We start from the raw sequence: 113,527 nt of genomic DNA on the forward strand, positions 1-113,527 counted from the left end.
GTGGGCGCAAAAAAAAAACCCCCCCCCCCCCCCCCCCCCGCCCCCCCCGGGGGGGGGCCGCGGGGGCCCCCCGGGGCGGCGAGCGAACCGCAAGCCACGGGGCGAGGGGGCGCGTCCGCATGGTGGGCTATGCGGGGCTGCAAGAGGGCGGCACTGGCGCCGGCGGCGGCTGGGCTTATCTCTCCCTCCAACGAAGCGCCGCGATCCGCGGCGCCGCAGCAGGACCCGACCGCCATGGCGACACCCTTGCAGCTCACCGGAATCCACCACCTCACGGCGATCACCGCCGACGCGAAGGGCAATCACGACTTCTACACCGGGACGCTGGGCATGCGGCTGGTGAAGAAGACCGTGAACCAGGACGACGTGAGCGCCTATCACCTGTTCTACGCCGACGCCGAGGCTTCGCCCGGGACGGACATCACCTTCTTCGACTGGCCGGCCGCGCCCGAGCGGCGCGGAACCCACAGCGTCGCCCGGACCGCGCTCCGGGTGTCGGGCGAGGAGACCCTGCGCTGGTGGGCGGCGCGCTTCGACGAACGCGGCGTGCGCCACGGCGGGATCACGACCCGCGACGGCCGACTGACGCTCGACTTCGAGGATCCCGAGGGCCAGCGGCTCGCGCTGGTGGACGACGGCGGCGCCGGCCCGGCCCATCCGTGGGACCGCAGCCCCGTCCCGGCGGAGCGCCAGATCCGCGGGCTCGGCCCGATCACGCTCAGCGTGCCGGACGCCGCCCCCACCGGCGCGGTGCTCGAGCGGGTGATGAACATGCGCCACGCGCGCCGCTACGACCATGACGGGCGCAGCGTCCACGTCTTCGAGATGGGGGAGGGCGGCCCGGCCGCCGAGCTCCACGTCGTCGTCGAGCCGGACCTGCCCGAGGCGCGGCAGGGCGCCGGCGCGGTGCATCACGTCGCTTTCCGCACGCCGGACGCGCAGCAATACGCGGCCTGGAACGAGAGGCTGCGCGAGCTGCGGGTCCCGTCCAGCGGGCCGGTCGACCGGTTCTACTTCCAGAGCCTCTATTTCCGCGAGCCGAACGGGATCCTGTTCGAGATCGCCACGGACGGGCCGGGCTTCGCCACCGACGAGCCGGCCGAGGCGCTCGGCGAGAAGCTCGCTCTGCCGCCCTTCCTTGAGCCGCGCCGGGCCCAGATCGAGGCCGGCCTGAAGCCGCTCTGACGCGCGGGGGACGCCGCGATGGACAGGATCGTCGCCGTCGTCGGGCTGATCGGCGCCCTCGTGCTGGTCGGCCGCGGCATGGGGCTCAGGACGATGCTCCTCGCCGCGGCGGCCGGCCTCGTGCTGGTCGCCGCGGTGATCGGGCTGGAGCGCGCCGGAGCGTTCTAGCTCACCCCTTCTTCCGCTCGGGCTGCAGCTCCAGGAGCAGCAGCGAGCGGCCGGTCACCTCATAGGCGTGGCCGAGGGGCAGCCGCTCGTCCCCGTCGTCGAGGTCGGGGCGGTTCGTGTCGACGAGGCGGCGCCATTCGCGGCCGCCCGCCACCTCCGGCAGGGTGAACTCCACCACGTCGTGATGGGCGTTCAGCACCAGCATCAGCGTGCGGTCGCTGCCGCGGCGGCGGATGCCGCTGGGCTGGGCGCGCCCGTCCAGCACCACGCCGAAGCAGCGGGCGTTGCCGTCGTTCCAGTGGTCCGGCGTCATCTCGTCGCCGCCCGGCGTCAGCCAGGTCACCTCCTTGACGTCGAGCTCGGCGTTGTACGCGCCGCTCAGGAAGCGCCCGCGCCGCAGCATGGGTTGGGACTGGCGGATGCCGATGAGCCGCCGGGTGAAGTCCGTCAGCGCCTTGCCGTCCTCGTCGATGGCCTCCCAGTCGATCCAGGAGATCTCGTTGTCCTGCGCATAGGCGTTGTTGTTGCCGCCCTGGCTGCGGGCGAACTCGTCGCCGGCCAGCAGCATCGGCGTGCCCTGCGAGAACATCAGCGTGGCCAGCATGTTGCGCATCTGGCGCAGGCGCAGGGTCTTGATGTCGGGATCGTCGGTCGGGCCCTCGACGCCGTGGTTCCAGGACAGGTTGTCGGAGTGGCCGTCCCGGTTGTCCTCGCCGTTCGCCTCGTTGTGCTTCTCGTTGTACGAGACGAGGTCGTAGAGGGTGAAGCCGTCATGGGCGGTGATGAAGTTCACCGACGCCCAGGGCTTGCGTCCGCGCTTGTTGAAGAAGTCGGCCGAGCCGGTGATGCGGGCCGCGAGTTCGGGCAGCTTGCCCTCGTCGCCCTTCCAGTAGGCCCGGACGGTGTCGCGGTAACGGTCGTTCCATTCCGCCCAGCCGGGCGAGAAGCGGCCCACCTGGTAGCCGCCCGGCCCGCAGTCCCAGGGCTCGGCGATCAGCTTCACCCGGGCGAGCGTCGGATCCTGCCGGCAGGCGTCGAGGAAGCGGCCGTCCTCCTCGAAGCCGTGCGGCTCGCGGCCCAGGATGGTGGCGAGGTCGAAGCGGAAGCCGTCGATATGCATCTCCTCCGCCCAGTAGCGCAGGCTGTCCGTCACCATCTGGAGGACGCGGGAGTTGCTGAGGTTGACCGTGTTCCCGGTGCCGGTGTCGTTGATGTAGTAGCGCTTGTCGGGCGCCAGCCGGTAGTAGGAGGCGTTGTCGATGCCCTTGAAGGACAGCGTCGGGCCGAGCTCGTTGCCCTCGGCGGTGTGGTTGTAGACGACGTCGAGGATCACCTCGATGCCGGCCTCGTGGAGATGGGACACCATCTCCTTCACCTCGTTGACGAAGGGCGTCGCGAGGTAGCGCGGCTGCGGGGCGAAGAACCCGATGGAGTTGTAGCCCCAGTAGTTCCGCAGCCCCTTCTCCTCCAGGTAGCTGTCGTCCAGGAATGCGTGGATGGGCAGGAGCTCGATGGCGGTGACGCCGAGGCCGCGGATGTATTCGATCACCTCATGCGTCATCAGGCCCGAGAAGGTGCCGCGCAGCGGCTCCTCGACCGCCGGATGGCGCATGGTGAAGCCGCGCAGATGCGCCTCGTACAGGATGGTGCGGTCCCACGGCGACTGCGGGCGGCGCTCCGCCCCCCAGGTGAAGGCGGGATCGATGACCCGGCATTTCGGCACGAAGGGGGCGCTGTCGCGCTCGTCGAAGGACAGGTCCGCGTCCGGGTGGCCCAGCGTGTAGCCGAACAGGGCCGGATTCCAGGTGAACGCGCCGTCGAGCTGCTTGGCGTAGGGGTCCAGCAGCAGCTTGTTGGGATTGAACCGGTGCCCGGCCGCCGGATTGTAGGGGCCGTGCACCCGGTAGGCGTAGACGGTGCCGGGCCGGGCGTCGGGCAGGTAGCCGTGCCAGACTTCGTCGGTGTATTCCGGCAGCTCGATGCGCTCGAGCTCGGTCTTGCCCTCGATGTCGAACAGGCAGAGCTCGACCTTGGTCGCGTTGGCGGAGAACAGCGCGAAATTGACGCCGAGCCCGTCCCATGTCGCGCCGAGCGGGAAGGGGTGGCCCTCCCGCACCCGCGATTTGCGCTGCGTCTGCGGAGCGGTCGTGATGGCGCGTTCGGTCGGCGGGGACTTCGCCTGCATGTTCATGGGGGCCTCGGCTGGGGGAAAACGGTCGCGTTTCCGCCTCAACGCGCCAGCCTCGAAGAAGCTCCGCCGTTTCGCCCCGCTTCGGCCATGGTCGCGTCGCGCCCGATCGACGCGGACGCGGTCCCGGTCCTGCCGTCGTGACCGCGCGGCGGTCAGTACCGCACGGAGATCACCGGCGTCGCATAGCCTGGCGTCGGCAAGGGCCGGTTGTAGAGCACCCCGGCCCGGTTCACGACCGGCGCGCCGACATAGCGCGAGCCGCGCGGGCCGAGCGGCGGGATGGGGGCCATGCCCTCATAGATCAGCTCCTCGGGCGCCGGCCCGAACAGCGGCGGCGCATAGAGGTTGTGATGATGCCCGCCCGCCGTCGCGGGAGCGGCGATCATCGCGGCGCCCAGCAAGGGGGCGGCGAGGCGCAAAGCGGCGCCCCACGGGGCCGGGCGCGTCCAGGTCGTCATGTCGTCCTCCGATGTCCGGTTCCGGATCCGCCCCCAGCATGCTCCTCAGCCCGTGAAAGTCCCGTTCCAGGGCCGGAAAACCGGCACGCATGGTGAATCCTTCGTCAGCGCCGGCCGCACGGGCGCCTCCGCCATCGGGCGGGGCGGGCGCATTGCGCGCAGGACAGAGGCGGCCGGCCGCGTTACTCTTGTCCATCGGTTGCGGCTCCTGAGTGGCGGTGACCTGCGCCGCCTTCGGCCGTCGTGACCTCGAGACAGGGAGGTACGACCATGGCGAACCTGAATGTGGTTTCCGGTTACGCGGACGCCCCGTCGACGCCCCAGGTGCGGCGGATCGGCTCCGCCGACCTGAAACGCGCCCTCGCCCAGGGGCTGGAGGATTTCTGGGCCATGCCGACCCATGTCGTCTTCATCGGGCTGATCTACCCGGTGGTGGGCCTGCTGCTCGGCCGCTTCCTCCTCGACAACGACGCCCTGCCGCTCGTCTTCCCGCTCATCTCCGGCTTCGCGCTGCTCGGGCCGGTCGCCGGCGTCGGGCTCTATGAGCTGAGCCGCCGCCGCGAACTCGGCTTGGACACCCGCTGGCGGCACGCCTTCGAGGTCGTTCGGGCCCCGGGCTTTCTCGGCATCCTCGCGCTCGGGGCCATCCTGGCGCTGATGTTCCTGTGCTGGCTGGTGATCTCCGAGGGCCTCTACGAGTGGCTGTTCGGCTCGCGCTCGCCGCAGTCGCTGGCCTCGCTCGTGCAGGAATCGCTGTCGACCCCGCATGGCTGGGCGCTGATCATCCTCGGCAATGTCGTCGGCTTCCTGTTCGCCGCGTCGGCCTTCTCCATCAGCGTCGTCTCGTTCCAGTTGATGCTGGACCGCGGCGTCGGCCCGGCCGTCGCCGTGGCGACCTCCCTCAAGGCGGTGGCGGCCAATCCCGGGCCGATGGCGCTGTGGGCGATCTTCATCGCGGCGGCGCTGGTGATCGGCTTCATCCCGCTGTTCTTCGGCCTGGCGATCGTCATCCCGGTGCTGGCGCACGCCTCCTGGCACCTCTACAGGCGAATGGTGGCGTAGCCCGGCTCTTCTCGGGGTCCGGGGCGGAGACGCGAACCCAAGTTGCCAAGCCGGCGATCCGCTGCTACTTGTCGACTTGTCGACCAGTTGCGGCGTCGCGCCTGTCGCGCCCGTCCCAACCAGGACCGCCTGGATCCCCCGAGCCCCCGAACGGCGCGGCGGGTCGGGGACGGGCCAGGTCTCAAGCCGCCGGCGAACGCCGGTCACACTGGAGAGAACGCATCATGTCGAGGCTCCGCTTCACCCGGCGCGCCGCTGGCGCCGGTCTGGGTCTGCTCATCGGTCTGGGCTTCGCCGCGCCCGCCTTCGCCCAGGCCAAGGTCACCCTCAAGCTCGGCCACCTCGGCAACGAGGAGAACGTCTGGCACAAGGCCAGCCTGCGTTTCGCCGAGGAAGTCGCCAAGCGCACCAATGGCGAGATCGAGGTCAAGATCTTCCCCAACGAGCAGCTCGGCAAGGAGACGGATCTCATCAAGGGAATCCAGCTCGGCACGGTCGACTTCACCATCACGGGCGAGTCCCTGCAGAACTGGGCCCCCTCGGCGGCGCTGCTGGCCGTCCCCTACGCGATCCGCGACCTCGACCATCTCGACAAGGTCGTGTCCGGCTCGGTGGGCGCCAAGATCGCCCAGAACATCGACGACAAGACCGGCCTCAAGGTGCTGGCCTATTTCGCCCGCGGCCCGCGCGAGCTCACCTCCAACCGCCCGATCAAGACGCCGGCCGACCTTAACGGCCTGAAGCTGCGCGTCCCGAACGTTCCGCTCTTCGTGAAGGTCTGGGAGGCGCTCGGCGCCAAGCCGACCCCGATGGCCTTCTCGGAGGTGTTCACCTCGCTGCAGAACTCCACCATCGACGCCCAGGAGAACCCGCTGGCGCTGATCAAGTCGGCGAGCTTCAACGAGGTCCAGAAATACGTGAACCAGACGGACCACGTGCTGAGCTGGATCTACCTTGTCGGCGGCTCCAAGAAGATGGCCCGCCTGACGGACGCCCAGCAGAAGGCGATCGCCGAGTCCGCCAAGGCCGCCCAGGCCTATGAGCGCGGCCTGTTCACGGCCGACGAGAAGCAGCTCGAGGCCGACCTCAAGGCCAAGGGCATGCAGTTCGTCGAGGTCGACAAGGCCGCCTTCGCGGCCAAGGCCAAGGACGCCGTGACCTCCGCCCTGCCGGCCGAGATCAAGCCGCTCTACGACGAGATCGTCGCCACCAAGTGAGGCGAACCGGGCCGAGCGCTCGGATGCGCCCCCTCTCCCCGGAACGGGGAGAGGGCTGGGGTGAGGGTCCGCCGGCATCCCCTCATCCGACCTCGCTGCGCTCGGCCACCTTCTCCCCGTTCCGGGGAGAAGGGCGCGCCTCACATCCGCCGGTCCGGCCCTCCCGCCGGGCCGGCGCCCCATCCCGGCATGGGGCGCGCCGCAATCCCCTCATCCTGAGGAACATCGCCCTTGGGCGATGTGTCTCGAAGGACGAGGGACTCCAGCAGGCTCCCGGGTCCAGCGACCTGGAGCCCTCGTCCTTCGAGACGCAGGCCCAAGCGGGCCTGCTCCTCAGGATGAGGGGATGAGGCTGCTGAAACGCAGATGAAGACGCTCGCTTCAGCGGCTTCGAGCAGCCACAGCCCGTCGGGAGCAAGCCCGAGGCGCATTCGACCGAGGAAACCCATGCGCAACGCCTTCGCCGGCCTGGTGGCCGTCCTGGTGAGCGTCTGCCGCTACGGCACGCTCGCCGCCTTCGCCGTGCTGATCGGCGTCGTCGCCATCCAGGTGCTCGGCCGCATTCCGGGCTTCCCGTCGCCCTCCTGGACCGAGGAGGTCGCCCGCTTCGCGCTGGTCTATCTCGTCGCGTTCTCGTGCGGGCTGGCGGTGCTGCGGTCCGAACTCGTGAACGTCGACCTGTTCATCACGCCGTTGCCGCCCGCCGCGCGCCGCGTGGTCGAGCGCATCGTCGACGTCATCATGATCGTGTTCTCGCTCGCGATCCTGCCGGGCGCCTGGGACTACGTGGCCGGCAGCGTCGGCGAGCGCGCCCGCTCGCTCGATGTGCCGATGATCGCCGTCTATGTCGTGACGCTGATCATCCCGGTCTCGCTCGCCTTCTTCTCCCTCGCGCGTTTCCTCGGCTTCGGCCAGACGCCGCCCGCCAGCCACGGGGAACTCGTCTGATGCTCGTCACCCTGCTGTTCGGAACCTTCGCGGTCTGCCTCATCCTCGGCACGCCCATCGGCGTGGCGCTCGGCCTCGCCTCGGCCGTGTATCTGCTCGGCGCCGGCATCGATCTCTCGGTGGTGCCGCAATACATGTTCGCCGGGATGGACTCCTTCGTCCTGCTCTGCATCCCGGGATTCGTGCTGGCCGGCAATCTGATGAACGGCGGCGGCATCACGGACCAGATCGTGCGCTTCGGCAACGCCATCGTGGGCCATATCCGCGGCGGCCTCGGCCTCGCCAACGTGGTCGGCTCCATGATCTTCGCCGGCATCTCGGGCACGGCCGTGGCCGAGACCGCGTCGATCGGCGCGGTCATGATCCCTGCCATGCGCAAGTCCGGCTATGACGCCCCCTTCGCGGCGGCCGTCACGGCGGCGGCCTCAACCGTCGGGCCCATCATCCCGCCCAGCGTGCCGATGATCATCGTCGGCACCCTCACGGGTCTGTCGGTCGGCAAGATGTTTCTCGCCGGCGCCGTCCCGGGCGTGCTGATGGGCGTCGGAATGATGATCACGGTCTACATCATCTCCCGCCGGCGCGGTTACCCCAAGGGGACCTGGCAGGGCTGGGGCCATGTGCTGCGCACCAGCAAGGCCGCCTTCTGGGCCATCCTGATGACGGGCGTCATCCTGTTCGGCATCGTCGGCGGCTACTTTACGCCGACCGAAGCCTCGGTGGTGTCGGCGCTCTACGCCTTCGTGGTGGGCCTGTTCGTGTATCGCGGCTTCAAGGTGTCGGCCTTGCCCGGCATCCTGATCGAGAGCGCGATCGGGTCCGGCGCGCTGGTGCTGCTGGTCGGCCTCGCCAACGTGTTCGGCTGGATCCTGACCAGCGAGCAGATCCCGCAGGCCATCGCGGCCTCCATGCTGGCGCTGACCACCAACAAGTACCTGATCATCCTGCTGATCAACATCCTGCTGCTGATCGTCGGCACGTTCATGGAGACCATCGCGGCGCTGATCATCCTGTTCCCGCCGCTGCTGGCGGTCGCCCTGAAGGTCGGCATCGATCCGATCCACTTCGCGACCTTCGCGGTGATCAACCTGATGATCGGCCTCACGACGCCGCCGGTGGGCGTGTGCCTGTTCGTGGCCGCCAACATCGCCAAGATCTCGCTGGGGCAGATCAGCAAGGCGATCTGGCCCTTCCTGGTCTGCAACATCCTGGTGCTGTTCCTGGTGTCCTACGTGCCGCAGATCTCGCTCTGGCTGCCGAGCCTGTTCTACAAGTGAGGCGGGCATGAGCTCGGATCGGCCCTCCGTCCTGGGGACCCGAGACCGGTCCGCCCGCTCCGAGGCGGGCGGCCTCGGGGCTGCGCCGCCCACGGTGCGCGGCATCCACGCGGCGTTGCGCCAGGACATCGTCAGCCTGCGGCTGCGGCCGGGCGAGAGGCTGTCGGAGAACGAGCTGGCGCTGCGCTTCGGCACCAGCCGCGCGCCGGTCCGCGAGGCGCTGATCCGCCTCGTGGAGGAGGGCCTCATCGATGTGAGGCCCCAGCGCGGCAGCTTCGTCAGCCGCATCTCGCTGTCGGCGATGGAGCGGGCGCGCTTCGTCCGCGAGGCGCTCGAGCTCGCCGCCGTCCGCCGCGCCGCCGAGCGCGGGGCCTCGCCGGGCGTCCTGGCCCGGGCGCGGGGCGCCATCGCCGAGCAGGAACGGGCGCAGCGCGATCCGGAGCGCTTCACCCAGGCGGACGACGCCTTCCATCACACGCTGGCCGACGGCAGCGGCGTGGCGCAGCTCTGGGCCGTGATCGAGCGCGAAAAGGCGCAGTTCGACCGCGTGCGGTTCCTCAGCATCCCGGCGGTGACGCCGGTGGAGGTGCTCATCGCGCAGCATCGCGCTATCCTGTCGGGCATCGAGAATCGCGATCCCGCCGCGGCCGAGGCCGCCATGCGGACGCACATGTCCGAGGTGCTCAAGATCGCCCAGACCCTGGCGGCCGAGCACCCCGATCTCATCAACGACGATCTTGGAGCGGACGAGCAGCCATGACCGTCCCGGCCGAACGACCCCGCCTATCCCCCGCGACCCTGGCGCAGGCCAAGGCGGGGACCATCCTGCCCGGCTTCGACCGCGAGAAGCTGCGCGTCGGCGTCGTGCATCTGGGCCTCGGCGCCTTCGTGCGCGCCCACGCCGTCCTCTACACCGACGAGGTCCTGGCCCAGGAGCCCGGCCCCTGGGGCTTCGCCGGCGTCAGCCTGAAGCGGCCGGACCAGCGCGACCGGCTGGCTCCGCAGGGCGGCCTCTACACGGCCCTGCAGCGCGGCCCGGAGGGCGTGTCGGCCCGCATCGTGGGCTGCCTCAAGGCCGTCCTGGTCGCCCCGGAGGACCCGGAGGCGGTGGTCGCCATGATGGCGGACCGCTCGGCCCGGATCGTCAGCCTGACGGTGACCGAGAAGGGCTACTGCCACGATCCCGCGACCGGGCTGCTCGACGAGCATCATCCCGACATCCGGCACGACCTGGAGAATCACGGCGAGCCGCGCACCGCGGTCGGCGTCATCGTCGAGGCCCTGGAGCGCCGGCGCTCGAACGGCGTCGGCCCGTTCACGGTGCTGTGCTGCGACAACCTCCCGCACAACGGCCGGCTCGTCTCCGGCCTCGTGCGCGACTTCGCGGCCCTGCGGGACGGCGGCCTCGCGGCCTGGATCGAGACCCACGGCGCCTTCCCGTCGACGATGGTGGACCGCATCGTGCCGGCCGCGACCGAGGCCGACCTGGACGCGGCCTTCGCGGCCACCGGCCTGTGGGACGCCGCCCCGGTGACCCATGAGCCGTTCCGCCAATGGGTGATCGAGGACCATTTCGTCGACGGAGCCCGGCCGTCCTGGGACAGAGCGGGGGCGCAATTCGTCGAGGACGTGGCCCCCTACGAGCACATGAAGCTGCGCCTGCTCAACGGAGCCCATTCGGCGCTGGCTTATCTGGGCTATCTCGCCGGATGCGAGACGATCGGCGACGCCGTCGCCGCTCCGGCGCTGCGCGCCTATGTGACGGCGCTCTGGCGCGACGAGATCATCCCGGCCGTGCCGGCGCCGCCGGGGCTCGACCTCGGCGACTACGCGGGCGACCTGCTGGAGCGCTTCTCCAACCCGGCGATCCGGCACCGCACCTGGCAGATCGCCATGGACGGATCGCAGAAGCTGCCCCAGCGCATCCTGTCCACCGTGCGGGACCGGCTGGCCCAGGGCCGCCCGATCCCGCTGCTGGCCCTCGCGGTGGCGGCGTGGATCCGCTATGTCGGCGGCGTCGACGAGGCCTTCCGCCCGATCGACGTGCGCGATCCGCTGGCCGACCGCCTGAGGGCGGCGCTCGACGGCGCCGGCCCGGACCCGGCCGCCCGCGTGGAGGCGGTGCTCGGCGTCGAGGCGGTGTTCGGCCCGGACCTGCCCCGGTCCCCGGTCTTCGTGGAGGCGGTCACGGCCGCCTATGCGCGCCTGCTCGCCCAGGGCGCGCTGGCGGCCGCCGCGGCCTCCTCCAGAGCGTCCGCCCGAGCGGGCGACCCCATGAACCCAACGGAGAATTGAGCATGGAACAGACCTGGCGCTGGTTCGGCCCGGACGACGTCGTCCCGCTGCGCGCGATCCGTCAGGCCGGCGCCAGCGGCGTCGTGACGGCGCTGCACCAGATCCCCTACGGGGTCGTCTGGAGCGTGGAGGAGATCGAGGCCCGCAAGGCGCTGATCGCGGCCGACCCCTCGCTCGGCCTGCGCTGGAGCGTCGTCGAGAGCCTGCCGATCCACGAGCGGATCAAGATCGGCGAGGGCGACCTCGAGGCGCTGTTCGAGGCCTATCGCCAGTCCATGCGCAACCTCGCGGCCTGCGGGGTGCGGACGATCTGCTACAATTTCATGCCGGTGCTGGACTGGACCCGCACGGAGCTGCGCCATCCGCTGCCGGGCGGCGGCTCGGCGCTGCGCTTCAACGCGCATGAATACGCCGCCTTCGACTGCTTCATGCTGGAGCGCCCGGGCGCCCGCGACGACTTCCCCGCCGAGGTGGTCGACCGGGCCAAGGCCTGGTTCGACCGTGCGACGCAGGCCGACAAGGACGCCCTGCTGGCCACCATCATGGCCGGCCTGCCGGGCGCCTTCGACCGCTACGACATCCCCGGGCTGCGCCGGCACCTCGCCCGCTACGAGGGCGTCTCGCGCGAGGCGCTGCGCCAGAACCTCGCCCGGTTCCTGCGCGAGGTGATCCCGACCGCCGAGGAGGTCGGGATCCGCATGGCCATCCATCCCGACGATCCGCCGCGCTCGCTGATGGGCCTGCCGCGCATCGTCTCCAGCGAGGACGACCTCGCCTTCATCCTGGGCGCGGTCGAGTCGGAGGCGAACGGCCTGACCCTCTGCACCGGCTCGCTCGGGGCCGGCGCCCATAACGACATCCCGGCCATCGCCCGGCGCTTCGCCTCGCGGATCCATTTCGCGCATCTGCGCAACGTCGCCAAGGAGCCGGACGGCTCCTTCATGGAGGCCGACCACCTCGGCGGCGACACCGACATGGTGGCCGTGGTCGAGATCCTTCTCGCCGAGCAGAAACGCCGCAAGGAGGCCGGGGACGACCGGTGGCGCATCCCGTTCCGGCCCGACCACGGCCACGAACTGCTCGACGACGTCGGCAAGGGGAGCTTCCCGGGCTATTCGGCGATCGGCCGCCTGAAGGGCCTCGCCGAGATCCGCGGCGTCATGACGGCGGTGTCGCAGTTGCGCGGCCTACCCGTCTGAGTGGAACTCGATTGCGCGCGGGCTAAGGCTCAGCCTACGATCCCTGGTCCGCCGGATGCGTCCGGCGGTCCCCGTCGTGCGTAGACAGGCGGTTCCCCCCAACCCAGGACGCACGCTTGCCGCCCGACGCCACCCATCTCGCGGATCTGATCGTCCGAACCGGACGAGGCGACAGGGCGGCCTTCCGCGCCGTCTACGACGCGACCGCGTCGAAACTTCTCGGCGTGATCCTGCGTATCGTGAAGAACAGGGCCGGAGCGGAGGAGATCCTCCAGGACGTCTATCTGCGCTTGTGGCGAAACGCGGCGAGCTACGCGCCGGAGGCCGGGCCGCCCATGGGCTGGCTGGTCTCCATCGCGCGCAACCGCGCCATCGACGTCATCCGCCAGAAGACGCCGGACCTCATCGGCCCCGACGAGGACGGCGTGGACTGGTACGACAAGCTGGCGGAGCCGCGGGACCGGGAGGCGGACATGCTGGACGCATCCGCGCTGCGCGACTGCCTCGGGCGGATGGACGAGGAGCACCGCTCCTGCATCCTGCTGGCCTATTGCGAGGGCTGGTCGCGCGAGGAGCTGGCCCGGCGCTTCGACCGGCCCGTCAACACCATCAAGACCTGGCTCCATCGCGGGCTGGCCTCGCTCAGAACCTGCCTGGACGCGCAATGAACGCCGGGGACGCCCAGAACCTGGCCGGCGAATATGTGCTGGGCACCCTCAGCGCCCCCGAGCGGGCGGCCTTCGAGCGCGCGCTGTCGCGCGATCCGGCGCTGCAGGGCATGGTCCAGGCCTGGGAGGCGAAGCTTGCGCCTCTCGCCTCGGCCGCCGCGCCCGAAGAGCCGGGGCCGGGCGTCTGGCGGGCCATCGAAGCGACGCTGCCGCCGGTGCGGCTCGAGCCGGTCGCGAGCCCGGCCGAACCGCAGGACCTGCGCGCGACGTCGCCGCTGGGCGGGCCCGCCCCGACCGGCGAGGCGTCGCCGGCCGAGGCCGCGCTCGACCTGCGCGCCTTCCCCGAGCAGGCGCTCGCCCCGCCGAGCCTCACCGACGTCTTCGCCATGCGCCGGTCGCTCCGCCGCTGGCGAATCGCGACGGCCGCTTTCGGCGCCCTGGCGGCGGCGCTGGCCTTTGCGGCGGCGCTGGAGCGCAACCTGCTCGGCGCGGATTTCCCCGGCGCGAGCCTGTTCCGTGGCCAGCGCGCGACGGCCGGCCAGTTCGTCGCCGCCGTCAACCGGGGAGGGGACCAGCCCGCCCTCATCGTGCGGGTCGACCTCGCCGGCGGCGTCGTGACGGTGCGTCCCGTTGCGGCCGAGACGCCGGCCGGCAAGAGCCTGGAGCTCTGGTCGGTGGTGGAGGGCCGCGCGCCGAAGTCGCTGGGCCTCGTGGGCCAGGCCGCGCTGAAGCTGCCCGCGCCGACGGTGTTCGGCGGCGCGAAGCCGGAGGCGACCAGCTTCGCCGTGACGGTGGAGCCGCCCGGCGGGTCCACCACCGGCGGGCCGACCGGCCCGGTCGTCTATTCCGGCAAGCTGATCGCCGAGTAGGCCCTTCGGCCTTGCCCTGGCCGCGGCGGCGAGAGACCTCGCCGTCCGCGATTCGGCGGCCCGCACGCGGCCGCGACGGCTGGCGCATTCCAAAGCGCGATGCGGCGGGAGCGGGATCAGGCCGGCCCCGGGCGCATCGGGCCGGAGTCCCGGCGCCCCGGCTGTAAGCCCTTGTTAAGCATGGCGAATGGGAAACCGGCCGGACCGACTGAATGTCAGGTGCAGAATTGCAACAGCCGGTTGCAATTGCAACCAGCGGTTGGTGAAACGGGGCGTTTGAGGTTGTTGCAACTAACGATCGTGGTACTTTCCGACTCGCTCGACCGAGGGGGGGCTTCCTCTCAGAGCACGAACCTGGAGCGGCGCTCGGCAAGCAACTTGCCAAATGCTGGCCAAACAAAAGTCTAGTCTCCGCAGTCGCGGTGAACCTGGTCCAAGATGATCGGGATCGTCGTGGGGGCGGGAGCCAAGGAGCTGAAAATGAACATCAAGACGAGGCTGCTGATGGCCACGGCGGCGGGCATCGCCACTGTGTCCGGCGCCCAGGCTGCCGATCTTCCGAGCCGCAAGGCTGCGCCGGTCGAGTACGTCCGCGTTTGCTCGACCTTCGGAGCTGGTTTCTTCTACATCCCCGGCACCGACACCTGCATTCGCATCGGCGGTCGCGCCCGGTTCGAATACCAGTACGGCGAGCCCTTCGCCCGCAACGACGCCACGACCGGTTCGCGCACCACGGGCCGTATCTACGTCGACGCCCGCACCGCGACCGAGTACGGCCTGCTGCGCGCCTATGTCCGTTATGACGTCTCCCGTCGTATCGGCCAGATCTACTCCGGTTCGGCCATCCGCGTCGGCACCGCCTTCACGGGCACTGGCATCGACTACGCCGGTCAGGCGCAGACCCAGGTCGACCTGAACCGCGCCTTCGTGCAGTTCGGCGGCCTCACCGCTGGTCGCACCCAGTCGTACTATGACTTCTACTCGGGCGATCTCGAGTATGTCGGCACGACCGCCGGCTCCTCGCTCGTCACCAACCTGCTGGCCTACACCGCCACGTTCGGCGGCGGCTTCTCCGCCACGCTGTCGATCGAAGATCAGGTCGAGCGTCGCTCGGGCGTCAACATCGCCAACGGCCTCCTGCCGGTCGGCACGGCTGTGGGCACCTACGCCTACACCGGCGACGCCATGCCTGACATCGTCGCCAACCTGCGTCTCGATCAGGGTTGGGGCACGGTGCAGCTCTCGGGCGCCGTTCACCAGATCCGCCTCGGCAACTACTCGACCGCCGGCGTGACCCTGAACACCAACGCCAACTCCCCCGACTCGGAGTATGGCTGGGCTGTGAACCTCGGCACCAAGCTCAACCTGCCGATGCTCTCCCCCGGTGACGCCCTCTACCTGCAGGGCACCTACACCAAGGGCGCTCCGTCCTACATCCTGTCGAACCCCTTCGGTCTCGGCAAGTCGAGCTGGAGCTTCGGCGGCGTCGGCGCGCTCATTCCGGACGCCTACGTGGTCGGCAATGGCGCTTTCAACGGCGTCGTGACCAGCTTCGACCTCGAGAAGCCCACCGTGTGGGGCCTCACCGCCGCCATGCTGCACTACTGGACCCCGACCATCCGTCAGGCGTTCATGGCTTCGTACATCAAGAGCGACAGCCCGACCTCGGCCTTCATCGCCGGCGGCGGCTTCACTCTCGGCAACCGCAATCGCGACCTGACCTACTGGACCCTGGGCACGAACGTGACCTGGTCGCCGGTCAAGGACCTCGATATCGGCGCCGAGGTCAACTACATCCACGCCAATGTCGGCCAGGGCCTCAGCGGCTCGTTCATCGCGACCGACCCGGTGGGCATCTCCGTCCGCAACGAGTCGATCTGGAACACCCGCATCAAGATCCAGCGCGACTTCTGATCCGTCCTCACGGACTGGTCTGGGACCCCGGCGTTCGCGCCGGGGTCTTTTTTTGCGCCGGCGTCCGCCCGGCGGCGGCGGGCGGCGGCGGGCCGAGAGGCTGGCCCGGCCAGCGGGGCGAGCCTATAGAATGCTCCGGTCATCGCGGGGAGATGCGACATGCGGGTGCTCGTCACCGGGACGGCCGGCTTCATCGGCTTCCATCTGGCGCGGCGTCTTCTCGAGGCCGGCCACACGGTGGTCGGCGTCGACGGGATGACCGCCTATTACGACGTGCGCCTCAAGCAACGGCGCGTCTCCATCCTCAACCAGAACCCGGACTTCCGGCAGCATGTCGCGATGCTGGAGGACATGCCGGCGATGCAGGCCATCCTCCGCGACGCGGCGCCCGAGGCGATCTTCCACCTCGCGGCCCAGGCGGGCGTGCGCTACAGCCTGGAGAACCCGCGCGCCTATGTGGACGCCAACCTGGTGGGCACCTTCAACGTCCTGGAGCTCGCCCGCGAGCTGAAGGTCGGCCATCTCCTGATGGCGTCGACCAGCTCGGTCTACGGCGCCAACCCGACGATGCCCTTCACCGAGGACCAGCGCGCCGACATGCCGATGACGCTCTACGCCGCCACCAAGCGGGCGACGGAGCACATGGCGCACTCCTATGCGCATCTGTGGGGCGTCCCCACCACGATGATGCGCTTCTTCACCGTCTACGGCCCCTGGGGCCGGCCCGACATGGCGTTGTTCAAGTTCGTGAAGGCGATCATGGACGGCGAGCCGATCGACGTCTACGGCCAGGGCGAGATGCGCCGCGACTTCACCTATGTGGCCGACCTCGTGGAGGCCATGGCGCTGCTGCTCGGCGCCGTGCCGGAGACGGCCGCCGACGAGGACGAGGCGGCGGTGACGGGCGCCTCGCTCGCGGCCCCGTTCCGGGTGGTCAACATCGCGGGCGGCCAGCCCGTGGAGCTGTCCGAGTTCATCGCCTGCATCGAGCGCCATCTCGGCCGCACCGCGCAGCGCAACCTGCTGCCGATGCAGCCCGGCGACGTGCCGGCCACCTTCGCCAACGCCGACCTGCTGGAGCGCCTGACCGGCTACCGGCCGTCGACCCCGGTCGACGAGGGCGTGAGAGCCTTCGTCGACTGGTACCTGAACCACTGGCGGTAAGCGCTTGAGATAAGCCGAGAGCCGGGGCGAGCGGATCCGTCCTATTTGCGGGCCATGCATTCGCGCATGAAGACCTGCCTCTGGTCCTTCATGGCGAAGTTGAACTTGTTGGATTGCCTCGAGCGTTGCGGGTTCGTGTAGAGGCCCTTCGCCTCGGCCTCATCGAGGCATTTGTCCCGCTTCGGATTGGCTTGGGACAGCACAGGCGAGATCGACATCGCAAAGCATACGCATGTCGCTGCAAAGAGGAACTTCATGTTCAGCCCTCCCGTGAAGAAGAGAGCGAATAGGCACGGGCAAGTCTTGTCAATCGACGGTCATAGCCGCCAAAGGGTGTAGTCCATCGGGACGGCGTCCCGGTCGAGCGCGCCGCGGACGTCGAGGACCGCGCCCGAGCCCGGCCGCATGAGGCGCCGCACGAGCGCCCAGCCCCCGGCCACGAAGGCCCGGTGCGGCACCGCGAGGATCACCGCGTCCGCCGGCGCGAGCGCCTCCAGGGGCGTGAGCTCCACCCCATATTCGTGGCGCGCCTGCGCCGGGTCGGCGAGGGGGTCGCAGACCTCCACCGCGACGCCGAAGGCGGCGAGTTCGGCGATGATGTCGACCACCCTGGAATTGCGCGTGTCGGGCACGTTCTCCTTGAAGGTCAGGCCCAGGACCGTGGCCTTGGGCGAAGCCTTCCCGGCGGCCAGCATCATGCGCACGCATTGGCGCGCCACCCGCTGGCCGACGCCGTCATTGGTGCGCCGCCCCGCCAGGATCACCTCCGGATGGAAGCCGGCGCGCTCCGCCCGGTGCGTGAGGTAATAGGGGTCGACGCCGATGCAGTGGCCGCCCACGAGGCCCGGAGAGAAGGGCAGGAAGTTCCATTTGGTCCGGGCCGCCGCCAGAACGTCGCCCGTGTCGATGCCGAGCCGCTCGAAGATCACGGACAGTTCGTTCATGAAGGCGATGTTGAGGTCGCGCTGGGTGTTCTCGATCACCTTGGCGGCTTCCGCCACCTTGATGGACGGGGCCCGGTGCACGCCGGCCCGCACCACCGAGCCGTAGACCTCCGCCACGATGTCGAGGGTCGCGGCGTCCTGCCCGGACACCACCTTGGCGATGGTCTCGAAGCGGTGCTCCCGGTCGCCGGGATTGATCCGCTCCGGCGAGTAGCCGACCGTGAAGTCGCGCCCGCAGGCGAGGCCGGAGACGCGCTCCAGCACGGGGACGCAGTCCTCCTCGGTCGCGCCCGGATAGACGGTGGACTCGTAGACCACGACGTCGCCGCGCTTCAGCGCGCGGCCGACCGTCTCGGTCGCGCCGAGTAGCGCGCGAAGGTCGGGCCGGCGCGAGGCGTCGATGGGCGTCGGCACCGTGACGATGAAGAAGTCGCAGGCCCTCAGCTCCGCCTCGTCCTGCGTGAAGGCGAGCGAGGGGGCCTTCAGGTCCGCCGGCTCGGTCTCGCGCGTCCGGTCATGCCCGGCGACGAGTTCGGCGATGCGGGCGCCGTCGATGTCGAAGCCCACCACGGGGACGCCGGAGCGGGCGAACGCCGTCGCGACCGGCAGGCCGACATAGCCGAGGCCGATCACCGCGATCCTGCGGTCGTGCGTCACCGGTCCGCCTCCCTGTCTGCGTCCGGCGGACGCGAGAACAGCACGACCGGAACGGCCACGGCCGTGATCCACCAGCCCTGCCATGCGCCGTGGCTCTCCAGCGCCACCGCCATCGCGGCGGCGAAGAAGGCGAGGCGCTCCGGCAGCACGCAGACCGGCATGCCGGAGAACCGCCGCGCCAGCAGGCCGCACAGCGCCAGAGCGAGCAGCGCGCCGGGCGCGCCGAGCTCGGTCCAGACCTGCAGGGGCGCGTCATGCGGGTGTCCGACGCCCAGCATCTCGCGACGCTCCGCCGGCACCTGCGCGGCCACCGGATCGGCCTCGACGCGGGCGGAGGAGCCGAAGCCCGTGCCGGTGAGCGGCCGCAGCCGCGCCACCTCGCCGAAGGCGAGCCAGATGTCGACCCGCTCGCGGGCGTGCGCCGCCTTCAGCGCCTCGAAGCCCCGCTGCGGGATGGCGCGGTCCGCCAGCTCGCCGAACCAGGGCTGCGCCGCCACGACGATCACCAGGAGCGCGACCCCGGCCCTGGCGACGACGCGCGGCGCGGCCAGAGCCAGCCCGTAGACCGCCGCGCCGGCGATCACGCCGAGCTTGGACGAGCCGCTCGTGGACATAACCGCGGCGGCCGCGACGCACAGGAAGACGCCGGCCGCGAGGGCGGAGCGGCGCTGCGCCCGCAGCGCCGCCGCCAGCGGCCAGAACAGCACCACGGCCGTCACGATCGGGCGGTTCATCACGAAGCTCTCGATGCGCCCGCCCCAGAGGCGGCGCAGCGGGAAGTCGAGCCGCACCTCCACGGCCACCAGGATCGACACGACCACCAGGGCCGCCGCCAGCGCCAGCGGCGCCCAGCGGGGCAGGCGGTCCGGCAGGGCCGCCGCGAGGGCGATGGCGGCCGCGATCGGGATGACGAACTCGCCCAGCGTCGCCAGCGACAGGCGCCGGTCCACGCTCCAGGTCACCGACGCGAGCGCCCAGGCGAGGAAGGCCGCGGCCGCCCAGGCCTCGGGCGTCCGCAGCAGGCGGGAGAACGACGCGCCAAGCGCGCCGGGGCCGCGCTCGATCCATGCGGCCGCGACGGCCAGCGCCGCCGCGACGCTCAGCAGGAGCGGCGACGAGCGGTTGGCGAACGCCATGGCGACGGGCAGCGCGGCCGTCAGCGTCAGGACCGCGAGCGCGCAGAGCCGCCGTCCCGCGTCGGACCGCGTCGCGTCGCCTTGGCGCTCGGTCGCGCTCGTCATGCCTGGCCGCTCCGTTTCGCCGCCCCTGGTCGGCGACTGTATGCGGCCCCGCCGGGGCCGGCGCAATCCGGGCGCGTCATGATCCGGGCTTCCTGGCCCAGGCGAGGACCCGGTAGGTCCCGTCGGGCGCGTCGCGGCCGGTCGCCTGCGCGTCCACGAGCGCCTGGGTGATCCGCTCCGCGACCGGCAGGCGGTAGTGCAGGTGGTCCCAGTAATTGGCGTCGTCCCGCGTCAGGGGGGACGGGACGCGAAAGTCCACCAGCGTGGCCCCCCGGCGCTCGGCGATGCGCGTCGCCTGCGCCTTGCAGGCCTCCATGCGCGAGCCCTCCCGCGTGTCGGCCGGGAAGTAGCCGGCCGCGTGCGCCGGCGGGAACAGGACGAAGCGGGACGTCCGGGCGGGAAGGCGCGCCAGCAGGTCCTCCAGCCAGGCCAGGGCGGGGAAGCGGAACTGGTCCGGCGCGACCGGATCCTTCGGCGCCCGGGCCGGCGGCGACGCCCCGAACCCCGTGTCGCCATAGATGTGCGTGCGGGCGCGCTCCACGTCGTAGAGCGCCTCGTCGGGAGTGAAGACCTCGTAGCCGTTCATCGGCAGGCGCTGGCGCTTCATCTTCAGGCGATGCATGGCCAGCCGCCACGAGATCTCGATCGAGTGGAGGTTGAACAGATAGGGCCAGTCGTTCCAGCGATTGTCGTCGTAGAAGCTGTCGGGGAAGGCCCGGAAGGTCAGCCGCTTGGCCGGCGAGGCCGCGTCCTGCGCGCACCATTCCGCGTCGAGCCCGAAGACCATCAGCGCCGGGTCCGGCGTCTCGCGCAGGAACAGGTCGGCGATGCGCGTCTGTTCCCACGGCGTGGCGGCGTTCATGCCGAGATTGACCGTGCGGGCGGAGAACAGCGGGTCGAGCCGGGCCGGGTTGAGGAGGCGCACCGTCGAGGTGCCGATCACCGCGCTGTCATAGGCGTGCGAGCGGATGACCTGCGGGTACATGAAGCGCTGGTTGATGTCCATGAGCGCGGGCGGCGCGAGCCCGGCGAGCGGCCCGGCCCCGTAGGGGTCGAACGCGAAGACGAAGGCCGCCAGCCCCAGACCCGCCGCGGCGAGCACGGCGGCGAACCGGGCCAGCAGCGCGCGCCAGGGGCTCGGCTCCGCCGCGGCGGCGAGCAGGCGCGCATCGCCGTCGAAGGCGGGATCGGAAGCGTCCATGCGACGCTCGTGGACCGGAATCGCTTCACGATCAAGACCGGGGCGACCGATCCGCGCCGCCGCGGGCGGGGCGCCGCCTCATTCGGGCGAGCGGACGGAGGTCCGCCTGCGCGCCTTGATGGCGACGTCGGTTCGGGCGACCAGCAGCGATTCGGCCTCCGCCGCGCGTGCGATCTGCGCCTGCAGCAGCTTCAGGCCGAAATCCGGATATTCCAGCACCAGTTCGAGGAGCACGTCGCGGCGGATCTTCAGGGCCCGGATGGGGTTGGCGGCGACCACGGTCGCAAGGCGGCGCGAGCGGGTGAGGGCGCCCATCTCGCCGACGATCGCGTTCGGCTCTGTCAGCCCGAGCGAGAGCGGCCCGCCGTCGCCGGTGATGGAGACCTCCGCCTGGCCGGACAGGATCACGAGCGCGTCATGGGCCTCGTCGCCCTGGCGCATCAGCACGTCGCCGGGCGCAAAGGCGACGCGCTGGCCCGTGAAGGCCAGGAGCTTCAGGCGCGCGGTCTCCAGCGAGGCGAGGAGCGGCACGGCCCGCAGCGCGCGCACCTCCTCCGAAAGCGCGTCGGCGGCGGGCGGCTCGTCCGAGGCCTGCGCGGCGGCCGAGCCGGCGCGGACCCGGGCGCGCCCGGCCCGCAGCTCGACCACATGGTCGAAGCCCGCCGCCCGCGCCTCCGCGCCCGGCCCGAAGGTGGCCACGAGGGTGCGGCCCCGCATGGCCTCGCGCACGCTGGCGAGGATCCGGGCGCCCTGGACGTCCCCGAAGACGGACAGCGCGCCGTCGATCACCAGCACGGAGGGCCGCTTCAGCAGGCAGCGCGCCAGCGACAGGGCGGCCCGCTGGGCCGGGTAGAGCCGGCGGCCGCCATTCCCGACGGGCTGGTCGAGGCCGATCGCCAGGATGTCGGCGTCGAGCCCGCTCTGCGCCAGCGCGTCGTCGAGGGCGGCCGACAGGCGCTCCTCGGCGGACGGCGCCTCGGAGATGACGCGCCCGAAGAGCAGGTTGTCGCGGATGCTGGCGCCGCGCGAGAACGCGGCCGGATCATAGGGCGTGACCGTGAAGCCGTGGGCCGCCGCCGCCCGCGCCATCGCGGGCCGGGCCGCCAGGATGCGCGCCTTCAGGTCGTCGCCGAGCAGGCCGAGCCGGTGCTGGGGCTCGCTGTAGCGCAAAGCGAGGCGCAGCTGCGCCAGCCGGTCCTCGTCCGTCCGGCGGCCGGCCCGGGCGCGGGCGAGGCCCCGGCGGTAGTCGTCCAGCGCGTCCGCCGAGACGAAGGAGAAGCGCTGGAACAGCAGGCTCTCGGGTCCGAGATCGGCGAAGATCTCGACCAGCGTCGCGGCGAGGCCCAGCCCCACGTCCTCGAGCGCCTCGCGCAGGCCGAGCCGCGCCAACTCGACGGCGAGAAGGCCGAGCAGCGCGGGCTCGAACTCCTCGTCGTGAGCCCAGGGGCCGAACAGCAGGTTCTCGCGGATGGTCAGGTGGCCGCAGTAGCGCGCCAGGTCGAAGCGCTCGATCAGGTCGGCGCCGCCGCCGCGCCGCAGCTGCTCGGCCACCAGCGGCCGGGCGGCCACGATCCGGGCGGCGATCTCCGGCAGGGCCGCGTCGTCGATCCGGGCGCCGAGGCCCATGCGCCGCACGTCCGCCTCGAAGTCGACGGCGCGCAGCGCCCGCCCGATCGCCCCGTCGATGGACCCGGGTCCGTCGACTCCCGCGGCGGCGTAGTCCAGCCACTCGGCCTGCGGCTCGCCGTCCGCGGGCCGCCGCCGCAGCGCGTAGATCAGGTTGTCGCGGAACGTGCCCTCGAAGATCGCCGTGTCCGGCCCGGCATACGCGAAGTCGCGGCCCAGCGCGTCGGCGCCCAGCGCCTCCAACGGGCGGCCCGCGACGGTGACGCTGCCGGCCGCCGGAGGGATCCGGCCGGCGATCACCCGCGCCAGCGCGCTGACCGCCTCCGGCGGGCCGCAGAGCGCGATCGCGGCGCCGAGCGGCAGCTCCAGGGTGACGCCCTCCAGGCTCCGGTCGCCGCCCGGCAGGCCGACCGTGACGCCCCGCACCGCCAGTGAGCCGGCCGAGAGGTCGGGCGGAACCGGCTGCGAGACCGGCGCCGAGCGCGCGGGCGCGGCGGAGAACTGCTCCAGCACCTGCTGGAACTTCACCTCGACGTCGAGGCGCTGCTGGTCCCAGTCGATCAGCTCCTTCACCGGGGGAGGCAGGTCGCGATAGGCGGCGATCACGGCGACCAGCTGGCCGATGGCCAGGTCGCCCCGCAGCGCGAAGAAGCCGCCCAGCGAGTAAAACAGGAAGGGGGTGAGCTGAGCCAGCAGCCCGTTGGCGAACTTCGCCGCGAATTTGCGCCCATAGAGCTGGTAGCGGATCAGGAACAGGTCTTCGAGCCGCGCCGCGATGCGGCTGATCTCGAAGGGCGCGGCGCCGTGGTTGCGCACCTCGTCCAGCCCGTCCACGACCTCGCCGATGCTGCCGGCGAGCGCGCGCGACTTCAGCTGCCGCAGCCGGCTCAGGCGAAGCTGCTCGCGCCGCATGCGCGGGATGATGAGCGCCTGGACGGCCACCAGCGCGGCGGCGCAGACCCCCAGGGCGAGGCTCTGGACGAAGATGAACGCCAGCGCGGTGAGGGCCTGGCCTCCCAGGAACAGCGGCTGGATGAAGGCGTCGCCCACGAAGCCGCCGATCGGCTCGACCTCGTCCTTGATGATGGTGGCGGCCTCGGAGGCCTTCATCCGCCGCCCGTCGTCGGCCCGGCCGGTGACGAGCGCCTTGAACAGCTCGAAGCGCAGGGTCTGCAGCACCCGCTCGCCCAGCGCGCCCTTGCGCATGTTGATGAGGTATTTGAAGGCGCCGTTGACCAGCACGAGCAGCAGGAACACGGCGCTGAGCGCGAACAGGTAGCCGGTGCGGTCCAGCTCGAAGCCGTCGAACAGCACCGCACCGTTCCACGGCAGGACGACGCGAAACAGGGTCGCGGTCGAGCGCCCGGCGAAGGCCCGGCCCTGGATGGCGTCGCTCACGATCAGCTTGGGAATGTCGAGCGAGGCGTAATAGAAGGGCAGGGAGGCCAGGACCACCAGGAGCACCCGGATCTGCTCCTTCCGGCTGCGCCGCCAGATATAGCCGAAGAGCTGCTCCATCCGTCCGGACGCGTCGCGGAAGGACGGCTGCGCCTTGGGCGTGGCCTCCTGGGCCGTCGCCCGGATCTGGACGGCCGCCGTGCGGGTGCTCATGGACGGAACCGGCTCATGGCGATCATGCTCATGGCTCTGTCTGGCCCGGACGCCCGGACCCGGATGTGCGAAGCAGCATAGCGCAACCGCGGCGCCCGCGGCTCACTTCAAAGTTGCAGAGGCCGTTGGATGCGATTCCTCCCAGAGGCCGCGGCCTGGATCCGCAGCCACGCTCCGGAGATGCGGCTCGCCCTGAGGGTCACGATCGCGGCCGGGGCGTCCTTCGCGCTCGCCCGCGGGCTCCAGCTGCCCCAGGGGTTCTGGGCGGTCATCACGGCCGTGATCGTGATCCAGGCCAGCGTCGGCGGCTCGCTCAAGGCCGCCATGGACCGCTTCGCCGGCACCCTGGCCGGGGCGGGGCTGGGCGCGCTGGTCTCCGTCTCCATCCCGCACCAGTCCTTCGCGACGCTTCTGGCCGCCGTCCTGGCCGCGGTGGCGCCGCTCGCCTTCCTGGCGGCGATCCGGCCCAGCTTCCGGGTCGCGCCCGTCACGGCGCTGATCATGCTGCTGCCGACCGGGGCGGCGCTGGGCGATCCCTGGCGGGCGGCGATCGACCGGGTGCTGGAGATCGGCGTCGGCAATCTCGTCGGCCTCGTGGTGGCGCTGGTGGTGCTGCCCGCGCGGGCCCACGCTCTGGTCGCCGAGCGCGCCGGCCGGATCGCGGAGCTCAACGCCGACCTGCTGCGGGCTTTGCTGAACGCCGCCCTCTCCGGAGAGGGCCGGCCGGGCGGCGCGGCGATCCACGCCCGGATCCGCGCGGCCCTCAAGCAGCTCGAGGCGGCGGCCGAGGAGGCCACGCGCGAGCGGCGCAGCCACCTCACCGACCAGCCCGACCCCGAGCCGCTGGTGCGCGCGCTCTACCGGCTGCGCCATGACCTCGTGATGATCGGCCGGGCCGCGGCCACGGCCCTGCCCGACGCGCTGGCCGGCCGCATGGCCCCGGCGCTCGGCGACGTCCGCGACGCCGCCGAAGCGCGGCTGCGCGAACTCGGCGCGGCCTTTGCGGCGCGCCGCAAGCCCGAGCGATCCGGGGCGCTGGACGCCGCCATCAAGGACTATGCGGGGGCGATCGAGGCGGTGCGCCGGGACGGCGTGCTGCGCGCGCAGCCCGGCGCGGTGATCGGCCGCTTCTGGTCGCTGTCCTTCGCGTTCGAGCAACTGCAGAACGACCTCGACGACGCCGAGGATCTCGCGGCCGGCTGGGCCGGCGCGCGCCGGGCGGGCGGCGACCAGGCCTCCGAGCCGTAAGGCTGACGCGGTCAGCCGCCGCTGATGGCGTTCACCACGTAGACGTCGACGCCGGGGGCGAGCGGGGAGCCGAGCGTCGCCCGGCGTCCCTCGACGAAGACGTTCATGTGGCGCCGGATCGCCGGGCTGGTGTCGCAGATGCAGTCGCGCATGCCGGGCCAGCGCGCCTCGAGCGCGTCCACCATTTCGGCGACGGTCGCCACGCGAAGCTCCACGACGCGGTCGGCGTCGGGGAACATGTGCGCCAGCAAGGGCCCCAGCCGGACCCTCGCCGGCCTGGCGTCTGTCGGGTCGTGAGCGGCGGACATGGCGGCCCCCGACGCGTCAGCGGTCCACGACCAGCGTCTCGACGGACGTGATCGTGGGCAGGTGCTGGGCGATGCAGCGCCAGCTCTCGCCCTCGTCGGCGCTGGCGAAGAGCGCGCCCGAGCCCGTGCCGAAATAGACCCCGGCCGGCTCCCGCGAGTCGGTCGCCAGGGCCTGGCGCAGGACGCCGAAAAAGGCGTTCTCCTGCGGCAGCCCCTCGCGCAGCGCTCGCCAGCTCGCGCCGGCGTCCCGGCTGCGCCACACGGCGGTCCGGGCGTCCGGCATGTAGCGGCCGGCGATGTCGCCGTTGAGCGGCAGCATGTAGACGGTGTCGGGATCGCGCGGGTGGACGGCGGTCGGGAAGCCGAAGCTCGACGGCAGGCCCTCCTCGATGCTGGCCCAGCTGCGTCCGCCGTCGTCGCTGCGATACATGCCGCAATGGTTCTGCTGGTAGAGCCGGTCCGGCATGCCGGGCGCCATCGCGACGGAGTGCACGCACTGGCCGAACTCCGGATGGCGATGGCCCTCCGGCATGTAGTCGGCGCGCGTGCCCCGATTGCGGGGCTCCCAGGTGGCCCCGCCGTCGGCGCTGTGGAACACCCCCGCCGACGAGATGCCGACCCAGAGGCGGCCGGCGTCCTGCGGGTCCGTGACGATGGAGTGCAGGATGAGGCCGCCGCCGCCCGGCTGCCATTCCGGGCGGGACGGATGATCGCGCAAACCGGCCACGTGGCTCCAGGTGCGGCCGCCGTCGTCGCTGGCGAAGAGCCCGGCCGGCTCCACCCCGGCGTAGAGGCGCCCGCCGGACGGGGCGACGCTCCAGACCGACTTGATCGGCGCCTCGCCGGCCGCGTAGCCGAGCCCGTCGCGCGAGTAGGTCCATGTCGCGCCGAGATCGTCGGAGCGCCACACCGCCGGGCCGAGCCACTCGCTGCCGCCGCCGGCGTAGATCACGCCGGAGCTGTCGGCGACCGCGTGGTTGATCGGCCACGTCTCGCAAAGCGGTCCCTTCAGGCTCCAGGATCGCCTGTCGTCGTCGCTCCTCAGGATGAACAGGCCCTTGCGGGTCCCGACCAGCACCAGCACGCTTTCGCCCATGGCGGCCTCCGTGTGAGGGAACAAGGGGGAGCGGGACCTCTCAGGCCTGCGCCAACACCATCCAGCCGACGCCGAACTTGTCGGTCAGCATGCCGAAGCGGGGGGCGAAGAAGGTCTTGGCCATCGGCATCCTGACCGCACCGCCCTCGCTCAGCGCCGCAAAAGCGCGCTCGGCCTCGTCCTCCGAGCCCACGACGAGCGACAGCGAGAAGCCCTGGAAGCTCGACGCGCCCGAGCATTCGCCGTCCGAGGCCATGACGGACGAGCCGCCGATGGCGATCTCGCCATGCATGATCTTGTTTTCCGACCCGGGCGGAAGCATGCCGGGCGGGGGTCCCTCGGGCGCGTCGCGATAGCGCATGAGCGCCTTCACCTCGGCTCCGAGGACGGCCTTGTAGAAGGTGAAAGCCTCCTCGCAACGCCCGTTGAAAAACAGATAGGGGTTGACCGACATGGGGTGTCCTCCGTTGGGTCCGGCCGTGCGCCGTCGCCCCAAGGACGAGCGGCGGTCGCCGGCGCCGACAGGCCGAGCTTGATTTTTCTCCCGGCTCACGCCTCATTATCACCGCAGCCCATCGGCACACAGTGGGCGCGCGCGCCGCCCGGCGCATCGTCGCCGCAAGCCCGCGAGTTCCGCCCGAGTGCCCAGCATCCGTTCCTTCCGCATCGCCGCCTGGCTGTTGGTCGTCGCCATCGCGCTGATGACCGTGTGCCCCATCGGCCTCCGGCCGGTCACCGGCCTCTCCGTCGATCTGGAGCGCTTCGCCGCATTCGGGCTGGTCGGCCTGTTCTTCGGGCTCGCCTATCCGCGCCGCAGGATCGCCGTCCTGGCGGCGGTCGTGGCCGCGGCGGCGGGGCTGGAGGCCATGCAGTATCTCGCGCCGAGCCGGCACGGGCGGGTGCATGACTTCGAGATCAAGGCCGTCGCCGGGGCGCTGGGCGCCGTGTCGGCTATGCTGTTCGGCAGGGTCGCCCGCGAGGCCGCTCTGCGCCGGCCGGCGGGCTAGCGCAGGGTGGGGTCGCGTTCGGCCGCGGCGCGGCGGCGGGCGCGGGCCGCATAGGCCCGGTAACCTGAGACCGCGAGCCCGCAGACGCCGATGGCCACGAGCAGCGCCGACTTCAGGCTCGGCTCCGTCGCGAGCGCCGGCGCCCCATAGCCCAGCAGCGCCGCGCAGACGAGGACGACCGCGGCGGCCCGGTGCAGCGGGTGGCGAAAGAAGCGCCTCATCGCACGCCCGTCATCGGCGGAACCGGTCGCCGAGGCGCTCGATCTCCCGCCGCAGGGCGTCGACCCCGCGCTGCACGTCGCGCACGGCGTCGTCGGAGATGATCGGCGCGGAGGTGATCGGCGGGCGCGGCGCGCTCTCCGGACAGTCCGGCAGGCTGTCGCGGCGCAGCTTGGGCGTGATCCCGCCCTGGGGCGTGAGCAGATAGGCGCAGCCGGTCTCGTCGCGCCACGTCACGGGCTCGTCCAGCGCCCATGCGGACCCGCAGATGATCGCGAAGGCGCCCGCCGCCGTCCAGCGCGCGAGCCTGGCTGCATGAGGTCTCATGCCCAGAGAACGCCACGGCCGTCCGGGAAGTTCAATGACCGCGCGCAACTCTAGCGCGGTCTGGCCGAGGCGAGCCGGTCGAGCCGGCGGTCGGGCGCGCCGGCGCCCAGCGCGGCTTCCCGCCGCTCGATCCTGTCCAACATATGGACGAGCCGGACGAGGTAGGGCGGCAACGGATCCGTGAGCGCCTGTTCGAGCGCGCTGTCGGCCAGCATGGCGGGGGGAGAGTCGGTCGCAGTGTCGACGTGGGGGGATGACGTCATTTGCAAAATTCCTCTGCGCAGAGCAGGCCCCAGGATGGTTAATAAATCGTAAACGATCGTGAGCGTCCGGCCCCCGTTTGGCGATTGGAAGCGCGTATGCTCCTATTGAATGCAACTTGGAGGAGTGGATGCGACGCGTTCTCGCCCTGGCGGCCCTGATCTCGATGGCGGCCTCGCTCGCCGGCTGCGGCCATTGCACCGATCTTCGCCCCTACAACCCGTTCCGCAGCTGCCAGGACGACCAGGCCCGCTGAGGCCGCGAGGTCTTCGCCTGGCCTCGCGGCGGGTGTAGAATCATCTCCATGGCGCGTCAGGATCCGTTCAGCCTGTTCGACACGGCCATCGGCGTCTGCGCCATTGCGTGGACGGACCGGGGCGTGTCCGCCGTGCAACTGCCCGAGGGCAACGCGAAGGCGACCTGCTCCCGCCTGATCGCCCGGCGTCCGGGCGCGGTCGAGGCCGCGCCGCCCGCTCCCGTCGCGCAGGCGATCGCCCAGATTCAGGCCTTAATGGCGGGCGAGCGCGTCGATCTCGGCGGGATCGCGCTCGACATGGCGGGCGTGCCCGAGTTCAACAAGGCGGTCTACGCCGAGGCGCTCTCGATACCGCCCGGCCGGACCCTGACCTATGGCGACATCGCACGGCGCCTGGGCGATCCGGACGCGGCGCGGGCCGTCGGGCAGGCGCTGGGCCGCAACCCGTTCCCGATCATCGTGCCCTGCCATCGCGTGCTGGCCGCCAACGGGCGCCCGGGCGGATTCTCCGCCCATGGCGGCCGGTCCACGAAGCTGCGCATGCTGGCCATCGAGGGCTTCATGGGCAACGAGCCGACGCTGTTCGACCCGCGCTAGGCGGACGCCAGCCGCAGCCCCAGCGCGCCCGCATACATGCCGGCCGCGAACACCGTGTGGGCGACGACGTTGAGGATCCTGATCTGGTTGGCGTTGGGCCGGCGCGAGGCCGCCCAGCCGGCGCCCATCCCCGGCTGAAGCAGGAACCAGCCCGCCCCCACGGTGACGAGGCCGATGATCCAGGCCGGCAGGAAGGTGGGCGACTGCGCCCAGCCCGGACCGGCGACGACGAGCAGCACGGCGGCGTAGAGCACGCCGATGGCGTAGTGGGCGACCCAGCCCAGCGCCAGCTCGTTGGCCACCGGGGCCGCCGCCCCGATGTCCTCGTGGAACACCGCGCCGGACGGCAGATGCCCGAACCACCGCCCGACCAGCGCCCAGTTGGGCGAGGGCACGCCGAAGGCGCGGTTGAGCAGGATGGCCCAGACGTCCATCAGGGCCGTGCCGGCGGCCCCGATGACGATGGAGCGCCAGAGAAATTCGAGCATGAGGCAGCCTTGGCCGGAGCGCGGGCGGGGGAATCGCCCTTGCGGCGAGGATCGCGCGCCGGCTCGAGCTGCGCAACAGCGTCTGCGGCGCGAGCCGCTCAGCTGCGCGCGAAGCGGATCAGATAGCCGACCGCGAAGGCCGCCAGCAGCGGTCCCGCCATCGGGAACGCGCCCTCGCCCGTGATGGCTTCGGCCAGGCGCCGGGAGCCCCGGCCCGCGCCCCTGATCGCCGCCATGGCGCGCTCGTAGGCGTCGCCGGCGTCGACGCGGACGATGAAGTGGCGCCGGTCGCTCGACGTGGTCAGCGAGACGTCCTGCTTGGGAAAGCCCGCGCGCAGCGCGGCCTGCATCGCCCGCTCGGCGCCCTGCCGGTCCGTGAACTGGACCGAAGCCGTCCTGCGATCATCCATGATGTGTCTCCTTGCTCATGGGCAGGGAAACGGGCGGGGGCGCGGGCCGTTCCGGCCGCGTGCGCAAGGAGCGGCCCTGCGCGGCCGGACCCGCCCTCAGGCGGCCGGGGAAGGCGCGATCGTCAGGCCGAATCGGGCCGTGCCGCCCGGCGCGAGCGTCACCACCCCCGGCTTGTCCACGAAGGGGCCGTCGAACTCCACCGGCGTGTCGTAGCCGCGCCAGGGCTCGATGCAGAGAAAGTCGGCTCCGGGCTTCATCCAGACGCCCAGCTCCCTGAAGCCGGACCACGAGACCCGGACCGACGGCCCGCCCGGCGCCCCATAGGTCACCGAGCGGCTGTTCACATGGTCGAAGACCAGCGCGTCCTCGGCGAAGAGATCCTCGCGCAGCCGCAGGGTGCGCCCCTCGACGGGGGTGGGGCGCCCGGGCCCGAGCTTCTCGCCGACGAGCCGGCGCACCGGCGCGGTCTCCTCCCGCTCGAAGGCGAGCGCATGGGCGGTCTTGGGCGCGTCGCCGAGCGGCCAGCGGAACGCCGGATGCGCGCCCAGCGAGAAGGGCAGGGGCTCCGGCCCGGGATTGGCGACCGCATAGTCGATGGTCAGCGCCCCGTCATGGATCCGGTAGGTCAGGGCCAGGGTGAACGCGAAGGGATAGACGGCGCGCGTCGCCGGCGAGTCGCGCAGGTCCAGCACGCACGAGGCCGCGTCGCGCGCCGCGACGCGAAAGGCGCTGTCCCGGGCGAAGCCGTGCTTCGGCATCCGGTAAACGCGCCCCTCATGCAGCAGCGCCTCGCCCTCCAGGCGCCCGACGATGGGAAACAGCAGCGGCGAATGGCGCGGCCATTCCGGCCCCGCGCCCCACATCACGTCCTCGCCCCCCGCGGGGGTGAGCGACTGCAGCTCGGCCCCGTGGGGCGAGATCGCCGCGCGAAGCCGCGCGTCCTCCAGGATGATCATGCGGCGCCCATCATTCGCCCGGGGCGGCTTGGCCGAGCCCCGGTTCGGCGGGCGGCGACCATCTCGCCAGCAGGAGCGCGACGCCCACGCCGATGATGGCGCCGGACGAACTGGCGATCCAGTCGATCGCCTGCGACGTGCGGCCCGGCACGAACGCCTGCAGGAACTCCAGCGCCCCGGCGAGCGCGATGAGGCCCGCCGCCCAGCCGAGCCGGCGAGCCTGGGAGTGGGCGAGCACGCCCACGATCAGCCCCGTCCCGCAATAGGCGACGACATGCTCGATCTGGCCGGGCAGGCCGGTATGCGGGCGTTCCTCGCCGGGCAGCAGCGAGAGCACCGACAGGGTGGCGACCAGCGCGACCTGCACCCACGGCGCGCGCCGCCGCCCCATGCGGACCAGCGCGTTCCAGACCTGGCTCAGCTCCATGCGGGCTCCTGTCGATCGGCGCGGCGACCTGTCCGTGTTTCTCCCGAATAGGCGAATCTGGCCCGGTCGCATCAAGTGACAAGTCGATGGAAAGGGTTCGGTAACACCTCAACCCAAGTATCGCCTGGGCGACACGTTCATCGACGCCCCAGCATAGTCGTTGTCGATCGAGGCCCAAGTGTCTTTCTCTTATACGGTAAAACTAGCCGACAGCGCGCAGCTGCCGCAGGACGCGTTGATCTTGACGGACGTCAAGGCCGCGCTCGCCGATTGGGCCAGCGTCTTGGGCGGACTGGGAGCGATCGACGTCCAGATCAACGTCGTCCCGCTCGGAACCGGCGTCCTCGCCAACTGCATGGCGGCGACCACGGTGTTCCAGCGCATGGACGGCGTGCGCTCGGTCTTCGAGAGCGGCGCGGTCTCCGAGCTGCAGACCGGCGTCGACCCGAACGGGTCGGCGGCGGACGTGATCATCAACCTGAACGCGTCCCTGGTCGGGTCCAGCTTCTGGTTCAATCCCACCCCCGGCTCCACGACGGCGCCGCCCTCCAACAAATACGACGCGCTCACCGTGCTGCGGCACGAACTCGGGCACGCCTTCGGCATCAACGGCTTCCGCAGCGACGCCGGCGCCCTGGGGTCGGCCGAGTCTCCGTTCGATTCGCTGGTCCAGGTCCGTTCGGACGGCTCGGCCTGGTTCATCGGCGCGCATGCGGTCGCCGTCTATGGCGGCGCGGTGCCGGTCACGACGCTGGCCAATGGCGAGGCCTACTATCACTTCGGCAACAGCCAGTCCCAGGCGGCCAGCTCCGACCTGATGGGCGGAACCGGGCTTCCGCCCGGCGTGGCGCATACCGTCACGGCGCTGGACATCGCGGTGATGCAGGACCTCGGGGTTCCGCTCGCCTCCGCGACCGGTTCGACGGCGACCGCCTCCAGCGGCGTCGCGTCGGGCTCCTCGCCGAGCGGCGCGGCGACCAGCGGCGGCGGTCCCATCCTGACCGGATCGAGCGGCGACGACGTCTTCGCCATCGTCTCGGGCGTCACGACCGTGACGGGCGGCGCCGGGCTCGACACCGCCGTGTTCTCCGCTACGAGCGGGGCGGAGACGATCACCTTCAACACGGGCTCGGTCACGGTGTCCGGCCCGCAGGGAACCGCAACCCTGACGGGGGTGGAGCGGCTGCACTTCACCGACAAGGAGCTGGCGCTCGACGTCGATGGACATGCCGGGCAGGCCTACCGGCTCTACCAGGCCGCGCTCGGCCGCGCCCCGGAGCAGTCCGGCCTGACCTACTGGACCGACCGCCTCGACCAGGGCGCGAGCCTGAGCAAGATCGCCGCCGGCTTCGCCGGCTCTGGCGAGTTCGCGGCCAAGATCGGCGGCGGCTCGGCGGTCTCGATGATCTCGCTCCTCTACCAGAACGTCCTCGGCCGCGCCGCGGACGCCGGCGGCCTGACCTACTGGTCGGGGCTCCTCGCCACGGGGTCGAGCATGGCGGACATCCTGGCGAGCTTCTCCGAAAGCCCCGAAAACGTGGCGAAGGTCGCCCCGGCCATCGCGCACGGGATGTGGCTGGACGTCTGACGAAGGTCAGCCCCTCGCCTCCGGCGGTGGATCGGCGGGCGGTCTTATGGAAGACTCCTGGTCCCCCTCGGGATCAGGAGTCCCCATGCTACGCGTTTGCGCCGTCGCCCTCGCCGGAGTGCTGGCCCTCGCCGGCCCCGGATCGGCCGCCTCCCTCCGGATCGGCCTTCAATCAGACCCCGATTTGCTGGATCCCGCCCGGGGCGGGTCCTTCGTCGGGCGCGTCGTCTTCGCCGCGCTCTGCGACAAGCTCGTCGACGTCAGCGACGATCTGAAATTCGTGCCCCAGCTCGCCACGGACTGGACGTGGTCCCCCGACGGCAAGGCGCTGACCATGCGCCTGCGCAGCGGCGTCACCTTCCATGACGGCGAGCCCTTCGACGCGGAGGCGGTGCGCTTCAACATCAAGCGCTACAAGGACGCCTCCTACTCGGTCCGCAAGGGCGAGCTGAAGCCGGTGACGGACGTGGAGGTGGTCGACCCCCTGACGGTCCGCTTCATCCTCTCCGCCCCCTACGCGCCGCTGCTGTCCGTGCTGGCCGACCGGGCCGGCATGATGATGGCCCCGAAGGCCACCGAGAAAGCCGGCGAGGCGGCCTCGTCCAACCCGTCCTGCTCCGGGCCTTTCCGGTTCAAGCAGCGCGTGGCGCAGGACAAGATCGTGTTCGAGCGCTTCCCCGACTACTGGGACGCCAAGTCCATCCTGGTCGACGAGGTCACCTACCTGCCGATCCCGGACCCGACCGTCAATCTCATGAACCTGCGGGCCGGGCAGCTCGACATCATCGAGCGCATCGCCGCGACCGACATGGAGGCCGCCAGGACCGACGCGCGCATCCGCGTCAGCTCGGCGCCGTCGCTGGCCTATTACACGCTCTCCATCAACCTCGCGGACAAGTCGCCGAACGCCTCGCCCATGAGCAAGGACGCCCGGGTGCGGGAGGCCTTCGAGCTCTCCTTCGACCGCCGGGTCGTCAACGAAGTGGTGTTCGGCGGCGCCTTCGTGCCCAGCAACCAGACGGAGCCGCCGGGCTCGCGCTACTTCAATCCCGACGCGCCGCTGCCGCAGCGCGATGTCGAGAAGGCGAAGAAGCTTCTCAAGGAGGCCGGCTACGACCGCGTCCCCTTCACCATCACGGTGGCCAACAACCCGACGGACCAGCAGGTGGCGCAGGTGATCCAGTCGATGTCGGCGGAGGCCGGCTTCGACGTGAAGATCGACGCCATGGAGGCGACCTCGATGGTGGACCGCACCAACCGGGGCGACTACCAGAGCGCCGTCGTGATCTGGAGCGGCCGCACGGATCCGGACGGCAACCTCACCCATTGGGCCGCCTGCGACGGCTACCTGAACTGGGGCAAATATTGCGACCCCGAGGTCGACAAGCTCCTGAACCAGGCCCGCACCGTCACCGACGAGGCCCAGCGCGTCGCGCTCTACCGGCAGGCCACTTCGCGCTGGCTCGCCGCCCGGGCGCATCTGGTGCTGTACCACCTGAACTGGCTGCGGGCCTACAGCGCGCGGGTGCAGGGCTTCCACAACAGCCCGGACGGCATCATCCGCCTGCAGGGCGTCAGCGTGCGCTGACGCCGGAGCGGGCCCTCAGATCAGGGCGGCCAGCAGGAGCGGGATGGTCACGACCGACATCAGCGTCGAGACCACGACCACGCCGGCCACCTGTTCGGGCTCGTTGTTCCAGCGCTGCGCGAAGAGATAGTTGTAGACCGCCACGGGGTTGGCGGCCTGCATCACCAGCACCGCCCTGATCACGCCCGTGAAGCCGAACAGCGCGGCCACCGCGAAGCCGACCGCGGCGCCCATCGCGATGCGCACCAGCGACACCGCCGCGGCCCGCCCGGCGGAGGCGACGCCGAGGCTGCTGATCGAGGCTCCGAGGAGCAGCAACATGATCGGGACGGTCAGCCCGCCGATGAGGCTGACGGTCGAGCCGAGCCAGACCGGCAGCTGGATCGAGGCCAGCGACAGCGCCACCGCCAGCGCGATCGCGTACAGGATGGGCAGGCGCACGAGGCCGCGCCAGTTCGCCTGTCCGGCGGCGATGGCCTGTCCGAGCGTGTAGTTGGCGATGGACGAGATCGAGAAGAACACGATGGCGTAGCCCAGGCCCTCGTCGCCGAACGCGTAGAGCGCCACGGGCAGCCCCAGGTTCCCGGCGTTCGGAAAGGCCACCGAGGGCAGGAAGGTGCGCAGCTTCAGGCCCAGCGCCTTCAGGATCACGGCGCCGCACAGCGCGAACAGCAGGATCGCCAGCGCCGCCGCGCCCGCCATGGCCCCGAACGCCGCCGGCGACACATGCGTCTTCTGGAAGGTCGAGACGATCAGGCACGGCGTCGCGACGTCGGCGATGAGGGCGGTCAGGTCCGGCGACTGGATCTTGCGTCCGGCCCGCGCCCACAGGAAGCCGATCGCGACCGTGATCAGGATCGGCAGGATGGTGGAGAGGACGACGCCGGCCATGGCTCGCTTTCACGGGGGCTGCCGGCCGGCGCCCGGGATGGGCGTCGTCGGTCAGAGGGCGGGGCGCGCCATCGTCCGGCGGGACCGGAGCTGGCCCACGAGCGGGATGATCAGGAACAGGATCCCGATGCCCATCAGGGTCGCCACCAGCCCGTTGCTGAAGAAGATCCCGAGAGAGCCCCTGGAGATCAGCATCGCCTGTCGGAACGCGTCCTCAGCCTTGTCGCCGATCACCATCGCCAGCACCAGGGGGGCGAGCGGATAGTGCAGCTTCTTGAACAGGTATCCGAGCACCCCGAAGCCCATCATCAGCATGACGTCCAGATAGGAGTTGGACACCGAATAGGCGCCTACCGTGATGACGATCAGGATCAGCGGCGTGATGACGTAGAACGGGATCCGCATCATGGCGGCGAAGATCGGCACGGTCAGCAGCACGAGGACGAGCGCGACCACATTGCCCAGATACATGCTGGCGATCAGCCCCCAGACGAAATCCTTCTGCTCGATGAACAGCATCGGCCCGGGATTCAGGCCCCAGATCATCAGCCCGCCCATCATCACGGCGGCGGTGGCCGAGCCCGGGATGCCCAGCGCCAGCATCGGCAGGAGCGCGCTGGTGCCGGCGGCGTGGTCGGCGGTCTCCGGGGCGATGATGCCCTCCTGCTCGCCGCGCCCGAAATTCTCCCGCCGCGGCGAGAAGCGCTTGGCCACCCCGTAGCTCATGAAGGAGGCGGCGGTCGGCCCGCCCGGCGTCACCCCCATCCAGCAGCCGATGGCGGCGCTGCGCAGCAGGGCCCAGCCATGGCGCGGCAGGCCCGCCAGCGTCACCAGCACCTCGCGCCAGTCGACGCGCGATTCGACGCCCTTGATCGAGGTGGCCTCGTCCTCGACGGCCAGCATCAGCTCGCCGATGCCGAAGAGCCCCATGACGGCGACCACGAAGCTGACGCCCTTGACCAGCTCGTCCACCCCCATGGTGAGTCGCACGCTGCCCGACACGGTGTCGATGCCCACCGCCGCCAGCGCGAAGCCGATGGCCAGCGACACCAGCGTCTTGGCGGGCGGGCTGCCGCCCATGCCGATGAAGCTGGCGAAGGCCAGGAAATAGACCGCGAAATATTCCGCCGGGCCGAATTGCAGCGCCGCCTTGGCCACCCATCCGGCCAGCAGGGTGATCAGCACGACGCCCACCAGCGCGCCGAAGGCCGCCGACCCGAAGGCGGTGGCCAGCGCCTTGGTCGGCTGGCCGTCGCGCGCCATCGGATAGCCGTCGAAGGTCGTCGCCACCGAGGAGGGTTCGCCCGGGATGTTGAACAGGATCGACGTCACGGAGCCGCCGAACAGCGCGCCCCAATACATGCTGGAGAGCAGGATGATGGCCGACACCGGCTGCATCCCGAAGGTGAGCGGCAGCAGCAGCGAGACGCCGTTCGGCGCGCCGAGGCCCGGCAGCACGCCGACCAGGATGCCGAGCAGCACGCCCGCCACCATCAGCCCGATATGCTGCACGGTGAGGGCGACCTCGAAGCCGTGCATGAGTTCTGAAATGTTTTCCACGGGCGGGATCCCGGTTGCGGACGAGCCTCGGCGCGCGGCTCAGAACCCGAGCTTGGCGCCGAGCCAGCCATGCGGCAGCAGGACCTGGAACGCGCGCTCGAAGGTGAAATAGAGGGCGAGGGCGGCGCCGGCGGCGATCGCCGCGGACCGGGTCCAGGCCATCTTGTGCTGGATGCGCAGCGACCAGAGCAGGTAGCCGACGCCCGAGGCGTAGATCCCGAGGAGCGGGATCAGGGCCACGAAGCCGAGCGCGGGCAGGAACAGGCTGGCCACCCGGCGCAGCTCGTCCGGGCGCGCGATGACCGGGTTGGGGCCGAGGAACGCCTGGACGAGGTTGTACAGGCTGCCCGCGGCCACCAGCGATCCGGCCAGCAGCGGGAACGTGCCGGACTGCACGTCGCCGCCGTCCCAGCCGGCGCCGACCTGGATGCTCGACACGATCACGGCGACGCCGAACGCCAGCGTGATCGCGCCGGTGAGCGCTTCGAAATGACGACGGGTCATCATGAGGGTGCCCTCCGGGCGGCGGCGCCGCGCGGACGCGGCGCGCGCAGCGGACGCCGCGCTACTTGGCGACGAGCCAGCCCTGCTCGGCCGCGACCTTGCGGTTGCGCTCGAGATCCTCGTCGATGAAGGTCTTGAACTGCGGACCGGTGATGAATTCGGAGGTCTGCGAGCTGCGCTCGATATACTCCTTCCACTCCGGCGTCGCCTGGACCTTCTTCATCAGGTCGACATAGAAGGCGGCCTGGTCCGGCGTCACGCCGCCCGGCAGCCAGACGGTGCGCGGCTGCGAGTAGAGCGGGACGTTGAGGCCGCTCTCCACGCAGGTGGGGATGTCGTGCCAGCTCTCGTTGGCCGTCACCTTGGGCCCCTCGGGCAGCCGCTTGGTGTTGAACACGCAGACCGGCCGCTGGGTGCCGCCGCGCCACTGCCCGATGCTCTCGGACGGGTTGTTCACATGCGAGCTGACATGGCCGCCGGCCAGCTGCACGGCCGCTTCGCTGCCGCTCTTGAACGGAATGTAGGTCAGCTTGATCCCGGCCGCCTTCTCGATGAGCCGCGTCAGCGTCTCGTCGGTGTCCTTGGACTGGGCGCCGGCCATCTTGAAGTCGCCGCTCTTGGCCGCCTCGACATAGTCCTTGCCCGACTTGATGGGCGAATCCTGCTTCACCCAGAGCATGAACTCGTCCGACGCCACCGACGCGATCGGCGTGAGGTCGGTGTAGTTGAACGCCACCTTGGAGACGAGCGGCTGCGTCCAGGCGTTCGAGGTGCCGAAGATCACCTTGTAGGGGTCGCCCGCCTGGGACTTGCCGTAGACATAGCCCTCCGCGCCGCTGCCGCCGCCCTTGTTGGACACCACGATGGGCTGGTCGACCAGCTTGTGCTTGGTGATGGCGCTCTGCACGAGGCGGGCGAGATTGTCCGTTCCGCCGCCCGGACCGGCGGTGGCGATGAACTCGATCGGCTTGGTGGGCTCCCAGGCCAGGGCCGGGGCGGCCCAGAGGACGACGAGCGGCGCGCTCGCGAGCAGCGCCGTGCGGAGGGGGATGAATGTCATCGACGCGTTCCTTGTTGTTTCCGTTCCCGGGTCTCGATGCCGCTTTTCGCGACGTTTTTCGTGCATGTCGGCGGGCTCGATCTCCCGCTCCGTCAGGCGGCCGTCCCGGCCCGCGCGGCCGCCGGTCCGCGGGCCTGCGCGGCCACCACGGCGCCGTCGCGCTCGAAGGCGGCGACCTCCTCGGCGCTGAACCCCGCATCGGCGAGGATCTGGCGGGTGTCCTCGCCGAAGATCGGCGCGCCCTTGCGCACGCCGCCCGGCGTCTGCGAGAACTTGACCGGCAGGCCGATGGTCTTCACCGGCCCCAGCGTCGAGTGCTCCACCTCCACCAGCATCTTGCGCGCGATGGTCTGCGGGTCGGACAAGGCCTGCAAGGTGTCGAGGACCGGCCCGCAGGGCACGCCGGCGGCGTCGAACATCTCCAGCCAGTGGTCGGCGGGCCGCTTCTCGAAGATGCGGCCGAGCTCCTCGTCGAGCGCCGGCAGGTTGCCCATGCGGTCGGCGTTGGTGCGGAAGCGCGGGTCGTCGGCGAGCGCCGACGCGCCCATCGCGTCGAGCATGCGGATCCAGTTCTTCTGGTTGGCGCCGCCGACCACGAACCAGCGGTCGCTGGCCTTGAAGGCCTGGTAGGGCGCGTTGAGCGGGTGGCCCGATCCCATCGCCTTCGGGGCCACGTCGGTGGCGAGCGCGATGGCCGACTGCCAGTAGGTCTGCACCAGCGCGGCCTCGAACAGCGAGGTCTCGACCCACTGGCCCTCGCCGGTCTTCAGGCGGTGCGCGTAGGCGGCCAGGATTCCCATGGCGGCCAGGATTCCGGCCGTGATGTCGGAGAGCGGCGGCCCGCATTTGGCGGGCGGTCCACCGGCCTCGCCGGTGAAGCTCATGATGCCGCTCATGGCCTGCGCCACGAGGTCGAACCCGCGCCGGTCCTTGTAGGGCCCGGTCCGGCCGAAGCCCGACAGGGAGCAATAGATGAGCCCGGGATTGTCGGCCTTCAGGTCCTCATAGGCGAGGCCGAGGCGCCCCATCGCGCCCGGCGCGAAGTTCTCCACCAGCACGTCCGCCTGCCGGGCGAGGCGCCGCAACACCTCCTTGCCGCCTGGCGTCTTGAGGTCGACCACGAGCCCGCGCTTGTTGCGGTTCATCATCATGAAGGCGGCGGCCTCGTCGCCGATCTTGGGCGGGACGGAGCGCCTCGTGTCGTCGCCGTCGGGATTCTTCTCGATCTTGATGACGTCGGCGCCCATGTCGGCCAGCATCAGGGTGCAGGTGGGGCCGGCCATCACATGCGTCAGGTCGATGACTTTCAGTCCGCTGAGAGGACCCATGGCGATCTCGTTCTTGAATGTGGGGGAATCGCGGGAGAGAGCCTGGCGCGCAAGCGCTACTCGCCCTTGAAGCGAGGCGGGCGCTTGTTCAGGAAGGCTTCCATGCCTTCGCGGAAATCCTGGCTCATGTAGCACATGAGGATCAGGTCCTGTCCCTCCGCGGGAGCGTTGTGTTCGGCGATCCGGCGCAGGCCTTCCTTGGTGGCCTGCATGGTCAGGGGCGCGTGGCCGACCATCAGCGTCGCCAGTTCGTCGGCGCGGCGGCGGGCCGCCTCCGGGGTGTCCAGCACCTCGCTGAGCAGCCCGATGCGGTGCGCCTCCTCGGCCTCCACCAGCCGGGCGGTGAAGATCATGTCCTTGACCCGTGCGGGGCCGATCAGCTGGCTGAGCCGGGCCAGGTTGGCGATGGACAGGCAGTTGCCCAGCGTCCGCGCGATCGGAAAGCCGAACCTGGCGTTGGCCGATCCGATGCGGATGTCGCAGCGCGCCGCGATGCCGGCCCCGCCGCCGGTGCAGGCGCCCACGATGGCGGCGATCACAGGGACGCGGCAGCGGTCGATCGTGCCCAGCACCCGGTCGATGCGGGCCTCGTAGCCCAGCGCGTCCTCGGGCGTCGAGAAGGCCCGGAACTGCGAGATGTCCGTCCCCGCCGCAAAGGCCTTGTCGCCTGCGCCGGTGATGACCATGACCCGGATCGACGGGTCGTGGTTCACGGCCTCGCAGATCGCGGCCAGCTTCTCGTACATCGCGAAGGTGAGGGCATTGCGGGCCTCCGGCCGGTTGAACGTGATCCGGGCGATTCCGTCCCGCGCTTCATAGAGAAGCTCGTCCGTGTCCTGCGGGGCGCTCCCCTGGCTGGCGGCGACTGCGCTGTCCGTCATCATCCCTCCTTGGCCTGCACGCCGTCCCGGACGCCCCGGCGGGGTGCGGATCCGAGAGGGCTTCCTCCACGCCGTCTGCTGCGGCTATAAGGGCAGTTTGAATGCACAATCCGCCGCATGCAACCTGTTTTGACAGGCCGGCTGCTCCCGAACGGAAACTTTGCATTCAAAACTGACCGAGCGGAGAGGGCGGATGCTGCACGACGAGGTGGTCTCGAATCTCCGCGGAATCCTGATCGAGGGCGAGATCCCGCCCGGCGCGCGCATCCCCGAGCGGGAGCTGTGCGAACGGTTCGGCATCTCCCGCACGCCGCTGCGCGAAGCCCTGAAGGTGCTGGCCGCCGAGGGCTACGTCGTCCTGCTGCCGCACCGCGGCGCGCAGGCCGCCAAGCTCACCCGAAAGGACGTGGCGGACTTGTTCGAAGTGGTCGAGGGGCTGGAGGCGAAGGCCGGCGAACTGGCCTGCGCCCGCATCAGCGACGCCGAGATCGCCGAGGCGGCGGCGCTCCACCGCGAGATGGCGGAGCACCACCGGCGCGGCGACCTGCCGTCCTATTACCGGTGCAACCGGCGCATCCACGAGCTCATCGTGGCGGCGGCCGACAATGCCGTGCTGTCGGCGGTCTATCAGTCCGTCACCGCGCGGATCAGGCGCGCCCGCTTCGTCGCCCCGATGCCGCAGGCCCACTGGGACCTTGCCATCCTGGAGCACGAGGCCATCTTGAACGCGCTGACCCGGCGCGACAGCGGCTCGCTGGCCTATCTGCTGAGCCGGCACATGCGCCACAAGCGCGAGGAGACGGAGCGGGCGGGCTTCGCGGCCGACGCGGAAGAGCCGCCGCGTCCCCGCCGGACCCGCAAGGCCAACGGCCACGCCAAGGAGACCTGAATGCGCGGCGCGCTTCTTTTGTTGGCCGGGCTCGCCTGTGCGTCCGCGCAGGCGGCGGAAGGGCCCAGGCCCGAAGGGCCCAGGCCGGAAGGGCCCAGGATCGAGACCCTGAAGCAGATCGGCCCGGCTCTGCAGGCCTGCTGGCGCCCGCCCGAGGCCGCTCACCCGTTCCAGGTGACCATCCGGGTCAGCTTCAACCGGGACGGCGGCGTCATCGGCAAGCCGGCCGTGAGCTTCTCGCAGTTCACCGGCGGCGACGAGGATCGCGCCAGGGTGGCGGAAGCCGTGGCCGGCGCGCTGCGCAGCTGCAGCCCCCTGCCTTTCAGCAAGACGCTCGGCGCGGCGGTGGCGGGCCGGATCTTCGTCTTCCGCTTCGGCCGGACCGCGCCCGCCGTGGCGATCTGACGTCGCCCGCTGTGGACAGCGGCGCCTTCGCCGGCCGCGGCCTTGATTCCGACCGAGTTGGCCCGCCAAGGTGCGCGCTCGCTGGAGGCGCAATGAGACTTCGTCACACCCTTCTGCTCGCGTTCGCCCTGGTCGCCTCCGGTCCCGTCCTGGCGCAGGACGCCGCGCCCGCGGCCGCGCAGCCTGCGGCCGAGGCGGCGCCGGGGGCCGCGCCGCAACTGGCCAGGCCGGCCGCCAAGCCCAAGCCGAAGCCGAAGCCCAAGCCCGCCGCCAAGCTGTCCCGGCGTCCGGCGGCCCCGGCCCCGAACCCGGCGCTGGATCCGACGACGCCGGAGGCCAATGGGTGGGGAGCTGGCCAGCCGGACCCGGGCGTCGCGGTCGGCCGGGCGCCGCAGGGCGCCCAGGAGCTCGCCGACCCATCCTCCACCGCCTCGGCCCGGCCGGACCAGGGTCTCGCGCCGTGCGCGCCCGATTCGGCGTCGGAGGTCCGCCCCAGCTGCGTCCAGCCCGCGCCCCCGCCAGCCCCGAAGGCGGCGTCCGAGAACCCCGCCGGTTGCGTCGTCTTCACCAGCGAGCCGGCGAGCGCGTCGCAATATCCCTTCACCATCCGCAACCGCTGCCGCTTCGCCGTGGAGTTCCGGGCGCGCATCTGCACGGAGGACTGGACCAAGCCGTCCCAGCCCTTGAGCTGCGTGATGTCGCCGGAGCCGCTCTATCTCTCGGCCGGCTCGGGCTATTCCGGGCACAGCGACGTCAGGCCGGCGCAGCTCGTCTCCGTCTGCAGCGCCCGTTCGGGCGAATGCATGCACGCCGGCCCCAAGCCGGTCCGCCGCAAGCCTGCCGTCGCCGCCGGACGGCCGACGCCGAAGCCTCCGGCCGCGGCCGCGTCGGCGCAGCCGGCCGTCCAGTAGCGACGGGGGTCAGTCCTTTCCGGCCGGCTTAGCCTTTGGCCTCGCCTTGCGCTTGGCCTTGGCCTCGCCGGGCGGCCTGGCCTTGGTCGGCTTCTTCGGCTCGGGCGCGGCGACGGCGCCGTCGCCGTCGTGACCCCAGACCGCGGCGGGGTCGGCCCGCCCGGGACCGTCCAGCATGAAGGGCCTGGGTCCCGGCCCCTGGCCGGCCGCGATCTCCTCCATGGTCCGGCCGGAGGCGATCGACGTGGCGTCCTCCAGGATCGCGTCGCCCGCGCCGTCGACGGCGTACTCGTCCCGGTGCTTGATCAGCAGCCAGTTCGTCCGCTTGCCGCCCCAGCGGTCGCCCTTCATGCGCACCAGCACCCAGCCGCCATGCAGGCGCTCGCCGTCCAGGATGAACTTGAAGTCGCCGTCCGCCAGGCCCTCGCCGGGGCTTTTCGGGCCGTCCGGCAGCCAGCGCCCGCGGTCCCAGACCATCACCGTCCCGCCGCCGTATTCGCCCTTGGGGATCGTGCCCTCGAAGTCGCCATAGTCGAGCGGGTGGTCCTCCACCTCCACGGCGAGCCGTTTGTCGCGCGGATCGAGGGAGGGGCCGCGCGCGACCGCCCAGGACCTGAACACGCCGTCGACCTCGATGCGCAGGTCGTAGTGGAGCCGCGAGGCGGCGTGCTTCTGGATGACGAAGCGCCCTGCGTCGGACGGCTTGACCTGCGCCTCGCCGCTGGGCTCGGACGTCTTCTCGAAGTCGCGCTTCTGGCGGTAGGCCTCGAGCTTGCGATGCGGTTCGGACTTGCTGTCGGGCACGGCGGACCTCCCCGGGGCGCCCGCCCTCAGAGGTCGGAGCCGCCGTCGTCCTTGGCGGGAGCGGCGGGCTTGTCCGAGACGGTGATCTGCACGGTGACCTGGCGGGTGTTCCCGTCGAGGCCCTTGATCTCGTACTTCACCTCGTCCGAACCCATGTAGCCCTTGTTGGGCTGGTAGAAGACGCCCTGCACGGGGGTCTCGACATTGGGGCAGCGGAAGGTCGCGGGGGTCTTCACCTTGCCGGCCTTGACGTTCAGCGTGCCGTGCTTGGGCGCCGTGACGATCTTGACGTCGGTCAGCGGGCCGACGCCGCAGTCCTTCTTGAGCGCCGACACCATGCCGATGCGCGTCGTCTTCCCGGGCGCGACGGTGGCGCTGCGATAGGCGCCCGTCTGCGCTTGCGCCGCCACGGGCGCGAGCATCAGGACGGCTGCGAGACCGAGGATCGAGGAACGCATCGGACAAACTCCATGACGGCGGGACGCGTCGTCTAACACGCCCCGCCCCGGACGGTTGCGTAGAGGAGCCGGCGGACGGGCCGGAACCGGCTCACTTCTTGGTCTTGGAGCCGATCTCCTCGTCCCAGCGACGGAAGGCGAGCACCATCTTGTCGGGCGTGAGCGGCAGCTCGATGGGGGAGCCGGCGATCAGCGCGGCGTATTCCGGCCGGCCATACTCCTTGATGACGTCCTGGCTCTTCTGCGGCGCGAGCTCCAGGCCGACATTCTTCACCGCGGGGCCGGGATAGAGATAGCCCTCGTCATACGCGAAGGCCTGGATCTTCGGCTGCAGGATGAACTGCATGACGTCGAGCAGCACCGCGAAGCGGTCGTCCGGGACGCCCTTCGGCACAACCATGAAGAAGGCGTCCGAGACCCAGTGGAACCCCTTCAGGGTCGCGATGGCGGCCGACTTCGGCACGATGCCGAGCGCCCGCGGGTTGATGTCCCATCCGGTGGTCGAGATGATGATGTCGCGCGATCCCTCGCCGAACTCCTTCATCGTCGCGCCCGTGCCGGTGGGGTAGTACTCCACGAAGGCGTTCAGCTCGCGCAGATAGGCCCAGGTCTTGTCCCAGCCGGCGACAGGATCCTTGGGGTCCTTGTCGCCCAGGATGTAGGGCAGCCCCATCATGAAGGTGCGGCCGGGGCCGGAATTGGCCGGGCGGGCGTACATGAACCGGTTCGGGTTGGCCTTGGCCCAGGCCAGCAGCTCCTCCGCCGAGGACGGCGGCTTGCTGACGCGCTCGGGCGCGTATTCCAGCAGCGGCCCGGACGGGTAATAGGCGCAGACCACGCCGTAGCCCTGGCCCTGGGCCTTGAACAGGTTCAGCGCCGCCGGCTCGTAATTCGCCTCGATGCCCGGGAAGGACGCCTCGTAGTCGGGAAACAGCTTCGTCCAGAGGCCCTGGTCGAGCCCGGCCGCGAGGCCGTCGCTGCCGGTGAGGATGAGGTCGATGTCGCTCTTGCCGGCGTTCTGCTGCGCCTTGATCTTGCCGGCCAGCTCGGGCGCGGGCGCCTTCACATAGACGAAGCGCGAGGCGAGCTCGGGCTTGGCCGCCTTGTAGGCGTCGAACCCCGGCTGCAGCAGCGCCAGCGCGCCGCCCACATCCATGATGGTGATCGTCACCGGCGCCTTCGGCAGGGCGGGGGCGGCCGCGAAGGCCCGACCCGGCGCATGGCCGGCCACGATGGCCGCGCCCGCGATGCCGCCCAGCACGTCTCTGCGATTGAACGCCATGACATTCCTCCCGATGGCCCGTCCGGGCCGTTTTGCGCCAGCTTAGGAAGTCGGTCTCCCGACAACAAGGGATCCGTCGAGGCTCACGCTCTCGACCGCGAGGTCGGCCGACCAGACGACCTCGCTGGGCGCCAGCGCGATGCTGCGGCGCGCCAGCGCCGGGGCCATCAGGGCGCGCGGGTGGGTCGCCGCCATCGCGATCGCTTCGGCCGGCGAGGCGAGCCCCCACCTCGCCACGTTGCGCACCGCGTCGTCGAGGCTGAGGGCGGACCCGGCCAGATAGGTCGAGTTCGGCTGCCGCACGGACCCGTCCGCCGCCCGCTCCACCGTCATGCCCGCGAACGGGTAGAGTCCGGGCGGCGACGCGGCGGCCGACACGGCGTCGGTGACCAGGATCGAACGCGCGATCCCCTTGGCGCGCAGCATGACCTTGAGGGCGGCCGGCGACAGATGGATCCCGTCGGCGATGAAGTCGGCCCAGAGCCGGTCCTCTGCCAGCTGCGCGACGATCGGGTTGTCGAATTTGTGCTGCTGGTGCGCGACGCCGTTGCCCAGATGGGTGGACAGGACCGCCCCGGCGTCCGCAGCCTCGCCGACCTGCGCCGAGGTGGCGGCGCTGTGGCCGACCGCGACGACGACGCCGGCCGCGGCGGCGCGGCGCGCGAAGGCGCCGCCGGCGTCCATCTCGGGAGCGATGGTGACGAGCAGGATCGGCCGCGCCAGCGCGGACTGCAGGGCCTCGAACAAGGCGAAGTCGGGCGGCGTCATCGCCTCGGCGGGGTGGCAGCCCTTGTAGCCGTCGGCGGGGTTGAGGAAGGGCCCTTCCAGGTGGTAGCCCGGCACCATCAGCCTCCCCAGGCGGCTCGCCGCCACGGCGGCGTCCAGCGCCGCGAAGCGGGCGCGAAGCTCGTCCGGGCGGGCCGTGATGAGGGTCGGCAGGCAGGCGGTCACGCCGGTGCGCAGCATCGCCCGCAGGGCGTGGTCGAGCCTCTCGGGCGTGACGGCGTCGTCGTTGAAGTCCACGCCGGCGAAGCCGTTGACCTGCAGGTCGAAGAGGCCTTCCGACCTCATGGCGTGAAGAGCCGCGACCGATCCAGCCCGGCCGCCGAATCCGGGTCCAGATAGAGCGTCGCCGCGGGGTGGCGCTGCACGATCGAGGCGGGCACGTCGGGCGTGATCGGGCCCTCCGCCGCGCCCTTCACGGCGGCGGCCTTGCGGGCGTCCGGGACGGAGAGAATCAGCACGGCGCTCGTCATCATCTGCCGCACGCTCATCGAGATCGCCTGGCGCGGCACGGCGTCGAGGTCTGGAAACCACCCCTCGCCGAGCTGCTGGCGCCGGCACGCCTCGTCGAGCTCGACCACCAGATAGGGCGCCTCGGTGTCGAAGTCGGCCGGCGGGTCGTTGAAGGCCAGATGGCCGTTCTCGCCCACGCCGGCGAAGCAGACGTCGATGGGCGCGGCCGAGACGAGGCGGTTCAGGCGCTCGATCTCGGCGGCGAGGTTCGGCGCGTCGCCATTGACGGGCGTGAAGGACGCCAGCCCCGGCGCCCGGGCGACGAAGCGCTCCTGCAGATACGAGCGGAAGCTGGCCGGATGCGTCGCCGGCAGCCCGATATATTCGTCGAGGTGGAAGGCCGACACCTTGCTCCAGTCGAGCGGCTCGGCCACGAGCGCATCCAGCATCTCGAACTGGCTGGCCCCGGTGGCCACGATGATGCGGGCTTGGCCCTTGGCCTGGATGGCGGTCCGGATGGCGGCCGCGCCAGCCTGTGCGGCGGAGCGGCCGAGCGCGGACTTGTCCGCGGCGATTTCGATCTTCATGCGGCGATGATGCATGCCGGGGCCGGCCGCACAAGCGCGCCTGGCGTATGGCCGGGCGGCGCTTCAGCCGGCGCCGGCGAGGGTGGCGGCGAGGCGGCCGATGGATTTCAGGATGCCGTAGGTCGTGCGCCGCCGGTCGTAGCCGTTCGTGATCGCGTTGTGGCGGGCGGTGTAATAGGAGCCTTGCACCTCCAGGAGCTCCAGCAGGCTGCGCTTGCCGCCCTTGAACTGCTCCCGGTAGAGCTCCCGCGCCTTGGCGCTGGCGGAGACGCCCTCGATCAGCCCGGCGGTCTTGGCCTTGATGGAGCCGCGCTGCAGATAGAACTGGCGCAGGTCCGCCTCCACGTCCTCCCGGTCGGACCGCAGCCGCATCTCGGCCTGGGTCTCGCGCGCGCCCGCCTGCTCGCGCCTGGCGGAGGCGAGGCCGCCGTCCATCAGCTTGTAGCTGATGGTCAGCATGCCGCGGACGTCGAGCTCGGTGCGCGTGTTCTGCCCGCGATAGCTCTTGGAGCTCGCCTCCGTCTCCAGGCTGATGCGCGGCATGTCGGCCTGCCGGAGGCTGAGCGCCTCGGCCTGCGCCGCCGCCATGGCGGCCTCGCCGGCTAGGATGCGCGGGTTGCGCTTCAGCGACTCGCCGACCGCCGCCGCGGCGGTGGCCGGAAGCGCGGCGTCATGCGCGGGCGCGGGCTTCAGCTGGTCCGGCTCGCGATGGGCGAGGCGCCGGAACTTCTCGATGGAGAGCTTCAGCTCGTAGTCCTGGTCGACCCGGATGGCCTCGGCGTCGAGCACGCGCGCGCTGACGCGCTTGAGATCGGCCTGGGTGCCGTTTCCGTTCTGCTCGTTCTGGGCGATCAGGGTCGCGATCGCCTTCAGCGCTGCGAGGTTCTCGTCCGCCAGCGCCAGCAGCTCCCGGTTTTCCTGGACCTTGAGATAGGCCTGGGCGGCCGCCAGCGCCACGTCCTCCCGCGTGGCGATCGTCTTCAGCGCCTGCGAGTCCCGCGCCTTGAAGGCGCGCTCGATCTCGGCGCGGGTGGACCCGAAATCGTAGAGCAGCTGGGTGCCGGAGAGGGAGCCGTCCACCCGGAAGGCGCCCGAGACGTTGTGGGCGGCCCAGTAGTCCGCCGTGGCGCTCGACCGGTAGCTGCCGGCGATGCTCTGGCCGGTTCCGCCGCGAATCTCCAGCTTGGGCATGAAGGCCGCGCGCGCGGCGTCGACGCCGAACTCCGTCTCCTGGCCGAGGGCGGCCGCGAGCCCCACCTGCGGGCTCGTGTCGAGCGCGAGCCGAACGGCGGCCGCCAAGGTGAGGGGCTCGGGCTTCGACGCCGGGGACCGCGCGGCGGGCCTGGCGGCCGGCGGCCCCGGCGCGGGCTTCGGCTCCGGCGATCCTGCCCGCGTCTCCGCCTCCCGGCGCTCGGCCGCGGGCGTCACGTCGGCCAAGGCGTCCGGATGCGCCGCCTCGACCGGCGGCGCAGGGTCGATGGCCGTCGTCGCCGGGCAAGGCCGGTCGTCGTCGACGGCCTGAGGCCCTGCGCTCTCGATCGCGGCGCAGATCGGCCGGAGGCCAACGGCCTGGCACCCTCCCAGCGCCAGCAGCGTCAGGGGCAGGATGGTGCAGGCGACGATCCACCGGGATGGGCCGTGAGCGCGTGGGTACCGAAGGCTCACCGAGCCGCCCTCACTGGAGAACTCCAGACTTCATACCCGTCATCATTGAAAAACTTGGTTAATAATATTTATACGTGCAGCATTTGTTAACCAGTAAAAAGCGCCGACGTCCCTTTCGCGCGCGTGTCGGCGCGGACGGCTCCGGGCAGGTCAGAGCGTGGGGAGAGGCTTCCGGCGCATCCAGAACGCGTTGCCCCAGGGCGTGGGGAGCGCGACATCTTCGGGCATCCTGGCGAGGAAGCGGCCCGAATAGGATTCATGCGAGACGGGCAGCGCGATGGCGTCGCCGTCGGCGCCGCCGATCAGATAGGCGTGCAGCAGATACTGCTCGGAGTAGAACCGCTCCGCATAGCCCGGCGCATAATCCAGCGGCAGGCAGATGTCGTGGACGCCGTAGACGCAGCCGGCCGGCAGCTCGGGCAGGAGCTCGATGAAGAACACGGTGACGTCGGAGTTCGGCAGGGTCCGGTGGCTGCCGTCGAAGAACACGAGCGGCCCGTCCCGCAGGATCGCCAGCGCTTCCGGGGCGGCGTCCTCCAGCGGACTGCGGATGATGTGGTCGCAGATGCCGTCGATGTCCTCGCGCGGATGCGGGTCGACGGAGACGATGCGGGTCTTCAGGCCCAGATGCCGGATGGCGCTGCGCGCGAAGCGCGTCGAATTGCCCGATCCGATCTCGAAATAGACGTCCGGCCGTTCGGCCGCGAGCATCAGGGCGATCGACACCGCGTCGAAGGCGGGCAGATGGTCGTTGCGCCATTGCGGCCCGCCGGTCTCGTTCGACGAGGCGGGCACGGAGCGGATCCAGTCGTGCAGGGCCGGGACGCCGTCGAGAAGCCGCAGGATCTCGGCGTCCGCGTCCTCGATCATGCGCACCACGCGGGCTCCGCCGGCGGAGGCGGCGTAGCCCGGACGGGTCCGCAGCCGCGTCGAAAAGCCGTCCGGCGCGGTGAAGGTCGCGTCGCCGTCGATCCGCCTCAGCTCCACGCCGGTGGGCTCGTCGACCTGCGCTGCGCCAGGGACCGAAAGGGGAGGCTCCGCCGCGAGAAGCGGCGCGGGGGACGGGGGCCTGAACCGACGCAAGAAGCCGAGCACTTCGCCACCCCGCTGGGCGCGACCGTTCTGGTCCGCCCGGCGAGCCTAATCGAGGCGAAAGCCAAGACTCAACCGGAAGTTGTGTCTTGCGTGGGCGAACTCAGCCCAATGGCCCGCGGTTTCAGGGCGTCGAGGACGGGCGCGCTCCGGGGCCAGTCGAATTTGCGGGCGAAGAAGGCGCCGGACATCACGAGGGCGGGGAGGTCGTCGAGATCCAGGGACTTGGGGTGGCCGTGGCGGCTGCCGCGGAAATCGACATAGCGCAGGTTGTCGTTGACGAGGTTGAACCTGCGGCTGTTGACGAGGACCGTCTGGAAGAACGACTCGTCCGGGATGAGGACGCCGCGGAAATACCGGACGACGTCCGGGTTCTGCTCGGCGTAGTCCAGGATGTAGCGCGCGCAGGCGCTTCGGATCGTGTGCCAGTAGCTGCCGACATAGCAGCGGAAGGCGGCGTCGAACGGCCCGGGGCGCGCCAGGGCGCCGATCATGAGCCCGAACGACGTGTTCACCCGGACGCGGTCGGTCAGGCGCTCGAGAACGAGGCGGGGCAGCCGCAGGAGCGCCCGCTCCGCCGTGTTCAAGGAGGTCTTCAAGGTCCGGTACTGGTAGAGATAGCGGTCGCGCCCCCGGTGAGGCGGCCAGACCCACGGCTTCATGCTGGCCGGATCCTGCTCGATCGCATCGAAGTGATGCAGGTAGCCGTCCGCCTCGGTCGTCGCGAGCAGGTCCTGGAACGCCGCAAGGGACGCGATCGGGAAGTCCTGTCCGCTCAGATTGGTGATCCAGTCATAGGCGACGCCCTCGTCGCGCAGCCAGCGCAGGGCCGCCAGATAGCCGTCGAGAATGGTGAAGTCGCCCCGGCCTCCGGCCCCGCGGATCAGATGCGCGCCGGAGGAGGCGAACAGGGCCGGGTCGAGGGGCGGGGAGCGGACGTCATGGCTGATCAGGATCACCGCGTCCGGGCAGCCCTGCCGCAACACCTGGGCGAGCTGCGCGATTTGGGCGGCGTCCTTGTGCGTATGGATCAGGAACACGTGAATCATGATGGGCAGGCAGCCTGGTCCAGGGGGGTGGCGGCCGGGGCCGCATGCGGAATGTTCGGGATGGGGGCGCTACGGCCGTTCCGTTGATCGTGCGGCCCCAAATCCGATGCAAAGGGTTCGTCCAGAGTTGAAGCACGCAGCCGCGGCTCCTGGACGACCCTCCCAGTAGAATATAGACTGTAACGAGCCGAGGTGAAGCCTCCATCGCTCCGAGCAGCATTGTTGAGCTTTCGGCTTATCGAAGTACAACCTTGGCCATATGGGCCTGTTCATCCGCGTGGGTCTCGCCACGCCTCTCTCGGGATTGAATAGATATTGGGCATTTCAGCCAGTCAGCGCTACAGGCAACTTGATTCGCTCCGCGGCGTCGCCGCCCTCGTCGTCGTCCTCGGACATCTCTACCTGACCGTGAACGACGACGGCGCGTCCGGCCTGTTCCGCACGCCGCTGTCCCCCTTCGTGACGGGGCCCGCCGCGGTGGTGCTGTTCTTCGTCCTGAGCGGCTTCGTGCTCTCGCTTCCCTACGCCAGCGGGCGCGGCCGACGCTATCGCGCCTACGCGGTGGGGCGGCTGTGCCGGCTCTATTTGCCCCTCCTGGCGGCGGTCCTCCTGTCGGCCGTCCTGGCGTGGACCTTCAGCGGCGCCGCGCCGCCTGCGGCTCTCACGGAGACGTTTCGGACCTGGAGCCTGCCCCTCTCCGGTCAGGACCTGCTCTCCCACCTGACGCTGAGCGGCTATCCCCTCGACGCCACGCGCCTCGATCCGCCGATGTGGAGCCTGATCATGGAGGTGAGGGCGTCCCTCCTGTTTCCGGCGCTGTTCTACATCGTCTGGCGGTTCGGGCTGGCGAGCGTAGCGGCCGGCCTCGTCGTCTCGCTTCTCTGCATCAGGCTCAAGACATCGCTGGGCGACCCCTCCGCCGTGGACGCCCGGGACCTGACCGGCACGCTGCTGCTGACGGGGCGCTATCTCGTCTTCTTCCTCATGGGAATCGCATGCGCGCTGCGCCTCGACGACCTGAGGGCGATCTACGGGAAGCTCACGCCGGCCATGCACGCCATCGCGTGCGGCGCCGGGATTCTGATCGCGACCATGCTGGCCTTGTCGGGAAGGGCGTCCGGCGGCTCGGCCTACCTCTTCTATGGCTGCAGCGCGGTCTACGTCATCAGCGCGTGCCTCTTCTCGCCCCGCCTTTCGGGGCTGCTGCAGAGGCCCTGGCCGTCATGGCTCGGACGGGTGTCGTTCAGCCTGTATTTGATCCACTGGCCTGTGATCCTGACGGCCTTCTATCTCGCCGCCCCGCGGATAGGGGCGGCGGCGGCGCTGATCCTGTCCTTCCCGATCGTCCTGCTGGCGGCGCACGGGATGGAGAGATGGGTCGAGCGGCCCACCCACAATCTCGGCAAATGGTGCGCGCGGCGCCTCGATCCCGCGCCGGCGGTCGACCTGAAGGCCGGCGAGGTCCGCCCGGGAGAGGGCCGCCGCGGCGCGGCCTAGAGGGGGATTCCCGACGCCGTCATATAGGCGTGGACGCCCGAATAGACGTCGCCCTGATGGCGAACCTTGCCGCCCTCCAGCCAGATCACCTTGGTGCACCAGCGCTGGACCACGTCGAGCAGATGGGTCGACAGCACCAGGATCTCGACGCCGCCGATCAGCGACTCCAGCCGCTTGCGGGCCTTCTCCATGAAGGCGGCGTCGCCGGCCAGGAACCACTCGTCCATCAGCAGGATCTGCGGGTGGATGGCGGTCGCCAGGGCGAAGCCGAGCCGCACGACCATGCCGGACGAATAGGTGCGCACCGGCATCTCCAGGAAGTCGCCGAGCTCGGCGAAGTCGGCGACGTCGTCGGTGAGCGCGTTCACCTGCGCTTCGCCCAGGCCCGAGAACAGCCCGCGCAGCGCGATGTTCTCGCGCCCGGTCAGGTCCATGTTCATGCCGAGATTGGGATCGATCAGCGTCGTGATCAGCCCCTGGGTCGACACCGTTCCGCGCACCGGCTCGTAGATGCCCGCCAGCGCCCGCAGAAGGGTCGTCTTGCCGGCGCCGTTGCCGCCGACGAGGCCCAGGCGGTCGCCGGGCTGCAGCCGGAACGAGATGTCGTCGAGCGCCTTCACGAGCACGCGCTCGTTCTCGTCGCGGGCGACGCGCCCGCCCGTCGCCGTGGACAGGACGGCCTTGCGCAGGCTCCGGCCCCCGCCGTGATAGAGCGGGAACTCGATCGAGAGATGGTCGACATGGATATGCGTCATGCTCAGATCCAGTACGCGATGCGGCCGCGCAGCCGCGCGAAGACCACGGCCGTGATCCCGATCAGCGCCGCGCTGTAGCCCAGGGCGGCGAGCCAGACGGACAGGCTGGCGGCGGCGCCCATCAGCGGGGCGCGCACGATCTCGAGCAGGCAATAGGCGGGATTGAAGACCAGCAGCCACTGGTGGATCCCGAGCGAGTCGGGCGTCCAGATCACCGGCGTGATGAAGAACACGAACTGGATCATGCTGGCGACGATGGGCGGGATGTCCCGGAACCGGGCGCTCAGCGTGCCCAGCAGCAGGCAGCATGCGACGGAGTTGGCGATCCAGAGCAGGATGGCCGGGATCGCCGACCAGGCCGCCAGGCCGGGCCAGACGCCGTAGATGACGAACACCACCACCACCACGAGCGCGCTGTGAAGCAGCAGGATGAGCGCGTTCACCACCGTGCGGGCCGCATAGAGCCCCAGCGGCAGGCGGGTGGAGCGGATGATGGGCTCGTGCCGCACGAAGCAGTGGCAGGCCTCCACCACGAGGCCGCTCAGATAGTTCCAGAGCACCAGCGAGAGGGCGATGAAGGGCACGTAGTCCGCCCGCGGCACGCGAAACAGCGACGAGTAGAGCGTGCCGATGCCCGCCACCATCAGCCCGGTCGACAGCGTGGCCCAGAGCGGACCCAGCAGCGAGCCGCGATAGCGCGCCTTGACGTCCAGCCAGGCGAGGGTGGTCCACAGGCGCCAGAGCGCGCCCGTCCAGAGCAGGTCCCCGACGGCCGCGCGCAGGCGGCCCGCGAAGCTCTGGTTCGCCCCGAGCACGATCACGGGCGGAGCGGCCACGGGCGGAACGGCGGTCGGTTCAGCGGTCACGGTCATCGAGGGCCAGGGTCACGGGGCGGCGTAAGGTTTGCGGCTGAGGGCTGTCTATGGGAAGTAGGCGGCCAAGACAAATCGGGCGAGGTCCCATGACGGTCGTGCTGACATATTGGGGCCAGCGGGGCGGCTCCTATTTCACGGGCTGCCTGGCGGCCCGCATGGCGCAGATCCTGGGGCCCGAACGCCTGATCGTCTCCGGCCGCGCCGCCAATCCCGACCTCGGGATGCTCGCGCCGCCGGGCGTGCGCACCGTCCACATGCGCATTCCGCTGTTCTCCTCGCGCGATCCCCGGGCCTGGGCGACGGGCCTCAAGGACGTGGCGAGCTTCCCGTCCTTCCTGGCGGCCGAGAAGCCGAGCCACGTCGTGGTGGCGATGAACCATCTGCTCGCCTGGCCCCTGGCGAGCCGCCGCCCCGCGGGGACGAAGCTCGTCTATGTGGTGCACGACGTGCTGCCGCATCCGGGCGACTACGGCGCCGCCTTCCAGCGGTTCACGCAGCGCAAGCTGCTGGCCGAGGCCGACATGGTGGTGGCGCTTTCGGAGGCCTCGGCGGCCGAGTTGCGCCGCCTGCCGGCCGGGGAGGGCGGACTGCGCGACGGGCAGCCGCTCGTCGTCGCCCCGATCGCGGGCGTCTCGCCGGTCGAGACCGCCACGCCCAAGCGGGCGTCCCCCGGCGAGCCGGTGCGCTTCCTGCTGCTGGGAAGGATGATCCATTACAAGGGCCTGCAGCTCCTGGCGGACTCCGTGCGTCAACTGCCGGCGGACGGATCCTGGACGCTCACCGTGGCCGGCCAGGCCAAGGCGGACCAGCAGGCGGCGATCGAGGCGCTAGCGCGGGACGCGCCCGCCGTGCGGCTGCAGTCCGGCTGGCTCGACCGGTCGGCCTTCGTGGATCTCATCGCCGACCACCACGTCCTGCTCTGCCCCTATACGGAGGCCAGCCAGTCGGGCGTGATCCCGGAGGCGATGAGCCGCGCCACCCCCTCCATCGTGACGCCGGTCGGGGCCCTGCCGGAGCAGATCGGCGGATCGCCGCCCGCCGCCGGGCTGATCGCCGCGGACGTCACGGCCGAGGCCTTCGCGGCCGCGATGCTGTCGATCATCCGCGATCCCGGGCGCGTCGAGGAGCTCTCGCGCGGCGCGGTCGACCGGCTCGCCATGACGCGCGCCGCGGATCCCTGGCCGGAGATCCTGCGGGGCGCGTGAGCGGCGCGTCAGGACGGTCCGCTCCGGACCGGTCAGCCCTGGGGACGACGGCCTAGCGGAACCTGCAGGATGCGGAACCGGTCCGCCTTCAGGGCCGGCAGCTCGCTGTCGCGCATCGGCGGGCCGATCAGCACGGTGGCGGCGGCCACCTTTCCGTCGATCAGCGCCTTGATGGCCTCGTCGCCGGCGAGCTCGACGGCGCGCGGATTGACGCCCGCGCTCGCGAAGGCGTCCTGCACCATGGCGCCCTGCGAGCCGGGGGCGGGCTTGCCCATGGCGACGGGCTTGCCGGCCAACTGGCGGACGGAGCGGATGTCCGCCCTGACGGCGAGGAAGACGACGAGGTCGTCCGGCTCCGCCGCGGCCATCTGGCGCGGCTCGGGGGGCGTCGCCTTGGTCGGAGCAGCGGCCGGCGCCTGCGCCACGGGAGCGGGCGCCGGAGCCGCCGCGGCCGGCGCCTCCACCGGAGCAGGGGTGGGAGCCGGGGCCTGCGCCACGGGGGCGGGAGGAGCGGGCTCGGCCGGGATCTCGACGGCCGGCTCCGCGCGCGCTGCGGGCGGCGGCGGGCTGGACGGGGCGGCCGGGGGCTCCGCGACGGGAGCGGCCGGCGCGGGCAGGGCGGCGGTCCTCGTCTCGGCGGCGGGGGGCTCGATGGGCCGGGTCTCGACGGGCTTGGTCTCGACGACCTTGGCCTCGGGCTCCGCCGGTGCGCTTGACGCGGCGGCGACGGGCGCGGGCGACGCCGGCTCTTCAGGCGTCTGCGGGACGGCGCTCGCATAGCGCCGGCTCGGCGCCATCATCGAGACGGGCCCTGAGTCGGGCGCGCTCGAAGGGGCGGACGCCTGCGCGGCCGGGGCGACGGCCGGCTCCGCGGGGACCGGGGCCGCGAGCGAGGCCGAGGCCGCCGGATCGGCGGAGGGCTGGTCGTCCCAGGCGAATTTCGGGCGGGGCGGCGGCAGCGGCACGCTGCGCGGGGCGGGCGCCGCGGCGGCCTGGGCCGGGGCGGCCTCCGCGGTGGGCCTTGCGTCCGCGGCCGCGCCGGGCCGGCCGACCGGGATGGCCGCCGGGTTCTGCCCCGCCACGGGGACCCCGCGCAGGGTGCCCTGGATGGGCCGGGCCGGAGCGGCGCGCGGGGCGGCGGGCTTGCGCGGCTCCGCAAGGCGCGGGACGGCTTTGCGGGGCGCCGGGCGGGCGCGGGCGCCCGAGTTGGCGCGGGCGCCCGAGTTCAGGGCGCAGCCGTCGTCGCAATCATAGGTGAGGTCCCCGGCCGCGCCGGAGTCGATCACGTAGTCCTCCGCCCGGGCCGCGCCGGCGGCCAGGAAGGTCGCCAGAACCAGGGCGGAGCCCGCGCGCCAGCGCGTCGCCAGGGCTGCGGACGCCAGCGCTCGGGGCCTTCGGTGGGAAACATGCATCGTGGGTTGGACCTGCCTCGTCGTGAAAGGTTGGAGTTCAAGCGTCAGGGAGCGCGAACCGGGTCACGCCGCCGTCGGCGTAGCGCCCCGCGGAGCACGGGACGGTCTCACGCGAAATGATCCCTTTTGAGGCGGGCGCCGCCGAGGCGCCGATCCAGCAGGAGCGCCAGCAGGGAGCCCAGGGCGGCGGAGAGGAACAGCGCCGTCGCCAGCACGATGAGCGTCTTCGGATAGCTCTTGTTCAGCGGCGGGAAGCCCGCGCTGACGATCTGGGCGTCGGGCACGGTGAAATACTGCTGCTGGAGGGTCTCGGCGTAGCGCTCCAGGAACTTGTCGTGGATCACCCGGTAGGTCTGCGCCGTGCTCTCCAGGTTTTTCAGCGCGACGCGGGCCGACGCGGAGTTCTCGCCCTGCAGCGAGCCTGAGAATTTCAGCTCCTCCACGGCGCGCTCGGCGTTCTGGGCCTGCTTCTTCAGCTCCTCGGTGCGCTCCTGGAGCGCCTTGCTGGTGCGCGACGCGAGCTCCTCGCGGAACTGCAGCTGGCCGTCCATGTAGGCGTGCGCATAGGCGTTGACGACGCGCGCCGCCTCGACCGGGTCGGGCATGGTCGCGGTCAGCTCCACCACATAGGTGAGGCCCAGCCGCTTGGCCGTGACCTGCTTCTGCAGCGCCCTCGTGGTGGCCTCCATGCGGGCGAGCTCGGTCTTGGCCGGCGTCTCGCGGTCCCAGAATTTGAGCGTGGAGATGACCTGCGAGAGCACGCCCGGGCGGAAGGCCGGATGGTCGACGAGGTTCTCCGCCTCGATCACCTTGCGGACGATCCGGTCGGATCTGAGGATCTCGACCTGGCTCTCGATATTCGCCGAATCGGTGTTCGAGTCGGTCGGGGCGCGGGTCGCCCGCACCGAGAAGTCGTTCTTCGGATCGATCAGCACCAGGGCCCGCGCCGAATATTGCGGGGGCGTGACCGCCAGAAAGGCGAGCGCCACGACAAGCCCGACGCCGGCCGCCGCGAGCACCACGCGCCATTGCCGGACGACGGAAGCCCAGGCCGCCGCGAGGGTCTCGCCGCCGCGCTCTTCGGCGGCGGCGAGGTGCAGGCGTTCATAGGCCGCCATGGTCTCGTGAGTGCGTTGGTACTGGTTCATTCAGCGACTCTCCTCGCGCGCCGGCGCCTCGGGTCCAGCCGGCGAGGCTCCCGAGGCTGTCCAACACGCGTCCGCGTCAATCGATCCCCCGGCGCGGGCCGAAAGCGCCGCTCGCCGCATCCGCGCCAGACCGGGCGCGTTCGGTCCGCAGGCGGAGTTTCTGGACGCAAGCCTCTGAAACACGGCGCCTTTTGGGGGATTCCACATAGCTGTCGGCGGCCTATCTCGCAGTTGCAGCATTTTTTCGGGATCCATTCCGCCGAGGTGACGTTGTGAGCCCGAGACGCATGGCTAATGGGCGGTTAACGCACCGCCGGAGCCGCCCTACAAGGCCTTCCGTGCGGCACGTCATAATAGAAATTTCCAGATGCGTCCAGATACTAAAGTAAAAAAGTGAAGCAACATTGCAACCACGCGAAGTAAGCCCGAATACCATCGGTATTGGGGTCGCCATATTTTGCCCACATTCCTCGAACTATAACAAATTGTATTGAGAATACTGTATGAAGTGTTGACTTAGCATCTCAGCTACATCACAAGCGATCGGGCTGGACAGACTGGAACTGCCGGGAGACGATGCATGAAAGAGACTTCGTGGGACACGCTGATCGCGAAGGCTCCCTTCGGCCTGGACCGCCGCGCGAGGCGGTCCGAGGCGCAGCCGAGCGTTCACGCGGCGTCCTCCCGGCCGGTCCCGTTCGGCAGGGCGGGCGCGCCGCGGGGCGACTATCGCGGCGAGCGGCGGGGCGACCTCATCGGTTCGACCGAGCCGGTCAGTCCCTATCTGTATTCGCGCCGCAAGCGCGTGTTCGACATCGTGGTGGCGTCGCTGGCCCTGATGGCCCTCGCACCGATCCTGGTGATGGTCGCCGGCCTGGTCCGCGCGACCTCGCGCGGTCCGGTGCTGTTCCGCCAGCCGCGCGGCGGCCAGGGAGGCGAACCGTTTCGGGTGTGCAAGTTCCGCTCGATGTCGACCGACGCCTCCGCGCAGGGCGACGTCGTCCAGGCGACGCGCGGCGATCCGCGCATCACCCCGGTGGGCCAGTTCATCCGCCGCACCAGCATCGACGAGCTGCCCCAGCTCCTGAACGTCATCAAGGGCGAGATGTCGCTGGTGGGGCCTCGCCCGCACGCCGTCGCGCATGACCGGTTCTTCGGCGAGCGCGTCCCCGGATATCACCGGCGCTTCGTGGCCCGCCCCGGCGTGTCGGGCCTGGCGCAGGTCCGCGGCGCCCGGGGCGAAACGCCGCGCATCGAGGACATGCAGAGGCGGGTCGAGCTCGATCTCGAATACATCCGCCACGCGTCGCTGAGCATGGACGTCAAGATCCTCATCGCGACCGGCCGCGAGATCTTCTTCAGCTCGTCGGCCTACTGAAGTCGTGTGTTGGGCGTCAGCGCGTCCCTGAACGGTCGGAGAGACCGACAATCCATTCGGAGGTGACGAGTTGAACCATCCCCTCACTCATCGAACCGCGGCCCGCATGGGCCGCGTCGCCGTGCTGGCGGGCGGCCTCGCATTGTGGGGCGTCGCGCCGGCCTTCGCCGAATACGCCGTGCAGAGCGGCGACGTGATCGAGATCTCGGTCGCCGGACTGCCGGACCTCAAGCAGCGCAGCGTCGTCGGCCTCGCCGGCGAGATCAGCGTGCCGATGATCGCGCCGGTCCGGGTGGCCGGGCTGAGCCTCCCGGAGGTGCAGAAGAAGATCAAGGCGGAGCTGTCGCAAAAGCTCTACCAGCAGCACGCCAGCGACGGGCGCGAGGCGGTGACCGCGATCTCGCCGGAGGCCGTGATGGTCTCCATCATCGAGTACCGTCCGGTCTATCTCAGCGGCGACGTCACCAAGCCGGGCGCCCAGACCTATCGGCCCGGCATGACGGTCCGACAGGCGGTGGCGCTGGCCGGCGGCTACGAGATCATGCGGTTCCGGATGAACAACCCGTTCCTGGAATCGGCCGACCTGCGCACCGAGTACCAGACGCTCTGGATGCAGTTCGTGAAGCAGCAGGCCACGATCTGGCGGCTGCAGGCCGAGATGGATCCCAGTCGCAAGGGCGGGCCTTCGCTCGAGCAGATGACCCAGGCGCCGCTGCCCGAGGCCGAGCTGGCCCGCGTCCGCGACATCGCCAAGCAGGAGCTCGCGCTTCGCCAGGGCCAGAACGACGCCGAGCGGGGCCACCTGCAGAAGGCCGTCACCCTGGCGTCGTCGCAGATCGACCTCCTGAAGTCCCGCCAGGGCAAGGACAACGAGAACGTGCAGGTCGACTCCGCCGACTACGAGAAGCTCAAGGAGTTCTCGTCGCGCGGCAACGTTCCGATGACGCGCCTGTCGGAGGCGCGGCGCCTCTATCTGTTCTCGGCCACCCAGTCGCTGCAGACGGAGGTGCAGCTCACCACCACGATGCGCGAGAAGGAAGAGGCCGAACGCAAGGTCGGGCGCTTCTGGGAGGATCGCCGCAAGGAGATCCTGAGCCAGCTCGCCGAGTCCAATGTCGAGCTGAACCGGATCCGCTCCCGGCTGCAGGCGGTCGGCGAAAAGATCACCTATACGGGCATGATCCGCTCGCAGCTCACCCGCGGCGGGGCCTCCAACCCGGTGATCAAGGTTTACCGCGCGGCCTCCGGCGGCGGGGGCGAATCGATCGTGGACGAGGACGCGGAGATCTTCCCGGGCGACACCGTCGAGGTGGCGCTGCACACCGAAACGCCTTTGGCGAAGCTCCAGGATTGAGCGCCGTGACGCAAGCGGCCATCAGGGTCGCCGCCGAGGGACGCGCGGGCGAGCCGCAGCGCCTCTCCCGGCGCGCGGCCCTCGGCTCGATGCTGGCCGCCGCGGCCGCGGTCGCCGGCGCGGGCAGGGGCCCGGCCCTCGCCGCCGCTCCGCGCGGGCCGATGGCGCTCGCCCGGGGCGTGAACCTGTCCCACTGGTTCGCCCAGAGCTTCGAGGGCTATTCGGCGACGCATCTGGCCCTGTTCGTGAAGCCTCAGGACCTGGCGCGGCTGCGCGCCGCCGGCTTCGCGCATGTCAGGCTGAACCTGGATCCCGACGTCATGTTCCCGTCGGGACCCGCCCTCGACGCGACCGCGCTGACGCTGCTCAACCGCGCGCTCGACGCGATCGCCGCGGCCGGTCTCGCCACGGTGGTCGACCTCCATCCCGGGTCGGGCAAGGAGAAGCTCGCCGAGAGCGCCGGGCAGGCCCAGTTCGTGGAGCGCTGGAGCCGCATCGCCCGCGCGCTCGCCGGCCGCGATCCCGCCCGTCTCGCGCTCGAGATCCTGAACGAGCCCGAGCCGCTCAGGGACGACGCATGGTGGACGTTGCAGGAGAGAGCGCTCGCCGCGATCCGCACGGTCGATCAGTCTCGGACCGTCATCGTCGCCGGCGGCGGCTGGAGCGGGGTCGACGACCTCGTCAAGCGCACGCCCTATGGCGACCCGAACCTCGTCTACACGGTGCATTACTACGCCCCGATCCTGTTCACCCATCAGGCGGCGGAATGGACCTGGCCGGTGGCCACCCGCGTGTCCGGGCTGGGCTGGCCGGAAGACGCTGAGCGCGCCGAAGCCGCCGCGCAGGCGGCCACGCGCGATCAGGAGGCGCATGACCACGTGCGCGATCAGATCGGGGGCGGCGCGTTCACCCAGGCCGCCATGGCGGCGAGCTTCGACACGTTGGGCGACTGGGCCCACCGGCACGGCGACCCGGCCATCTATGTGGGCGAGTTCGGCGCCTATGCGCGAGCCGCGCCCCGCGACGCGCGGCTGCGCTGGGTCGAGGCGGCGCGCCGCGAGTTCGAACGGCGGGGCTGGGGCTGGGCCGTCTGGGACAGCTCCCGCAGCTTCGGCCTGCGGCCGGAATCCGGGCCGGACGCCCTCGATCCCGGCATGCTGGCCGCGCTCGGCCTGGAGGCGGGCCGATGACGACGGCCCGCCAGCGTGTCCTGGCCGTTCGCGCGGCCATCGCCGCCCGCAGCGCGGAGAGGCGGGCGAACGGCCCGGCCCCGGCCGCCTCGGCGCCGGCCGCCGCGGCCGGCGGCTGGCTCCCGCCGCTGTTGGCGGGACCCATGGCCTTGGCCTGCGCCGCCTTGGCGGCCCTTTATGTCGGCCTGGCCGCGGCCGCCCTCATGGACGACGACTATGTCAGCCTCGTCCTGATCCTCGCGATCCCGTTCGCGCCCGTCGCGCTCCTCGCCGGCCAGCGGGCGCTGATGGGCGTGGCTCCCTATTCGACGATGCTGGCGATCGGCATCGTGCTCATCGAGAGCGCGAGCTGGCGCACGCGCGAATACGCCGACAAGAGCATCGACCTCCAGGTCGCCCTCAAGCTCGGCGGGATCGCGCTGTTGCTCGCCCTGAGCGCGCCCACTCTGTTCAGGAGCTTCCGCACGGGCTTTGCGACGCCCTGGTCGCTGTGGCTGGGCTGGCTCGGCTTCACGATCATGACCTGCGTCTATGCGGAGGCGCCCGCCTATGCGGCGGTGGCCGCCGTCTCGATCACCGGCGGCTATCTCTATCTGTGGAGCATCGGCGAGGAGCAGGGCGAGGCCAGCGTCGTCAAGATGATGATCCTGGCCTGCTTCGCGCTCTGCGCCGCCTCGGTGGTGGTCTATTTCGCGGTCCCGTCGCTGGGGCGCATGAGCGACTGGGTGAACAACGTGTTCGTGCCCACGTCCCGCCTCCAGGGCGTCTTCGGCTCGGCCAACGCGGCCGGATCGGCCGGCGCGGTCGGGCTGATGCTGAGCTTCCTGGTGCTGGAGCGCGGCAAACGCGGCCTCCTGTTCTGGGCGGCGGTGGCCTCCTTCGCGTTCTGCCTCGTGCTCAGCAACAACCGGATGGCGCTGGCGGCCGCCGGCCTGGCCTTCGGCTACGTGTTCATCCAGAAGGGCGACAAGCCCCTCAAGATCGCGCTCCTTCTGGTCGGCGCGGGCGTGGCGGCGCTGGCGGGCTATCTGTGGGGCGAGCAACTGCTCGACCTCGTGTCGCGGTCCGGCTCGGCCGAGGAGGTCCTGACCGGCACCGGCCGCACCCGCATCTGGGAGGTCGTGATCAGCCTGTGGCTGGAGCACCCGCTGCTGGGGCTCGGCTTCACCTCCTCGGGGCAGATCCTGCCGAAGAACGAAATGCTCTTCGTCGCCGCCGCGCACGCCCACAACGTCTTCCTGGAGACGCTGTTCTCCGGCGGGCTGGTCGGCCTCGGCCTGTTCATGGCGGCGCTGATCGCCTCGATCCGGCGCGCGGCCCGCGCCGGCGCGCACGCCAAGGTGGCTTACCTGCTGTTCTTCATGCTGTACGGCATGACGGAGCCGATCGTGAACGGCCTCGTGGGCTTCCCCTCGATGGCCTTCGCGCTCGCCTGCATCCTGCCGGTCCTGCAGGACCGTCGGACGCGGCGCGACCCGATGGGCCTGGCGCCGCTTCCCGGCCGCAGCCCGGAGCCAGCGGCATGACGGCGATCTCCACCGAGGCGGAGGCCGGCCTGGCGGACGGCGCGGCGCGCAAGGGCCGGGTGAGCGCCGGCGGGACGCTGCTCGGCGCGAACCTGCTCGAGGCGATCCTTCCCTTCCTGCGCAACATCGCCCTGGCGCGCCTCATCGCGCCCGATCAGTTCGGACTGGCGATCTCGCTGTCCGTCGTGCTCGGCATGATCGAGGTGATCACCGATTTCGGCCTGCCGATTTTCGCCGTGAGCAAGACCACCACGGCCTCCGACGACGAGATCATGCCCACGCTCCAGAGCCTCGCCCTGCTGCGCGCCGCCGCGATCGGCGCCGTGCTGGCGGCTGCGTCGCCCTTGGTGGCGCAGCTCTTCGGCGCGGGGGACAAGGCGTGGGTCTACGCCTTGCTGGGCGTCATCGCGCTGCTGCGGGGCTTCAACAATCTCGGCCCCAAGGAGTGCATGCGCCACTACGTGTTCTGGCGCGAGGCCACGGTGATCTCCAGCACCCAGACGGTCTGGGCCGTGGTCACGGTCGCGCTCGCGGCGCTTCAGGGCGGCTTCGAATGCATGATCTGGGGCATGCTGGCCGCGACCGTCGCCGAGGTGGCGCTGACCCACGGGCTGTCGCCCAGGCCCTATCGGCTGGGGTGGAACGCGAACGCCGCCCAGGACGCGTCCCGGTTCGGCCGTCCGCTGCTCGTCAACGGCATGGCGGTGTCTCTCGCCATGGGAGACCGCCTGCTCGTCGGCAGCCTGCTCGGGCCGGCCGCGCTCGCGCTCTACAACGTCGCCTATGGCACGGCCACGCTGCCGCGCTCGGTGCTGTCCAAGTTCCTGAACAGCATGTTCGTGCCCATCTTCACCAATAGCCGCGCCCAGCCGGAGAGGTTGGCCCGCGTGTCGGACCTGTGGGCCTGGCTCCTGTCCGCGCTCGGCTGCTTCTACGGGCTGGGACTGGCGCTGCTCGGGGACGAGGTGCTGGGCCTCGTCTTCGGCGCCCATTACCGGCCGACGCGCCTCTTCATGTGCCTGGCCGGCATGAGCGTGTTCGTGAAGTTCATGATGATGCTGCCCGTGCCGGCGGCCTATGCGTCCGGCCGGACGCGGCTGGTGAGCCTGGGCTCGATCATGTCGGCCTGCGCCGTCGCGCCGGCCGGGCTGATCCTGATCCTGACGCGCGATCTCGACGCCTTCCTGCTCGCCATCGTGGCGGCCGAATTCGGCGCGGCGATCATCTATGCGCGCTGGGCGCTGCGGGCGCAGGCCTTCACGCCGCGCGTCGCCTGGCTCTGCCTCGGGGCGCCTCTCGCGCCGCTGGCCGCGCTCGCGCTGCTCGCATGGGCGGCGCCCCAGCTGGCCCGCCTCGACTGGGCCATGGCGTGTTTCGGCGGAGTCGCGGCCGCGGCGGCGTTCTACGGCGCTGTCGCGGTCATGTTCCGCATCGATTTCAGGACGCTGCTCCATTGAGCGCGGACGCCCGAACGGACGAGGTGCACTCGCGATGACGATCTACCTGTTCTCGACGACGGATTTCGCCGGACCGCGCAAGGCGGACTTCCAGCGCCTGCTGGACTCCGTCGCGACGCAGTCGGGGCTCGCCAGTCCCGTCGTGCACTATGTGATGCTGCAGAACTGCGCCGAGGAGGAGTTCAGCGCCTATGCGGCGACGGCCCCGGCCAGGCTGCGGCTGATGCGGTCTCCTGGCCGCATGTCGCTGTCCGCCGCCCGCAACGAACTCCTGCGCGCGGCGCTCGCGGCGGAAAGCTTCGGCGAGGACGATCTCGTCGCGTTCCCGGACGACGACTGCTGGCTGCCGGAGCGCCTGCTGGGCTCGGTGATGGCGCTGTTCGCGGCCCGGCCGACCCTCGACCTGCTGATCTGCCGGGTCTCGATGACGCCCGACGAGCGGCCGCCGACGTCCCAGGAGGTCGTCGCGCCGACGACGCCGCAGCTGGTCCGGCTCAGCAGCTCCAACAACATGATGCTGCGCGGCGTCCTTTTGCCGCAGCTTGGGCTGTTCGATCCGGAGCTGGGGCTCGGCACCCCGGCCAAGGGCGGCGAAGACACCGATTTCGTCATCCGCGCCTCGTTGCGGGCGCGGTCGGTCGGGTTCATCCCCCGGGCGCTGGTCGGACATCCGGAATCGGACCAGGCGTCCGCCTCCAAATATTTCCCCGGCACGCTGCTGGTGCTGTCCCGCCACGCCTGGCGCAAGCCGAGCCTCATGCGCGAATTCGTGCGCAAGCTGGCCGTGGGCGCCTATTTCGTCGCGAACGGCCGGCTCACCACCCCCGAATATGGCGGCGCGCTGCGTCGGGCGGCGCGCTCCTTCATCGCTCCCGAGAACCGCCGGAGGACCGCAGCGTGACGGACCGGATCTGCATTCTCCTGTGCGTCGACGAGAACTACCGGCGGCAGGCCGGCGTCGCCGTGAGCTCGCTCGCCAGGGCCACCCCGGGCGGCCTCGACGTCCACATCGCGGCTTTCGACCGGGACCGCGCCGCATCGGCCGCGATCTTCGACCCGCTGGTCGCGCGCCATCCCGACATGAGCCTGACCTTCCATGACCTGGACGCGTCGGTGTTCGACGGCCTGCACGTCACCAAGGCCTTCCCGAGGAGCATCTACACGAGGCTCATCTTCGACCGCTTCCTGGACCCCGCCATCGAGCGGGTGCTCTACATCGACGCCGACGTGGTGGTGTGCGGCGACCTGCGGCCGCTGTGGAGCACGGATCTCGGCGGCGCGGTGCTGGCGGCGTCCCGCGATCCGTTCCGGCAGGAACCGGAGCAGATCGGCTTCGCCGAGGACGAACCCTATTTCAATTCCGGCATGCTGCTGATCGACCGCGCGCGCTGGAGGGAGGAGGGGGCCGAAGCCGCCATCCTCGACCTCCTGGCCGCGAGAGGACGCGAGCTGCCCTGGATGGACCAGGACGCGCTCAACATGGTCCTGCGGGGAAAAGTCCGCTTCGTCGGCATGGAGTGGAACTACCAGCCCCGCTGCGCCGACGTGCCGCCCGATTTCCTGCAGCTCACCGAGGCGGACTATCGCGAGCTGCGCCGCCGGCCGCGGCTCGTGCACTACACCACGAGCCACAAGCCGTGGAACGAAGCGTTCCGCGTCCACTACAGCGACCTCTTCTTCGCCGCGCAGGACGCCGCCGGCCTGCCCGACCCCCTGCGCTCGCGCCGCCCGCAAAACGCGGCGGAGCGGGCCCTCGCCGTCAAGACGGCGCTGCGCTGGCGGTTTCCCGGCGCGTTCCGCGCGCTCCGGCGCGTGCTGAAGCCTCAGGCGGCGGCCCGCATGTACCGGGCCGGTCCCCAGGGCTGAGCCGCGGACGGGTCAGAGCAGCGCCCAGGCCGTATGGATCTGGGACGCGAGATGCTGTTGCGCGTCGGGGCTTTGGGCGATCCCGACCGCCACCGACGCCCGCGAGACGCCCGTATCCAGCAGGCCCTGCCAGAAATGCAGGCCCGAGCTGTCGGCGGAGCGGCCGAGCGCTCCCTGATAGAGAAGGTCCACGAAGGCGGACGACGCCAGGGAGCCGTGCTGCTGCCGGAACTCCTGCGAGTTCAGCATCGTGGCGGCCACGTCCGAGTGGCTCGCCCCGTGCTTGACGGCGCCGGTGAAGGCGGTCTGGCCGCCCTGGTCGGCGTCCCGGCCCAGGATGGCCCAGTAGAGCCGGCCCACGCCGGCGGCGTCCGGATCCAGGCTGGCGCCCGGCGCAGAAGCCTGCCCGCCGCCGCCGGACGAGGCGGCCGGCCCGAAGGCCGCCTTGAACGCCGCGCCGGAATGCGGGTTCTGGCCGGCGTGGAACTGGCCGTTGAAGTTCGCCGCGTTGGTTTCCCAGTAGTTCTGGAACACCATGCCGTGGTCGTTGAACCAGCGCGCCGCGTCCTGGATGTAGGCCTCGGCGTTGTCGCTCTGCACCCCCCATTCGGAGACGGCGGTGGCCTTGTGATGGGCGGCGGCGAAGTCCTGCTGCCATTGCAGCCCGTAGGGGCCGTTGACCTTGCTCTGGAAGGCGGCGCGCCCGTCCGGCGAGTCCCATTGCAGGTTGTAGTAGAAGTCGGTCCCGACCACGTCCACATAGGCGTCGCCCGGATAGGCCGTCGCGGGGTCGATCACCGAGCCGCCGATATTCACGTCCCAGACGAATTTGAACCGGTCTGACACGCCCCGGAAGGTCTGGACGAGATCGCGGAAGGCCCCGATGAAGGCGTCCTCGTGTCCCTTGGCCGACCACGGCATCCAGTCGCCGTTGAACTCCCATCCGACCCGCACATAGATGGGGCCGCTGCTGTCGGCCGACTGGGCGAGCGCGTTGGCGGCGAGCTTGTAGTGGCTGTCGAAGGCGCCGGCCGCCGCCTGCTCCAGGCTCGCTCCGTGCACGACGAGAGGGACGGACCAGATCACGTCCGCCCCCGACTCCTTCCACAGATTGGCGGCCCAGGGCACGGAGCTGTCGAAGGCGGCCCAGTTCCAGTCGTTGAGATAGAACAGGACATGGTCGACCGGTCGGCCAAGCCAATGCGAGAACGCGGCGAGGTCCGACGGATCGTTACCGACATAGGCGCTGAGGGCGACCATCAACCTTGCTCCGCCGCGACTCCGATTGGGGCCATGGGAAGGCTTCGTCGTTAATGAGAGGTAAAGGCGCGGACCCGAAGCCTTCGCCGGGCCGGCCGCCAGGCCGTCGCGACAGTTCCAAAGCTGAGCCAAGCTCAGGCTTGGCGGTAGAGGGAGCGGTCCTTGACTCTGGGAGTCGAGCGCGCGCTTTTTCACAGTAAAGCGGTGCGTTTCTCTACGTATTGCAGGTTCTTAAGTCTTTGGATAAGAAGTTTTTCTAATTCGAGACAGCCCGGGCTTGCGCTGCTATCCTCCGATCCGTCGCGGAGCGAGAGGGTGGCGAAACCCCTGCGGCGAACCTGATGGGCCGATGATCATCTTCTGCGTTCTCATGGGATTGGCGGGACTGGGCTCAGGCTTCTTCCTGAGCTGGGTGATCATTTTCATCACCAGCGTCGTCCTGTTCGCAGCCGTGCTGCTGAGCGCGTGGGTCGGCGGCCAGACGCTCGGCGCCGCCGCCTTGATGGCGCTCGCGGGCGCGCTCGCCATGCAGGCGGGCTTCGTGGTCTCAGGCTGGGGATCGGCCGTCTGGCGCAGCCGCGTCCGCGGCGAGAAGCTGCCGCGGACCGGGCGCGAAGTGTGAGCGAAGGCTGCGGGGCCGTCAGCCGCCCAGCCTGTTGAAGGCCGAATCGGATCGGGTCTCCATCGAGAAGAGATCCTTAGAGGCCAGATAGAGGAAGCGCCAGGAATCGATGAGGTAGCGCCGGTAGAGCCGCTTCGGATCCGAGGCGAGCCGCCAGAGCCATTCGAATCCCGCCTCCCGCCAGGCGACCGGGGCCCGCTTGAGGACCCCCGCCCTGAAGTCGACGCCAGCCCCCACGCACAGGACGTAGCTGCCGCCGAGCTCCTCCAGGCGCTCGGCGACGAACACCTCGGACTTCGGCGCCCCGACCCCGAAGAACAGCTGGGTGGGCGCGAAATCCTTGATCGCGTCCAGGAGGTCGGCCGACGCGCTCTCCGACCGCTCGAAGCCGAAGGGCGGGATGTGGAACGCATAGTCGCGGGAAGTGAAGCCGCGCGACTGCAGGTCCCTCTCCAGCGCCGCCTGCACGGTCTCGTTGCTGACCACGAAGAAGGGGCGTTGCCGACCCGCCGCGAGGCGGTCGAAAACCTGCGCGAACAGGTCGGCGCCGGTGACCCGCCGCGCGCCCTTCAGCCCCTTCAGCTTGGCGAAGGCCGAGACGGGCGCGCCGTCGATGGTGACGAGCCATGCGCACGCATAGGCGGCGCGGAAATCCTGCCTTTTCGAGAGCTGCACCACGTGGTCGACGTTCATGGTGACGATCAGCCGCGCGGGCTCGCCACGATCGATGGTCTGGCAGACCTCGGATGTCAATTCATTCAGGTCATTCGAAGCAGGCTTGTATCCAAAAACGGGTAACGTCTCAACATTCATAAGAAAGTCTCCGATCGGTGATGCACGGCCACTAGTCCTGCGGCCATCTCACAAGCGTCCGATCGGTGGATTGTTCCAAATTGGCACGGCGATTTTGCGACGGTCGGATTCAGACCTGTCGCATATCCAGCAACTTACGTATGGAAGCTATGTTGTTGCTTTCGCAAGCCGAACCCCGCGCACGAAAAAGCCGCCAAGAGTTTCCTCCAGGCGGCGTTCCCTTGGTGCGGCTCCGAGCGATCAACTCGCCAGTACATCCGTGGTCGGACGATAGCTCGGATGAACGGTCCCGCTCGGCGTCGCCGGGGTCCGTCGCACTCATCCCATATGGGGTCGTGTTCGCCGGTTGCAAGCGCAAGCGTCGCCGCGAGGCGCGGCGCGCCAGGCGAGGGGGGCGTCCGGCGCGCTCAGCGCTTGGCGACCACGTCGATGATGTGGGTCTGGATCCTGGCGCCCGAGCCGACCTCCACGGTCACGACGTCCGGCCCGGCGAATTTCGGCTCGCCCCGGAAGAACAGCGCCTGCACGGGCACGTCCACGCCGGCGCAGCGCGCGGCGCTGGCCGGCACGGTGGTGCGCCCGGCGCGGATGATCACGGTGCCCTTCGTGGGCGGCTTCACGATGCGGATGTCCGGCACCGGGACCGGCGTGCAGTCGGGATTGAGCCCTCCGAAAATGCCGAGCTGCGCATCCTGTCCGGGCTCCACCTCGGCCTTGTGGCTGACGGCCTGCGCCGCCGACTGCGCCGGAGCCTGGGTCTGAGCCTGCGCGGCGGAGCCGGCGAGAAGGAGGGTTGCGGCGGCCAGTCGGACGAAGGTCATGGAGCTCTCCAGATGTGAGTCCATGAGCCTTTAACACGAGGTTGCATCCGGTTGCGACCGCCGGGCGCTACCCGGCCAGGATGTTGCTCAGCGTCCCCACGCCGTCGATGACCACCTCGACCCTGTTCGCCGGGCCCCGCATCGCCCCGACGCCGAGCGAGGTTCCCATGCAGATCAGGTCTCCCGGCAGCAGCGTCATGTCGCGCGACAACAGGCTCACCAGGCGCGCCGGCTGGAACACCGCGTCGGAAAGGGGGTAGTTCTGGCGCTCCTCGCCGTCGAGCAGCGTCCGGATCCTCGCCTGGGCGAGATCGAGGTCGGTCGCCACCACCGGCCCGAACGGACAGAACCCGTCGAAGCTCTTGGCGCGCGCCCATTGGGGGAAGCTCGCGTCCTTGCCGATCAGGTCGGCCGCCGTGATGTCGTTGACGCAGACATAGCCCAGGATGGACGCCTGCGCGTCCGCCTCGTCGGCGTTGCTGCAGATCCGCCCGATGACGATCCCGAGTTCGCCTTCGAATACGATGCGGCCGTCATAGGACCGGGGGCGCCGGATCTCGGCCCCCGGGCGGGCGCAACTCGTCGGCGCCTTCAGGAGATAGAGCGGCTCCTCCGGGATGGGCGACCCGAGCTTCTGCGCGAGCGCCCGGTAGTTGTTCCACAGCGCGATGATCTTGCTCGGGCGGGTGGGGGCGAGCACGTCGACGTCGGCGAGCCGCAGAATCGTCCCGGTCGGCCGGCCCGGGGCGAACAGGTCGCCCCCATGCGCCCGGATGGCGTCGCCGTCGAGCGACCCGAAGCCGACTTCGCCGTCATGCAGATAGCGGATCCAGTGGGTCATGGCGCGCGCCTCAATGCCGGACGGCGGTGGCGGCGCGCTGGCGCAACAGCGCCAGGACCGTGTCGATGGTGGGGGTGGGCACGCCCACCAGCGTCCCCATCTCCTGCACCACCGTGACGAGCGGGTCGATCTCCATCGGCCTGCCGCGCTCGAGGTCCTGCAGCATCGAGGTCTTGTGCGCGCCCACGGCGCCCGCGCCGTCGATGCGCCGCTCGACGTCCACCCGGAAGCGGACCCCGATGACGTCGGCGATGGCCTTGGCCTCCAGCATCATCGCCTTGGCCACCGCCCGCGTGCCGGGGTCGGAGCAGATCACGTCGAGCGTGGCCCCGGTGAGCGCGCTGATCGGGTTGAAGCACAAATTGCCCCACAGCTTAAGCCAGATCTCGTCGCGGATGTTGTCGAGCACGGGCGCGCGCAGCCCGGCGTCGGCCATCAGCGCCGAGAAGCGCTGGACGCGGTCCGACAGCTCGCCGGAGGGCTCGCCGATCGGGAACTTGTCCCCATAGACATGCTTGATCACGCCCGGCTCCACCACCTCGGTGGCCGGATAGACGACGCAGCCGATGGCGCGCTCCGGGCCGAGGCGGCGCCACTGCTCGCCTCCCGGATCGATGCTCTCCAGCGTCGATCCCTCGAAGCGCCCGCCATGGCGGTGGAAGTACCAGTAGGGGATGCCGTTGACGGCGGTCACGATGCCGGTCTCGTTGCCGAGCAGCGGCTGCATGGCCTCCACGACGCCCGGCACCGAATGGGCTTTCAGCGCCAGGATCACGAAATCCTGCGGCCCGGCCTCGGACGGGTCGTCCGTGCAGCGGGGATGGGCGACGATCTCGTCCTCCTTGCGGATGACCCGCACGCCGTTGCGCCGCATCGCGTCCAGATGCGCCCCGCGGGCGATGAAGGTCACGTCCGCGCCCGCTCTGTGCAGAAGGGCGCCCATGTAGCCGCCGATCGCGCCGGCCCCGTAAACGGTCACTCTCATGAGATGTCTCCCCGGTTCGTGAAGTGGATGGGCGGGTCGTTCAGCGGGCCGATCCGGGCGCGAGCGCCAGGTCGAGCGTCTCCTCGAATTCGACCACCTGGTCGATCTCCGGCCCCATGGCGATGTTGGTGACCCGCTCGGTGATCACCTCGACGACGACGGGCACGCGCTGCGTGCGCGCCTCTTCGCGCGCCCAGCGCAGGGTCGCGCCGAGATCGCCCGGATCGAAGACCCGCGCCGCGATGCAGCCGAAGGCCTCGACGGCCTTCACGTGATCGACGCCGTAGTCGCCGATCTCGGGCGAGTTGATGTTCTGGAAGGAGAGCTGGACCTCGTAGTCCATCTTGTAGCCGCGCTCGGCCTGCCGGATGAGGCCCAGATAGGCGTTGTTGAGGATCACCATCACGAAGGGCACGCGGTACTGGGCCGCCACGGCCAGCTCCTCGATGAGGAACTGGAAGGAGTAGTCGCCCACGATGCCGACCACCTCCTTGTCCGGATTGGCCAGCTTGGCCCCGGTGCAGGCCGAGATCTCCCAGCCGAGCGGGCCCGCCTGGCCGCACACGATGTAGTTGCGCGGCTTATGGATCGTCTGGAACTGCCCGGACGCGATCTGGTAGAGCCCGATCGCGGTGACGAACTGCGTGTCGCGGTCGAAGGCCTTGTTGACCTCGTGGAAGACGCGCTGCGGCTTGATCGGCTTGTCGTCGAAGTCCGTGCGGCGCAGCATGGTCTGCTTGCGGGCGAGGCATTCGGCCGGCCAGGAGCGCTGCGGGACGCGCCGCGTCCGCGCTTCGGCGACCAGCGCCTGAAGCGCCAGCCTGGCGTCCGCCACGATGCCGAGGTCCGGGCAGAACACCCGCCCGATCTGGGTCGGCTCGATGTCGATGTGGATGAATGCGCGGCCCTTGCGGTAGACGTCCGTACCGCCGGTGTGGCGGTTGGCCCAGCGGTTGCCGATGCCCAGCACGAGGTCGCTCTGCAGGAAGCTGGCGTTGCCGTAGCGGTGCTGGGTCTGCAGCCCGACCATGCCGGCGTTGAGGGGATGGTCGTCCGCCATGGCGCCCCAGCCCATCAGGGTCGGCACGACCGGCGTGCCGGTGAGCTCGGCCAGTTCGACCAGGAGCTCGGAGGCGTCGGCGTTGATCACCCCGCCGCCGGCCACGATGAGGGGCCGCTCGGCTGCGAGCAGCATGTCGACGGCGCGCGCGATGGCCTTGGGATTGGGCGCCGGCCGGTGGACGGGGAGGGGGGCGTCGACCTCCGGGTCGTACTCGATCATCTCCTTCTGGACGTCGATGGGCAGGTCGATATGGACCGGGCCGGGCCGGCCGGAGCGCATGATCCGGAACGCCTCGCGGAAGGCCCAGGGGACCTGCGCGCCCTCCATCACGGTGACCGACCACTTGGTCACCGGGCGGGTGATGGCGGCGATGTCGACGGCCTGGAAATCCTCCTTGTGCAGCTTGGCGCGCGGCGCCTGCCCGGTGATGCACAGGATCGGGATCGAGTCGGCGATGGCCGAATAGAGCCCGGTCACCATGTTGGTGCCGGCCGGGCCCGAGGTGCCGACGCAGACCCCGATCGCCCCGGACCGGGCCCTCGTGTAGCCCTCCGCCGCATGGGTTCCGCCTTCCTCGTGGCGCACGAGGACGTGCTGGACGCTGCTCTCCTTCATGGCTTCGTAGAAGGGCAGGATCGCGGCTCCCGGCACGCCGAAGACGAGGTCGACGCCTTCGCTTTCGAGCACGCGCATAGCGGCTTGCATCGCAGTCATCTGCGCCATCAGACCCTCCCTGGCCCGCTCCGTCCGTTGCGGAGTGAGAAATCATTTCGCGATGTGGGAATGCTGGCATGCCAGATGGGACGATGCAAATGGAAATTCATCTTGGCAGACGGAAAATTTGTTTCGGCCGCGCTCCGTGCTAGATCAGGCGTTCTGGAGGCCTCCATGGTCGACGTCGCCGCCCCATCACCGCTGCCCTCCCGCAAGCGCGGGCGTCCACCGTCCGTCCACGCCGAAGCCGGCGGCGAGATCCAATCGCTCGACCGCGCCATCGGCGTGCTGGAGGTGCTGTCCAACGCGGACGGACTGCCCCTGAGCGACGTCGCGCGGCGCAGCGACCTGCCGACCTCGACCGCCCACCGCATGCTGATGACGCTGCAGCGGCGCGGCTTCGTCGCGCAGGACGCCGAGACGGGGCTCTGGACCGTCGGGGTGGGGCTGTTCCGGGTCGGCGGCGCCTATCTGCGCATCCGCAAGCTTCCCGACATCGGCCGCCCGATCATCCGCGAGCTGCTGAAGCGCGTCGAGGAGACGGTGAATCTCTCGATGCTGGACGGCGACGAACTGGTCTGCGTCGCGCAGGCGGAGAGCCACGCCGCCGTGCGGGCGTTCTTTCGCCTCGGCCGGCGGCTCCCGATCCATGCGTCGGCGGCCGGCAAGGCCATCATGGCGGCCATGCCGGACGACGAGCGCGACGCCCGGATGGCCCGGCTGACGCTGCAGGGCTTCACCCCCAACACCCACACTGCCCTTGCGGCGCTGAAGGCCGACGTCGACGCGGTGCGCGAACGGGGCTACGGCGTCGACGACGAGGAGCACACCGTCGGCATGCGCTGCGTCGCCGCCGCGATCCGCGACGAGAACGGCGAGCCGATCGGGGCGGTGTCGATCTCCGCGCCCGCCGTGCGCATGCCGACCTCGAAGATCCCGCAGCTGGGCGAAAGCATCATGGCCACCGCCAGGCTGCTGGCGGCGCGCTATTCCGGACGGGTGGATTGACGCGCCCCGGCGCGGCTCTCACCCGGGCCCGCGCAGCGTCGAGGACGGCGTCTCGCCGTAGCGCAGGCGATACCAGGCGCTGAACTTGCCGAAATGGCTGAAGCCGCTCGCCATGGCGGATTCCGTGACGCTGCCCACATGCCCGGAACGCAGCAGGTCATGGGCGCGCGCCAGGCGCCGCCGGCGCAGGAACTCTCCGGGCGAACAGCCCAGCCTGTGGCGGAACAGCTCCTGCAGCCGACGCAGGCTGACCCCCGAGGCGGCCGCGACCTCGGCGAGGCGCACCGGCTCGTCCAGCCGGGCGATCAGGTAGTCGACGGCGCGATCGAGCGCGCGATGGGCGCCCAGCCCCTGCGCTTCCGCCGCCGGGGCGGCCAGCTCCCGTCCGGCCGCGCTCGCCAGAATGGCCGCCGCCCGCAGGGTCAGGGCCTCCGCCATGCTGGCTTCGAAGCGCGCCCGGAAGGGGGCCGGCTCCGCCCTGTCGGGCTCGAGCGCCTCGGCGGCCATCTCGCGCAGCCGGCGCAGGCCCGGCAGGTCGTCCCGCAGCGCCGCGGCCCGCAGCGCGTCGGGAAGCCGGTCGTCGACCTCCATGAGGCGCAGATGAGCCTGCAGGACTGCCGGGTCGAGCCGCAGCACCAACTCGCTGTAGCCGTCCGACGGGATGAACTTGGCGTCCTCGGCCACCGTGAAGCAGCCGTCGCAGCGCGGCGTCATGTCGTGGCGCCCGGACGAAGTGACCAGCGTCGTCCCGCCCTGGAGCGGAAAGAACAGCACCGGGACCGCGAGGCCGACGATGTCGAAGCAGGCGTTCGTCTCCCAGGTCCGGGAGACGTGGACGCCCGAGAAAGCGGTCGACCGATAGCGCAAGCGGAAGCGACGACTCTCGGCCGTCACGCGGACGACGCGGCTCGTTCGGCCTTGCAGCCCTTCCATGGCTTCGTCAGGGCTGCGGTAGTCGACGTCCTGGACGGACATGGCGACCCACAGGTCTTGGCTCGAGCTTGGCCACGCAGGGTCGTCGACCGCAGCCCGTCCGGCAATCCGTGGAAGTCCGGATCGGAGGCCCCGACGGTACGGAGGCGCTCCATGTCCGCAGGCCCGGCGCGATCGGGACAGGCCGGCGCAACCGGGATAGCGCCCGCGGAGCCGATCTCTACAGTCGCGCCGAGGCCGTGAGCGGCCCTCGCGGAACTGGTCCGGCACAGGTCAGGCGCTCCCACCCAAGAACGTGCCGACGCCAGTCCCGGCCATGGAGCCCGCCGGGATCCGTGCTCTTACTGCGTCACGGCGCGCGCCATGCGCATTCCGGCGTCGGTCGCGTCGGCGATCATCAGCACGGGCAGGGGACGCACCGCGGGGCCGGAGAAGCGCGCCAGCCCGAGATCGGCGTTGGGCGCGTTGGAGAAGGTGATGTCCAGCACCGGGCCCGGCCCCGCGGCGATCGCGACCGGCTCGGGCGCGCGCGGGCGCACCTTCGCGACGTCGATCCGCAGCGGCTGTTTGCGGGCCGCGGGCTTCGTCCCCACGACGAACAGCGCCTTCACGCCCGACGGCTTGTCGGGCGCCGTGGCCCAGCCCGCCTCGTGACTGAGGAAGCGGCCGAGGACGGAGGAGGTCTCCATGTCGGAGGGCTTGACCAGCGTGTCCGCCGCCGCCGTCAGGAAGGCGCCCGGAAGTTCGGCCGGCCGCCGCAGCGGGAGCGGCGCGGCGACCCTGACGGCGTCCTCCGGCGGCGCATAGGCCGCCACGGAGGTCGGAAGGGCCGGCTCGGCCGGCGCGGCCGGCTCGTCGCGGCCGCCGAACAGGGCCGCGAACAGGCTCTTGGTCCCGATCTGCGCCTGCGCCACCGCGACCGTCTCGCCGCCCACGGTTTCGCCGCGGGCCAGCAGCTCCGCGCGGGCCGTCTGGTAGCCGGGCAGGGGCTTGCCGTTGCTCGGCAGGTGCACGGTCTTGCCGTCCGGGAACAGGCGGGCGAGCTGGTCCTGCGTCATGCGCGGCCACGCCCGGATGCTGCCGGTGTCGACATGCACGAAGGCCTCGGAGGCGTAGTAGCCCACGCCGCCATGCTGCAGCCGCATCGCGGCGGAGCGCAGCTTGCCCGTCTCTACGTCGGGCATGCGGATGTCCATCGCCTTGCCCAGCATGTGCTGGCTCTGCTCGGACACCGCGCGCGAGCGGCGGTGCAGCATGGCGTTGGTTTCGGGCGACCGGTAGGCCGAGACGATGTGGATCGGCGCCCGCGACCCCGCCTCGCGGTAGGCCTCCCAGACGACGTCGAACAGCCGCGGGTCCATCCTGGTGGACTTGTCGTTGCGCCAGTCGCGCAGGAAGGCGTTGAGCTGGTCGAGGCCGTCGGCATCGAAGCGCCCGTGGCGCCGATAGGTGATCGTCGCGGTCTCGTTGCGGTGGGTGTGGAACAGCGTCAGGGACCGCGTGTCCCCCTCGGCGTAAGCCCCCGGCGTGGTTTCCGCCACCACGGTCAGCGTCACGAAAGCGGTGAAAAATCCAATGATCTTGGCCGCAGCGCAGCCGCCCGCAGTCGTCCTGCGGCGAACCAGGCATGATCGCAAGAGCGCGCCCCCTTATAGCTCAGGCTCGACAGGTCGAATTCTTCTTCTTACCCCGTCGAGGCCGTCCATGACTTGCCGCTCCTAGCGGCGGACCATGGCGAAAATGTAGGTGGGCCTCCGCGATACGCTCTTGATTTTGGCAAGCCAGGTCGATCGGCGCCGGCGCGGGCGCGATGTGGATGCGCCGGCGCGTTCGGCTAAAATCCGAATTGGAAGTTGGACGATGTCAGTTCCGCCTTGTTGACGCCCATCAGAGTGACGACGTCGCCAGACCACGCCGAAATGACGACGTCGCCGCCGACCTGCACGGCCGCCGCGCGGACCTGTGTCCAATTGGCGAACATCGCCGGATCGAAGCGGATGACGTCCTTCTCCAGGCCGGTCGCGCCGAAGTCGGTGACGTAATCGGCTCCGGTCCCCTGGCTGAAAAGGAACACGTCGGACCCGGCGCCGCCCGTCAATGTGTCCACGCCGGCGCTGGCGTAGAGGTGATCTTTCCCGGCCCCGCCGTCGAGAATGGCCCAGCCGCCAGCGGACTGCGCGTGGAGAACGTCGTTGCCATCGCCGCCATGCAACTCGCCGCCCGTGAGGGTGTCGTTCCCACCCCAGCCATACAGTCGGGCCGAACCAGCCTCGTCCGTGAGCGTATCCGCGTAGGCTGAACCCGTAACCGCCGTCACTGCGGCCCAAATGTCGCCCTCTGCGTAGCCGCCTCGCCCCACCGCCATGGCGAGATCGACGGTGACCGCCGCCGTGCTCGCCGAGTAGTCGACATCGCCCATGATGAAGATGTCGCTTCGAGCGCCGGCCGATCCGCCGCCCAGAAAGAAGCCGTGCATGCCGGCTTCGCCGCCGAACGCGTAAGTCACGCCGTCCAATTCTATGTATTCGATTCCGTCAAGTGAGGTGTATGGTGCGTAATATTTCGTGCCGTGTATAAAATAATCAGTGCCGCCGTTTTCGTCGTATACAATGTAATTACGATCCCAATTTGTGAAGACGGCGGTGTCTGCGCCGCCACCACCGGTGAAACTCTGGATGCCTCCAGGTCCTTGGTTGCTGACCATCCTGTCGTCGCCGGCGCCGCCGTCGAGGTCGGACCCGACCAGCGTATCGTCGCCAGCGCCGCCCTCGGCACGGTCGCCGTTCAGCACGTCGTCGCCGTCGCCGCCGGAGATGTAGGCGCCCGTAAGGGTGTCGTTTCCGGCTCCGCCTTCGAGCCAGGCGCCGCTCCTGGGTGCGGTCAGCACATCTCCATAGTCTGAACCCACGATCGTGGAGACCGCCGCTAGGACATCGCCCTCCGCATAACCGCCGTGACTGGAGCCTGCATCCATATCGATCTGCACCGCCGACGTGCTCGCCGAGTAGTCGACTTTGCCCATGATGAAGATGTCGCTTCGAGCGCCGGCCGATCCGCCGCCCAGAAAGAAGCCGTGCATGCCGGCTTCGCCGCCGAACGCGTAAGTCACGCCGTCCAATTCTATGTATTCGATTCCGTCAAGTGAGGTGTATGGTGCGTAATATTTCGTGCCGTGTATAAAATAATCAGTGCCGCCGTTTTCGTCGTATACAATGTAATTACGATTCCAATTTGTGAAGACGGCGGTGTCTGCGCCGCCGCCACCACCGGTGAAACTCTGGATGCCTCCAGGTCCTTGGTTGCTGACCATCCTGTCGTCGCCGGCGCCGCCGTCGAGGTCGGACCCGACCAGCGTATCGTCGCCAGCGCCGCCCTCGGCACGGTCGCCGTTCAGCACGTCGTCGCCGTCGCCGCCGGAGACGTAGGCGCCCGTAAGGGTGTCGTTTCCGGCTCCGCCTTCGAGCCAGGCGCCGCTCCTGGGTGCGGTCAGCACATCTCCATAGGCTGAACCCACGATCGTGGAGACCGCCGCCAGGACATCGCCCTCCGCATAACCGCCGTAAATGGAGCCTGCATCCATATCGATCTGCACCGCCGACGTGCTCGCCGAGTAGTCGACTTTGCCCATGATGAAGATGTCGCTCTGAGCGCCGGCCGATCCGCCGCCCAGAAAGAAGCCGTGCATGCCGGCTTCGCCGCCGAACGCGTAAGTCACGCCGTCCAATTCTATGTATTCGATTCCGCCCAGTGAAACGTATGGATCATAGTACATTCTGCCATGCCGGAAGAATTCAATCCCTCCGTTTCCATTTTCATCATAGAGAACATAGTTCTGGTCCCATGTGTCCAGAACAGCGGTGTCGGAGCCGCTTCCTCCGATGAACGTCATGCCGCCTATCATGCGATCGTCGCCGTCGCCTCCGTCAAGGAAAGAGCCGACCAGCGTATCGTTCCCAGCGCCGCCCTCGGCACGGTCGCCGTTCAGCACGTCGTCGCCGTCGCCGCCGGAGACGTAGGCGCCCGTAAGGGTGTCGTTTCCGGCTCCGCCTTCGAGCCAGGCGCCGCTCCTGGGTGCGGTCAGCACATCTCCATAGGCTGAACCCACGATCGTGGAGACCGCCGCCAGGACATCGCCCTCCGCATAACCGCCGTGACTGGAGCGCGCTTCCAGATCGATCTGCACCGCCGCCGTGCTCGCCGAATAATCTACGAGACCGGAAAGAAACACGTCCGGGCGGGCGCCGGACAGGCCGCCCCCTAGGCTGATCGTTGACTCATACTGAAACGCGTCGGAAGCGCTGATCCTGAACCGGCCTTCGTCAAACTGGAAGTGTTCGACGTTGGAAGTATAGGTGGTTCGCCCTGTCGTTCGATCCGTCAGATCGATTTCGCCCGGGTAAATGGAGAACTCATAATTCCACAGCGACCCGAAGACAGCCGTGTCGTCTCCGGCGCCGCCGTCGATCGTGTCGCCGCCCTGTCCATAGAAGGTGTCGTAGCCCGCGCCGCCCGTCAGCTCGCTTCCCGGGGCAGGCCCATGGATCACTTTGTCGTAACGCTTGGAGTGCGTCAGATACTCCAGCGAATACGTATCCGATGCGAAGGCTTCGCCGAAGCGCACCCATTCGACGTTGCGCAGGGTGTCGACGCCGTCGGGCGCCGAGGCGCGGAGGTCCTTCACGACGTAGGTCTTCGTGGCTCCGCTCCAGACGATGGAGTAGTCGGACATCGAGCCCGAAAGAACGAGGGTATCGCCGCCGCCCGCGCCGCCATCGATGACGTTGGAGCCGCCCCGTCCCTTGAACGCGTTGTCGCCGGCGTCGCCGGTCAGCTTGTCGTTCCCGGAGCCGCCGGCCACGTTTTCGAACCCGGTGAGGAGGTCTGTTCCGACCCCGGTGTTCTGGGCGGCGCCCTGCTTGGAAAGGTCGACCGTCACGCCCGTGGCCGCGCCGTTGAAGTCCAGCCAGTCCAGTCCTTCCCCGCCCAGCAGCGTGTCGTTCCCGAGGCCGCCGTTCAGCGTATCGTCGCCCCGGCCTCCGCTGATGTAGTTCGCACTCGCATTGCCGGTCGAGCTCCAGTCATCCGAACCGACATAGACCAGCCGCTCGACATTCTCCGTCAACACATAGGAGGCGATCGCAGTGCGAACTTCGTCCACGCCCTGGTTGGCGAGTTCGGTGACCACGTCTCCCACATCGTCGACGTAGTAGACGTCGTTTCCGGCGCCCCCGGCCATGCTGTCGGCGCCCGCTCCACCGTCCAGCGTGTCGTTTCCGTTTCCGCCCAAGAGCGTGTCGAGCCCCGCGCCGCCGGATCCGACGTCGTCGCCGGAGCCCAGGTCGATTCGGTTGGCGAGCCCATCTCCGACGATCACGTCCGCGAGCGACGATCCAATGACGCCCTCGACCCCGCTGATCGTGAGCTTTTGGCCATTGGACAAGGTGGCCTCCGCCCGCGCCAGATTGATCGTCATGGCGACGGAGGTCGACCAGCGGAGCGTATCGAAGCCGGCGCCCCCGTCCGCCGTTCCGAGGCAATTCAGCATGTCGAGGTAGTCGTCACCGCCTCCGCCCGACAGGGTGACTGCGCCGAACCTCCCGCCCACGAGCTCGTCGTTGAAGGCGCTGCCTATGACCCCTTCGATGCTGGATAAGACGTCTCCCTCAGCGTCGCCGCCGGATTGGGCCCCCGTGAACCCTGTCACCGTGACCTTAACGCCTGCTCTCGAACTGGAGTAATCGGCGATGTCGTAGCCCATTCCTCCGGACAGGAGATCGGCGCCTTCTCCGCCGGCCAGCGTGTCGGCGCCGGCCCCGCCCAGGAGCGTATCGTTCCCCGCTCGGCCCTCGCCATAGTCGTCGCCGAGCCCGAGCTCGAGGCGGTTGTCGGCGGCCGAGCCGATGATGCGGTCGGACGAAGAGGATGCGACCACATTCTCGACGCCGGAGATCTTCAGAGTTTGCCCATTCGCAAGTCTGGCGACGCCCGCGGCGAGGTCGATGGTCTCGCTCGTGTAGATGGACCACGTCAGCGTGTCGACGCCGTTTCCGCCTTCGACCGCGCCGATATTGCTCCTCATGTCGAAGACGTCGTCGCCGTCGCCGCCGCGCAGCGTAACGGCCCGGTTTCCGCCGCCTCCGACGAGCGTGTCGCCGTAAGCGCTGCCCATTACGCCTTCGATTGCGGTCAGGACGTCCCCGGCCGCATCTCCGCCGACCTGCGGAGCCGAACTGCCCGTGAGCGTGATCTGGACCGCTGCGGACGAGGCGGAATAATCGATGAAGTCGATCCCTGTCCCGCCGTCGAGGATATCGGCTCCCTGACCCCCAGCGAGCGTGTCGTCTCCCGCGCCGCCCCGCAAAGTGTCGTCAAACAGCCCGCCCACGAGAGAGTCCGCGGCGCTTGTGCCCGTGAGCAGAACTCCGGTCGTCATCGCAATCACCTGTTCGAAACGTCGCGTCGCCCATCGGGCTTGCTGAATCGCCGGCAGGAGAGCTTAGGGACAAGCGGCTGTCACCACGCGTTTCGAGTGCGTGAGGTTGTGCGCATCCCGAGCCAGAGCAGCGCCTGCCCGCCATTAAGGATCCGCAAAGCACGTCTGAACGACCAGCGTTATCAGACAGTAAAATCGACCCGCGAAAATCCGTTTCCATCAAATTGTACTGAATCACGGAAGTCATCGATATCGGGTCGCGTTTAAATCAAGTCCCCAAGGTTCGAAGTGTTCGAGTTTTGGGGCTTATGCAGATGGATATCCTCGATAAGGATGCTCTGGTTCAGGTGGCGGCGCGGGGCGCGTCCGACACGGGATCGATCCCGCTGCTCAGCAGGTCGCTCTGGCATCTGTCCGCGGTCGGGACCTCGGCGAAATACGATCTCAACGTCAAGTCGGTCTGGGCGGACTACACCGGCAAGGGCGTCCACGTGGCCGTCTATGACGACGGGCTGGACAGCGCGGTGCGCGACCTCGCCAAGGGCTACGACGCCACCCGGCAGCTCGCCATCGGCGGCGCGGGCGACCCCACGCCCACCGGCGTCACGCAGAACCACGGCACCGCGGTGGCGGGCATCATCGGCGCGTCGGCCGACGGGGACGAGGCGGTGGGCGTCGCCTACGGGGCCAGGCTGACGGGCGTGCGCATCTTCGACCGGACCACGAGCGATCTCGGCGCGCTGATGAACCGGGAGAGCGACTTCGACGTCGTCAACCACAGCTGGCGCTGGACGACGCCCTTCCAGGATGCGCCCTCCAAGCCCGCGTGGACGAGCTTCTTCGCCGGCATGGCCGGAGCGGCCGACAACGGCCGCGGCGGCCTGGGAACGATCGTGGTGGTGGCGGCCGGCAACGAGCGCGCGACCGGCGGCGACGCCAACAACGAGGGCATGTCGGCCGACCGCCACGTCATCACGGTGGCGGCGGTGACCGAAACAGGCGTGGTCGCGCCCTACAGCAACCCCGGCGCCTCCGTGCTGGTCTCGGCGCTGTCCTCGGGCGGCTCCCTCCGGATCACCACGACGGACCGGGCCGGCGCGCAGGGCTACTCGTCGGGCGAGACCACCGAATTCGGCGGCACCTCGGCCGCGGCTCCGATGGTCAGCGGCGTCGCCGCCCTCCTGCTGGAGGCCAACCCGACGCTGGGCTGGCGCGACGTCCAGGAGATCCTGGCCCTCACCGCCCGCCATGTCGGCGGCGCGATCGGGGCGGCGCCCAGCGGCGCGGAGGAGAGCGCCTGGGCTGTCAACGCCGGCAAGACCTCCAACGGCGGCGGGTTCCACTTCTCCAACGACTACGGCTTCGGCCTCGTCGACGCCCACGCCGCCGTCCGCCTGGCCGAGACCTGGACGCTGTCCTCCACCTCCGCCAACGAAGCGTCGGCCTCGGCCCTGGCGTCGACCACGGCCCTCTCGGCGATCCCGGACGGGTCGGGCGCGCTGACGCGCTCCTTCACGCTCGCGCCCGGCGTCTCCATCGAGCGCGCGGTGCTCGACCTCGGCCTCACGCACACCCGGATGGCGGACGTGCTGGTCGAGCTGGTGTCGCCTAGCGGCACGGTCTCCAAGCTCCTCGACCACGCGGCGGGCGGCGTCTCGGGCGTATGGGAGATGTCGTCCAACGCGTTCCGGGGCGAGGACTCCGGCGGCGTGTGGACCCTGCGCGTCAGCGACGCGAGCGCCGGCGTGACCGGGACGCTGAGCAGCGCCAAGCTGTCGGTCTTCGGCGCCGCGCAGAGCCCGGACGACGTCTATGTCTACACCGACGACTACGCGGATCTCGCCCGGTCGAACCCGGCCCGGGCCGTCCTGACCGACGCGTCGGGCCACGACTCCATCAACGCGGCCGCCGTGGCCTCCGGCTCGCGCATCGACCTGACGCCCGGCGCCGCCTCCACGATCGCGGGCCAGACCCTCACGATCGCGGCCGGGGTGGTGATCGAGGACGCAGTCGGCGGCGACGGCGCCGACGTCATCGTCGGCAACGCGGCCGCCAACATCCTGTTCGGCGGGCGCGGCGACGACGTCCTGCGCGGCGGCGCGGGAGACGACACGCTGGTCGGCGGCCCGGGCTCCGACATGCTCGACGGCGGCGACGGCAAGGACGTGGCCGTGTTCGCCGGCTCCAGCCAGGATTACGTCACCGCCCGCAAGGCGGACGGCTCCCTCGTGCTGACCAGCCACGCCGGCGAGGCGGACACGCTGGTCAGCGTCGAGCGCATCGTCTTCACCGACGCCACGCTGGCCCTCGACACGGATACGGGAACCGGCCAGATCTACCGCCTCTACCAGGCGGCGCTGAACCGCACGCCGGACGCGCAGGGCCTGTCCGACTGGGTCAAGGCGGCCGACCAGGGCGCGGCGCTCACCAGCATCGCCCAGGGCTTCGTCCAGTCGGGCGAGTTCCAGGCGCGCTATGGGGCGGCGATCTCCGACTCCGGTTTCGTCACGGCTCTCTACGAGAACGTGTTCGAGCGCGCCCCCGACCAGGCCGGCCTGCAGAACTGGACCGGCGTGCTGGCCTCCGGGCAGAGCCGCGAGGCCGTGCTGCTGGCCTTCAGCGACAGCGCCGAGATGAAGGCCAAGGTCGCGCCCCAGATCTCCGAAGGCATCTGGCTGGTCTGAGCCGCAGGCCGACCCTCACTGTCGCCAACGCGAAACGGCCGGGGAACGCCCCGGCCGTCGTCGTTTGCGGCGCTGGAGCGTCAGCCCCAGGCCCAGTCGTGGTGGGCGTGGTGGCCATGGCCCACCGTCTGCTGGCTCCAGCCGGAACAGCTGCTGGAGCCCCCGTCCTGGTCGTCCGCGAAGGACCCGGACTGGCTTGCGCGCCGGTCCTGCCACCAGTGGCCGCCGCCGGAGCTGTCGCCGCCCGTCGACGGGGTGGACGGATCGCTCGCGCCCGTCCCGCCGCCGGTGTCGACGACGGAGTCGCCGCCGGTCGGACTGCTCGGCGCAGAGGGGCTGGCCGGAGCGCCGGTCGTGGGCGGCGCATCCGTCCCGCTGTCGGGGGAGCCGACCGGAGCCGCCGGAGAGGTCGGGGTGGCGGGAGCGTTGACGGGCGTGGTCGGGACGACGCCGTCGTCATGGATGACCTGCCCGGGCAGCACGCCGTCGAGGTCGACGCCGTCGAGGTCGAGATGCGCCACATAGGAGCTGATGTGGTCGCGCGCGGCCTGCTGCTGCACGTCCGCGATCTTGGCGGCGCCGGAGACGTACTCGATCGAGACCACGTCCTTGCCGGCGTCCAGCATGGTCTTGAGCAGGCCGAGGCTGTACTGGGTCTCGGAGGCGGGCTGCTTCTGGCCGCTGTCCGTGTAGTAGAGGTTCTCCTTGTACATCCCGTCCAGCGTCTTGACGTAGGTCGGGTTGCTCAGGAGCTCCTCGGCGTTGTTCGCCCAGATCTTGAAGTTGGGATTGAGCGTGTGCGCGTGATCCGCCAGCTGCTTGACCAGGTTGACCATGGCGCCTTCGGCGTCGCCGCCCGGCGCATGGTTCTTGGCCCAGGACTGCTGGTATTCGTCGACCACGTCGAAGTAGACGCCGTCATATCCGGCCGCGATCATCTTGTCGATGTAGGTGGTGGCCACGTCCTTCCACTCGGGCGTCCAGAAGGCGACCTCGTAGTTGCCCTTCCACTGCGGGTTTTCCGGCCCGAGTGCGGCTGACGGTATGGTCTTGAAGTAGTCGCGATAGACCTCGGCCTCGCCGATGCTGAAATAGCCCAGCAGGAGTCCCCCGCCGGCGCCGCCGCCCATCTGCTGGACCTGTGCCGGCGTAAACAGTGCGCCGTCATTGTTGTAGACGTCCACCACCTTCACGTCGAAAGGAGCGGCCGCCACCTCGGCCGGGTCCACTCCTTGCAGCACATACATTCCGGTCTTCGCCATTTTTGCCCCTTTTCTCGAATGCGAGAGCAGGAGATCAGGTGTCGAAAACGGCAGAAAAACGGCTGGGACTGAGCGGGACGCCAGATCACGCGTTCAGGATGTTCAATGACCCGAGCGCTTAACGATCAAACGGCTCACGGATATTTCAGGGAAAATGACGGAATACCGTTGAATTTTCCGCTTTGCGTCGTTCCAACTTGACCGTTGCAAAAAAATTTGTGGATAGCCCGTTCGCAGTATCTCCGGAGGCCTTTCGATCTACACGGGCCCGACTAGTGCTCCCGCCAGGCCTTCGCCAGCTGGTCCGTCAGCGGCTTGGTGAGATACGAGATGACGGTGCGGTCGCCCGTCTGAAGGAACGCCTCGACGGGCATGCCCGGCACCAGCTTCACGCCGCCGAGGCGGCTCTTCTCCTCCTCCGATACGCGGATCCGGGCGGTGTAGTAGGACAGGCCCGTCCGGGGATCGGTGGTCACGTCGGCCGAGATCCTCGACACCTCGCCGGCGATCTCGGGCGTGGTGCGCTGGTTGAACGCCGGGAAGCGCAGATGCGCCGGCTGGTCGAGATGGACATGGTCGATGTCCTGCGGCTGCAGCTTCACCTCCACCACGAGGTCGTCGCCATGCGGCACGATCAGCATGGCCGGCTCGGTCGAGGTGACGAGGCCGCCGATGGTGTGCACGGTCATCTGGTGGACGACGCCGTCGACCGGCGCGCGCAGCTCGGTGCGCTTCAGCATGTCTTCTGCGGCGACCTTCTTCTCCACCATCTCCGACCAGCGCGCCCGGATGTCGGCGAGCTCCTTGGTCACCTCCGAGCGCAGGTCCTGGTCGATCTGCAGGATCTGCAGCTCGGTCTCGCTGATCTTTCCCTTGGTCTGGGCCGTGGAGGCGACGAGGCGCCCCCGGTCGCCCTCCAGCCGCGCCGCGTCGCGCTCCAGCGCGGTGACGCGCGAGATCTGCACGAGATTGCGCTGCCAGAGCTCGCGCACGCCCTTGAGCTCGTCCTGGATGAGGGCGATCTCCTTGGTCTTGCTGGCGGTCTGCTCCTTGAGCCCGGCGATCTCCAGGTCGAGCTGGGCGACGCGTTCGCGCAGCTGAGCCTTCTGCCCGTTGCGGCTGGCGCGCCGGTTCAGGAACTGCCGCGTCTCGCCGGCGATCAGCTGGCCGACCACCGGGTTGGCGGAGGCGCGCGCCACCATCTCCGGCGGGAAGGCGATGTCCTGCGCGCCGTCGCGCTCGGCCTCGAACCGCGCCCGCCGGGCGCTCAGTTCGTCGATGGCCTTCAGGACGATGTCCAGATTGGCCCGCGTCTGCGTCTCGTCGAGACGAATCAGGACATCGCCCGCGCGCACCGCGTCGCCGTCATGGACCCGCAGCTCGCCCACGATGCCGCCCGTGGGGTGCTGCACCTTCTTGACGTCGGTGGCGACGACGAGCTGCCCCGGCGCGATCACCGCGCCGCTGAAGGAGGTCGTGGCGGCCCAGCCGCCCAGCCCGACGACCAGGACCACGGAGAGGCCCACGGCGGCGAGCAGATGCGTCCGCATCGACCGGTGCGCCTCACGGCTCGGACGTTGCGGGACGGCGCCGTCGGCGGCGGTGATGAGGCTTGCGCCCATGCTCTGCTCCTACGCCGTCGCGCTGCTGGGGATGGCGCGGGGGCCGTCGGGTGTCCCGGCGATAGCGGCGGGCGCCTCCTGCGGCGCCGTGTGGACGGCGGTGGGCCGCATCACCTGCTTCAGCACCTCGTCCTTCGGGCCGAAGGCCTGCGCCCGGCCGTTGTGCATCACCAGGATCATGTCGACGGCCGCCAGCGCGCTCGGCCGGTGGGCGACGACCACGCAGACGCCGCCGCGCCTGCGCACGCCCAGGATCGCCTGCGTCAGCGCGATGTCGCCGTCATTGTCGAGGTGGGAGTTGGGCTCGTCGAGCACCACCAGGAAGGGGTCGCGATAGAGCGCCCGCGCCAGGCCGATGCGCTGCCGCTGGCCGGCCGAGAGGCCCGCGCCGTTCTCGCCGATGGGCGTGTCGTAGCCTTCCGGCAAATGCAGGATCATGTCGTGCGCGCCGGCCGCGACGCCGGCGGCCACGACGTCGTCGGGCGCGGCGTTCGGCTCGAAGCGCGCGATGTTCTCCGCGACCGTGCCGGCGAACAGCTCCACCTCCTGCGGCATGAAGCCCACATGGGGCCCCAGCGCGGCGCTCGACCACTGGTCCAGCGCGGCCCCGTCGAGCCGCACCTTGCCGCGCAGCGGAGTCCACACGCCCACCAGCGCCCGGGCGAGCGACGACTTGCCCGAGGCGCTCGGGCCGATCACCCCCATGGCCTGCCCGCTCTGCAGCGTGAAGGCGAGGTCGTTCACCACGATGCGCTGCACGCCGGGAGGCGCGACGCTGATCAGCTCGGCGCTGACGCTGCGCTTGGGAGCGGGCAGGGGATGGCGGGGCGTCGCCGCCGGCACCCGGGCCAGCATGCGCGAGAGCCGTCCCCAGGCCTGGCGCGCCTGCACGAAGCCGCGCCAGTTGGCGATGGCGAGCTCGGCCGGGGCGAGCGCCCGCGACACCAGGATCGAGGAGGCGATGATGATGCCGGCCGTCGCCTGGTTGTTGATCACCAGCCATGCGCCCAGCGCCAGCACTCCCGACTGCAGGGCGGTGCGGAACACCTTCGTGATCGCGCCATAGCCCCCGGCGACGTCCGAGGCGCGCTGGTGCGCCTTGATGTGGTCGCGGTTGGCGGCCGACCAGCGTCCCAGGATCCGCTCCTGCATGCCCATCGCGGCGAGGACTTCGGCGTTGCGCCGGCCCGCCTCGGCGAGGCTCGTGCGCTTCAGCCCGTGGGACGTCGCCGCCTGGGTCGGGCCGCGCGTCGCCCGGTCGGTGACGAGGGTGACGGTCGCCAGGATGGCGACGCCGGCGATCGCCGAGACGCCGATGAGCGGATGGAAGACGAAGCAGATCGCGACATAGATCGGCATCCAGGGCAGGTCGAAGAAGGCCGACGGTCCCGTGCCGGAGAAGAAGGAGCGCAGCTGGTCGAGGTCGCGCATCGGCAGCAGGCCGTCGCTGGGGGCCGCGCCATGCAGCGGCGCGCGCACCACGACGTCGAACACCCGCTCGCTCAGCGCCTCGTCGAAGGCCGCCCCGACGCGTGCCAGCACGCGCGAGCGCAGGATCTCGAGCACTCCCTGGAAGCAGTAGAGCATCAGGGCCAGGACCACGAGCCCGACGAGGGTCGGGATGCTGCGGCTCGGAATGACCCGGTCATAGACCTCCAGCATGAAGAACGAGCCGGTCAGATAGAGAACGTTGACGACGCCGCTGATCGCCGCCGTCCCGACGAAGGCGTAGCGGCAGGCTGACAAGGCCGACCGGAGCTCGCCGGAACGATCGGGGTGACCCACTGACTCCATAACGCTGCTCCACCGACGCCGACGCCATTCGAAGCCGACGGCGAGCGCCGGCGTGCAAAAAAATCGTTAAGTTAAGAGACGAAATATTCTGCAATTTAACGCTTAGCAGGACCGTTTAAACTATGTTAGTGAGAGTACACTGAAATGGAATACGGTGCACCATCCTTCGGCTATGACGAGGTTTTCATCCGCCTTCATGGTTGATTCCGTCCGCCGCGGTCCGGCTTCAAGCCGGTAAGCGGCGAGCGAGAGTCGGCCGCCCCTGTTCAAGAAGCCCTTGTGGAATCCAAAACATCCTCAGAGTGCTTTCTATGCTTGCACAAAAGATCACGCGGTGCATTGATTGCTATGCAGGCGACAGGCGAAGTCTAATATTCGCGGCAGATCTGAAAACCATGCCGCGATCAGCTGTCCAGGCGAGGAAATGATCGGAAGCCAACGCATGTCGGTCCCCCAAAGGGCGCGCAGGCCCGTGAGCGCGTCGGAGCGCGACCGGCTGGCGGCGCTGCGCAAGGCCGAGATCCTCGACGTCGCCCCGGAGGCCGAGTTCGACCGCATCGTCGCGCTCGCGGCGGACATTTTCGGCGCCTCCGGGGCCGGGATCGGGTTCGTCGACGCGGACCGCGTCTGGTTCATGGCGAGGCGCGGCTTCGAGGGGGACGAGGCCCCGCGGGCCGGCTCGCTCTGCGACGCGACGCTCCGCTCGGCCGCCCCTCTGGTGGTCGCCGACCTGGCGCGCTCGGGCCGTTTCTCCGGAGATCGCCTCGCGGCCGCGCCGACCCAGGCCCGCTTCTTCGCGGGCGCGGCCTTCGGCGTCGCGGACGGCCCGCGCATCGGCGCGCTCTTCATCCTCGACGCCGAGCCCCGCCGCGATTTCTCCGAGCGGGACCGCGGGCGGCTGGACGCGCTGGCGGCCATGGTCGGCGACGCGATCGAGCTGCGCGCCTGCCGGCGTTCGGCGCGCGGCCACCGCGACGAACTCGACACCAAGGGCGTGGAGCTCCGGGCGGCCCAGTCGCGCGCCGAGCGCGCCCACGCCCGGCTGCAGAACCTGATCGACCACCTGCCCGTGGGCGTCAGCCTCACCGACGAGACGCTCGGCGTCGTCACCTTCAACAAGCCCTATCTGGACTATCTCCAGATCCCGCCCGAGCGGCTGCATCCTGGCGACCGCTTCGAGGACCTGTTCCGGGAGCTCGCCGCGCGCGGCGAGTTCTCCGACGACGAGCCCCAGGAGGTCGTGCAGGAGAGGCTGGAGCAGCTGCGGCGCGGCCGCCCCGTGGTGATCGAGCGCACCCGGCCCAACGGCGCCGTCATGCAGGTGCACGGCGTGCCGCTCTCGGACGGCAGCTTCGCCACCTTGTGCGTCGACGTCACCGAGGCGCGGATGCGCGAGCGCGAACTGCTTGTCGCCAAGCAGCAGGCCGAGGAGGCCAGCCGGGCCAAGAGCGAGTTCCTGGCCAATATGAGCCACGAGATCCGCACGCCCATGAACGGCATCATCGGGATGAACGCGCTGCTGCTCAGCACGCAGCTCTCGCCCGAGCAGGCCCAGTACGCCGCGGCCGTCCGCGACAGCGCCAATGCGCTGCTGACTCTCCTCAACGACATCCTCGACATCGCCAAGCTCGAAGCCGGCAAGCTGGAGCTGGAGCTGGTGGATTTCGACGTGGAGGACCTCGCCGGCGGGGTGATCGAGCTGCTCGCGCCCCGCGCGGCCGAGAAGGGCCTGCAGATCGCCTCCTCGATCGCGCCGCAGACGCCGCTGCGGCTGCGCGGAGACCCGCTGCGGCTGAGGCAGGTGCTGCTCAACCTGCTCGGAAACGCCGTCAAGTTCACCGAGCATGGCGGGGTCGAGCTCGACATCGGCCTTGCGCCGGAAGGCGAGGGCGAGCCCCAGCTGCGCTTCGAGGTCAGGGACACCGGCATCGGCCTCAGCCCGGGCGTCGAGGCCAAGCTGTTTGAGAAGTTCACCCAGGCCGACAGCTCCATCACGCGCCAATATGGCGGCAGCGGGCTCGGGCTTGCGATCTGCCGCGACCTCGTCTCGCGCATGGGCGGGGAGATCGGGGTGGAGAGCCAGGCCGGGGTCGGGAGCACCTTCTGGTTCACCATGCCGTTGCGGCTGGCGCCGCTGGGCGACCAGCGGCGGAGTTCGCCTGCGCCGACGCTGCAGGGCCGGCGCGCGCTGGTCGTGGCCGAGTTGGCCATGACGCGCCGCTGGCTGCGCCGACGGCTCGAGGCCGAAGGCATGGACGTCGCCGAGGCGGAGAGCGCGCCCGAGGCGGTCCGCGCCCTGGCGGCGATGGAGCGCATCGGCGGCTTCGACGTGGCGCTGCTCGACGAGGACATCGGCCGCGAGAAGCGGCGCGAGCTGATCGAGCACTCGATCCCGCGCATCTGCGGCCCGGGCCGGGGCATGCAGGTCGTGCTCCTCACCTCGCTGGGCGAGGGCGAGCCCGAGCTGAAATCCGGCGCCCCCGTGCTGCGCAAGCCGATGCGGGGCAGCGTCCTCGTCGCCGCGATCGAGCGCCTGCTCGACCGCGGGACGGACCGCCCGGAAGCCGAGCCGCATGGCCCGAAGGGCGTGCGCCGCCGCGTCCTCGTGGCCGAGGACAACCCCACCAACCTGCAGCTGGCGCTCTCGATCCTGAAGACGATGGACATCCAGGCGGACGCCGTCGGCACCGGGCTGGACGCGCTGCGCGCCGTGCAGGAGAAGAACTACGATCTCGTCCTGATGGACGTGCAGATGCCCGTGCTCGACGGCATGGAGGCGACCCGCCGCATCCGGGCGCTCTCCGGCCGCGCCTCGCAGGTGCCCGTGGTGATGATGACCGCCCACGCGATGAGCGGCGACCGCGAGCAGTGCATGGCGGCCGGCGCCTCCGGCTACATGCCCAAGCCCATCGACATCGACCGCTTCCGGGCGGAGGTGGCGCGCTACGGCGCGGCCAACGACCCCGCGCCGGCGGCCGTCGAGCGGGCTGAGGCCGTCACCTTCGACCGGCTGCGGCTCGCCAAGATGGCCCGGCTCCTCGGTTCGGAGGAGGTCGCCGCGATGTCGCGCTCCTGGCTGGCGGGTTCGCTGGAGAGCATCGGCCGCATGCGCCGGATGGTCGCCGCGGGCGCGTTCAGGGATGTCGGGCGCGAGGCTCACGACCTCGCCGGGACCGCCGCGACCTTCGGGGGCGTCCGGCTGGGCTCGCTCGGCAGCCGGCTGGAGCAGGCCTGCGCGGTGCGGGACCTTGCGCGGGCGAGGGACCTCGTCGACGCGCTGGAGACCGAGATCACGGTCTGCCGCTCCGCCCTGGAGGCCGAGCTCAGCGCCGTCCTGTCCCAATCGGCCTGAGGCGTCCCTCCCGGGGCGCTGGAGCATGCTGCGAAAAGGTGGAAACCGGCTTTTCGCGCCAAAGCATGCGAGTGCCAGGAAACTAGATCCCGAGGTGGCGGCGCACCATGGCGTCGAGCTCGTCGACATTGATGGGCTTGGCCAGGAACGCCGTCCCGCCGGCCAGGCGCGCGGCTTCGCGTTCGCGCTCCATCGCCTTCGTGCTGACCGTGATGACGGGCACGTCCTTCAGGGCCGGGCGCTTGCGGATCTCGCGGATGACGTCCACCCCGGAGCCGTCCGGCAGCCGGATGTCGATCATCGCCAGGTCGAGCTCCTTGGCCGCGCCGTCCTGGCTTCCGAGCGCCGCCACGCCGTCGGCCACGTTGCGGGCGAGCACCACCCGGCAGTTCATGGAGGCGAACAGCGCCTTGTAGATCTCCACCAGCAGCGCGTTGTCTTCGACGACCAGGACGGCTTTCCTCATTGATGCTTCCTGCTCAGCGCAGCCCCGGATTGTTGGCCACGAACGTCATGTAAGGCAGGCGCGAGATGCGCCGCGCGACCGCCACATAGGCGTAGAGAAACGAGAACAGCGAGGCGAGGAAATAGCCGTAGCCCTCATAGGCTATGCCGAGCGGCAGCATCGCGGCCGTCAGACTGGCGTTCAGGATGAAGAACGCCAGCGACACGCCCAGCAGCAGCCGGCGCAGGTCGAAATAGGAGATCACCACCATCGTGCAGAGGAACAGCACGTGGAACAGCGCGCCGAGCACGCCGTAGCGGAAGATCGGCACCAGCTCTCCGCCGCCGCTGGCGAGCCCGATCAGTCCCGGCGCGACCAGCATGGCCAGATAGGAGATCACCGCCTGCAGCACGGTGATGTTGCGGAAGCCGCCCAGCAGGGAGGCCACCACGTCCTTGTGGTTGCGGCGGATCTGCTCGGCCGTCGCGTGGGTCTCGATGGCCCGGTAGAAGCCCACATAATGCTTGTAGAAGCGCGTCTCCAGCGTCACCAGGATGAGCGACAGCGCCGGCACGATGGTCAGGTAGGCGAAGAACATGGCCGCGTCATAGGCGGGATGCGCCACCAGGAAATGGGCGTATTCCTTGCGCCCGGGCGCCAGCCACATGATCCACTTGTCCACCCAGATCGCCGCATTGTAGACGAGCCCGACCGCGGCGAGCTCCCAGTAGCGCGTGAAGCCGGCCATGAAGGCGAAGGGCCGGACGATCGGATAGGGATATTCGGCCAGCACCCGCGCCATCAGCACATAGAGCACCACCGTGAGGCCGAGGGTGAATCCCGCCAGCATGCCGGTCGCCCCGTAGGACTCCGTGAGCAGGATGGAGGCCGCGCAACCCACCGCGAGCCCGCTCGCGAAAGCCGCGCTGATCGTGCCGAAGCTCTTCAGCGCCGAGAGGAAGACCGAGGTCAGCCAGATCGCCCCGACCACCAGGAACTGCAGCAGCGCGATGTAGCGCTGCATCGGCGTGAGGTCCGTCAGCCCGAAATAGAAGACGCCGCCCATCGCCGTCTGGACGGAGAGCAGCAGGGCCAGCGAGCCCCAGAGCGCCCCCGGGGCCTCCTCGGCCTTCTTCTCGTAGATCCTGTCGGCCAGGAACCGGGTCACGACCAGCACCACGGGTCCCGAGATCACCAGCGAGAAGGCGAAATTGTAGGTCGTGATGACCGAGAACAGCCCAAGGTCGTCGCGGGAGACGAATTGCGCTCCGAACAGCTGCGCGCCCGCCAGCGCCAGCACGGTGAACAGCCACGGCCCGGCCGAGACCGCGGCCGCGTGCGACAGGCTCTGCAGGCCGGCGAAGATGGAGTTGCGGCTGGCCAGCCGCTCGAGCGCGAAACCGATCCCGGCCATCAGAGCGCCTCCACGGCGGCGGCCCTGTCCGGCATCGTGAGGCACTCCTCGTAGAGGCCGCGATACATCCGGTCGACCACCTTCTTGTTGTAGTGCAGCTCCGCGCGGCGGCGGATCGCCTCGCCGGCCCGCCGGCGCAGCGCCGGATCGAGGAGCAGGCTCGCCAGCCCCTTGGCGGTCGCCATCGGATCGGCGAGCGGCGTCACGAACCCGCCTGGCCCGAGCTGCGGGTCCTCGTCGGCCCGGCCCAGGATGATGTCGCGGCAGGAGCCCACATCCGTGGCCACGCTGGGCACGCCGGCGGCGCCCGCCTCCAGCAGCACGAGCGGCTGCGCCTCGCTGATGCTGGTCAGCGCGATGGCGTCGACCTTGCCCAGATAGTCGTGCAGGCTGACGCGGCCGGTGAAGGTGAACATCTCCGACAGGCCGAGATACTTCACCATGTCGGAGCATTCCTTGAAGTATTCCGGGTCTTCCTCGGTCGGCCCGAGCAGCAGGACGCGCACATTGGGCACCATGTCGCGCAGCAGCGCGGCGGCTCGGATATAGGTCTTCACGTCCTTGATGGGCACGACGCGCCCGATCAGCGCCACGGTCGGCGGGCGCTCCTCGGTCGATTTCGGGATGGCCGAGAGGCCGTCATAGTCGATCCCGTTGGGGATGATCTTCAACTTGGCCGGATCGGCCCCGTCGCGCAGCTGCAGGGCCTGGTTGCCCGTGTAGAGCGTGGTGATCGACGTGCAGGCCTCGTAGCAGGCGTGCGAGTAGCCGATGAAGGCGTCAATCCAGACGTCCCGCAGGTCGCGCCGGCGGCCCTCGATGTCCAGCGATCCGGGCAGCTGGTCCGCCAGCCAGGAGGCCAGCGCGATCTCGACGCGCCGCTCGTTGGTGTAGATGCCGTGCTCGGTGAGGACGCCCGGACGCCCGGTCTCCAGCACGGCGCGGGCCATCGCGAGGCCGGCGTAGCCGGTCGAGATCGCGTGATAGACGCCGGCCCGCGGCATGTCGGCCAGGATCGTGGCGAAGAGGCCGCCGGCCAGCGCCCGCCAGGTCCAGAAATAGTTCAGGAACGAGCTGCCGGGGACGGACTTCTCGTACATCCGCTCCAGCATGCCGAAGGCGGCTTCCGAATTCATCAGAGCGGGCCGGCCGGCGAGGTCGGGGTTGCCGCGCACCGCGGCCAGCACCTCCTGGAAGTCCTCCAGATGGCCGCGGGCGAAGAGCCGCGTCAGTCCTCCCTCGAGGTCCTCGATCATCCGCTCGACCGCAAGTCCGTTGCGCACCCGCGTCTCGGACTGCTGCAGTACGATCTTGGTCATGCCGGTCACGTTCTTCGGCAGCTCGAAACGCAGTTGCTGCTCGGCGCCGTCCGCCGAGAGCGCGACCAGATGGAAGCTGAGATGGTTCTGCGCCTTGATGAGGTCGTGCACCCAGCTGGAGACGCCTCCGGCCACGAACGGATAGGCGCCCTCCAGGATGAGGCAGACATCGGCTTCGCCGGGCTGCGCCCTCATCCCGGACCTCCGCCCAGGCGCGCATGCGCCGGCTCCGACCAGGCCGCGAGCGCGTCGCGGATCCGGGCCGGCATGTCCTGCGGCCCCAGCAGCGCGCCGAACTGGGCGCAGGCGCGGCGCACGCCGTCATAGCGCTTCAGCTCGAACAGCGCCTCCACATAGCAGGCGATCAGCCCGGGCGAAGGCTGCTTCAGCCACGGATCCAGCTGCGCCACCGCGTCCTGGCAGCGGCCGAGCTGCACCAGGAGCCGGCCGGCCGCTTCGGCGATCGCGGGCGTGCCGCGCACGTCCTCCGGCAGGCTCTCGTAGAGCGCGAGGGCGGACTGCCGGACCGCATTGGCGCGGCCGGTGTCGAGCAGCCCCGTCTGGGCGTAGTCGTCGAGCTGCCGGGCCTGCGCCAGGGTGAGCGCGGCGTCGGACGGGTTGGCCTGGCGGGCCTCCTGCAGCTGCATGGAGCGGATCAGGTAGTCGTTCTCGATGCGCGCCGCCGCGGTGGCGGCCTGCACGCGGATGGCCGGCTCCGGATCGTTGAGCGCGCTGCGCAGCGCCGGCGCGAAGGCCGGGATGAAGTTGTCCGCGATGAGCGTGATGACCGACTGCTTCTGCTGGACGCTCCCCAGCGCCAGGATGTCGGCGAAGGGCGCGACGGTGCTGCGCTCGCCGGGACCCGCGCCGCGCAGCCGGATGAGGTCGTGCAGCGAGCGCGGACGGTCGATGTCGGCTTCAGGGAAGAGGGTGGCGTACCACTGCGCGAAGGGCGTGGCCGTGCGGGCGAAGATGCGGTGCAGGATCCCCATCAGCGCGGCGCCGAACACGCCGATCGGGCCCAGGGCGACGATCGACATCAGCGCGAAGAACGCGACCGGGCTCAACCCCTGGCGCCGTCGCGCCAGCGCGATCCCGACCGCTCCGCCCGCGCAGACCAGATGCGCGGCCGCGAGCGGGACCATCGGCCCGCCCATCGCGGCGGTCCACTCCGTCGCGCGCGCCAGGGCGGGCGCCGCCCAGGCCTGCGCCAGAGGAATGACGTCCGACAGGCCGATCATCGGCGTTCGCCCTGGGCCCAGTGGCCGGAATGGTCGAGGAAGGCGAAGGCGCGGTTGGCGTAGCGGCGCAGGCCGTCCTGATGCGTCTGGCGGCCCGTCGCATAGACGACGTCCAGCGCATGGTGCATGTGGGCGCGCAGTCCGGCGAGATTCAGCTCGGCGCCGAGCGTCTCCTCGATGCTGGCCGCGATGGCTGCGGCGCCCTCGCGGTCCACTCCGGGCAGCAGGATGGCGAAGTCCCATCCGCCGTCGCGGTGCTCGAAGCGCAGGTCGCTGGGACCCAGTAGCGTGTCCGCCACGCCCGAGAACAGCTCCTGCGCCTGCGCGGCCGCGTCGCCCTGCGGGTCGACGAGCTTGACCGACAGCTTGATGCAGGACACGTCGAACCCGATGCGCTTGCCGAGCGCGCCGGTGATGTCGCGCAGCCCGTCGAAGAGGGGTTGCGGCAGGAGCCGGCGCATCGGGTCGAGGTCGATGCTGTCGGCGCGCTGTCCGTTGCGCTGCGCGTTGGCCAGCGCGGCGCCGATCCAGTCGCAGACGATGCGGAAATTCTGCACCGCCGAGGGGTTCAGCTCGGCGAAGCCGATCTCCTCGATCTTCAGCATGCCGACGACGAGCCCCGTCTCGGCGCTGACCAGCGGGCCGGCGAGCATGCCCTGGCCGTCGAGCGCGCCCTCATGCTCCCGGTTGACGACCGCCAGGCAGCGCTTCTGCGCCACCACGGCCGTGAACAACGGGTTCGTCGCCTCGATCTCGCGCAGATAGCGGTCGTCGGCGGTCCAGCCCTGGCACGCCGCCGCCTCCAGCACCGTCCCGTTGAGCAGGAAGAGCGAGAACTTGCCGGGATTGAGCACGTTCCGGACGAGCTCGCTCACGCCCATGAGCACTTCGCCCGGCCCGCGGCGCTCGATCGCGCGCGAGGCGGTGTACATGGTCTGGACGGTCTGGCCCTGCGCGGCGACGCGCGCCTCCAGGTTGCTCTTGAGGCGGGCGAGCTTCTCATAGGCTTCGGTGATCGCCTCCGCCTGCGCCTCGGCGTCGTTCAGCCGGCGCTGCAGCGCCTGCGAGACGCGGTCCTGGCCGGCCCGGATCTCGCCCAGCACGACGGCGGCCACGAACCACAGCGCCGGCTCGCTGGTGATGCGCAGGAGCCAGGCCGAGTAATCCTCGTCGAAGCCCTGCTGCGGCACGTTGCCGGTGAGCAGGGCCGCGCTGGAGAGGATCGCCGCCGCGAGGCCTTCATTGGTGCCGTAGAACGCCGAGGTCAGCAGCACCGGGATCCAGAACGGGTGGGGCGAGACGCCGAGGAAATGCTTCCCGGAGCCGAACAGCGCGTCGATGGCGAGCGCCACGGCCAAGAAGGCGACGGTCTCCAGCACGGCCGCAAGGCGCAATCCGAAGATGCGGCGCGGCTGCTGGGGGCTGTCCTGATCGGCGGAGGACCTGGCGGTCATTTAAGCGTGCACCCGGTTAGGAGCTGAACACATCATGGGACGACTTAGGCTCATCTTAGGTTCGCCGAAGGCGAACCGATGCGCGTTAACGCACAGCAGGCGCGGCCACCCCCAGTTGAACGGTGAGGACGTCTCCGGGGTGCAACGGGGTCGACTCGCTGGCGGGCATCGCGGCCTCGGCCCCCGACGCCTTGCGGGTGATGCTGAACGGCCCGGACTGCGTCCTGCCCGGCGTCCGGTCCTGCTCGGCCACGGCGCGCTGCAGCTTCTCGGCGCGGCGGCGGGCCTCGGCCAGGCGCGAGCGCGTGGCCTGCAGGTCGGTGGCGATCTCCTGCCGGCGCTGCGTGTCGAACTTGAGAAGGGTCTCCTCCGCCCGCACGCGCTCCTCCTGGACGCGCAGGGAGCGCACGTCGACTTCCCTCTGCTTGGCGGAGACGTCCGACAGGAGCCGCTCCACCTCCAGCTCGCGGCCCGGCGCCGAGAGCCCCTTGGCCTGCAGCGCGCCGAGTCCCTCGGCCCTGCGCTGGACGGCGTCCTCCTGCTGCTTGAGGTTGACCGCCTGGGCCTGCAGCGCCTGCACCTCGCGGTCATAGAGCGCCGCCAGCTTGCGCTGCGTGTCGATGGAGGCCTGGAAGGCGCGCGAGCGGGACTCAAACAGCGCCTCTTCCAGGCGCATCCGGGCCACGAGTTCGGGATCGTCGGTCCGGCGGCGCAGCTCGGCGGGGAAGTCGACCCCTTTGGCGCCCGCCAGCTCGGACGTCAGCCGCGCCTGGCGCACGGCGAGTTCGTCGATCTGCTCCAGGAGGCCGCGAAGTTCAGCCCGGGTCGACGCCGCGTCGTCCGGCGCGCCGCCGCCGCCGGGCTTGCGGTAGAACCCGCCCGCGATGCTGACGGCCTGCAGCACCGTCATGCCCGGCCGGAAGGCGAACTCGCCCGGCCGGTCCACGTCGCCCATGACGTAGAAGGGGCGGAACTGCGCGATCTCGACCGACGTGCTCGGGCGCTGGCTGAGCGACAGTTTCGCCTGCATCAGCTCGGCGATGGCGTTGGCCAGCGCGGGTTCGGTCGAGCCGGCGGCCTGGACCTCGCCCAGGAGCGGCAGGAAGATCGTGCCCGCCGGGCTGATCGTGTATTCGCCGTTGATGGGCGAGCGCAGCTCGCTCGTGCCCGGATACCATTCGACGACGTTCACCTTCACCTTGTCCTGCGGCCCGAGCGCATAGGTTTCGGCGTGGGCCGGCAGGCCCCAGAAGCCCGCGGCCGCGAGGAGGCCCAACGCCGGCGCCAGCCAGCGCGCGCGCCGGCTCGTTCTGAAAGAGGGCGATCCGTTACGCATCATTCACCGTCCTGCCGTCCCGCGCGGGACGGCTGCAGGGCTGTCCGGAAGCCGGCCTGCTTCGCTTCGCGCAGCGGCGTCCAGGGCTGGTTGTCCGTGGCGATGATCTCGGCCAGCAGCATGCGGTCGCTGTCCGTGCCGCGGATCTGGACCAGCCGCCGGCCGGCGAGGCCGGCGAGTTCATAGGCGTTCGCCGCATAGGCGCAGAAGATCAACTCGCGCAGATAGCCCGGCGTGAACTGGGCCGGGTCGGCCTGGCGCAGCCATGCGGCCGCTTCCCGCGGCGTTCCTCCCGCGCCGGCCAGCAGCGCCCAGGCCCGGTCGGCCTCGTCGGAGGGCCGCTTCGCGCGCACCTGGGCCATGATGGCGCGGCCGTCCTGCGGCGCCCCCAGCCGGATGAACAGGCGGGCGAAGTCCAGCAGCGTCGCGTCCGCGGCCTCGCCGGAGGCGGCGAGGCGGTCGGCCGTCCCCTCGATGAAGCTCGACTGCAGCTCCTCGCGGATGGTCGCCAGGGCCCGGCCGCGCCGGCCAAGCCGAAGGTCGAGATCGGCCAGGCGCACCACCCGGATGGGCTGCCCCCGGGCGGAATCGAGCGCCTGGTCGCTCCAGCGGCGGGCGCCGGCCTCGTCGCCCAGATACAGGGCCACCTGGCCGGCCAGCACCGGGTCGGTCAGGAAGAAGTCGTTGCCGGCCTTGCGGCTGATCTGCTCGACGATGTCGCGCCGCTGCGCGGCGAGCGCCGCCTCGGTCATCATGGCCACGACGTCGGCCGGGAGGGTCTCGAAGCCGACCGCCTCGGCGGAGGCCATCGACCGGTCGAGTTCGCCCTGCAGCAGCGTGAGGCGAAGGTGCAGCTGCGTCACCGCCTTGCTTTGCTTGCGGCCGGGCTCCGCCTCGAAGCGGTCCAGCCGCTCGAGCGCGGCCGCGGCCCTGTGCGCGTCGATCTCGGCCTGGATGAGCGCCAGCACGATCTCCTCCGGCGCGCCGTCATGGTCGTATTCGCGCAGGAAGGCGGCCGCGAGATCGGGACGTCCGGCGGAGGTGAGCGCGCCCGCCAGCATGGCGAAGGTCGCCGGCGCGCGGGTTCCGGACGCCACCCAGTCGCGCCCCTTCGACAGCGCGCGATCGAAGTCTCCGCCGCTCACCCGCAGGCGCATCTCGAAGGCGACGACGCTGCCGTCGACCGCCGCCGGATAGCTCGCGGCGAGGCGCTCGAGAAGATCGGCGCCGACCAGCGGGCGGCCCGCCCGTCCCTCGATTCGCGCCAGGGCGATGAAGTCTCCCGCGGCCCCCAGGCCGCCGCCGATCAGCGCCTGGAGGATCTCCTTCTCCTTGTCGGTCCAGCCGAGCTCGCCATAGGCCTGCGCCAGGAGCCGCTTGGTTTCGGCGGTCGGCTGCACCTTGTCCAGCTGCTCGAAGATCCGCGCATATTCGGCGCGCCGGCCCATCTTGCGATAGTATTCGCCAAGTGTTCGCAGCAGGGCGGGATCGCTCGGCAGATCGATCCGAAGATTTTCCAGGAGCGACACGGCGCCCGCGATGTCGTTGGTGCGGGCCCGCGCCTTGGCCAGCGCCGCCACCGTGCTGGGCGAGCGGTCGCCGGAGGCGAACTTCGATTCCAGGGAGTGGCGCGCCCACGCGGCGTCGCCCGCCTCCAGGGCGAGCAGGGCCAATTCGCGTCCGCGCGGAACCATCAGGGCGCTGAACGCGATCGCGGTGAGCGCCAGCGCGAAGACCGGCGCCTGGGCGCGGAACCGGGCGAGCGCCAGTCCCCGCCGCGAGCCGGACCGCGCCGCTCCGGGCGGCTTCGCCCTGCGTTCGGCCGCCGGCCGCCCGTGCGCGCCGCCGGCGTCAGGTCCGTTCATGGAAGCCGAGCCGCTCATGGCAGGGACACGATCCGGGTGAGGTCGGGGGTCGACACGCAAGGAATGAAGCCGTTGGCCCTCTCCTCCGCGGCGATCTTCTGGATGCCGGGCTTGTCCTGCGGGTCCCAGTAGTCGAGGGAGAACAGCTTGACGCGCTTGTCCCGGCTCTGGGCTGCGCGCATCTGCCGCTTCTGCCAGGCGTAGTCCTGCGGCGGCACATAGCGATAGCGGCCCGAGCGGGCGTCGAAAGTCGTCATCACGGACTCGCCGAGCAGCATATCGAATTGACCGACGATGCGCGGCAGAACCGCATAGCCGCGATTGATCATGATAAGCGCCTTGGGAAATCTTGACCTGATGTCGCGCATGATTTGCGCGGCGGCGTCGATCATCCCCGGATAGGTGCTGGGCGATGTGCGCTCCAGCGTCTCGGCCGAATCCAGCGTGTCGATCATGAGGCCGTGAAAGCCCCGCTTCAGGATGGCCGGAACGATGTCCTCGAGGATGCGGCGGCGCCAGCGATCGTCCCGCACGTCGACGAAACGCGCGTCCGGCCAGGCCGGGTTTTCGGCCCCCAGCATGCCCGCGGCCGCCATCTCGCCGAAATAGGGACGCGCGGTATGAACCTCAACTATACTTAGGTATCCAAGAACTATGCTTTTGACGCGGAGTTCGGACAAGGCGGCCTGATCGTAATCGCTGTCCAGCGCGACGATGCCGAAATCCCCGACGGCCGGGTCTGGCTTCGCCCCGTAATAGACCAGGAAGGTCTGCTCGGGTCCGCCCGACTCCGCCAGGACGCGGGTCTGCGTAAGCATGACGCAGGATGCGAGCCCTGCAAAAGTGGCGAGCTGCCTGCGATTGAGCGCAAGCGCGCCAGTTGGCGCGCACTCGGAAGCGGTCAAAGCGGCTGCGGGGGCCGGCTGAGAACCGTCCCTCGTACCCAGCTGACCCTTGACGCACTTCATCACTTATTTCTCGATCGCGGCGAATACGAATACAGTACTATATCTACGTCGAATTGCAGCAAAAATCTTCACCGTTAACCACAAATTAACGAATTGCATGCGGGGAGGGGTTGGGCGATGGGACCACTCGGCCCCGCCCTGCGGCCACAAGGGAAATCCCAGAGGAGGGCAGCCTGTTGGCTGCCACAACGCTCAAGCTGTTAAGAGTAAGTCCGTTAAGGAAGCGGTCGACTTATCAAATGCAGGCAGCGTTGAAAACTGCACGATTTATGCGACCGATAGTGGAACCAAACCGGGGCAATTTAGATTGCTGCCTCGGTAGTAAGTATTGTATAATTCGTGGTAGGGCGCGCGGGTCCAGTCGGCCCGGCGTCCGTCAGTGAAAGGGATGCGAATGAGCGGTCCTGACAGAGCCGGGCTGCGTGCGCAGTCGCCGCCGATGGTCCAGCAGCTCGGAGAGGCCGGTCCGGTCCATGGCTCCCTCGCGCCGGCCGCCGCGCGCGCCGTCCTCGACGGGCGCGACGGTCGCATCAAGGGGCTGATCGCCGAGCCGACGCGTGAGCGCAAAACAGAGATCCGGAGCAAAACCGAACCCAGATCGAAGGCCAATATGCGGATGATGATGTTCGCATCCCTGGGCCTTTGACCGGACGCAAGCATCCCCCGAACAAATTAGAGACATTGGCCGCCCGGCTCTCCCAGCCGGGCGGCCTTTTCATGTCCGAGGCTCCTCGGCGCCAGACGAAAAAAAGGGCCCGCTCGTGCGAGCGGGCCCTGGCGTTTCGAAGAGGGGCGGGCCTTCAGCCGCTGTGGAACATGAAGTCGGCCGAAACGAGCGCGCTCTTGAGCACGCCGCTCAGCGTGATGCTCTCGTCTGCGCCATGGCTGATCACGACATCGTTGCCAACCTGGGTCGCAGCCGCCAAGACGGCGTTTGCGTCAGCGAACAAGGACGTGGCGAAGTCGAGCGTGTCGTGGGTCGGCAGCGATCCGGGTTCAAAGCCGCTGATGACGGTCTTGCCGATGGTCGAGTTGAAAACGAAGCTGTCGGGCGCTGCTGTGGTCGCGGCGACCGCGGCCGTGCTCGGCGCGGCGCCGGCCACGAGCGTCACTGAGACGCTGTGCTGCCCAAGGCCCGCCAGCCCCAAAGTCAACTGCTCGCCATTCTGGGCGACGATGTTGGCGCCGGTCACGGCGACATGTTTGCCGGCGACATCCGCCAGATCGATGCTGACTGTCCCGTCTCCGGTGACGGCGAATTGCAAATTCGTCCCGTCTCCCGTGACGCTGGCGAGTTCAGCCCGGGCCGGCAGCGCGGTGATATGCGTGACGTTTGCCGCGGCGCCGCCAGTCAGCAGGTGGATCTCGTAGCTGCCGCCGCTGGTCGGCAGGAACACGCTATCATTGTCATAGGCGTACCATCCGGTCACGCTGGCGATTTGCTGGCCCGGGTTGAGGTCCAGCGCGAACTTGCCCAGATCGCCGCCACCCGGCGAAGCAGTCGCGGTGAGGACGCCGTTTGCCGCATCATAGGCGTAGTCAAGGCTGGCCTGTTCGGAGCTGGCGACGCGAGCGGCGAGATCCGCGACGGTGACGAATTCCGAGCCGTTCTGCGCCGCATAGGCGACGAAATCGGTATACATCGCCTGGGTGTAGGGCGACGGCTTCGGGGCGTTCGTCGGCCACAGCGCGGCGCCGTAATCATGCCAGGTCCAAAGCACCACCGGCAGGTCGGAATGGAGGCGCAACGCGTCATATTCCGCTTTCCACTCGGTCAAGGCCTGCGCCGGGCTGAGGCCGCCGCCAAATTCCGGCGCAGCTTCCACCAGGCTGAAATCGGACTTCATGTTGGGCGCGAGATAGACGTGCTGACGATCGGTCGCCGCGGTCGTGAGATAACCAAACGCGCTCGGATAGTCGGCGCCGATCCCGGTATAGCGGCCGGTGAGGTAGTTATAGGTCGAGTTGGCGAAAATGAGATGGTCGGTGGCCAGCGTCTCAGGCGCGCCCGGCACCGCCACGCCGGTGATTATGCTTCCCAGATGGCTCTCGATTTGCGTCTTTGAGCCCTGGAACTCGCTGGCGATCTGGGCCGCGGTCAGGAGGTTGGTGTCTTCCGGATGGGTGATGGTGTGGCTGCCGATTTCGCCGCCGAGCGCCATCAGCGCCCGATAGTAAGGCAGCGACACCGTCCAGTCAGTGAACTCGCCCTGATTCGGATTGGCGCCGATGTCGAAGTAATAGGAGCCATTGAAGTTGTAAGCCTGCTTCCATTGCTGCATCAAGGGCACGAAGGCGTCGTAGATCCCGGGGGCGTTGTTGGGCGGGTTGACGTCGGCGGCCTCCTGCGCCTGGTCCATGTCGACGCGGGTCGCCAGGATCGAGCTGCTGCGGCTTATATGCAGGCTGAGTTCGGGCGCGCCGGCCCTTTGCTGTTGCACCACATAGTCAATGGCGTTCGACAGGAGGTTGTGATCGGCCAGGATCGACTCGGTCGAAAACACCACGTTTTTGGCGCCCGTCGCCGAAGTCTGGGTGGCCAGGATGGCGTTGTAGGTCCCGTCGGGCAGCGTCGCGGCGGTATGGCCCACGACGCTCTGCGTGGCCACAATCTGGGCCTTGCTCGGATCCACCGGCGCGTAATAGGCCGTCCCGACCTTGCCGGCCGTGTTGGCCGAGTAGGTCTGGATCAGTTCGTTGGCGGCATAGCCGATGACGGGGCCGGCGCCGTCCGCCGCCCTCACGGTGTCGGTGGTGACGCTGTCATAGCCGACCGGCGTGACGCCGAGCAGGTTGTTCATATTGGCGCTGGACGCGGCCAACGCCGCGCCATTCTCGTCATTGCTCATGAAGTTGTTGGCGGTGATCAGGCCCACGCCCGATTGCACGGCCGTCGTCAGCGCCGACGTGATCACGGCGTAATCCGCCGCCTTGACGTTCTGGAAGGAGGGGAACACCAGCGCCGAATAGGTCTTGAGCGTATCGGCGTTCTTCAGGTCGGCCTCTGACAAGAGGTCGAACGGCACCCCCGCCATGGCGGCCTGGTTCTGCGCCGCCATGAACAGGTCCGAATAAGCCGTTGGGCTGAAATATTTGGCCGCGCTGGTGTCGGAATAGACGATGCCGACCTTCAGCGCATGGGTCACCGGCGGCGGCAGCGAGGCCGGGTCGGTGATCGTGTAAGGCGGCGACGTGTAGGTCGTCGGCAGGAAGGTCTTATCGTTGAGGTCGAACAGGAAGTCGACCGAGGAGGGCGCGCCCGCCAAGTCGGATTTCGGGATGGCGAACTCCACCGTGGTGTGGTCGGCCGAATAGCCATGCGCCAGCCCGGTCGCCACCAGCGTCTGCCCAGCCCCGTCCTTGTAAAGATTGACCGAGCCATCGGCGCCGAAATTGACGTTGTATTCCGCCCCGCCCGAATTCCCGAAGATCTGGTAGCCCGTCGCCGCGTTGCGGTCCGTGTTCAGCCAGGCCGTGGTGCCGGCGCCGATCGCCGCGCCCGATTTCAACGCCACGATGTAGCTGTCGCCCTCGTAGCGGCCATAGACCTCGACGCCCGCCACGCTGTTGGCCGCCGTCTCGAGCCGGTCCTTCGCCGTCCAGTCGGTCAGCGCCCCGTCCAGCGTCACCGCGCCGATCGTCGTGACGGGCGACACCGTGTAGCCGCCCGTGCCGTAATTGGCCGGCAAGAAGATCGCGTCATTGACGTCGGCCAGCACCTGGGCGACCCCATTGGGGTCGGAGACCTGGTTCCATGCGACCGCGAACTCGACGGTCTGCTTGTCCGCGCTGAAGCCGTAGGAGACCACGGCGTTGGGAACCAGCGTCTCGCCGGCGCCGCCCGTGTAGAGATGCGGCGCGCCCGCAGCGTCGAAATTGATGTTGTATTCGGCGCCGCCATTGGCGCCGAAGATCTTGTAGCCCGTCGCCGCCTGCTCGTCGGTGTTGAGCCACAAGGTCGTGTTGGGGCCGATAGCCGCCGGCCCCTTCAGGGCGAAGACGTAATTCCCGCCGGCCGACTTGCCGTAAAACTCGTAACCCGCCGCGCCGCCGCCGAAGGTGTCCAGCCGGTCGGCCTGGGTCCAGTCGGCGAGGCTTCCGTTCAGCGTCACGCCGCTGACGGTCGCAAACGTGTCGGTGATCGTCCCGGTCGCGCTCATATTGGCGGCGCTGATCGTGCCGCCGGCGTTGGCCGCCATCAGGGTCAGGATGACGCTTTCCGGCCCCTCTGTCAGACCGTCCGTCAGCGTCGAGATGCTGACCGTCTTTGACGCCTCGCCCGCCGCGAAACTCACCGAGCCGCTCGGTGCGGTGTAGTCGGCGCCGGCCGTCGCCAAGCCGCCTAGGCTGTAGGTCACCGTCTCGGCCGAGGCGGAGAGGTCGCGCGTCACCGTGAAGGACAGCGTCCCGCCCTCGGCTGCCGATGGCGTCCCCGCGACCGAATAGACCGCCCCGACAGGATCGGTGATCGTCCCAGTGGCGCTGGCGGCGGTGGCGTTGATCGTCCCGCCGGCGCTGGCATTCGTCAGCGTCAGGATGACGCTCTCCGGGCTTTCGACCAGATTGTCCGTCAGCGTGTCGAGGGTGATGGTCTTCGTAAGTTCCCCGGCGGCGAAGCTGACCGTGCCGGCGGGGGCGGTGTAGTCTTTTCCCGACGTCGCCGTGCCATCCAGGCTGTAGCTCACCGTCTCGGCCGTGCCCGAGGCGTCGCGCGTCACCGTGAAGGACAGGGTCCCGCCCTCGGTGGTGGCCGGCGCGCCCGTAACCGCATAGGTCGGGACCGCCGCAGGGTCGGTGATCGTGCCGGTGGCGCTGGCGGCGGTGGCGCTGATCGTCCCGCCGGCGCTGGCATTCGTCAGCGTCAGGATGACGCTCTCCGGGCTTTCGACCAGATTGTCCGTCAGCGTGTCGAGGGTGATGGTCTTCGTAAGCTCCCCGGCGGCGAAGCTGACCGTGCCGGCGGGGGCGGTGTAGTCTTTTCCCGACGTCGCCGTACCATCCAGGCTGTAGCTCACCGTCTCGGCGGTGCCCGAGGCGTCGCGCGTCACCGTGAAGGACAGTTTCCCGCCCTCGACGGCGGTCTGCGCCCCGGCGATCGAATAGGTCGGAATGGCCGCGGGGTCGGTGATCGTCCCGGTGGCGCTGGCGGCTGTGGCGCTGATCGTCCCGCCGGCGCTGGCTTTCGTCAGCGTCAGGATGACGCTCTCCGGGCCCTCGACCAAAGAGTCCGTCAGGGTGTCGATGGTGATGGTTTTCGTGAGCTCGCCGGCGGCGAAGCTGACCGTGCCGGCGGGGGCGGTGTAGTCTTTTCCCGACGTCGCCGTGCCATCCAGGCTGTAGCTCACCGTCTCGGCGGTCGTGGAGGCGTCGCGCGTCACCGTGAAGGACAGGGTCCCGCCCTCGGTGGTGGCCGGCGCGCCCGTAACCGCATAGGTCGGGACCGCCGCAGGGTCGGTGATGGTGCCGGTGGCGCTGGCGGCGGTGGCGCTGATCGTCCCGCCGGCGCTGGCATTCGTCAGCGTCAGGATGACGCTCTCCGGGCCCTCGACCAAAGAGTCCGTCAGGGTGTCGATGGTGATGGTCTTCGTAAGTTCCCCGGCGGCGAAGCTGACCGTGCCGGCGGGGGCGGTGTAGTCTTTTCCCGACGTCGCCGTGCCATCCAGGCTGTAGCTCACCGTCTCGGCGGTCGTGGAGGCGTCGCGCGTCACCGTGAAGGACAGGGTCCCGCCCTCGACGGCGGTCTGCGCCCCGGCGATCGAATAGGTCGGAATGGCCGCGGGGTCGGTGATCGTCCCGGTGGCGCTGGCGGCGGTGGCGCTGATCGTCCCGCCGGCGCTGGCATCCGTCAGCGTCAGGATGACGCTCTCCGGGCTTTCGACCAGATTGTCCGTCAGCGTGTCGAGGGTGATGGTCTTCGTAAGTTCCCCGGCGGCGAAGCTGACCGTGCCGGCGGGGGCGGTGTAGTCTTTTCCCGACGTCGCCGTGCCATCCAGGCTGTAGCTCACCGTCTCGGCCGTGCCCGAGGCGTCGCGCGTCACCGTGAAGGACAGGGTCCCGCCCTCGACGGCGGTCTGCGCCCCGGCGATCGAATAGGTCGGAATGGCCGCGGGGTCGGTGATCGTCCCGGTGGCGCTGGCGGCTGTGGCGCTGATCGTCCCGCCGGCGCTGGCTTTCGTCAGCGTCAGGATGACGCTCTCCGGGCCCTCGACCAAAGAGTCCGTCAGCGTGTCGATGGTGATGGTCTTCGTAAGTTCCCCGGCGGCGAAGCTGACCGTGCCGGCGGGGGCGGTGTAGTCTTTTCCCGACGTCGCCGTACCATCCAGGCTGTAGCTCACCGTCTCGGCGGTGCCCGAGGCGTCGCGCGTCACCGTGAAGGACAGCTTCCCGCCCTCGACGGCGGTCTGCGCCCCGGCGATCGAATAGGTCGGAATGGCCGCGGGGTCGGTGATCGTCCCGGTGGCGCTGGCGGCTGTGGCGCTGATCGTCCCGCCGGCGCTGGCTTTCGTCAGCGTCAGGATGACGCTCTCCGGGCCCTCGACCAAAGAGTCCGTCAGGGTGTCGATGGTGATGGTCTTCGTGAGCTCGCCGGCGGCGAAGCTGACCGTGCCGGCGGGGGCGGTGTAGTCTTTTCCCGACGTCGCCGTGCCATCCAGGCTGTAGCTCACCGTCTCGGCGGTCGTGGAGGCGTCGCGCGTCACCGTGAAGGACAGGGTCCCGCCCTCGACGGTGGTCTGCGCCCCGGCGATGGAGTAAGTCGGCGGGCCGGGCACGACGGGGCCACCACCGCCGCCACCACCGCCACCACCAGCTCCACCGCCACCGCCGGTGCCGCCGGGCACGACCGCTGGGGCGCTACCGAACAACGATCCTGTATAGGTCTCGGTCCCCGCCGCAATGTGGTGGAAGAAGCTGAGAATGTTCGGCGCGGCGCGGTCCACGAACTCCGCCGACTGCGAGAACGACGCTACGAGGTCCGGAACCGACAGCCCGGAATGGGTCCAGAACTGCAGGCCAGCCGCGTCCGGGGCGCGGTTGAGCACGTTATGGTAAAGCTCGGTCACGAAGGCGTTGACGTCAAAGCTTGAGCCCACGCCGTAGCGGTCGCGGAACTCGGCCGAATTGGCGAAGCCCTGGGCGATATCGTGCAGGCTGGCGCCGCCGCGCAGCGCGTCAGTCCAAACATCCAGTCCGGCGGCGTCGGGCTTGCGGCCGAACACGGCCTCGTAGAGCCGGATCACCGTCGAGGGCCCGCCCTGCGCCTCCGAGGAGGCGCCGATCACCGTCGTGATGTCGTCGAGCGTGAAGCCGCCTTTGGAGAGCTGGGCCGAGCGCAGCGCCAGCTCGGCCGGCGTCGGGTCGCGCTGCAGGATCTCGTGATAGAGCTCGGTGATGGCGGCCCCGATGTTGCCCACCCCGCCCGCGCCTGGCGGCAGCGGCGCATCGGTGAAAATCGAGCCGCGATAATCCTCGGCGCCGGTCGCCGCGCGCAGGAAGAACTCCAGCACCTCCGGGGCGGCGCGCGACACGAATTCGGGCGACTGCGAGAACGCCACCAGCAGGTCCGCCGGGGCCGTGCTGGATTGGGTCCAGAACTTCAGGCCCGCCGCGTCCGGCTCGCGGTTGAGCACGTTGTGATACAGCGACGTTACAAAGCCCGCGCGGTCGAAACTCGCGCCAACGCCGTAATGGTCGCGGAACTCGGCCGAAGCGACGAAGCCCTGCGCGATGTCGTGCAGGCTGGCGCCCTTGCGCAGCGCGTCGTCCCAGCTGTTAAGCCCGCCCGCGTCCGGCTTGCGCCCGAACGCGGCCTCATAGAGCCGCGCCACCTCGGCCGGCGCCTCGCTGGCCTCGGTGGAGGCCGCCAGCGCCAGCACGATTCCTTTGGAGTCGATGGCTCCGCCGGCCTGCAGGGAGGCCCAGAGCCGCTGTTCCGCGCTCGTCGGCGCACGGCCCAGAATGGCCTGGTAGTAAAGGGTGATCTCGGATGCCGACGTCATGACGCTACTCCTGGATGACGCGATGCGTATGCGAAACGTTGTTCTGAAATGGCGTAGCGCTCCGAACAAGCGAGCAAGAAACACGGCCTGGAACGAAAGAGTTCCGTCGGATTTAATCTAAATTTTGCACGGTTGATTAATGCCGGATTGATGGAAAGAATGCGCAAAGGCGGCCCCGCGCCGGAAAAGCTCCGGCGCGTGGTGGGCAGGCCGTCTTGGCAGTCGTCTTGGCGGGGGCGGCGTGTCAGGCCCGCCCGCGAAGGGAGGCACCCCGGCCGATCAGGCCGGGGCCGAGGCGTTGGCCAGGGCCGCAGCCTCGGCGTCCGGCCGGCGGGCTGCGGGGCTGCGTCGGCGGGGCTGGCGCCGACGCTCCCGCAATCCCGCCAGCCGGAGCATGTCGTCATAGAGGCGCCGGAAGATCTCCCGGACCTCCTCCTCGGTGCGCATCTCGCCGGCGGTGTCGCAGAACACAGGGAACACCGCCTCCCATCGCCAGGCGACGCCGCGGCTCGTGCTGACGCGGAAATAGTGGCCGAACTCGATGGCCCCCGCATACACATAGGTGAAGGTTTCCTGCGGCTCTGACGCCAGGCCGCGCGCCAGCCTGCCCTTGGCGGGCCTGCGCTCGAATTGCAAACTCATATGGACCTCCCGAACGCAGTGTTGCGCTGGCGGAGTGATCGGCGCCCCGCGAGGGGCGACGTGGAGGGTTGGGCGTCGCCGGCTAGGCGATGCTCGACGAGGGGTCTTTCGGCCGGACTTCCGACGAGGCGGAGCCGGCGTCCTCGTTCAGCGCCAATGGCGGCCGGGGGCCGAAATAGGGCTGATAGAGTCCGTCGTGATGATGTCGCCTCGCGCGCTCGGAGAAGAAGGGAGAATAGAACAGCGGGTCCTGTCGTTTTTCGCTCTCAGGGATCTTCTTCATTTCAACCCCCATAGAAACGGGTGAGTTAACGTCGAGCAGATCACCGTCAAGATTGGTGACATCTCATCCTCATTGCTACGAAATCGGCCCCAACTACAGCTTGATTTATAAACAGTTAACAATGGAGTTTGCTGTCAGTCAACTTTTATCCACTAGTTCCCATGACATAGTCCTGGATCTAATCCGTGGATTAGTCTTGTAGAAACAAACACTTATGTTGGCGAGATCAAGGCGCTCGGACGACCAGCCGGCGGGCGCGGCCGTCTCAGGCCGCCGTCCGGCGGATCTGTGCAGGTTAACCAACTTGATCATAGCACCAAACGGCCGGCCGCCTGTGACGCCGCTCACACGCGCCAGCGAAGGACGGGATCGAGCCAGTCCCGGATGTCGAACGGCGAGAGGCTACGCCCCGACGCCGCCAAAGCTCAAAGGGGGGCCGCGGCGTCGACCCTGACTGGCGGACTCTGCGCCGCTCTGGCCCGCCGGCGTCGGCCACGCCGGTTGCGGGGCGGGTCAAGGCGGCGGGCCGTGGCGGAGCGGGCCGGCGCCTGCGGGACGGCCCTGGGGGCCCAGGGGCGGCGGAGGAGGGTGGAAAGGGAAAGGGAAAGAAGGGGGAGGGGACTCTCTCCCACGCGAGGCAAGCCGTCAGCCGTCGGAGGAGCAGGGCGACGCGCGGGCCCAAACGGAGCGTGAGCGCCTATGCGTCGATCATCGCGATGCGCGCCGCAGCTTACCGGCTGGCGGCGCAGGAGGCGAGGCGTTGTCGCGGGCCGGGCCGATCGCATTGAGCGCCTGATCCGGTGCGCGCCCCGGCGCCGCCTGGCCAGACGTGTGGCGGCCAGGCGGGAAGGCTGGCGCACGCCGCGCTGTCCTGGCCAATGATCCCGCAGGTGGCCCGATGCTGCGCGAACTCGCCCGCGCAAACGACGCCGCCCGAGTCTCGAGCGGCGGCCCGACCCGACGCCCGACGACCGGCACGCAATGGCGAGGCCGGGCTCTCGTAGGACCCATGCCGCCCAGCGGCGCGAAGCGGCCAACACGACGGCGGCGGATGGGGGGCGAGCACGCGTCGTCAGCTATAATAGCTGAACTCCGCCTTCAGGAACGACGTCCCGACCACGGCGACGTCGGACGACGACGTGACGAGGACGTGGATGTCGCCATCGGCCAGTTGCGGCAAGCTGGAGAAGGTCTTCGACCACAGCACGTCATTGGCGCCGAACTTGTCGCGCGTCGTCTGCTCGCCCGCCGGGTTGCCGTAGCGAGCGCCGCCGCCTGTCCCATCGATGGTGATGGTGGCGTATTCCTGCTCTTGATTTTGGCCGTTGGAGTAGTTGTCGAAATCGCCTCGCGCAGTGATCACCAGCACGGCGTTGCTGGCGTTGCTCGGCGCAGTGAAATCGAAGCTCCCCGACAGCT

At 69.9% G+C, this 113,527-nt stretch carries 94 protein-coding genes and 1 pseudogene (1 of these 95 cut by a window edge); 36 read left to right on the forward strand and 59 right to left on the reverse strand.

The genetic code is table 11. The features are described from left to right. The first annotated feature begins 234 nt into the window (after positions 1–234). Positions 235–1,185 carry a ring-cleaving dioxygenase gene (locus ACYVO7_RS18070; RefSeq protein ID WP_460451206.1) on the forward strand — a complete coding sequence of 317 codons (951 nt, stop codon included), beginning with the start codon at positions 235–237 and terminating at the stop codon, positions 1,183–1,185. A gap of 18 nt (positions 1,186–1,203) precedes the next feature. Then, a complete protein-coding gene (locus ACYVO7_RS18075; RefSeq protein WP_460451207.1) occupies positions 1,204–1,353 on the forward strand; it encodes a hypothetical protein in 150 nt (49 codons plus the stop codon). A gap of 1 nt (position 1,354) precedes the next feature. Here the strand turns inward: ACYVO7_RS18075 and glgX are convergent, their stop codons facing one another. Together glgX and ACYVO7_RS18085 are read right to left on the reverse strand one after the other, a co-directional pair. Further along, positions 1,355–3,538 carry a glycogen debranching protein GlgX gene (glgX, locus tag ACYVO7_RS18080; RefSeq protein ID WP_460451325.1) on the reverse strand — a complete coding sequence of 728 codons (2,184 nt, stop codon included), beginning with the start codon at positions 3,536–3,538 and terminating at the stop codon, positions 1,355–1,357. 158 nt (positions 3,539–3,696) lie between these two features. Next, a complete protein-coding gene (locus ACYVO7_RS18085; RefSeq protein WP_460451208.1) occupies positions 3,697–4,002 on the reverse strand; it encodes a hypothetical protein in 306 nt (101 codons plus the stop codon). A 270-nt stretch (positions 4,003–4,272) separates the two neighbouring features. Between ACYVO7_RS18085 and ACYVO7_RS18090 the strand changes: the two genes are divergently transcribed. From ACYVO7_RS18090 to ACYVO7_RS18140, 11 genes are all read left to right on the forward strand, one after another. Then, on the forward strand, positions 4,273–5,064 hold the full coding sequence (locus ACYVO7_RS18090) for a DUF2189 domain-containing protein (RefSeq protein WP_460451209.1): 792 nt from the start codon (positions 4,273–4,275) through the stop codon (positions 5,062–5,064). 224 nt (positions 5,065–5,288) lie between these two features. Beyond that, entirely contained in the window at positions 5,289–6,281 is a 993-nt protein-coding gene (locus tag ACYVO7_RS18095) for a TRAP transporter substrate-binding protein (RefSeq protein WP_460451210.1), read from the forward strand. Between the two features lie 447 nt (positions 6,282–6,728). Then, complete coding sequence (locus ACYVO7_RS18100) at positions 6,729–7,229, forward strand: TRAP transporter small permease (RefSeq protein ID WP_460451211.1); 501 nt, start codon at positions 6,729–6,731, stop codon at positions 7,227–7,229. Continuing rightward, the gene (locus tag ACYVO7_RS18105; protein ID WP_460451212.1) at positions 7,229–8,506 is read left to right on the forward strand and encodes a TRAP transporter large permease; all 1,278 of its coding nucleotides are present in this window, start codon (positions 7,229–7,231) and stop codon (positions 8,504–8,506) included. The genes ACYVO7_RS18100 and ACYVO7_RS18105 overlap by 1 nt, the downstream gene beginning before the upstream one ends. A gap of 7 nt (positions 8,507–8,513) precedes the next feature. Continuing rightward, on the forward strand, positions 8,514–9,266 hold the full coding sequence (locus ACYVO7_RS18110; protein ID WP_460451213.1) for a GntR family transcriptional regulator: 753 nt from the start codon (positions 8,514–8,516) through the stop codon (positions 9,264–9,266). Further along, the gene (locus ACYVO7_RS18115; RefSeq protein WP_460451214.1) at positions 9,263–10,801 is read left to right on the forward strand and encodes a mannitol dehydrogenase family protein; all 1,539 of its coding nucleotides are present in this window, start codon (positions 9,263–9,265) and stop codon (positions 10,799–10,801) included. The genes ACYVO7_RS18110 and ACYVO7_RS18115 overlap by 4 nt, the downstream gene beginning before the upstream one ends. 2 nt (positions 10,802–10,803) lie before the next feature. Next, positions 10,804–12,000, forward strand: coding sequence for a mannonate dehydratase (gene uxuA, locus ACYVO7_RS18120; RefSeq protein ID WP_460451215.1), 1,197 nt, complete (start codon positions 10,804–10,806; stop codon positions 11,998–12,000). Between the two features lie 116 nt (positions 12,001–12,116). Further along, positions 12,117–12,668 (forward strand): sigma-70 family RNA polymerase sigma factor, encoded by a 552-nt coding sequence (locus ACYVO7_RS18125; RefSeq protein WP_460451216.1) that lies wholly within the window; start codon positions 12,117–12,119, stop codon positions 12,666–12,668. After that, positions 12,665–13,537: an anti-sigma factor gene (locus tag ACYVO7_RS18130; RefSeq protein ID WP_460451217.1), complete on the forward strand. Its 873-nt coding sequence runs from the start codon at positions 12,665–12,667 to the stop codon at positions 13,535–13,537. Before ACYVO7_RS18125 ends, ACYVO7_RS18130 begins: the two co-directional genes overlap by 4 nt. Before the next feature lie 480 nt (positions 13,538–14,017). After that, positions 14,018–15,451 (forward strand): porin, encoded by a 1,434-nt coding sequence (locus ACYVO7_RS18135; RefSeq protein ID WP_460451218.1) that lies wholly within the window; start codon positions 14,018–14,020, stop codon positions 15,449–15,451. Between the two features lie 159 nt (positions 15,452–15,610). Continuing rightward, positions 15,611–16,615 carry an SDR family NAD(P)-dependent oxidoreductase gene (locus ACYVO7_RS18140; RefSeq protein WP_460451219.1) on the forward strand — a complete coding sequence of 335 codons (1,005 nt, stop codon included), beginning with the start codon at positions 15,611–15,613 and terminating at the stop codon, positions 16,613–16,615. Between the two features lie 41 nt (positions 16,616–16,656). On the opposite strand, the gene ACYVO7_RS18145 is transcribed toward ACYVO7_RS18140, so the two are convergent. The 5 genes from ACYVO7_RS18145 to ACYVO7_RS18165 all read right to left on the reverse strand — a co-directional run bounded on the left by ACYVO7_RS18145 (position 16,657) and on the right by ACYVO7_RS18165 (position 23,895). Continuing rightward, complete coding sequence (locus ACYVO7_RS18145; protein ID WP_460451220.1) at positions 16,657–16,872, reverse strand: hypothetical protein; 216 nt, start codon at positions 16,870–16,872, stop codon at positions 16,657–16,659. 60 nt (positions 16,873–16,932) lie between these two features. Continuing rightward, complete coding sequence (locus ACYVO7_RS18150) at positions 16,933–18,216, reverse strand: nucleotide sugar dehydrogenase (RefSeq protein ID WP_460451221.1); 1,284 nt, start codon at positions 18,214–18,216, stop codon at positions 16,933–16,935. Beyond that, positions 18,213–19,457, reverse strand: a complete 1,245-nt coding sequence (locus tag ACYVO7_RS18155) for an O-antigen ligase family protein (protein WP_460451222.1) — start codon at positions 19,455–19,457, stop codon at positions 18,213–18,215. Before ACYVO7_RS18155 ends, ACYVO7_RS18150 begins: the two co-directional genes overlap by 4 nt. A 76-nt stretch (positions 19,458–19,533) precedes the next feature. Next, positions 19,534–20,658, reverse strand: coding sequence for a hypothetical protein (locus ACYVO7_RS18160; RefSeq protein WP_460451223.1), 1,125 nt, complete (start codon positions 20,656–20,658; stop codon positions 19,534–19,536). Between the two features lie 78 nt (positions 20,659–20,736). After that, positions 20,737–23,895 (reverse strand): cyclic nucleotide-binding domain-containing protein, encoded by a 3,159-nt coding sequence (locus tag ACYVO7_RS18165; protein ID WP_460451224.1) that lies wholly within the window; start codon positions 23,893–23,895, stop codon positions 20,737–20,739. 129 nt (positions 23,896–24,024) lie between these two features. Between ACYVO7_RS18165 and ACYVO7_RS18170 the strand changes: the two genes are divergently transcribed. Further along, positions 24,025–25,143: an FUSC family protein gene (locus ACYVO7_RS18170; RefSeq protein WP_460451225.1), complete on the forward strand. Its 1,119-nt coding sequence runs from the start codon at positions 24,025–24,027 to the stop codon at positions 25,141–25,143. Between the two features lie 11 nt (positions 25,144–25,154). Here ACYVO7_RS18170 and ACYVO7_RS18175 read toward each other — a convergent pair whose 3' ends face one another. From ACYVO7_RS18175 to ACYVO7_RS18185, 3 genes are read right to left on the reverse strand one after another with little or no spacing between them, the layout of a single operon-like run. Next, positions 25,155–25,451, reverse strand: coding sequence for a ubiquitin family protein (locus ACYVO7_RS18175; protein WP_460451226.1), 297 nt, complete (start codon positions 25,449–25,451; stop codon positions 25,155–25,157). A gap of 16 nt (positions 25,452–25,467) precedes the next feature. Then, entirely contained in the window at positions 25,468–26,547 is a 1,080-nt protein-coding gene (locus tag ACYVO7_RS18180; RefSeq protein ID WP_460451227.1) for an exo-alpha-sialidase, read from the reverse strand. A 40-nt stretch (positions 26,548–26,587) separates the two neighbouring features. Further along, positions 26,588–27,001, reverse strand: coding sequence for a VOC family protein (locus tag ACYVO7_RS18185; protein ID WP_460451228.1), 414 nt, complete (start codon positions 26,999–27,001; stop codon positions 26,588–26,590). Between the two features lie 187 nt (positions 27,002–27,188). Between ACYVO7_RS18185 and ACYVO7_RS18190 the strand changes: the two genes are divergently transcribed. Next, a complete protein-coding gene (locus ACYVO7_RS18190) occupies positions 27,189–27,554 on the forward strand; it encodes a hypothetical protein (protein WP_460451229.1) in 366 nt (121 codons plus the stop codon). Here the strand turns inward: ACYVO7_RS18190 and ACYVO7_RS18195 are convergent. From ACYVO7_RS18195 to ACYVO7_RS18205, 3 genes are read right to left on the reverse strand one after another with little or no spacing between them, the layout of a single operon-like run. Next, entirely contained in the window at positions 27,551–27,775 is a 225-nt protein-coding gene (locus tag ACYVO7_RS18195; protein WP_460451230.1) for a hypothetical protein, read from the reverse strand. The genes ACYVO7_RS18190 and ACYVO7_RS18195 overlap by 4 nt on opposite strands. A gap of 10 nt (positions 27,776–27,785) precedes the next feature. After that, on the reverse strand, positions 27,786–28,100 hold the full coding sequence (locus ACYVO7_RS18200) for a hypothetical protein (protein ID WP_460451231.1): 315 nt from the start codon (positions 28,098–28,100) through the stop codon (positions 27,786–27,788). A 50-nt stretch (positions 28,101–28,150) separates the two neighbouring features. Beyond that, positions 28,151–28,363, reverse strand: coding sequence for a hypothetical protein (locus ACYVO7_RS18205; protein WP_460451232.1), 213 nt, complete (start codon positions 28,361–28,363; stop codon positions 28,151–28,153). A 128-nt stretch (positions 28,364–28,491) separates the two neighbouring features. Between ACYVO7_RS18205 and ACYVO7_RS18210 the strand changes: the two genes are divergently transcribed. Next, positions 28,492–28,617, forward strand: coding sequence for a lipoprotein (locus ACYVO7_RS18210; protein WP_460451233.1), 126 nt, complete (start codon positions 28,492–28,494; stop codon positions 28,615–28,617). A gap of 48 nt (positions 28,618–28,665) precedes the next feature. Further along, complete coding sequence (locus ACYVO7_RS18215; RefSeq protein WP_460451234.1) at positions 28,666–29,214, forward strand: methylated-DNA--[protein]-cysteine S-methyltransferase; 549 nt, start codon at positions 28,666–28,668, stop codon at positions 29,212–29,214. On the opposite strand, the gene ACYVO7_RS18220 is transcribed toward ACYVO7_RS18215, so the two are convergent. The 4 genes from ACYVO7_RS18220 to ACYVO7_RS18235 form a co-directional block, all read right to left on the reverse strand. After that, entirely contained in the window at positions 29,211–29,702 is a 492-nt protein-coding gene (locus tag ACYVO7_RS18220) for a DUF2938 domain-containing protein (RefSeq protein ID WP_460451235.1), read from the reverse strand. The two genes, ACYVO7_RS18215 and ACYVO7_RS18220, sit on opposite strands and share 4 nt — an antisense overlap. A gap of 98 nt (positions 29,703–29,800) precedes the next feature. Beyond that, positions 29,801–30,112 (reverse strand): hypothetical protein, encoded by a 312-nt coding sequence (locus ACYVO7_RS18225; protein WP_460451236.1) that lies wholly within the window; start codon positions 30,110–30,112, stop codon positions 29,801–29,803. Positions 30,113–30,208: 96 nt separating this feature from the next. After that, positions 30,209–31,069 (reverse strand): aldose 1-epimerase family protein, encoded by an 861-nt coding sequence (locus ACYVO7_RS18230; protein ID WP_460451237.1) that lies wholly within the window; start codon positions 31,067–31,069, stop codon positions 30,209–30,211. A 10-nt stretch (positions 31,070–31,079) separates the two neighbouring features. After that, on the reverse strand, positions 31,080–31,496 hold the full coding sequence (locus ACYVO7_RS18235; protein ID WP_460451238.1) for a VanZ family protein: 417 nt from the start codon (positions 31,494–31,496) through the stop codon (positions 31,080–31,082). A 241-nt stretch (positions 31,497–31,737) separates the two neighbouring features. On the opposite strand from ACYVO7_RS18235, the gene ACYVO7_RS18240 reads away from it, so the two are divergent. Together ACYVO7_RS18240 and ACYVO7_RS18245 are read left to right on the forward strand one after the other, a co-directional pair. After that, positions 31,738–33,084 carry a DUF4214 domain-containing protein gene (locus tag ACYVO7_RS18240; protein ID WP_460451239.1) on the forward strand — a complete coding sequence of 449 codons (1,347 nt, stop codon included), beginning with the start codon at positions 31,738–31,740 and terminating at the stop codon, positions 33,082–33,084. 85 nt (positions 33,085–33,169) lie between these two features. Beyond that, positions 33,170–34,672: an ABC transporter substrate-binding protein gene (locus tag ACYVO7_RS18245; RefSeq protein WP_460451240.1), complete on the forward strand. Its 1,503-nt coding sequence runs from the start codon at positions 33,170–33,172 to the stop codon at positions 34,670–34,672. Positions 34,673–34,687: 15 nt separating this feature from the next. On the opposite strand, the gene ACYVO7_RS18250 is transcribed toward ACYVO7_RS18245, so the two are convergent. From ACYVO7_RS18250 to ACYVO7_RS18275, 6 genes are all read right to left on the reverse strand, one after another. Further along, the gene (locus ACYVO7_RS18250) at positions 34,688–35,563 is read right to left on the reverse strand and encodes an AEC family transporter (RefSeq protein WP_460451241.1); all 876 of its coding nucleotides are present in this window, start codon (positions 35,561–35,563) and stop codon (positions 34,688–34,690) included. Between the two features lie 51 nt (positions 35,564–35,614). After that, positions 35,615–37,123: a tripartite tricarboxylate transporter permease gene (locus tag ACYVO7_RS18255; protein WP_460451242.1), complete on the reverse strand. Its 1,509-nt coding sequence runs from the start codon at positions 37,121–37,123 to the stop codon at positions 35,615–35,617. A 39-nt stretch (positions 37,124–37,162) separates the two neighbouring features. Continuing rightward, positions 37,163–37,630 (reverse strand): tripartite tricarboxylate transporter TctB family protein, encoded by a 468-nt coding sequence (locus ACYVO7_RS18260; protein ID WP_460451243.1) that lies wholly within the window; start codon positions 37,628–37,630, stop codon positions 37,163–37,165. A gap of 58 nt (positions 37,631–37,688) precedes the next feature. Then, positions 37,689–38,687 (reverse strand): tripartite tricarboxylate transporter substrate binding protein, encoded by a 999-nt coding sequence (locus tag ACYVO7_RS18265; RefSeq protein ID WP_460451244.1) that lies wholly within the window; start codon positions 38,685–38,687, stop codon positions 37,689–37,691. 92 nt (positions 38,688–38,779) lie between these two features. Continuing rightward, entirely contained in the window at positions 38,780–40,015 is a 1,236-nt protein-coding gene (locus tag ACYVO7_RS18270) for a CaiB/BaiF CoA transferase family protein (protein WP_460451245.1), read from the reverse strand. A gap of 56 nt (positions 40,016–40,071) precedes the next feature. Next, on the reverse strand, positions 40,072–40,896 hold the full coding sequence (locus ACYVO7_RS18275) for an enoyl-CoA hydratase/isomerase family protein (RefSeq protein WP_460451246.1): 825 nt from the start codon (positions 40,894–40,896) through the stop codon (positions 40,072–40,074). 193 nt (positions 40,897–41,089) lie between these two features. Between ACYVO7_RS18275 and ACYVO7_RS18280 the strand changes: the two genes are divergently transcribed. The 3 genes from ACYVO7_RS18280 to ACYVO7_RS18290 all read left to right on the forward strand — a co-directional run bounded on the left by ACYVO7_RS18280 (position 41,090) and on the right by ACYVO7_RS18290 (position 43,101). Further along, complete coding sequence (locus ACYVO7_RS18280) at positions 41,090–41,785, forward strand: GntR family transcriptional regulator (RefSeq protein ID WP_460451247.1); 696 nt, start codon at positions 41,090–41,092, stop codon at positions 41,783–41,785. Further along, complete coding sequence (locus tag ACYVO7_RS18285; RefSeq protein WP_460451248.1) at positions 41,786–42,190, forward strand: hypothetical protein; 405 nt, start codon at positions 41,786–41,788, stop codon at positions 42,188–42,190. Positions 42,191–42,282: 92 nt separating this feature from the next. Continuing rightward, positions 42,283–43,101, forward strand: coding sequence for a hypothetical protein (locus ACYVO7_RS18290; RefSeq protein ID WP_460451249.1), 819 nt, complete (start codon positions 42,283–42,285; stop codon positions 43,099–43,101). A gap of 81 nt (positions 43,102–43,182) precedes the next feature. On the opposite strand, the pseudogene ACYVO7_RS18295 reads toward ACYVO7_RS18290, so the two are convergent. The 8 genes and pseudogenes from ACYVO7_RS18295 to ACYVO7_RS18330 form a co-directional block, all read right to left on the reverse strand. Beyond that, positions 43,183–43,905 (reverse strand): annotated as a pseudogene (locus ACYVO7_RS18295) (DNA polymerase ligase N-terminal domain-containing protein); the annotation flags it as partial. Positions 43,906–43,931: 26 nt separating this feature from the next. Further along, positions 43,932–44,363: an Ig-like domain-containing protein gene (locus ACYVO7_RS18300; protein ID WP_460451250.1), complete on the reverse strand. Its 432-nt coding sequence runs from the start codon at positions 44,361–44,363 to the stop codon at positions 43,932–43,934. Between the two features lie 91 nt (positions 44,364–44,454). After that, on the reverse strand, positions 44,455–45,645 hold the full coding sequence (locus tag ACYVO7_RS18305) for an extracellular solute-binding protein (RefSeq protein WP_460451251.1): 1,191 nt from the start codon (positions 45,643–45,645) through the stop codon (positions 44,455–44,457). Positions 45,646–45,687: 42 nt separating this feature from the next. Beyond that, on the reverse strand, positions 45,688–46,716 hold the full coding sequence (locus ACYVO7_RS18310; RefSeq protein WP_460451252.1) for an N-acetylglucosamine-6-phosphate deacetylase: 1,029 nt from the start codon (positions 46,714–46,716) through the stop codon (positions 45,688–45,690). After that, a complete protein-coding gene (locus ACYVO7_RS18315; protein WP_460451253.1) occupies positions 46,713–47,468 on the reverse strand; it encodes a glucosamine-6-phosphate deaminase in 756 nt (251 codons plus the stop codon). Before ACYVO7_RS18315 ends, ACYVO7_RS18310 begins: the two co-directional genes overlap by 4 nt. Positions 47,469–47,531: 63 nt before the next feature. Beyond that, entirely contained in the window at positions 47,532–49,133 is a 1,602-nt protein-coding gene (locus ACYVO7_RS18320; RefSeq protein ID WP_460451254.1) for a TolC family protein, read from the reverse strand. A 150-nt stretch (positions 49,134–49,283) separates the two neighbouring features. After that, on the reverse strand, positions 49,284–50,120 hold the full coding sequence (locus ACYVO7_RS18325) for a class I SAM-dependent methyltransferase (RefSeq protein WP_460451255.1): 837 nt from the start codon (positions 50,118–50,120) through the stop codon (positions 49,284–49,286). Between the two features lie 176 nt (positions 50,121–50,296). Beyond that, a complete protein-coding gene (locus tag ACYVO7_RS18330) occupies positions 50,297–51,274 on the reverse strand; it encodes a beta-1,6-N-acetylglucosaminyltransferase (RefSeq protein WP_460451256.1) in 978 nt (325 codons plus the stop codon). A gap of 315 nt (positions 51,275–51,589) precedes the next feature. Between ACYVO7_RS18330 and ACYVO7_RS18335 the strand changes: the two genes are divergently transcribed. After that, a complete protein-coding gene (locus tag ACYVO7_RS18335; protein WP_460451257.1) occupies positions 51,590–52,771 on the forward strand; it encodes an acyltransferase family protein in 1,182 nt (393 codons plus the stop codon). On the opposite strand, the gene ACYVO7_RS18340 is transcribed toward ACYVO7_RS18335, so the two are convergent. Together ACYVO7_RS18340 and ACYVO7_RS18345 are read right to left on the reverse strand one after the other, a co-directional pair. Continuing rightward, positions 52,768–53,526: an ABC transporter ATP-binding protein gene (locus ACYVO7_RS18340; protein WP_460451258.1), complete on the reverse strand. Its 759-nt coding sequence runs from the start codon at positions 53,524–53,526 to the stop codon at positions 52,768–52,770. The genes ACYVO7_RS18335 and ACYVO7_RS18340 overlap by 4 nt on opposite strands. Positions 53,527–53,528: 2 nt before the next feature. After that, entirely contained in the window at positions 53,529–54,398 is an 870-nt protein-coding gene (locus tag ACYVO7_RS18345) for an ABC transporter permease (protein ID WP_460451259.1), read from the reverse strand. A gap of 89 nt (positions 54,399–54,487) precedes the next feature. Here ACYVO7_RS18345 and ACYVO7_RS18350 point away from each other — a divergent pair, with 89 nt between their 5' ends. Next, a complete protein-coding gene (locus tag ACYVO7_RS18350) occupies positions 54,488–55,606 on the forward strand; it encodes a glycosyltransferase family 4 protein (RefSeq protein ID WP_460451260.1) in 1,119 nt (372 codons plus the stop codon). A gap of 32 nt (positions 55,607–55,638) precedes the next feature. Here the strand turns inward: ACYVO7_RS18350 and ACYVO7_RS18355 are convergent, their stop codons facing one another. Both ACYVO7_RS18355 and ACYVO7_RS18360 read right to left on the reverse strand, forming a co-directional pair. After that, positions 55,639–57,018 (reverse strand): hypothetical protein, encoded by a 1,380-nt coding sequence (locus ACYVO7_RS18355; RefSeq protein WP_460451261.1) that lies wholly within the window; start codon positions 57,016–57,018, stop codon positions 55,639–55,641. 107 nt (positions 57,019–57,125) lie between these two features. Next, a complete protein-coding gene (locus ACYVO7_RS18360; RefSeq protein ID WP_460451262.1) occupies positions 57,126–58,166 on the reverse strand; it encodes a GumC family protein in 1,041 nt (346 codons plus the stop codon). Positions 58,167–58,746: 580 nt separating this feature from the next. Between ACYVO7_RS18360 and ACYVO7_RS18365 the strand changes: the two genes are divergently transcribed. The 7 genes from ACYVO7_RS18365 to ACYVO7_RS18395 all read left to right on the forward strand — a co-directional run bounded on the left by ACYVO7_RS18365 (position 58,747) and on the right by ACYVO7_RS18395 (position 66,937). Further along, the gene (locus ACYVO7_RS18365; protein WP_460451263.1) at positions 58,747–59,544 is read left to right on the forward strand and encodes a sugar transferase; all 798 of its coding nucleotides are present in this window, start codon (positions 58,747–58,749) and stop codon (positions 59,542–59,544) included. A 70-nt stretch (positions 59,545–59,614) separates the two neighbouring features. Beyond that, positions 59,615–60,898, forward strand: a complete 1,284-nt coding sequence (locus ACYVO7_RS18370) for a polysaccharide biosynthesis/export family protein (RefSeq protein WP_460451264.1) — start codon at positions 59,615–59,617, stop codon at positions 60,896–60,898. A 5-nt stretch (positions 60,899–60,903) separates the two neighbouring features. Then, on the forward strand, positions 60,904–62,088 hold the full coding sequence (locus ACYVO7_RS18375) for a glycoside hydrolase family 5 protein (RefSeq protein WP_460451265.1): 1,185 nt from the start codon (positions 60,904–60,906) through the stop codon (positions 62,086–62,088). Continuing rightward, on the forward strand, positions 62,085–63,614 hold the full coding sequence (locus ACYVO7_RS18380; protein ID WP_460451266.1) for an O-antigen ligase family protein: 1,530 nt from the start codon (positions 62,085–62,087) through the stop codon (positions 63,612–63,614). Before ACYVO7_RS18375 ends, ACYVO7_RS18380 begins: the two co-directional genes overlap by 4 nt. After that, a complete protein-coding gene (locus ACYVO7_RS18385; RefSeq protein ID WP_460451267.1) occupies positions 63,611–65,071 on the forward strand; it encodes an oligosaccharide flippase family protein in 1,461 nt (486 codons plus the stop codon). The genes ACYVO7_RS18380 and ACYVO7_RS18385 overlap by 4 nt, the downstream gene beginning before the upstream one ends. Before the next feature lie 34 nt (positions 65,072–65,105). Continuing rightward, entirely contained in the window at positions 65,106–65,972 is an 867-nt protein-coding gene (locus tag ACYVO7_RS18390; protein ID WP_460451268.1) for a glycosyltransferase family 2 protein, read from the forward strand. After that, the gene (locus ACYVO7_RS18395; RefSeq protein ID WP_460451269.1) at positions 65,969–66,937 is read left to right on the forward strand and encodes a glycosyltransferase family 8 protein; all 969 of its coding nucleotides are present in this window, start codon (positions 65,969–65,971) and stop codon (positions 66,935–66,937) included. Before ACYVO7_RS18390 ends, ACYVO7_RS18395 begins: the two co-directional genes overlap by 4 nt. 12 nt (positions 66,938–66,949) lie before the next feature. Here the strand turns inward: ACYVO7_RS18395 and ACYVO7_RS18400 are convergent, their stop codons facing one another. Then, positions 66,950–68,197 (reverse strand): DUF4214 domain-containing protein, encoded by a 1,248-nt coding sequence (locus ACYVO7_RS18400; RefSeq protein ID WP_460451270.1) that lies wholly within the window; start codon positions 68,195–68,197, stop codon positions 66,950–66,952. Between the two features lie 349 nt (positions 68,198–68,546). Here ACYVO7_RS18400 and ACYVO7_RS18405 point away from each other — a divergent pair, with 349 nt between their 5' ends. Then, complete coding sequence (locus ACYVO7_RS18405) at positions 68,547–68,819, forward strand: hypothetical protein (RefSeq protein WP_460451271.1); 273 nt, start codon at positions 68,547–68,549, stop codon at positions 68,817–68,819. 18 nt (positions 68,820–68,837) lie between these two features. Here the strand turns inward: ACYVO7_RS18405 and ACYVO7_RS18410 are convergent, their stop codons facing one another. The 5 genes from ACYVO7_RS18410 to gcl all read right to left on the reverse strand — a co-directional run bounded on the left by ACYVO7_RS18410 (position 68,838) and on the right by gcl (position 74,065). Then, positions 68,838–69,572, reverse strand: coding sequence for a WecB/TagA/CpsF family glycosyltransferase (locus tag ACYVO7_RS18410; RefSeq protein WP_460451272.1), 735 nt, complete (start codon positions 69,570–69,572; stop codon positions 68,838–68,840). 467 nt (positions 69,573–70,039) lie between these two features. After that, positions 70,040–70,453, reverse strand: a complete 414-nt coding sequence (locus tag ACYVO7_RS18415; protein ID WP_460451273.1) for a hypothetical protein — start codon at positions 70,451–70,453, stop codon at positions 70,040–70,042. 67 nt (positions 70,454–70,520) lie between these two features. After that, positions 70,521–71,294 (reverse strand): fumarylacetoacetate hydrolase family protein, encoded by a 774-nt coding sequence (locus tag ACYVO7_RS18420; RefSeq protein WP_460451274.1) that lies wholly within the window; start codon positions 71,292–71,294, stop codon positions 70,521–70,523. Between the two features lie 10 nt (positions 71,295–71,304). Next, a complete protein-coding gene (locus tag ACYVO7_RS18425) occupies positions 71,305–72,279 on the reverse strand; it encodes a 2-dehydropantoate 2-reductase (protein WP_460451275.1) in 975 nt (324 codons plus the stop codon). 40 nt (positions 72,280–72,319) lie between these two features. Beyond that, complete coding sequence (gcl, locus tag ACYVO7_RS18430) at positions 72,320–74,065, reverse strand: glyoxylate carboligase (RefSeq protein WP_460451276.1); 1,746 nt, start codon at positions 74,063–74,065, stop codon at positions 72,320–72,322. A 165-nt stretch (positions 74,066–74,230) separates the two neighbouring features. Here gcl and ACYVO7_RS18435 point away from each other — a divergent pair, with 165 nt between their 5' ends. Beyond that, entirely contained in the window at positions 74,231–75,064 is an 834-nt protein-coding gene (locus tag ACYVO7_RS18435) for an IclR family transcriptional regulator (RefSeq protein WP_460451277.1), read from the forward strand. Positions 75,065–75,082: 18 nt separating this feature from the next. Here ACYVO7_RS18435 and ACYVO7_RS18440 read toward each other — a convergent pair whose 3' ends face one another. The 3 genes from ACYVO7_RS18440 to ACYVO7_RS18450 form a co-directional block, all read right to left on the reverse strand. Next, positions 75,083–76,039, reverse strand: coding sequence for a helix-turn-helix transcriptional regulator (locus ACYVO7_RS18440; protein ID WP_460451278.1), 957 nt, complete (start codon positions 76,037–76,039; stop codon positions 75,083–75,085). A gap of 299 nt (positions 76,040–76,338) precedes the next feature. Next, entirely contained in the window at positions 76,339–77,553 is a 1,215-nt protein-coding gene (locus tag ACYVO7_RS18445) for a DUF882 domain-containing protein (RefSeq protein ID WP_460451279.1), read from the reverse strand. A gap of 278 nt (positions 77,554–77,831) precedes the next feature. Next, on the reverse strand, positions 77,832–82,430 hold the full coding sequence (locus ACYVO7_RS18450; protein WP_460451280.1) for a beta strand repeat-containing protein: 4,599 nt from the start codon (positions 82,428–82,430) through the stop codon (positions 77,832–77,834). A 314-nt stretch (positions 82,431–82,744) separates the two neighbouring features. On the opposite strand from ACYVO7_RS18450, the gene ACYVO7_RS18455 reads away from it, so the two are divergent. After that, the gene (locus tag ACYVO7_RS18455; RefSeq protein ID WP_460451281.1) at positions 82,745–85,114 is read left to right on the forward strand and encodes a S8 family serine peptidase; all 2,370 of its coding nucleotides are present in this window, start codon (positions 82,745–82,747) and stop codon (positions 85,112–85,114) included. A gap of 80 nt (positions 85,115–85,194) precedes the next feature. Here the strand turns inward: ACYVO7_RS18455 and ACYVO7_RS18460 are convergent, their stop codons facing one another. The 3 genes from ACYVO7_RS18460 to ACYVO7_RS18470 form a co-directional block, all read right to left on the reverse strand. After that, entirely contained in the window at positions 85,195–86,376 is a 1,182-nt protein-coding gene (locus ACYVO7_RS18460; RefSeq protein ID WP_460451282.1) for an endo alpha-1,4 polygalactosaminidase, read from the reverse strand. A 272-nt stretch (positions 86,377–86,648) separates the two neighbouring features. Beyond that, positions 86,649–87,998 carry an HlyD family type I secretion periplasmic adaptor subunit gene (locus ACYVO7_RS18465; RefSeq protein WP_460451283.1) on the reverse strand — a complete coding sequence of 450 codons (1,350 nt, stop codon included), beginning with the start codon at positions 87,996–87,998 and terminating at the stop codon, positions 86,649–86,651. A gap of 9 nt (positions 87,999–88,007) precedes the next feature. Continuing rightward, on the reverse strand, positions 88,008–89,792 hold the full coding sequence (locus tag ACYVO7_RS18470) for a type I secretion system permease/ATPase (RefSeq protein WP_460451284.1): 1,785 nt from the start codon (positions 89,790–89,792) through the stop codon (positions 88,008–88,010). A gap of 442 nt (positions 89,793–90,234) precedes the next feature. On the opposite strand from ACYVO7_RS18470, the gene ACYVO7_RS18475 reads away from it, so the two are divergent. Continuing rightward, positions 90,235–93,144: a hybrid sensor histidine kinase/response regulator gene (locus ACYVO7_RS18475; protein WP_460451285.1), complete on the forward strand. Its 2,910-nt coding sequence runs from the start codon at positions 90,235–90,237 to the stop codon at positions 93,142–93,144. Between the two features lie 82 nt (positions 93,145–93,226). Here ACYVO7_RS18475 and ACYVO7_RS18480 read toward each other — a convergent pair whose 3' ends face one another. The 8 genes from ACYVO7_RS18480 to ACYVO7_RS18515 all read right to left on the reverse strand — a co-directional run bounded on the left by ACYVO7_RS18480 (position 93,227) and on the right by ACYVO7_RS18515 (position 103,036). Next, complete coding sequence (locus ACYVO7_RS18480) at positions 93,227–93,610, reverse strand: response regulator (RefSeq protein WP_460451286.1); 384 nt, start codon at positions 93,608–93,610, stop codon at positions 93,227–93,229. 13 nt (positions 93,611–93,623) lie between these two features. Then, positions 93,624–95,003, reverse strand: a complete 1,380-nt coding sequence (pelG, locus tag ACYVO7_RS18485; protein WP_460451287.1) for an exopolysaccharide Pel transporter PelG — start codon at positions 95,001–95,003, stop codon at positions 93,624–93,626. Continuing rightward, a complete protein-coding gene (gene pelF, locus ACYVO7_RS18490; RefSeq protein WP_460451288.1) occupies positions 95,003–96,517 on the reverse strand; it encodes a GT4 family glycosyltransferase PelF in 1,515 nt (504 codons plus the stop codon). The genes pelG and pelF overlap by 1 nt, the downstream gene beginning before the upstream one ends. After that, positions 96,514–97,563 carry a hypothetical protein gene (locus tag ACYVO7_RS18495; RefSeq protein WP_460451289.1) on the reverse strand — a complete coding sequence of 350 codons (1,050 nt, stop codon included), beginning with the start codon at positions 97,561–97,563 and terminating at the stop codon, positions 96,514–96,516. Before ACYVO7_RS18495 ends, pelF begins: the two co-directional genes overlap by 4 nt. Then, positions 97,560–99,017, reverse strand: a complete 1,458-nt coding sequence (locus ACYVO7_RS18500; RefSeq protein WP_460451290.1) for a GAF domain-containing protein — start codon at positions 99,015–99,017, stop codon at positions 97,560–97,562. Before ACYVO7_RS18500 ends, ACYVO7_RS18495 begins: the two co-directional genes overlap by 4 nt. Before the next feature lie 85 nt (positions 99,018–99,102). Beyond that, complete coding sequence (locus ACYVO7_RS18505) at positions 99,103–100,353, reverse strand: polysaccharide biosynthesis/export family protein (RefSeq protein ID WP_460451291.1); 1,251 nt, start codon at positions 100,351–100,353, stop codon at positions 99,103–99,105. Continuing rightward, positions 100,353–102,218, reverse strand: coding sequence for a hypothetical protein (locus ACYVO7_RS18510; protein WP_460451292.1), 1,866 nt, complete (start codon positions 102,216–102,218; stop codon positions 100,353–100,355). The genes ACYVO7_RS18505 and ACYVO7_RS18510 overlap by 1 nt, the downstream gene beginning before the upstream one ends. Positions 102,219–102,232: 14 nt before the next feature. Next, on the reverse strand, positions 102,233–103,036 hold the full coding sequence (locus ACYVO7_RS18515) for an endo alpha-1,4 polygalactosaminidase (RefSeq protein ID WP_460451293.1): 804 nt from the start codon (positions 103,034–103,036) through the stop codon (positions 102,233–102,235). A gap of 544 nt (positions 103,037–103,580) precedes the next feature. On the opposite strand from ACYVO7_RS18515, the gene ACYVO7_RS18520 reads away from it, so the two are divergent. Further along, positions 103,581–103,832, forward strand: coding sequence for a hypothetical protein (locus tag ACYVO7_RS18520; RefSeq protein ID WP_460451294.1), 252 nt, complete (start codon positions 103,581–103,583; stop codon positions 103,830–103,832). Between the two features lie 154 nt (positions 103,833–103,986). On the opposite strand, the gene ACYVO7_RS18525 is transcribed toward ACYVO7_RS18520, so the two are convergent. The 4 genes from ACYVO7_RS18525 to ACYVO7_RS18540 all read right to left on the reverse strand — a co-directional run. Further along, positions 103,987–111,183, reverse strand: a complete 7,197-nt coding sequence (locus ACYVO7_RS18525; protein WP_460451295.1) for a Calx-beta domain-containing protein — start codon at positions 111,181–111,183, stop codon at positions 103,987–103,989. Between the two features lie 279 nt (positions 111,184–111,462). Next, the gene (locus tag ACYVO7_RS18530; protein ID WP_460451296.1) at positions 111,463–111,825 is read right to left on the reverse strand and encodes a hypothetical protein; all 363 of its coding nucleotides are present in this window, start codon (positions 111,823–111,825) and stop codon (positions 111,463–111,465) included. An 82-nt stretch (positions 111,826–111,907) separates the two neighbouring features. After that, positions 111,908–112,108, reverse strand: coding sequence for a hypothetical protein (locus tag ACYVO7_RS18535; RefSeq protein ID WP_460451297.1), 201 nt, complete (start codon positions 112,106–112,108; stop codon positions 111,908–111,910). Between the two features lie 1,072 nt (positions 112,109–113,180). Further along, positions 113,181–113,527, reverse strand: the 3' end of a protein-coding gene (locus ACYVO7_RS18540; protein WP_460451298.1) for a DUF4214 domain-containing protein. The gene runs 2,548 nt beyond the window's last position; the window shows 347 of its 2,895 coding nt (coding positions 2,549–2,895); its start codon lies beyond the right edge, outside the window — the gene reads right to left on this strand; it ends in the stop codon at positions 113,181–113,183.

The sequence above is a fragment of the Alsobacter sp. SYSU BS001988 genome, assembly GCF_054796215.1.

Excerpts from the sequence above, each read along its gene's own strand:
- ACYVO7_RS18070 (WP_460451206.1), top strand. The coding sequence starts at position 235 with ATGGCGACACCCTTGCAGCTCACCGGAATCCACCACCTCACGGCGATC.
- ACYVO7_RS18075 (WP_460451207.1), top strand. The coding sequence starts at position 1,204 with ATGGACAGGATCGTCGCCGTCGTCGGGCTGATCGGCGCCCTCGTGCTG.
- glgX (WP_460451325.1), bottom strand. The coding sequence starts at position 3,538 with ATGCAGGCGAAGTCCCCGCCGACCGAACGCGCCATCACGACCGCTCCG.
- ACYVO7_RS18085 (WP_460451208.1), bottom strand. The coding sequence starts at position 4,002 with ATGACGACCTGGACGCGCCCGGCCCCGTGGGGCGCCGCTTTGCGCCTC.
- ACYVO7_RS18090 (WP_460451209.1), top strand. The coding sequence starts at position 4,273 with ATGGCGAACCTGAATGTGGTTTCCGGTTACGCGGACGCCCCGTCGACG.
- ACYVO7_RS18095 (WP_460451210.1), top strand. The coding sequence starts at position 5,289 with ATGTCGAGGCTCCGCTTCACCCGGCGCGCCGCTGGCGCCGGTCTGGGT.
- ACYVO7_RS18100 (WP_460451211.1), top strand. The coding sequence starts at position 6,729 with ATGCGCAACGCCTTCGCCGGCCTGGTGGCCGTCCTGGTGAGCGTCTGC.
- ACYVO7_RS18105 (WP_460451212.1), top strand. The coding sequence starts at position 7,229 with ATGCTCGTCACCCTGCTGTTCGGAACCTTCGCGGTCTGCCTCATCCTC.
- ACYVO7_RS18110 (WP_460451213.1), top strand. The coding sequence starts at position 8,514 with ATGAGCTCGGATCGGCCCTCCGTCCTGGGGACCCGAGACCGGTCCGCC.
- ACYVO7_RS18115 (WP_460451214.1), top strand. The coding sequence starts at position 9,263 with ATGACCGTCCCGGCCGAACGACCCCGCCTATCCCCCGCGACCCTGGCG.
- uxuA (WP_460451215.1), top strand. The coding sequence starts at position 10,804 with ATGGAACAGACCTGGCGCTGGTTCGGCCCGGACGACGTCGTCCCGCTG.
- ACYVO7_RS18130 (WP_460451217.1), top strand. The coding sequence starts at position 12,665 with ATGAACGCCGGGGACGCCCAGAACCTGGCCGGCGAATATGTGCTGGGC.
- ACYVO7_RS18135 (WP_460451218.1), top strand. The coding sequence starts at position 14,018 with ATGAACATCAAGACGAGGCTGCTGATGGCCACGGCGGCGGGCATCGCC.
- ACYVO7_RS18140 (WP_460451219.1), top strand. The coding sequence starts at position 15,611 with ATGCGGGTGCTCGTCACCGGGACGGCCGGCTTCATCGGCTTCCATCTG.
- ACYVO7_RS18145 (WP_460451220.1), bottom strand. The coding sequence starts at position 16,872 with ATGAAGTTCCTCTTTGCAGCGACATGCGTATGCTTTGCGATGTCGATC.
- ACYVO7_RS18155 (WP_460451222.1), bottom strand. The coding sequence starts at position 19,457 with ATGACGAGCGCGACCGAGCGCCAAGGCGACGCGACGCGGTCCGACGCG.
- ACYVO7_RS18160 (WP_460451223.1), bottom strand. The coding sequence starts at position 20,658 with ATGGACGCTTCCGATCCCGCCTTCGACGGCGATGCGCGCCTGCTCGCC.
- ACYVO7_RS18165 (WP_460451224.1), bottom strand. The coding sequence starts at position 23,895 with ATGAGCACCCGCACGGCGGCCGTCCAGATCCGGGCGACGGCCCAGGAG.
- ACYVO7_RS18170 (WP_460451225.1), top strand. The coding sequence starts at position 24,025 with ATGCGATTCCTCCCAGAGGCCGCGGCCTGGATCCGCAGCCACGCTCCG.
- ACYVO7_RS18175 (WP_460451226.1), bottom strand. The coding sequence starts at position 25,451 with ATGTCCGCCGCTCACGACCCGACAGACGCCAGGCCGGCGAGGGTCCGG.
- ACYVO7_RS18180 (WP_460451227.1), bottom strand. The coding sequence starts at position 26,547 with ATGGGCGAAAGCGTGCTGGTGCTGGTCGGGACCCGCAAGGGCCTGTTC.
- ACYVO7_RS18185 (WP_460451228.1), bottom strand. The coding sequence starts at position 27,001 with ATGTCGGTCAACCCCTATCTGTTTTTCAACGGGCGTTGCGAGGAGGCT.
- ACYVO7_RS18195 (WP_460451230.1), bottom strand. The coding sequence starts at position 27,775 with ATGAGGCGCTTCTTTCGCCACCCGCTGCACCGGGCCGCCGCGGTCGTC.
- ACYVO7_RS18200 (WP_460451231.1), bottom strand. The coding sequence starts at position 28,100 with ATGAGACCTCATGCAGCCAGGCTCGCGCGCTGGACGGCGGCGGGCGCC.
- ACYVO7_RS18205 (WP_460451232.1), bottom strand. The coding sequence starts at position 28,363 with ATGACGTCATCCCCCCACGTCGACACTGCGACCGACTCTCCCCCCGCC.
- ACYVO7_RS18210 (WP_460451233.1), top strand. The coding sequence starts at position 28,492 with ATGCGACGCGTTCTCGCCCTGGCGGCCCTGATCTCGATGGCGGCCTCG.
- ACYVO7_RS18215 (WP_460451234.1), top strand. The coding sequence starts at position 28,666 with ATGGCGCGTCAGGATCCGTTCAGCCTGTTCGACACGGCCATCGGCGTC.
- ACYVO7_RS18220 (WP_460451235.1), bottom strand. The coding sequence starts at position 29,702 with ATGCTCGAATTTCTCTGGCGCTCCATCGTCATCGGGGCCGCCGGCACG.
- ACYVO7_RS18225 (WP_460451236.1), bottom strand. The coding sequence starts at position 30,112 with ATGGATGATCGCAGGACGGCTTCGGTCCAGTTCACGGACCGGCAGGGC.
- ACYVO7_RS18230 (WP_460451237.1), bottom strand. The coding sequence starts at position 31,069 with ATGATCATCCTGGAGGACGCGCGGCTTCGCGCGGCGATCTCGCCCCAC.
- ACYVO7_RS18235 (WP_460451238.1), bottom strand. The coding sequence starts at position 31,496 with ATGGAGCTGAGCCAGGTCTGGAACGCGCTGGTCCGCATGGGGCGGCGG.
- ACYVO7_RS18245 (WP_460451240.1), top strand. The coding sequence starts at position 33,170 with ATGCTACGCGTTTGCGCCGTCGCCCTCGCCGGAGTGCTGGCCCTCGCC.
- ACYVO7_RS18250 (WP_460451241.1), bottom strand. The coding sequence starts at position 35,563 with ATGGCCGGCGTCGTCCTCTCCACCATCCTGCCGATCCTGATCACGGTC.
- ACYVO7_RS18260 (WP_460451243.1), bottom strand. The coding sequence starts at position 37,630 with ATGATGACCCGTCGTCATTTCGAAGCGCTCACCGGCGCGATCACGCTG.
- ACYVO7_RS18265 (WP_460451244.1), bottom strand. The coding sequence starts at position 38,687 with ATGACATTCATCCCCCTCCGCACGGCGCTGCTCGCGAGCGCGCCGCTC.
- ACYVO7_RS18270 (WP_460451245.1), bottom strand. The coding sequence starts at position 40,015 with ATGGGTCCTCTCAGCGGACTGAAAGTCATCGACCTGACGCATGTGATG.
- ACYVO7_RS18275 (WP_460451246.1), bottom strand. The coding sequence starts at position 40,896 with ATGACGGACAGCGCAGTCGCCGCCAGCCAGGGGAGCGCCCCGCAGGAC.
- ACYVO7_RS18280 (WP_460451247.1), top strand. The coding sequence starts at position 41,090 with ATGCTGCACGACGAGGTGGTCTCGAATCTCCGCGGAATCCTGATCGAG.
- ACYVO7_RS18285 (WP_460451248.1), top strand. The coding sequence starts at position 41,786 with ATGCGCGGCGCGCTTCTTTTGTTGGCCGGGCTCGCCTGTGCGTCCGCG.
- ACYVO7_RS18290 (WP_460451249.1), top strand. The coding sequence starts at position 42,283 with ATGAGACTTCGTCACACCCTTCTGCTCGCGTTCGCCCTGGTCGCCTCC.
- ACYVO7_RS18300 (WP_460451250.1), bottom strand. The coding sequence starts at position 44,363 with ATGCGTTCCTCGATCCTCGGTCTCGCAGCCGTCCTGATGCTCGCGCCC.
- ACYVO7_RS18305 (WP_460451251.1), bottom strand. The coding sequence starts at position 45,645 with ATGGCGTTCAATCGCAGAGACGTGCTGGGCGGCATCGCGGGCGCGGCC.
- ACYVO7_RS18310 (WP_460451252.1), bottom strand. The coding sequence starts at position 46,716 with ATGAGGTCGGAAGGCCTCTTCGACCTGCAGGTCAACGGCTTCGCCGGC.
- ACYVO7_RS18315 (WP_460451253.1), bottom strand. The coding sequence starts at position 47,468 with ATGAAGATCGAAATCGCCGCGGACAAGTCCGCGCTCGGCCGCTCCGCC.
- ACYVO7_RS18330 (WP_460451256.1), bottom strand. The coding sequence starts at position 51,274 with ATGATTCACGTGTTCCTGATCCATACGCACAAGGACGCCGCCCAAATC.
- ACYVO7_RS18340 (WP_460451258.1), bottom strand. The coding sequence starts at position 53,526 with ATGACGCATATCCATGTCGACCATCTCTCGATCGAGTTCCCGCTCTAT.
- ACYVO7_RS18345 (WP_460451259.1), bottom strand. The coding sequence starts at position 54,398 with ATGACCGTGACCGCTGAACCGACCGCCGTTCCGCCCGTGGCCGCTCCG.
- ACYVO7_RS18350 (WP_460451260.1), top strand. The coding sequence starts at position 54,488 with ATGACGGTCGTGCTGACATATTGGGGCCAGCGGGGCGGCTCCTATTTC.
- ACYVO7_RS18355 (WP_460451261.1), bottom strand. The coding sequence starts at position 57,018 with ATGCATGTTTCCCACCGAAGGCCCCGAGCGCTGGCGTCCGCAGCCCTG.
- ACYVO7_RS18360 (WP_460451262.1), bottom strand. The coding sequence starts at position 58,166 with ATGAACCAGTACCAACGCACTCACGAGACCATGGCGGCCTATGAACGC.
- ACYVO7_RS18365 (WP_460451263.1), top strand. The coding sequence starts at position 58,747 with ATGAAAGAGACTTCGTGGGACACGCTGATCGCGAAGGCTCCCTTCGGC.
- ACYVO7_RS18380 (WP_460451266.1), top strand. The coding sequence starts at position 62,085 with ATGACGACGGCCCGCCAGCGTGTCCTGGCCGTTCGCGCGGCCATCGCC.
- ACYVO7_RS18385 (WP_460451267.1), top strand. The coding sequence starts at position 63,611 with ATGACGGCGATCTCCACCGAGGCGGAGGCCGGCCTGGCGGACGGCGCG.
- ACYVO7_RS18390 (WP_460451268.1), top strand. The coding sequence starts at position 65,106 with ATGACGATCTACCTGTTCTCGACGACGGATTTCGCCGGACCGCGCAAG.
- ACYVO7_RS18400 (WP_460451270.1), bottom strand. The coding sequence starts at position 68,197 with ATGGTCGCCCTCAGCGCCTATGTCGGTAACGATCCGTCGGACCTCGCC.
- ACYVO7_RS18405 (WP_460451271.1), top strand. The coding sequence starts at position 68,547 with ATGATCATCTTCTGCGTTCTCATGGGATTGGCGGGACTGGGCTCAGGC.
- ACYVO7_RS18415 (WP_460451273.1), bottom strand. The coding sequence starts at position 70,453 with ATGACCTTCGTCCGACTGGCCGCCGCAACCCTCCTTCTCGCCGGCTCC.
- ACYVO7_RS18420 (WP_460451274.1), bottom strand. The coding sequence starts at position 71,294 with ATGACCCACTGGATCCGCTATCTGCATGACGGCGAAGTCGGCTTCGGG.
- ACYVO7_RS18425 (WP_460451275.1), bottom strand. The coding sequence starts at position 72,279 with ATGAGAGTGACCGTTTACGGGGCCGGCGCGATCGGCGGCTACATGGGC.
- gcl (WP_460451276.1), bottom strand. The coding sequence starts at position 74,065 with ATGGCGCAGATGACTGCGATGCAAGCCGCTATGCGCGTGCTCGAAAGC.
- ACYVO7_RS18435 (WP_460451277.1), top strand. The coding sequence starts at position 74,231 with ATGGTCGACGTCGCCGCCCCATCACCGCTGCCCTCCCGCAAGCGCGGG.
- ACYVO7_RS18440 (WP_460451278.1), bottom strand. The coding sequence starts at position 76,039 with ATGTCCGTCCAGGACGTCGACTACCGCAGCCCTGACGAAGCCATGGAA.
- ACYVO7_RS18450 (WP_460451280.1), bottom strand. The coding sequence starts at position 82,430 with ATGACGACCGGAGTTCTGCTCACGGGCACAAGCGCCGCGGACTCTCTC.
- ACYVO7_RS18455 (WP_460451281.1), top strand. The coding sequence starts at position 82,745 with ATGGATATCCTCGATAAGGATGCTCTGGTTCAGGTGGCGGCGCGGGGC.
- ACYVO7_RS18460 (WP_460451282.1), bottom strand. The coding sequence starts at position 86,376 with ATGGCGAAGACCGGAATGTATGTGCTGCAAGGAGTGGACCCGGCCGAG.
- ACYVO7_RS18465 (WP_460451283.1), bottom strand. The coding sequence starts at position 87,998 with ATGGGCGCAAGCCTCATCACCGCCGCCGACGGCGCCGTCCCGCAACGT.
- ACYVO7_RS18470 (WP_460451284.1), bottom strand. The coding sequence starts at position 89,792 with ATGGAGTCAGTGGGTCACCCCGATCGTTCCGGCGAGCTCCGGTCGGCC.
- ACYVO7_RS18475 (WP_460451285.1), top strand. The coding sequence starts at position 90,235 with ATGTCGGTCCCCCAAAGGGCGCGCAGGCCCGTGAGCGCGTCGGAGCGC.
- ACYVO7_RS18480 (WP_460451286.1), bottom strand. The coding sequence starts at position 93,610 with ATGAGGAAAGCCGTCCTGGTCGTCGAAGACAACGCGCTGCTGGTGGAG.
- pelG (WP_460451287.1), bottom strand. The coding sequence starts at position 95,003 with ATGGCCGGGATCGGTTTCGCGCTCGAGCGGCTGGCCAGCCGCAACTCC.
- pelF (WP_460451288.1), bottom strand. The coding sequence starts at position 96,517 with ATGAGGGCGCAGCCCGGCGAAGCCGATGTCTGCCTCATCCTGGAGGGC.
- ACYVO7_RS18495 (WP_460451289.1), bottom strand. The coding sequence starts at position 97,563 with ATGATCGGCCTGTCGGACGTCATTCCTCTGGCGCAGGCCTGGGCGGCG.
- ACYVO7_RS18500 (WP_460451290.1), bottom strand. The coding sequence starts at position 99,017 with ATGACCGCCAGGTCCTCCGCCGATCAGGACAGCCCCCAGCAGCCGCGC.
- ACYVO7_RS18505 (WP_460451291.1), bottom strand. The coding sequence starts at position 100,353 with ATGCGTAACGGATCGCCCTCTTTCAGAACGAGCCGGCGCGCGCGCTGG.
- ACYVO7_RS18510 (WP_460451292.1), bottom strand. The coding sequence starts at position 102,218 with ATGAACGGACCTGACGCCGGCGGCGCGCACGGGCGGCCGGCGGCCGAA.
- ACYVO7_RS18515 (WP_460451293.1), bottom strand. The coding sequence starts at position 103,036 with ATGCTTACGCAGACCCGCGTCCTGGCGGAGTCGGGCGGACCCGAGCAG.
- ACYVO7_RS18520 (WP_460451294.1), top strand. The coding sequence starts at position 103,581 with ATGAGCGGTCCTGACAGAGCCGGGCTGCGTGCGCAGTCGCCGCCGATG.
- ACYVO7_RS18525 (WP_460451295.1), bottom strand. The coding sequence starts at position 111,183 with ATGACGTCGGCATCCGAGATCACCCTTTACTACCAGGCCATTCTGGGC.
- ACYVO7_RS18530 (WP_460451296.1), bottom strand. The coding sequence starts at position 111,825 with ATGAGTTTGCAATTCGAGCGCAGGCCCGCCAAGGGCAGGCTGGCGCGC.
- ACYVO7_RS18535 (WP_460451297.1), bottom strand. The coding sequence starts at position 112,108 with ATGAAGAAGATCCCTGAGAGCGAAAAACGACAGGACCCGCTGTTCTAT.